Source organism: Arthrobacter sp. 05T45, from assembly GCF_056395875.1.
On the sequence record NZ_JBFTKI010000017.1, the window covers coordinates 1 to 96,563 of the forward strand.

Consider the following 96,563-nt stretch of genomic DNA (forward strand, 5'->3'; position numbering starts at 1 on the left):
CCCGGGACGGATGCCCTCGTCGCGGACCAGGTCCGTGCCCGGGACCGGGACGACGAGGTTGTCGTAGAAACCCTCGTCCCAGGCCGCGGCGGCGAGGTTGTGGGAGGCGGCGGAGAACTCGTCCTGCTGCTCGCGAGTCACGCCGTACTTCTCCCGGAGCCGTTCGGTGGCCTCGCCCAGGGAGATGGTCCAGTCCGCCGGCATGGCCCGGTTCACCAGCCGCCAGCCCAGCGTGGTGGAGGCCAGGGTCAGGTCCCCGGCCGGGTAGGGCCTCTCGGTCTTCGGCAGCACCCACGGGGCCCGGGACATCGATTCGGCGCCGCCGATCAACATCAGCTCGGCGTCGCCGGTGTTGATCTGGCGGGAGGCGATGATCGCCGCGTCCAGGGAGGACCCGCAGAGCCGGTTGACCGTGGTGCCCGGGACCGAGACCGGCAGCCCGGCCAGCAGGGTGCCCATCCGGGCGACATTGCGGTTCTCCTCGCCCGCGCCGTTCGCGTTGCCGAACACCACCTCATCGATCCGCTCCACGTCCAGGGCCGGGGCGCGCTTCACGGATTCGCGGATCACGTGCGCCGCAAGGTCATCCGGGCGGACCCCGGCGAGGCCGGAACCGAACTTCCCGAACGGCGTCCTCACAGCGTCATAGATAAATGCCTGATTCATGATCTTCCTCTAAGTTCTGTGGCGCCCAACTACGCAGCAGCAGGGGTGGTTTGAGGGCGCAAAACGACCCCCTGCTGCTGCCTTGGGCTGGCTGGCCGCCCTCGGCGACTTGGCTGTGATTCGAGCGGGCCTACGCTGCCGGGATCCGGATCAGCTTCTTGTTGGCGAACTCATTGATTCCGTATTGCGCCAGTTCTCGTCCGACGCCGGAACGCTTCACCCCGCCAAACGGAAGGTCGGCGGCGCTGCGGCTGATGCTGTTGATCCAGACCATTCCGGTCTCCAGCTGTTCGGCAAGCTGCCGGGCGGCCTCAACATCCGCGGTGTAGACGGAGCTTGAGAGGCCGAAAGGCGAGTCGTTGGCCAGGTCAACAGCGGCTTCGGGAGAGTCCACCCGGTAAACCACGGCGGCCGGGCCGAAGATCTCTTCCGAGTAAGCCCGCATGTCCGGCGTCACACCGGTCAGGACGGTTGCGGGGTAGTAGGCGCCCGAGTCGTTGGGGGCGCCTCCACCCGTGACTGCGGTCGCGCCCTTGGAGACGGCGTCCTGGACCAGCTCGGCGATGTCATCGACGGAGGCCCGGGATGACAGCGGCCCGAAGGTCGTCTGCCCATCGGTCGGGTCACCCGGGGCGATCTTGGACATGGCCTCGGTGTAGCGGCGCAGGAACTCGTCGTAGATTCCGCCGACGATGATGAAGCGCTTGGACGCAGTGCAGGCTTGGCCGCCGTTGTACATGCGGCCAGCCACGGCGCCGGCTACGGCTTTGTCCAGATCGGCGTCGGGCAGCACGATGAACGGATCGGAGCCGCCAAGCTCCAGCACATACTTCTTCAGATGGCGTCCGGCAATTTCTGCCACGGCGGATCCGGCCTTCTCGGAGCCTGTCAGGGAAACACCCTGCACCCGGGGGTCGGCGATCATGGTGGCGATCTGGCCGCTGGTGGCAAACGCGTTGATGTAGACATCGGCCGGCAGCCCGGCGTCGCGGAAGACCGCCTCGATGGCCAGCGCCGACTGCGGGCAGTTGCGTGAGTGCTTGAGGATCACGGTGTTGCCCAGCACTATGTTGGGTGCGGCGAAGCGGGCGACCTGGTAGTAGGGGAAGTTCCAGGGCATGATCCCGACCAGCGGTCCGATGGGTTCGGTGCGGACCACGGCCGAGCCGGGTCCCCGGATCTCCAAGGGTTCATCGCGGAGGAAGCGCTCGGCGTTGTCCGCATAGTAGGCGTAGATCGAGGCCACGAGGGCAACCTCGCCGCGTGCTTCGGCGATCGGCTTGCCCATCTCCAGGGTCAGCAAGGCGGCGAGTTCTTCGGAACGTTCGCGGTGCAGCTCGGCCACGCGGGTCAGCACGGCGGCCCGTTCCGCCAGCGGAGTGGAGCGCCAGGTGCGGTATTCCGTGAAGGAGCGCTTGAGCGCATCCTGCACTTCCTCGTCGGTGAGTGTCGGGAACTCGGCAACGCGCTCTCCGGTTGCCGGGTTGATGGTCGCGTAGTTGCTCATGATCCGGAACTCTTTCTGCAGGTACGTCTTTGTCTTAGCAATCACGATCCCAGCTTCCGGCTATGCAGTCCAATACTTATTAGCCTCAAGATCAATGAGGATTTTGGATCAATGACGGCGTCGTGAGTGACTGCCCTCGGGCCTGATCTATCCAATTCCGACAATAACGGCCGGTCCATTAGGTATTGGACGCTGTGTAATAAACGATGCCATGGTGGGCTGGTGAAGACGATCAAAATCCACGACGCCGACGCGACCGTCCATGTCGAACTCAACAGGCCAGAAGTCCGCAACGCCATAGACCAGCTCATGGTGGACGAATTGCACACTGTATGCGCGGATTTGGAGCGCAATCCCAAAATACTCATCCTCTCCGGGGCGCAGCTTCCCTCCGGCGGCGTCTTCGCCTCCGGAGCCGACATCGCCCAACTCCGCGAACGCCGCCGTGATGATGCCCTGGCCGGCATCAATTCCGGCCTCTTCCAGCGAATCTCCAGGCTGCCGATGCCAGTGATCGCAGCCATTGACGAGTTTGCGCTCGGCGGCGGCGCTGAGCTGGCCTATGCGGCGGATTTCCGGATTGCGACGCCACGGGCAAAGATCGGCAACCCCGAAACCGGTCTGGGCATCCTCGCCGCCGCCGGCGCAGGCTGGCGCCTCGTGGAGCTCGTCGGCGAGCCTTTGGCCAAGGAAATCCTGCTCACCGGAAAAGTGCTCGACGGCGCTGAGGCAATGGCTGTTCGGCTGGTCACGGAGTTGCATCAACCAGACCAGCTGATCCCCGCGGCCTTCGCACTCGCGGCCCGGATCGCATCCCAGGATCCACTCGCGGTCCGCCTCACCAAGAGCGTCCTCCACGCCCCAAGGTCAGCACACCCGGCCATTGACGAACTCGCCCAAGGGATCCTCTTTGAATCAGAGGCAAAATTTGAGCGGATGCAGGCGTTTCTGGACCGAAAACAACGCAAAGGAACCAACTAATGACCCCTTCCACTCCCCCACTTGAAACCCAGGGCGTCCCCACGAGGGTAGGCGTTCTCGGCGGAGGCCGGATGGGCGCGGGCATCGCCCACGCTTTCCTTGTCTCCGGAGCTGCGGTGACAATAGTCGAACGGGACGAGGCCGCAGCCGCAGCGGCCCGCGACCGCGTGAGAGTGACGCTGGCCAAGGCCCTCGAGAGGAACGCGATAACCGAGGACCTGGAGTCGCTCTTGGGCCGGTTTGCGGTCTCCACGGACGCCGTCGACTTCGGCGGGGCGGGCCTTGTTATCGAAGCCGTGCCGGAGGACTTCAAGCTTAAGCAGGATGCCCTGCTCAACGTGGAGCGCCACCTGGGCACGGATGCCTGGATTGCCACCAACACGTCCTCGCTCTCCGTCACCGACCTGGCTGACTCGCTCGGCCGGCCGGAACGGCTGTGCGGGTTGCACTTCTTCAATCCGGTCCCGGCCTCGACGCTGGTGGAAGTCGTTCTTGGCCCCCGGTCCGCCCCTGAACTCTCCGACGCCGCCACCGGCTGGGTCCGCGGGCTCGGTAAGACTCCCATCGTGGTCAATGACGCGCCCGGCTTCGCGAGTTCGCGCCTTGGCGTGGCAATTGCGCTGGAGGCCATGAGGATGCTGGAAGAGGGCGTGGCCAGCGCCCAGGACATCGACGCCGCCATGGAACTCGGCTACCGGCACGCATCCGGACCACTGCGCACCACGGACATCGTCGGGCTGGACGTGCGCCTCGGTATCGCCGAGTACCTGCATGAAACCCTCGGCGAACGCTTCGCCCCGCCCCGGATCCTCCGCGACATGGTGGAGCGCGGCGAGCTGGGACGGAAGTCCGGCAAAGGGTTCTACGACTACTCCTGAGCTGTCAGAACCGATAGCCCGATGGCGGCCAGCGTTCTCGCTGGCCGCCATCGTGTCCAGCTGAGCTTCGTTGAGCAAAGCTGGGTTCTTCAACGCAGTCGTGGCGGCGGCGTCGCGCCGATCCCTCCGACCCAAAGAACCGGAAGGCACACGATCAACGGCTCACGCACATTGGAGCGGGCGGTCCTCCGCGGAAGGGCCTTCCAGAAGTTCCGGCCAGCCCGGATCGTCCGTTTCCGTGTCGGCAAATGGGTGCCCGGCGATGAATTGGTGCCAGTCCGGGAAGGGGTCCGGAGGCAGTTCAATTTCGGGCTCCGGAACGGGATCGTGGCCGGGATGGTAGTCCGGAAACGTTTCCGGTTCGAGACTATGTCCTGGCTGGTCTTGATCGGGGTCGGGGCCGGGTTCCGGGCCGGGTTCGTCCGTGGCCTGGATGTGGGGCAGCCAGTCCTCGGGCCAGTGGGGTGGTTCCCAGTCCTGGTGTTCGCTGGGATAGTGCCGTCCGGACGGTGAGGTCCAGCCCGGCGGGTGGTCCCTGCTGGCCCGGTCCGGTGTCCAGGCGGAGGCGTGTTTGAGCCGGTGGTGTTTCGGGCAGGGCTGGCCCAGGTTCGAGATACCGGTGGTGCCGCCGTCGGCCCAGGCCAGGAGGTGGTCTGCCTCGTTGTCCAGGGAATGGTTGCCGCAGCCGGGGAACGGACACCGGCCGTCGCGGAGCCGGAGCCAGTGGCGCTGGGCCGCCGTAAGCCGGTAGCTGGTCCGGCCGATTTCCAGCGGGGCACCGTCCCGGGGGTCGGTCAGGACCCGGGAGAAGGAACCGGCGCCCTCGGCGATGAGGCGGCGGGCCATCGAGGGCGGGATCGGCCCGTGCCCGTCCAGGACGGCCGGTTCGTCGGTGGCGCCGAGCAGGGACAGGACCGGGACGGTGACCAGAACCTGCGCACGCGGGACCGGAACAAGCCCACCCGCAGCCGTTTCGCCGGTGGTGCCGTCGTCCGATCCAGCACCCGTGCCGGTGCCGGTGGTGAGGAGCCAGGTGGCGGTGATGTCGGCGCGGAGCTGGGTCAGGGTCCGGGGCTCGTCCGGGCCCTGAAGGGCGCGGGCCGCCGCGGTGGCCCGGTCCCAGATCCCCGCGGCGGTGTCGGCCGGGAAATAGGCCGAGAGCCAGGCCATGCCGTCCCGGTCCGGAGTGTACTCGACCCGCCGGTCCGCGGCGCTCGTGGCGTGGCGTTCCTCGATGCCGGCCGGGTGGTGGCGTTCGCGCCAGGCGCGGGCCTTGGCCCGGAACCGGGACGGAACGAGCTCCCCGGCCGGACAGCCGCGGGCCGGGTTCGGTGCTTCGGGGTCCAGGAAGTGCGCCTCGAGCCCGGCCGCCCCGGCCGCATCCAGGCTGCTGGTTTCGTCCACGATGATCCGGGCGTGGGCCCAGGAGATCGCCCCGGACTCAAGGGCGGCCAGGGTCAGCGGCAGCGCCGTCGTCAGGGCGTGGGCTTCGGCGAGGAGGGCCGCTGCGGTGCGTTCGCTCACGGTCAGGACACAGGCGACCTCGGCCACCAGTGCCATCTCCTGTACGGCGCGGTCCCGCGGTGACGGCGCCGGCAGCGCCAGGAACCTGGTTGCCTGCGCGTAGTCGGCGGTCAGCCGCACCCTCAACGCCGCGGTCCGGGCCTCCATCCGGGCGACCTCGGCCAGCCCGTCCAGACAGGCATCCGCCCGCCGCCGCAGCGGATCGCCGTCTCCCAACGGGTCGGCAGCAGGCGCACCGGCGTCGTCAGCCCCAACGCCGGCGCCGGCCAAGGCAGCCAGCGCGGCAACAGAGGCGGCGACGGCCTCCACGGCCGCCCCGCTCTCCGCACTCAACTCCGCACTCCACGCTGTCCCGCGATCCATACGCCAAGCAAATCACGAGCCACCGACAATATTGATGCGACCGAAACGGTGCCCGCACGAAGCCGGCACGTTTGTGAACCGCAGCGGTAGGTGGCGGTCTTTTCGCCGCGTTGTGTGGCGCCCCCGGTGCCCGTAGTCCAATCATGCACCGGGTGGTCTGGCGGGGGCAGCAGCAGAATTCGAGGAAAGGACGTCTTTGCGGACCGCCCAACGGCCGATCGCTGCCGCTGCGCCAACTGTGGCCCATGGGATCAGCAGCCAGGGCTGCCGGCCGAGACCCAGGACGCTTCCCAGCAGCCAGAACGCGAGGGTGGGCACCGCGAAAAAAGCTCTGATGTGGATCCATTGTTGCCGGACCGGGCGCAGTAGGTAGGCCAACACACAGGCCAGTGGCGCCGCGAATACCAGGGCAACTCGAAGCCATAAAGAACCACCATGCCCAAAAAGCCCCACACGTGGCCGGCATCGGTTCCGTCCAGCGCGGCGGCTACGCCATAGTGTGCTGCAACCAGGAGCAGCAGAAAGCCAACCCAGAGCGAGGTGGCGATCAGCCAGCCCTTGATGAACGCGTACGCATCCAGGACCACTCGGCATGGACGCCCGCAAACCCCTGACTGTCACCCGCTACCCAGCCACCAAAGACTACGTCGCGAAACGAACAAGCCAAGGACGCACCAAGAAGGAGATCATCCGCAGCCTCAAGCGATACATCACCCGGCAGATCTACCGAACCCTCAACCACCGGTTAGTGCTGGCTAGCAGCACCTGAACCAGTGGGGGTAGTAACCGAAAACTCTCGGTCATTGAGGATGCGCGCCAAGGTGCTCCGCCCGAGCGCGCTCATCCCTGGAACCGTTTCCCGGTAGTACCAGACCAGGCCCATTGCCTGCTGGAACGCCCAGGCGGCTCCACGCCTCCACTCGAGGTCACTAGACGCCAGCTCCCGGCGTAAGAGTGCCCGCCTTTCGTTATCGAGCATGTGCCAGGCTGCGACAAGGTCAAGGGAAGGATCGGCACGAGCAAAACCCCCACCATCCAAGACGCCAAGAAGTCGGTCGCCTCCGACGAGGAGATTGCCGGGAATCAAATCCCCGTGCGTCATCACCGCCGGGCCAGCAGAGGGCAGGCTCCGGAATTCTGACCAGAGCGCACGGAGCCGGTCTACCGGAAGCAGGCCATCGCTCTTAAGAAAACAGACTTCCATCCACTCGTCAGAGTTCTTTAAGTCGCCGCCACGACCGGATCCCGTAAAAGGGCGGCCTCTCGCATCGGCGGCTCGAAGCGAATGAACGAGGGTGGCGAGGTCACGGGTGAACACTTCCGAGTGCGCCAAGCCATCGGGTGTTGCAACGACGCCGGGTAACCACGTTTGCACAGACCACGGCAACGGATAGCCGTGACCAGGACGGCCCAAAGCCACTGGCTCCGGTGTGGGGACGGGACAGCATGTTGCCAATTCACGCATTGCGGCTGCCTCCCGGACGAGCTCAGCGCTTATGTCAGTTGGGTCAGCGGATCGGAGCGGGAAACGTGCCGTGAGATCGGCGCCGATTCTGAATATGGCGTTGACCGTGCCGTCCGTCATGACGCGGCTGATGCGCTCGTGACCCCAACCTGGGAATTGTTCGACTACCAGTCGGCAAGCGAGGTCCTCGTCAATGTGCAACTGGTCGTCGTGCATAGTCATGCAGCTGACGTTAGCCCACTTACTAGTGCGTGGTCAGGACGAGATGGGAGATGCTTTCTCCCACGTCAGGACCTGGAACACTGCTTGACGAATACAGAAGCGTCCAAGCCTACCAATGGGCAAATGCTTCGCCATGGGATCGCAGAACGGCGACTACCACTCCCCCAAGGTGTGGCAGCCGCCGTCGCTGTCATTTGATTGTGGTTACTCCGCCGGGGCGAGTACCTTCAGGTCGAAGCCCTCGTAGCCCGATTCGCGAACTTCGGCGAGCTTGTTCCGGTAGTTGCCGAGGCCGCCGAGGTAGAACATGACCGTCCTCTTCTTGCCGGGGATATTGGCACCGAAGATCCAGGAATCGGCCTTCGGGAAGAGCGTCATGTCGGCGATCTCCTGGCAGGTCTCGGTCCAGGCTTCTTCGGCCTCGGCCGTCGGTTCCACGGAGGCCACCTGGCCGGCTTCTGCGTCCTTGACCAGTTGGGAGATCCACTCGACCTGGGTCTCAATGCTCGGCGGCAGGTTCGTGAAGGGACCGTTCGGTCCGAGGATCATGAACATGTTCGGGAATCCGGCGGTGGTGATGCCGAGGTAGCTTGTGGGGCCTTCCTTCCAGTGGTCCTGGATGGTTTCGCCGCCGCGGCCACGAATGTCCATCCGCGTGTAGTTACCGTCCACGGCGTCGAAGCCGGTGGCGAAGATCAACACATCGAGCTCGTGCTCAACGCCGTCGGACGTCCTGATGCCCTTTGGTGTCAGCTCGAGAATCGGCGTCTCCTTCACGGATACCAGCTCAACGTTGTCCCGGTTGAAGGTGGCGTAGTAGCCGCTGTCGCAGAGGGGGCGCTTGGCGTAAAGGTCGGTCGGGGTGAGCTTGCGGGCCGTCTCCGGGTCCTTGACGATCTCGGCGATCTTGCCCCGGACAAAGGATGCGGCAGCTTCGTTGGCGTCCCGGTCCGTGGCGATGTCGCCGAAAGTGTTGAACATGAAGCGGAATCCGCCGCCTTCTTCCCAGGCCTTCTGGAAGACCGCCTGACGGTCCGTTTCAGACACACTCATGGCCGGAACGGTGCTCTCCTCGAATCCGAAGGCGACGCCGGAGGCCCGGACCTGTTCCCAGATTTTGGGGTAGTCCTTCTTGACGGATGCGACGTACTCCGGCGTGACAGTGGTGTTGCCGACCGGGACGCTGTATTGCGGCGAGCGCTGGAAGACGGTGAGGTGCCCCACCTTGGGCGCGATGGCGGTGATGATCTGCAGGCCGGTGGAACCGGTGCCCATGACGCCGACGCGCTTGCCGGTAAGGTCCACGCCTTCGGGCCAGGCGCCGGAATGGTAGATCTTGCCCTCGAACGAGTCGATGCCCGGGATGTCGGGGATATTGGTGGCCGAGAGCAGACCGAGGCCGTTGACGATGTACTTCGCCGTGATGGTTTCCCCGGCGTCCGTTCCGATGACCCAGCGGTCGGCGGACTCGTCGTAGCGGGCCGAGGTGATCCCGGTGTTGAGCTGGATATCCTTGCGCAGCTCGTACCGGTCAACCACGTGTTCGAGGTAGCTGAGGATTTCGGGCTGCGTCACGTACTTGTGCGTCCAGTTCCATTCCTTCAGCAGTTCGTCGTCGAAGGAGTAGCGGTACACGAAGCTCTCGGTGTCCGACAACGCACCCGGGTAACGGTTCCAGTACCAGGTGCCGCCCACACCCCCGGCGCGGTCGAAGGCGCGGACGTTGAGGCCCAGTTCGTTGCCCAACTTGTGCAGCATGTAGATGCCGCCAAATCCAGCGCCCACGACGACGGCGTCGAATTCGGCGGTGGGGGTGGTGGAGGCAGTCTGCCCCTGTTCTTCAGCCATGATGAAATACTCCTTTGTGCTTCAGGTCTTTGTAGTGAAGTGGCCGGGGCTCAGTACTTGTACCAGCCGGCAATACGGGCGAGTTCGGCGTCGGCAACCTCGGAGTCGCCGGCCAGGAACGGGTACACGTGCTGCTGTCCTTCGCCGATGGAGAGCGTCACGTCGACGCCGGCGGCTTCCGCCAGTGCGTTCAGGCGGGTGGCGTTGTCCAGGAGGGATTCGGACGAGCCCGCGGTGATGTACAGGCGCGGGAACCCGGCGAAATCGGCGTAGAGCGGGTTGGCCAGCGGGTTCTGCGGGCTGACGGACTCGCCCAGCACGCCGGCGATCATGCCCTCGAGCAGGGGCACGGAGATGAGTGCGTCCGATGCGTCGTTGGTGATCAGCGTTTCGCCCTTGTTCTCCATGTCCAGCCAGGGTGAGAAGGCGATGACCTGGCCGGGCAGCGGCTCTCCCTGTTCTTTGAGGGCCAGGGGAATGGCAACCGCAAGGTTGCCACCGGCGGAGTCGCCGATGGTGGTGATGTCCTGCGGGTGGATGCCGCTCTCGACGAGGGCCTTGAAGGCGGCCACGCCGTCTTCGACCTGGGCCGGGTGCGGGTGCTCGGGCGCCCTGCGGTAGTCAAGGACAAAGGTGACGACGCCGATTGCCTTGGCAACGTGGCCGGCAAGCTTGCGGTGGCTTGACGCGGAGCCGACGGCGAAGCCGCCGCCGTGGGTGTAGAGCAGCACCTTTGTGCGGTCGGCACCTTCCGGGAAGGCCCAGATGCCGGGGACACCGCCGACGACGCCTTCCTTGTAGGTGACTGCCTCAGGCTCCCGCGTGGGCTGGTGCCACTCGTCGAAGATGCTGCGGAACAGGCGCATCGTCAGGTTGGGCGTGGTGGCGATGATTCCCGACCAGTCCGCGTACAGGTCGCGGAGGGGGTCGGTCGCCTGAGATGTTTCAGTCACTGCTGCTTCGGTCGAGATAGTCATCTCATACTCCTTCGTATGGAGAGCGCCCCCGCGTTGCCCGGGAACGGATGGATCGGTTGTTGGCTGCGTTTGCCGCTACATATAGCGTGGGTCACATTTCTGCCGGCTCAGTGTTCCACTTTGGAACACTCACGCGGCTCCTGATTGTTGCGCTCAGGACATCAAAGGGGCCGCGATTTAGTATTGGATACCTATCAGAACTGGTGTCATTCTTGAATCAATACAGTCTGCGCAACGATGCGAGGTCACCATGCACGCTTTTGCCGTTTTCCAAGACAGCCCAGAGATCCAGGACATCGAACTGCCGGATCCGCTGCCGACAGGAACCGAGGTCCTCTTGAGGGTCATCCGTTCCGGTGTGTGCCACACGGACACCCATCTTCGTGAAGGTTCGTACGATCTGGGCAGCCGCGGCGCGTTGAAGCTGGTGGACCGGGGCGTCACTTACCCGCTGGTCATGGGGCACGAAGTCGTCGGTGTCGTCGAGAAGGTCGGCGACCGTGTGCACGGGACCAAACCCGGGGACATCCGGCTGGTCTATCCCTGGATCGGCTGCGGCACGTGCCGGGATTGCCTTGCCGGCCGCGACAATGTCTGCGCCAACGGACGCAACCTCGGAGTAGCGGAGCACGGAGGCTACGCCGAGCAGATCCTGGTCGGTGACGAAAAGTACCTGGTGGATATCGAGGGCCTGGACCTCAGCTGGGCGGCGACGCTGGCTTGCTCCGGGCTGACGGCATTCAGCGCAGTGAACAAGGTCCTTCCGCTCGGACCCCACGAACCCGTCGTGGTGATCGGCGCCGGCGGAGTGGGACTCACCGCCATCGCCACCCTGAGCGCGCTCGGGCACCAGGCCATTTGCGCCGTCGACATTTCCGAACGCAACCTGGAGCTCGCGCGGCAGGTTGGCGCAGCCACCACCGTCCAGTCCACAGACGAAGGCCTCAGCGCAAAAATCGTTGCAGCCAGCGGCGGGCCCGTGGCGGCCGTCATTGACTTCGTGAACAACAGCCAAACAGCGCCGGTAGCCTTCGATTCCCTGCGCAAGGGCGGCCGGTTGATCCAGGTCGGGCTCTTCGGCGGCGAACTGACGGTACCCACCGCGCTCATGGCCCTCAAGATGCTCACTATCCAAGGCAGCTTCGTGGGGACCCCGGACGAGCTAAACCAGCTCATCGCCTTGGCCAAGCGGGACGCCATTCCCCACATCCCCATCATCGACGCCGAGCTCTCCGCCGCCTCTGTTGGCGAGAGCCTGGACAAGCTGACGCACGGCGGCGTGCCCGGACGCGTCGTCCTGCGCGCGGCAGACGGAGCCCAGGGCTGACCAGCCATGCAAAACCCCAGGAAGGTGCCCGATGATGCGCTCCGCGCTGCCCGGGAACAGCTCATCCGCCGCGGCCTGCTGAATGGGACCCAACTGACGGAAATCGTCTCCCCGGATATCGAGCACAGCTGGCGCCGCTCTATCGGCGTGGAGGCGTCGGCAGGGCCCGAGGCATTCCTCTTCGTCAACGACTTCGATCCGGACGGAATCCTCATCCGGGCCGCCAAGAGCGTGATGGATCACTGGCTGGAGAGCCTCAACGGCATGGGCATATCCCTGTTCCTCAGTGACCAGTCCGGTCAGATCATCGCCCGCAGGCTCGGGGACAGGACGCACGGCAATCGGTTCGATGAGGCATATGCCGCCGAAGGATTCAGTTTCTCGGAGCGCTCCGTGGGAACGAACGGGCTGGGCACCCCCATCGAAGGACGCCAGGCCGTTTTTGTCCGCGGAGCCGAGCATTTCAACGAGGCACTGGCACCCCTGTCGTGTTCAGGGGCCCCGATTCTGCACCCGGTCACCCGCCGGGTGCTCGGATCCATTTCCTTCGCCTGCGACACCGCTTTGGACAACCCGCTCATGCTGGCCATGGCCCGCGAAGCCGGCGGCCAGATCGAACGCCGACTGCTCGATCTCGGCAGCGCGACGGGACTCGCCCTGGGGATGTCGCAACTGCGTTTGAGCTCCTCCAAGGCCCCGGTCATCATGCTCGACGCCCAGGCTGTCATGACCAACGTCTCCGGACTGGCCGTCATGAGCAGCGAACTGCACACCACCCTGTGGGAACAATTGCGCGGCCTCGTGTGGACCGGCGCCAAGCAAACCATCGAGATTCCCTCCCTGAACGTCGATGCCACGGTCCAGCGAATTGACGATTCCGGCGGGAGCTCGGCCTTCGCCCTGGAGCTTTCCCGCGTTCCGGAGGCCGCAAGCAGTCCGGGCAGGGCCGAGCCTGGGGTGGCCGACGGCGGCTCTTGGGGCGGCGGGGCGGCGTTTGGGCACATCATGCGGAATGCTTTCGATCGCGCAGGTCAGGGGCCCGGGGCGATTGCTGTTTGCGGGCAGGGCGGCTCCGGCAAGCTTCACCACACACTCGCCTGGCTCAATGGGCAGGACTCCGGCCCGAATCCGCTGATCCTCGACGCCTGCCTGCTGCCAGGGGAACAGGATGCCACCTGGTTCTCTGACTGCCGCGAGGCGATCGCGGCAGGCCGGAGCGTCGTCCTGCGGCATCTGGAGGATCTTCCCCGGAGCGAGCTTAACAGGCTGAAGGCGCTGGATGTGGCGGTGCGGCAGCAGCCGGCCGGGCCGTCGGCAGGCGCCACACACGCAGGTACACCGCCGTACAGCGACACGGCCGGCCCCTCTCCAGCCCGGCTCGTCTTGACGATGAATCCGGACGCATGCCCGGACTTCGTATCCGAAGTGGTTTCCCAGATCGCTGCACGCGTGAATGTGCCGAGCCTCTCCGCCACCAAGGAACGCATCCCGGTACTGGCGGCACATTTTCTGGACGCAGCAGCTCCGGCCGACAGATCCACGCTCTCCGCAGCGGCGCTGCAAGGGCTCATGCGCTGGCATTGGCCAGGCAATGTCGCCGAGCTGCGCGCCACCCTCGAATCACTCGGGCGGGCACATCCCGGACGCGTGGTGCAGGCCAATGACCTCCCGGAACATCTCAGAAGCACGGGCAGGCGGAAACTCTCCAAACTGGAATCCCTCGAGCGCGATGCGATCGTGGCCGCACTCGAACAGAGCGGCGGGAACCGTTCGGTCGCCGCGAAATCCTTGGGCATGGGCCGGACCACGCTCTACCGGAAGCTGCGCGCACTGGGGATCGAAACACCCGAGTCCATGGCGACCTGACCCAGTCATCCGGCGCCTGTCATCCGGCGCCGGGCAGGATCCTCTCAGCCAACTCCAGGACCGCCCGCAAGGCGGGGCTGGAGTTGTCCCGCCGCCAGGCCATGCGCAGCTCGACCGGAAGGGTCTCGTCCACCAGCTGCACAAAACGCACATGGGGATCCGTGACCGACTCGGCCACCGAGGACAGCGTGAGGGTACAGCCCACCTCCGCCGCCACCAGCGAGAGAGCCGTCCAGGAATCCGGGACAATCTGGACGACGTCGAGCTCGAACCCGGCGGCGTGCGTGAGCCGGCGGAGCCGGTCGTTCAATACGGCCCCTGCATGCGGCGGCAGCGAAACAAAAACGTCGCCCTGGAAGTCTGCCATCCGGGCCTCGGCGGCATCGGCCAGACGGTGGCTTGCCGGTACGGCCACGACGAGGTCCTCCGCCGCAAGCAGCCGCGTTTCGATACCGGCGGCAATGTAGTCCCAGCGACCGAGGGCGATGTCCATGTCCCCGCTGAGGACACGGTCCATGGCAGGTTGCGCAAAATTCTGGCTGAAGAGTTCGATCTGGATACCCGGGTGGTCGCGCCGGACCTCCCGGGCGAGCCGGCCCACCAGGGTATGGGTGGAAGCGCCCGCGTAGGCCACCCGAACGCGCCCGACTTCGCCCTTGTCCGCGGCGCGGACCGCGATGCTCGCCCGGCGCGTGGCATCGATGATCTCCGTCGCCGGCCCGATGAACGCCTCTCCGGCGCCTGTCAGCTTGACGCTGCGGGTGCTTCGGTCGAACAGCCGGGTTCCCAGCTCACGTTCCAGCTGCTGGATACTGCGGCTGACCGGAGGCTGCGCCATGTGAAGTTTTTCTGCCGCGCGGCCGAAGTGCAGCTCTTCTGCCACCGCCAGGAAGGCTCGGATCTGTTGGATCTCCATGCATGTGATTATTACACCTGACGCAACAAAAGGGCCATCAATAAGTATTGGACGGATAGCAATGTCCTCCGTCATGGTGGAGGGAGAGAACACTATTCGAGGAGCCCATCGATGGACAGCCAACACTCCGCCACCCCTGAGACGTCGGCATTCGGCCGCAGTCCGGATGGCCCGCTCAGCGGCATCGTCATCGCAGATTTCGGCAGGGTGCTGGCCGGACCATACTGCACCATGCTGCTGGCCGATCTCGGGGCGACCGTCATCAAGATTGAGAGCCCGGCCGGCGACGAGACCCGGGCATGGCGCCCGCCCACCCGCGGGGATGACTCGACGTATTTCCTCTCGATCAACCGCAACAAGACCTCGATCAAGCTCGATCTGCGCGATCCGGACGACCGCCGGACGGCCCAGCGCATCGCGGAACGGGCCGACGTCGTCGTCGAAAACTTCAAACCGGGTGACCTGGTGCGCTACGGACTGGACTACGACACCGTCGCGGCCACGAACAAGGACGTTGTCTACGCCTCGATCACGGGTTTCGGGACCGCCGGCGGCGCCCAGCTGCCCGGCTATGACCTGCTGATCCAGGCCCTGTCCGGACTGATGGACATCACCGGAGCGCCGGACACCGGGCCGTTCCGTTCCGGGGTTGCTGTATTCGACGTCATCACCGGCCTTCATGCCTGCATCGGCATCCTCGCAGCCCTCCGGCACCGGGACCGGATCGGGGAAGGCCAGCTGGTGGAAATGAACCTGATGTCCTCCGCGCTCTCCGGCATGGTGAACCAGACGGCGGCCGTCGTGCTGGGCGGGACCGTTCCGGCCAGGCTGGGCAACGAGCACCCCAGCATCTACCCCTACGAGCCATTCGAGACCGGCGAGGGGCAGCTTGTCATTGCGATCGGCAACGACTCCCAGTACCGCACCCTCTGCGCCACCATCGGCCGGCCGGAGCTGGCCACGGATCCGCGCTTCGAGAAGGCGCCGCTGCGCAGCGCCAACCGCACGGAACTGCGGCCGCTCCTGCTGGAGCGCCTCTCGACCCGGACCGCCTCCGAATGGTTCGACATCCTCACCGAAGCCAAACTCCCGTGCGCGCCGATCCAGGACCTGAGGGCCGGGATCGACTTCGCGGAACGGATCGGCTTGGAACCCGTCGTGACCGTGGGGCACGGCGGGAACACGCAGCCCGGCGTGCGCAACCCCATCCGGCTCTCCAGGACCCCGGTGAGCTACGACCTCACCCCGCCCGGTCTGGACAGCGGCGCTGAGCTCGTGCGCGCGTGGCTCGGCGAGGATACAGCAGTTTCGGCCGGCAGCCTTGCCGGTACTCCCACACGATCCCCCGAGGAGCACTGATGACCACCACAACGGACATGTCCGTCAATTCCGACTTCTATGGACTGGACGACTACCTCAACGACGCCGACCGTGCCTTGATCGCCCGGGTGCGTTCCTTCGTCGAGCAGGACGTCACTCCCATCATCAACGAATACTGGGAGAAGGCGGACTTCCCCTATCAGCTGGTACCAAAGTTCGCTGAACTGGGCATCATCGGCACCGCGATCAAAGGCTACGGCTGCCCTGGCCTGACCCGGCTGCAGACCGGACTCGTCGCCATGGAACTCTCCCGCGGTGACGGCAGCATCAACACCTTCAACGCGGTCCACTCCGGACTGGCGATGGGCAGCATCAACCTCCTCGGCAGCGACGAGCAGAAGCAGCGCTGGCTGCCGCCGATGGCCAGACTGGAAAAGCTGGGCGCCTTCGCGTTGACCGAACCGGCGCACGGCTCAGACTCTGTGGCACTGGAGACTTCCGCGCGGCTGGACGGTGACCACTACGTCATCAACGGATCCAAGCGCTGGATCGGGCTGGGCCATGTGGCGGACCTCGTCATCATCTGGGCCCGGGACACCGCGGACCAAAAGGTGAAGGCGTTCGTACTGGAGAAGAACGACGACGGCACCTACCCCGCCGGGTACCACGCCGAGGCCATCACGGGAAAGATGGCAAAGCGGGCCATCCAGCAGGCACAGATCGAGATCGAGGGCCTGCGGATCCCCGCTGAAAACCTGCTGGCAAAATCGACGTCCTTCCGCGACGTCGGAGCGGTGCTCAACACAACCCGCAGCACCGTGGCCTGGGAGTCCCTTGGCCACGCCACCGCCGCCTACGAGATGGCGGTCAAGTACGCCCGGGAACGCGTCCAGTTCGGCCACCCAATTGCCAGCTACCAGCTGGTGCAGAACAAGCTCGCCAACATGCTCGCGGACCTGACGGCCATGCAGCTGATCTGCTTCCGCACGGCGGCGCTTCAGGACGAGGGCCGGCTCAGCAACGAGCAGGCCTCCCTGGCCAAGATGTTCACCGGGGACAAGGCACGAACGCTCTGCCGGGATGCCCGGGACATGTTCGGCGGCAACGGCATCCTGCTGGAACACCATGTAGCCCGCCACCTCACCGACATGGAAGTCGTCCACACCTACGAAGGCACCGACTCCATCCAGTCCCTGATCCTGGGACGGGAAATCACAGGTCTCTCAGCCTTCTCCTGAGCGGTTCCGATTCCCAAAAGACACTGCATTCCTCAAGACAAAGCACGGCCATCCGCACTGGATGGCCGTGCTTTCGCATTGCGGACTCTCAGCGCCACTCACCCTGCTCCCTGCCTCGGTCATGGCCGCTCCCCCACCGGCGCAGCTTCCGTCGACTGTTCCACATCGAAACACCTGTGACGCAGCGCACACCCCTACGGTGGAAGCAGGCACACGGACGCAACGCCGCCAGGCGCTGCGCACTAATTCACAGTCCTGTTTCAAAGGAGAAACAAATGACACACCCAATGACTTCGCGGCCCGCGATGACACCGCGGCGGGCGGCCACAGCTGCGCTGCTCGGCAGCGCCCTGGAGTACTACGACTTTTTCGTGTACGGCGCCGCGGCCGCCCTCGTTTTCAACGTGCTGTTCTTTCCCTCCGGCGATCCCACCGTTGCGCTGATCGCATCGTTCGCCACCTTCGCAGTGGGCTACGTGGCACGGCCCGTCGGTGCGGTGGTGATGGGACACTTCGGCGATCGAATCGGCCGCAAACGCGTCATGCTGGCCACGGTCGTCATGATGGGCATCGCTTCCTTCGCCATCGGCTGTCTTCCGACGTACGACCAGGTGGGCCTGTTGGCCCCGGCACTGCTGGTGGTCCTGCGCGTCGTGCAAGGCTTCTCCGCGGGGGCCGAGTCGGCGGGAGCCTCGACATTGACCGTCGAGCACTCCCCCGTCGGGCGCCGTGGATTCTTCACCAGTTTCGTTATGGTCGGCTACGCAGTCGGCTGCTCGCTGGCCACCATCGTGTTCCTGCCGGTGGCGCTCCTGCCCGCCGGGGAACTCTACAGCTGGGGCTGGAGGATTCCCTTCTGGCTCAGCGCCGTCGTCGTCGTCATTACTTACTACGTGCGGAGCCACCTCGACGAAACGCCGGTGTTCGCCGAGGCGAAGGAAGAAAGCGCAGTTCGCAGGCTGCCGCTGAACGACGTGTTCAAGTACCACTGGCGGAAGGTCATCCGCGTCGCCGGGGCATCACTGATGGCAGCGATGCAGACCCTGTTCGCCGTGTTCAGCCTTTCGTACGCAACCTCAGTCGGGGTGGACCGGAGCGCGATGCTCGCGGTCATCTCCGGCGCAATTGCGCTGTCGATTGTCGGCATCCCGGCGGCCGGCTACCTCTCCGACGTCATCGGCCGCAAGAAGACGATGCTGATCGCCTCTGCCGGCTGTTCGCTTACGATCTTCGGATACCTTTGGGCGATCGCGACGACGGATATCGTGCTGATCGCGATTTTCGCGTTCCTCAACATGACGCTGTTCTTCAGCTGCTACAACGGCGTGTGGACATCGTTCTTCGCCGAGCAATTCCCGGCACCCGTCCGGTTCACCGGCATGGCCGTCAGCAACCAGCTCGGCAATCTCCTTGCCGGATTCGCCCCAATGGTCGCGGCGATTCTCCTCAAGCCGGGCCCGTCGGGCTGGCTTCCGGTGGCAATCTTTGGCGCGGTTGCCGCAGGCATTGCCGCGGTCGCGGTGATCGGGCTGCGCGAGACGTCCAAGACTCCGACGGAACTGCTCGGTGGCCCCCGGGCGGCGGACCAAGTGCGTCAACTGGACACCGTCACGACCGCCTGATCCGGCTCCCAGGTGAGCCAGCCCCGGCTGGCCCACCTGGGCTCACTCGTTTCCGGGATCGGCGCCCAGCAGGGCACGTGCCTGGAGGATCGCTTGTTCGACGTCGTCGTTGAGGTCTCCGGTGGGGAGTGAGCCGAGTTCACCGCGGAGCAGGCCGACGTCCTTGAGGAGCAGGTCGTACTGGACGTCGACGAGGTTGTCGCTCATCCAGCTCTGCCCAGTGGAGACGCCGATGACCTCGACGAGGTCCCCGGCGGGTACTCCGTGTTCGGCTGCGAGGTTGAGCATCCGAGCTGTGGCGGCCAGGTTGTAGGTAGCCAGGGCGTTGTTGAGGAGTTTCACCAAGGCCGGCTGGCCATAGGACTGCATCCGGAAGACGCGGCCGGAGATGTCAGCGAGCAGCCTGCCCTCGGCATCGGTGGGGGCGGGGCCGGCGAGGAAGATGGTCATCGAACCGTGGCGTGCACCCTGGGGGCCGCCTGAGACCGGGGCCTCGAACGCGCGCCAGGACTCCGGAGCCGACGCAAAAATCCTCCTGGCATCCGCGGGTGCGAGCGTGGTGTGGACGAAGACGGTCAGCGGCCGTTCGGTGTGGTCTTTGAGGGCCTCGAACACGGAGGAGACCTGGTCGGCCAACCGCACCGCAATGTGGACGCTGTCGACCGACGACCAGTCAACCGCGGCGAGGTCGTTGCCGGCAGGTGATTTGTTCTCGTCCGACCACTCGCGGATGCGGTCCTGGTTGAAGTCGTAGCCATAAACCGCTTGTCCCAGCTCGGCGAGGTGTGCGCCGATGTTTCCGCCGATGGGTCCGAGTCCTATTACCAAATGCATGAGCGTTCCTTGAGTGTGAGGGAGGAGATTGTGGAGGGCGAGGGGCGGAGGAGCATCTCAGTCCGTGGGTGAATCCGGGGTCAGACCGCGCTCTGCCATGACCTCCTTGACGAGGGTCAGTGCGTTGAGTACGCGCGGGAACCCGATGTAGGGGATGCAGTGGATCAGGGCGCCGACGATCTTCTCTTTGGTCAGGCCCACGTTGAAACCTGTGTTGATGTGCAACTTCAATTGGGGCTCGGTGCCCAGGGCAACCAGCGTGGAGATGGTCACCATTGTCTGCTCCTGCTGGGTCAGGGCAGTCCGGGAGTAGATGTCCCCGAAGGCGAAGGAGACGATGTAGTCGGACAGGTCCTCGTCCAGGCTCTTGTAGGACTCGACGAGCTTGACGTGATCGAAGGTGTTGGCGTGTTCCGTGGAGACGAGTTCCATCATGCGGTCGAGTCCGCGCTGGTAACGATCTGTGGCCATGTCGGCGCTCCTAAAAGTGCGTAGGGTGGTTGTGGGTTTGTCGGGTGGGGGTTGCTTCAGCCACCCTCGAAACGCTACGTTGCGTAGCGTTATTAATATTAGCGCTTCTGGCGCGGAACGGGAAGGGGCGTGGATGTGGCTAACCCCACAGTGACGGGCGAGGACGGGACGGCCGCGGCCGCTCAACCCGCGGACACGGGTCGGCGCGCGCGGACGGAGAAGTTGATTCTTGCCGCCACGAGGGAAATGCTCGCGGAGTCTGGAGTCAACGGCCTGACTGTCGAGGGCGTGGCGAACCGTTCCGGCGTGGCCAAGACGACCATCTACCGCCGGTATCGGTCGAAGACCGACCTCGCACTGGCCGTCCTGCTGGACTCGGTCGAATACCTGGGGACGACGCCGGATGTCGGGGATACGTACGCCGAACTGGCGGCAGTGGTTGACCGCACCATCGAGCTCCTTAGCTCCACCCTGATAGGCCGCATCATGCAGGGCCTCGTATCGGAGGTCGCTGCGGACCCGGAACTTGCGCGTGCCTACCGGGAGCGGGTGGTGAACCGCCGGGTGGCAGATGTACGCCTCCTGGTGGAGCGGGGCATCTCCCGAGGAGACCTGAGCCCGGACGTCGACGCCGAGATGCTCACCGACCTCCTGCTGGGGCCGATCTACTACCGGTTCTTCCTGAGTGGCTCGCCGCTGGACGAGGGCTTCGGGGTCCGGCTGGTCAGCACGCTGTTTTCGCGCCGACCCGCCCACGGGGGCACGCCGTAGAAGCGATGACGGCGCGGGGCCCCCGTGCCGACGTCGGTCCCCGGACTGTTATTCGAAGACGACGGTCCAGCGTGCCTTACATGGGCGCGGGCATGTATAGCCCGGGCAGCAGCTCCGGGTGTGCCGGGACGAAGAGCGCGAAAACGATCAGCGAGACACCAGTTATCCGGCTGAAGGCGGGCCCGAATTTCCATGTCTTCTCCAGGAAGATAACTACCGTGAGCACGGCCATCCACGCCAGGTTCATCACGCCCATGGCAATCAGCACCACCATGAGCCCCCAACAGCAGCCGACGCAGTACACGCCGTGGTACATGCCGACGCGGACGTCCCGCAAGCGGCCCTTGTACCCGGACACGTGCAACAGGAAGGCTATGGGCGACCGGCAGTGCCTGAGGCAAAAGTCCTTCAGCGGGGTGAGCTGGTAGGCGCCGGCCGCCACCAGCACGGCACCTCCCACCCAGGGCGCGATATCCGGCGCGTCCTCAGCCAGCAGTCCGGCGAGCGCCGCGGCCGCGTAGGCCACGACGCCGAATCCGATCCATGTCAGAAGGTAGCCGCCTACCAGGGCCGTTGTCCGGATGGCCCTGACCCGGCGGCTGCGCACGGCGCGGATGGATCTGAGATACGTCGAAGTCAGGGGCGCCAGCGCCGGCAACATCATGGCTGCCATCATCAGCGTCCACACCGCCAGGAAACCCCAGAGCCTCAATCCCATCGTTCCCGGGCCCGTGGACATGTCGGAAAGGCCTAGGAACGTCAGGTACCAGGCCAGCGCGGCGCACCCGATCAGCGCCAATTCTCCGGCATGGTGGCCAGCTGTCAGGCGGCTCCTGCCCGGCACCTAAGCGGACCAGGCGAAGGGGGCCGAGAAGGAGTTCTTCCCGGCGTTATCCCAGGTCATCCCGAACACGTCGACGCGGGCGGTGCTGGATGTGCCGGCTGCCAGAGTGTCGGCCGGGAATCCGACCCCGCTAATTTTCACTCCTCGCCCTGTGGAATCAAATGGATTCATGAAGTCCTCGACCACCATCTCGACTGCACTGCCAATAAGCACCTGGTGGACACGCCCGTCGTCGGCGTAGGCCATCTCCAGGGACTCCATGCCCGCCATTTCACCGATCAAGGGTGCGAGGCCCTCCATCGGTCCGCCGAGCTGGCCGCCGAAGACTGCACCGAGCGCTTCGGCCTGCTCGGCGGAGGCGGCGGCGTCCATCAGGAGACCGACCTTCCAGCCCCCCTCACTCATCAGGGCCGGGGTATCGGCGAGGACGCAGACTGTCAGACCGCCGACGTCGACACCGTTGACTTCGCCGGTTTCCACGTGGAAGGCCAAGGCCACGTTGCAGCGGTCATTGTCCGCCGGTGCCGTCTGTCCTGTCGCCGTACACGGGCAGACCATGTCGCAATTGCAATTCTCAAAGTATGTACCCTCGACATGCCACGGCATTTAGGGCTCCTTTCGAAGAGGCCCCCCAAAACAAATCCTCCTCGCGGCCCTGAGCAGTGTCAACGTCCTGCGGACACCCCTGCAAAAGGCCATTCTGGGCGGCCCTGCGCTTCGAATGGAGGGGTGGGGATCATGCGGCCGGGATGGGCGCCAGGGCGACTTTTCCGTTTGCAGGAGCGGTGTAACACCGCTGCTAGCTGGCCGGCGTCACGACGTCCTCCAGCATTGACCTGTCGAAGAATCGGACCTCACCCGTTGCCTGGAAAAACACCGGCACGACCGAGGTGCTCGGGTCCTTCGAGGTTTCGTAGATCTCAGGCGCGCCCCCGTGTTTGCGCGCGATAGTTCCAACCAGGTCAGTGCCGCGAACCCGGACAGTTCGATATTTGTAGCTCATGTGGACCCCTTCGTCTGCCGACCCCTTCGTCTGCCAAGGCAAACCCTACTCCTGAAAAAGTGTCAGCCACGCCGTTGCTTGCGTGCCAGAATCCTCATATGACCAAGGAACGAAGTGAACTGAAGAGCACCGGATACGAGATCTTCATCGGTATCCTTTCGATCCTGTCGATTATCAATCTCGTGCTCTTGTATGTCGTGCAGGACCAGTACCTCGACACGGTGCTCACCGTGATGAACGCCATTTTCAGTGTGATCTTCCTTGCGGACTTCCTCTACCGGATCCTCACCGCGCCATCGGCCGGCGCCTATTTCTTCAAGCACTTTGGCTGGGCCGACCTGTTGGCCAGCGTGCCTGTCGCGCAATTCAAGATCCTGCGCATCTTCCGGCTGATCCGGGTGTACCGCCTGCTCCGCGACGTCGGCGTCCGCACGATCAGCCGCGCGCTGATCAAGGACCGGGCCGGCAGCTCCCTGTACATCCTGCTGCTCATGGGCATTCTCGTGCTCGAATTCGGCAGCCTCGCCATGCTCCGCGTCGAGCAGTACGCCCCGGGGGCCAACATCACGACCGCCTCCGACGCCATCTGGTACACCATCGTCACGATCTCGACAGTCGGATATGGTGACCAGTATCCGGTCACCGAACCGGGCCGTCTGATCGGGGCAGGCATCATTGTCCTCGGTGTCGGCATCTTCGGCACATTCACCGGCTACCTGGCCAACTTCTTTCTGTCTCCCAAGAATCCCGCACCGCCGGTCGATGCCGCCGGGACGGGACCCGCGACGGTCGAAGGACTCCGTCAGCGCCTCGAAGAGTCCGAAGCCAAGCTCACCGAGATCAAAAAGCTGCTTGCCGGGCCAACCGGGTGAACGTTCGTCCCATAGCTGCCGCCATCTGACCCGGCGCCTCTATTGAAGGAGCGCTCATGGCGACGGGGGCGTGAACTGGCTGGCGGTAAACTCCGCTCCCTGGGGGTCCCGGATCAGTGCCGTGCGCGTCCACTCGGTCTCGCTTTGGCTAACGACTTGGGCGCCGAGTCGCTTCGCATCAACCACTGTCCGGTCCCGGTCAGCAACGGTGAACGAGACGTGCCAGTGCGGCAGTTCGTCGGGGGCCGTGGTCGCGATCCAGGCGATCGCATCCTCGAAGCCAGGTGGAGGGCCCAGCGCTGACTGCCTTTCCCTGATGCCCGGATCGATTGTCGCCTCAAGGTGATCACCGTAACCGGGCCTGCGGATCATCATCGCGAAGCCGAGGTCGTCGACTTTCCAGCCAAACACGTCCTCATAAAACTTGATGGCCGCGCCGGGGTTAGGCGTGTGGAGATCGCTGAAATTCCAGGACCCCGGCTGATTGGCCACCTGTGCCCCCAAGCGTCGCTTGGCTTGCCAGATGCGGATCGCGGCGCCCCCTGGATCGGTCAGCGCCGCACTGCGGCCGCCTTCTCCAGCGTCTGCGGCTGCCGACCGTACCGTAGCGCCGGCAGCGACCAAGCGCTGCACTGCGGTATCCGCGTCCTCGACGGATACGTAGGTATTCCATGTCGCGGCACCCCGGGTGTCCGCCATCCCGGCGACGTCCTGGCCATCGAGCGTGGCAATCAAGTATCGGCCTGGCGCGCCCGCCGGCACGGCGTCCTCGAACGTCCAGCCAAAGAGGCCGGCATAGAACTCGGCGGCCGCCTCGACGTCGGGCTGCTCGGTGTCGATCCAACACGGTACGCCCTCAGGGTAGGTTCGCTGGGTCATGTCTCGCTCCCGCAGTCCCTTTCGTAGTACCGCCTGGCGTGATCAGTCCTCGGCCGGGGCATCGGCTTCAGCCTCAAGCTCGGCTTCGAGCTCGGCTTCGGCCACTGCGATGACAAAGCCGAGCGCAATGGCGAGGTTTGCTGCCTGCCGCCACGATCCGGGGAGTGCCGAGAATGGGCGCAACTGCGATGACGGTGCCCTGGACATCATCTGCCGTGACGCCGACGTCGACCACCGTACCGGCGTTGAGCAGGTAGGAGGCGGGTGGAGCGTCGACGGAGACGAGGGCCGCGATACGGGCCAGCATCAACTCGCGGGGAACAAGGGTGGAGCGTTCGAGCGACACGGCGGTGATGTCGGCGAGGGCGTCGACGACGGGGGTTTCTTCTTCGGCCATGATCATGTCTCCATCTGGATTCGGTGTTGGGTGCCGAGCCGACGGCACGGGCGAGGGGCCCGGCCCGTCTGCAAAGTAGCCCTGTACGTCCCAGGGAGACATCACCCCCGCGGGATGAACCGATCGCCGGCCATCGGACTCCGTAACAGACGGGCCTCGAGCGTGCGAAAGGATCACTTCTCGGTAGCCGCCAAGTAGTGAGGTCGCCTTTGACGCACAATTGCTGACCCGCCCAAAAGGGTTTGAGCCCGATGTATCCGTAGGCCTCAATGCCGAGCGATATACCCCGTTACGGTGTCGGCTGGAAGAAGGTCTGGATGAAACGTAGGAGTCGGTGAGTCCGTCATATGTGGGGCCGAAATCGGCCATGGGGCGTGGCTGACCCACGGGCAGCGCATCAAGTAGATCGTTCGTTGCGGATGAGCCGGATGTCAAGAAGCGGCTGCCATGCTTGTCCCATGGATGACCAGGTTGGTGCCGCGCAGCCGCAACCCCGGCCGTCTGCCTATCGGACCGGGCGGATGGAAGCATTCAGCGACGGCGTGTTCGCCATCGCGATAACGCTCCTCATTTTGGAGATTTCGGTCCCTGCCGGCTCCCACGAGAACCTCGTCGGCGCGCTGGTTGATCTGTGGCCGTCGTACTTAGCCTACTTGGTCAGCTTCTCGACGATTGGGGCGGTCTGGTTTGCCCACACGGTTATCACCGAATACCTCGACCATGCCGACTCGGTGTTCGTGCGGCTGAACCTGTTACTGCTGCTGGTGGTGTCGTTCCTGCCGTTTCCGACGAAGTTGCTGGCCGAATTCATCCACGAAGCCGGGCCCGAGCGGATCGCGGCGACCGTCTACGGCATCAACCTGCTCCTGTCGATGATCATGATTTCGGTGACCTGGCGATACGCGGTGCGCGCGCGTCTCGTGCGCCCGGATCTGGCTGATGAGGATGTGAAGACCCTCACCAAACGGCTAACGCCCACGCTCGGCGTGTACGTCGCCATGATCCTGATTGGGCTGGTCCAGCCAGTCATCGCCGTCTTCGGCTATCTGGCACTCGCCCTGTTTATCCTCCTGCCGTTCAGCGCCATCCGGCGCCGTTCCCGTTCCGCTTGACCGGCGGGTAGGCAGAATCGGGGGCTTTGCATTCAAGATTCCTGTCGATGCGCTGCGGCCGCCACGGCGGGCTGAGCATCGGTTCATCCCATGGGGGTGATGTCGTCCTCCGCTTTCGAGGGTTACGTTGATGTCGAGTCGCAGCGACCGGCCCCGGTCGCGCCACTCGCCATACAATCACCGCAACCAGATGGAGACATGGCCATGGCCGAAGAAGAAACCCCGATCCTGGACGCCCTCGCCGACCTCACCGCCGTATCGGTTGAACGCTCGACGCTTGATCCTCGCGAGTTGATGCTGGCCCGGATCGCTGCCCTCGCCGCCGTCGACGCCCCGGCCGCGTCCTACTTTTTCAATGCCAGTACCGCGATGGATGTCGGCATCACCAGTGAGGACATCCAGGGCATCCTGATCGCTGTTGCCCCAATCGTCGGCACCCCCCGGATCGTGGCGGCAACCGGCAACCTAGCCAGCGCCCTGGGCTTCGCCCTCGAATTGACCGAGGCTATGGCCGAGGCAGAAGCGGAAGCCGAGGGCTAATCCCGTCCAGACCACGGCGCCGTGGCGCGCGGGCTCGTGGGAGGGGAACCTACACGGGCGGCATATCGCCTTCGGGCTACGCCGGAATGATCCTCGTCCCGGTCTGTGCAGACGACGTCGTGGGGTCCGGTGCTGACGTTCTCCCCTCCGGTCCACGCATTCCGGCTCAATGTGGCAGGGGACGCGTAGATCTGCCCCGGGTGGTTATGACCGGTTTGGATCTCACTGATAGGCGGTTATTTTTGGCCCCACCTCGTGACTCGCCGGCACCCTGGTGGATGGAGCCGAGAGTGGAGTTGTTCGCGCGGATCCGAAGCGATGCCCGGGCATGTCGGTTCGTGGCCTTGCGGCCCTCCGCAGGGTTCACTGGAGTCGTGTCGGCCGATCAGGACGAAGCGGCTTCGATGAACTTCTCGTCACCCACCTTCACGGCCTTGACACCGGACGCTGTCTCCGGACGGTGTGGGGCAGGACCGACCCGTCAAAGGCAAGCGGCCTTTCGCACCCGGACCGGGGCGCTGGCCAAACCGGTAGCGAAGGTCCAACTCTTGCCCCGGCAGGCACACACGGGCAGTGCCAAAAGTCATTGGTTCGGCGAAGAACCCTGGCAGGCAGCCGGGCCGGGGAGGCCCAGCTAGGTTGGCTCGGTGAGCAGCTTTCTGATCTCGGTGAGCTTGGCTTCGGACTCTTCGAGGCGCAGGCGGAGTGCTTCGACCGTCGCGCTGGTGTTGGCCGCATCGACGGGCGGTGCGGGTTCCTTTTTCCGGGGAGCCAGGAAGAAGTTGGCCAGGTAGCCGGTGAAGGTGCCGAAGATGCCGACACCGACGACGATGATGCCCGTACCGAGAATACGGCCGGCACCGGTGACCGGATACTGGTCACCGTATCCCACTGTCGAGATCGTGACGATCGTGTACCAGATGGCGTCCGAGGCCGTCGTGATATTGGCCCCCGGCGCATACTGCTCGATGCGGAGCATCGTGAGGCTTCCGAATTCCAGTACGAAAATGCCCATGAGCAGCAGGATGTACAGGGAGCTGCCGGCCCGGTCTTTGCTTAGTGCGCGGCCGATTGTCCGGATGCCGACGTCGCGGAGCAGGCGGTACACCCGGATCAGCCGGAAGATGCGCAGGAACTTGAGTTGCGCGAAGGGCATGCTGGCCAGCAGGTCGGCCCAGCCGAAGTGCCTGAAGAAATAGGCGCCCGCCGATGGCGCGGTGAGGATCCGGTAGAGGAAGTCGGCGAGGAAGATCACGCTGAAAAGGGCGTTCATCACCTCGAGCACGGTGTCGAGCGACTGCTCCCGCGCGGCATACACGAGCACGAGATTGACGATCGACAGGAGCGAAAGGATTCCGATGAAGATCTCATATCCGATGCTCTTCAGTTCACTGCGTTCCCTGGTCATGTGAGGATTCTGGCACGAAAGCACTCAAGTACCCGACACTTTTTGCCCTTCTCTGACCGGACCGCAGTGCCGCTGTTCAACAGCCTGGCGCGCAAGTACCCGGCCTGGGGCCTCGCCGGGATCGAGGCAGGCGCATGGTCTAAATGTCGTTAGCCGCTCCCCGACGGCGACGACCGCTGCATGCACGCCGCCACGAAAATTCCCCTGCATTAAGTAGTCTTACTATGCAAGCTTCCAGCAGAGTCGAGGAGGTTAAAGTGGCCGGACATTTGGAGTTGGAGCACTCGCTGCAGAGTGGTGGCGGCGTTCTGATCGTGGACGCTGAGAAGTCTTTGACAGGTACTTCGGACGCCGGTCTGGAAAGATCCGTTATGGGCCGAGCCGTTGCCTGGTCAGGCACATGCGGCCGCCCTCAACCAAAGGTGGGGTAGCAATGGTGCCAGGTTCAAAATCCGAAAAGAAACGCGGGGTCCTTTTCGACGTCGACGGGACCTTGATTGACTCCAGCTATTTCCATGCCCTTGCCTGGTGGCAGGCGTTCCGGCGGGAGGGGCTGGACATCCAGATCTCGGCTATCCACCGCTGCGTCGGCATGGGCGGCGACAAGCTCATCGAACACTTGGTCCCCGGGTGCACCACGGACATGCAGGAAGACCTCAAATCCGCGCACGGCGCCGTGTTCTCCACGTTTTGGCCTTCCCTGCGCCCCTTCGACTCTGCCCGGGACCTCCTGGCCGCATGCTCCGGCGCCGGGCTGGCCGTGGGTTTGGCATCATCAGCGCAGGAGCGCGACCTGGACGTCGCCCGGCGCCTCCTGGACGCCGGCACGTCCATCGATGCGTGGACCAGTTCCAACGACGCCGACGAGAGCAAGCCCGCTCCCGACATTCTGCTGGCGTGCCTGGACAAGCTTGAGCTCAGCCCGGCGGACGTCGTGTTTGTCGGCGACGCCGTCTGGGACGTGTTGGCCGCAGCGGCAATCGGAGTTCCCGCCATTGCCCTGACCTGTGGCGGAATCAGCGAAGCCGAGCTGCGGGAGGCCGGTGCCGCCGAGGTTTACGACAATCCGCGGCACCTGTTGGAGAACCTTGGAAGCAGCGCGATTGGAAAGCTGAGCGCCTGAAGCCTTCCGCCCAGGCGGCTTCCAAAGCCTGAACGGCCGCCCAAGCAGCACGGTCTGGAATTCTCAGTCCGTGCTGCCCGGCGGGTGTCCGGCCTGTCTTACTTGGACGCCGCGGCTGTCAGTTCGCCCCGGCCCCGACGCCTGCCTCGACGGCCGGGCCGCCTGTGGCGCCCGCAAGGCGCAGCCAGGTGTCCACCACGGTGTCGGGGTTCAAGGAGACCGAATCGATGCCTTCCTCGACCAGCCACTCGGCGAAGTCCGCGTGGTCGCTCGGACCCTGGCCGCAGATGCCGACATATTTGCCGCGCGCCTTGCAGGCCGCGATGGCCATGCTCAGGAGCTTTTTGACGGCCGGATCGCGTTCATCGAAGCCGCCGGAGACAATCGCGGAGTCCCGGTCCAGGCCCAGGGCCAGCTGGGTCATGTCGTTGGAGCCGATGGAGAACCCGTCAAAGTAGTCCAGGAACTCATCGGCAAGCAGCGCGTTGGATGGGATCTCGCACATCATGATCACCTCGAGGCCGTTCTCGCCGCGGGTGAGGCCGTTCTCCCCCAGCAGTTCGATAACGCCGCGGGCCTCGTCCAGGGTCCGTACGAACGGGATCATCAGCTTGACGTTGGTCAGGCCCATCTCGTTGCGGACAAAGGACAGGGCCTCACACTCGAGGTCGAAGCAGTCCCGGAAGGACGGCTCGAGGTAGCGTGAGGCGCCGCGGAAGCCGATCATCGGGTTCTCTTCGTGCGGCTCGTAGGCGGGCCCGCCGATCAGGTTGGCGTACTCGTTGGACTTGAAGTCGGACATGCGCACAATCACGGGTTCCGGCGCGAACGCCGCCGCGATGGTGGACACGCCCTCGGCCAGGCGCTTGATGTAGTAGTCGCGCGGGCTCTCGTACGCGGCGATGCGCTCACGGATTTCCGTGGCGACGTCCGCCGGCTGCTCGTCGAGGTTCAGCAGTGCCTTGGGGTGGATGCCGATCTGGCGGTTGATGATGAATTCGAGCCGGGCCAGGCCCACTCCGTGGTTGGGCAGTTGCGCGAACGTGAAAGCCTGCTCCGGGGTGCCGACGTTCATCATGACCTTGACGGGGGCCTGGGGCAGTTGGGTGATCTCGGTTTCCTCGACGCTGAAGTCCAGGAGCCCTTCGTAGATCACGCCGGTTTCACCGTCGGCGCAGGACACGGTCACGTCGAGGCCGTCGGAGAGGGCATCGGTGGCGTCCCCGGTGCCGACGACGGCGGGAATCCCCAGTTCCCGGGCAATGATGGCCGCGTGGCACGTGCGCCCGCCGCGGTTGGTCACGATGGCGGAGGCACGCTTCATGATCGGTTCCCAGTCCGGGTCGGTCATGTCGGCGACGAGGACGTCACCGGTTTTGAAGGCGGCCATCTGGTCGATCGCGGTGAGGATGCGGACGCTGCCCGCGCCGATGCGCTGGCCAATGGCGCGGCCCTCGACCAGCACCCGGCCGGTCCCGTTGAGCCGGAACCGGCTCAGGCTGCCGGAGGCGCGGCGGGACTGCACGGTCTCCGGGCGCGCCTGCAGGATGTACAGGCCGCCGTCGATCCCGTCCTTGCCCCATTCGATGTCCATGGGGCGGCCATAGTGGTTCTCGATGGCGACGGCGTGCCGGGCGAGCTGCTCGACGTCGTCGTCAGTGAGGCTGAAGCGGTTCCGCAGGGACGCCTCGACCGGTACGAAGTCGATGGTGCGGCCGATTTCGCGGCTGCTCGTGTAGGTCATCTGCAGGGCCTTCTCGCCCAGTCCGCGCTTGAGGATTGCGGGCCGGCCGGCCTGCAGCGCGGGCTTGTAGACGTAGAACTCGTCGGGGTTGACGGCGCCCTGGACGACAGCCTCGCCGAGGCCGTAGGAGGACGTGACGAACACGGCGTCCTGGAACCCGGACTCTGTGTCCATGGTGAACATGACGCCGGAGGCGCCGACGTCGGAGCGCACCATGCGCTGGATGCCGGCCGAGAGCGCCACCTCGGCGTGCTCGAACTTGTGGTGCACCCGGTAGGCGATCGCCCGGTCGTTGTAGAGGGACGCGAACACGTCCTTGATGGCGAGCAGGATGTTCTCGATGCCGCGGACGTTCAGGAAGGTTTCCTGCTGCCCGGCGAAGGAGGCATCGGGGAGGTCTTCCGCCGTGGCGCTGGAACGGACGGCCCAGGACAGGTCCTCAGAGCCGCCGTGCTTGTCCACCAGCTGCTGGTAGGAGTTCCGGATCTGCGCTTCGAAGTCAGGCAGGAAGGGCGTCTCGCGCATGAGGGCCCGGATCTCCTGCCCGGCGGCTGCCAGGGCGGTGACGTCATCGGTGTCCAGGCCGACCAGCCGGTCGGCGATCTTCTGGTCGAGGCCCGAATCCGCCAGGAAGTTGCGGTAGGCATCCGCGGTGGTGGCGAAGCCGTCGGGAACCTGGACGCCGGCGGAGGTCAGGTTCTGCACCATCTCACCGAGGGAGGCGTTCTTCCCGCCCACGCGGTCCAGGTCCTTGAGTCCGAGTTCTGAGAACCACAGGATGTCTGTCGTCATAGTTACTGCTCCTTTGCAGATGATGGCATGCAAGTGCGCCGCCCCGCTTGCGGCGATGGCCGGTTGATGGGCGCAAGTCCTGTCCACAGTGACAGGTCTCCAGCGCACTTTCCACATGACGTGCGCCACACCAAGTTTGTGAAACTTTTCCCTAATGCTTGAGGTTCATCCGCTGCAGGATGGTTGCCGCCATTTCCTCGACGGACACCGTGGCCGAATTCAGGTACGGAATCCTATGGGAGACGTACAGCTGCTCGGCGCTGCGCAGCTCGAAGCCGCACTGCCGCAGCGACGCGTAGGGTGAGCCCCGGCGCCGTTCGGTGCGGATCTGGCTCAGGCGCAGGGGGTTGGAGGAGAGCCCGAAACACTTCTCAACGAAAGGCCTCAGCGGCTTGGGGAGCCCTTCCCGTTCAAAGTCTTCGTCCACCAGCGGGAAGTTGGCGGCGAAAATGCCGTGCTGCAGGGCCAAGTACATGGTGGTGGGCGTTTTTCCGCAGCGGGACGGCGCCACCAGGATGACTTGGGCCTTTTCGAGCGCCCGCAGGCTTTGGCCGTCGTCGTGTTCCATGGCGTATTCGACGGCGGCCATCCGGGATTGATACCGCTCCGCATTGCCCAGGCCATGGGCCCTGCCGGGTTCGCCGCTGGCCGGCGAACCGAGGGCCTGCTCCAGCTGTCCGACATGAGTCCCGATGAGATCCACGATGATCCCCTGGCACGTACCCAGGACCTGGCGGATATCGCTGCTTACCGCGGTGGAAAAGACGATCGGCTGCAGGCCCGAGGCGGCCAGTTTGTCGATAGTGCCGACCACCGTCCTGGCCTGTTCGACCGTGGTGATGAAGGGGACCGTGATGCGGTCAAAGTGGTTCGCGGGGAACTGCGTCAGCAAAGTGTTGCCGAGCGTTTCCGCGGTGATGCCGGTGCTGTCCGAAAGGAAGTAGACAGGCCGGAGATCGTCATTGGTCATGAACGCATTCTCCCCCACGCCGGGACCGGTCCGGTATCGGGCAGCCGGCGGGTCCCTACCCCGTCTCCGGTCCCGGACGTAGACTGCTCGCTTACAACGCCACCAGCTATCCGGGAGATCGACATGAACTATGCAGGGACCGGGAACGAGAAGGCCGTCACGGCAAGTGACCTTAACCGGACACATGTCGGACTGACCGTGAGCTTCCAGCCGGACGAATTTACCGTGGTCTTCGGCCGGATTGGCGCCATTGCGCGCAAAGAGGGTGGTGTGACCATCGCGCTGGCAGGGGTGGACGGTGCGGGTGGCCTGGCGTCCCATTACAGCCTGCCTCCCGCCCAACAGGTCTACGTCCAGCCGGACATGCTCACCAATACGGAGACGACCATCAAGGATTTGTTCGGCAAGGTGCAGGAGAATCTGCGGAGCCACAAGGGAGATCAGCGGCCGGACACCGTGTAGGGCTCACTGATCCCTGACACGGTCACAGTGCTACGTGTTGAGGTCCCAGTGGACACGGATCGCTTCGGCAACCGGTCCGGCGGTGACATCAACCCGGAAAGCAACGGGCGCGGTCCCAGTCTCTTCGATGACAGCGTCATGGTAAACGCGGCCGCAGGAGGAGCACAGGGTGTAGAGATCCTCGTCCTCAGGCCAGGTAGCCAGCCCCGCGGGCACGGGAACGTTTCCGCCAATGTGAACGGGCATGCCCTGTGAGTTGGCCTGAATCAATCCCTCGCTGCTGACGGTATTGCCGCAAACGCAGGTGATGGTGGTGACGTCATGATCGATGACCTCGGCGAATTCGATATCCATGATCAGCTCCCCTCAGGTTCCGCAGAAGGTCCGGTACGGGCCAAAGCTTTCCGGGGCGGCAGCTGCGTAGCGCTCGAGGCCGGACCGCTCGTCGAAAGGCGAGGCGACTGCGTCCAGCAGCCGTGCCAGCGGATCCAGGTTTCCGACGGTAGCGGCCGCCAGGGCCTCCTCCACCAGGTGGTTCCGCGGGATGTAGATGGGGTTGACCCGGTCCATGGCGTCAGCATCCGGCGCCAAGGCACGCCATCGCCCCACCCAGGCATCGAAAGCTGCCGTGTCCTGGACCTGGCCCCGCGCGGCTTCGGCACGGCCGCGGGCGGCTTTGCCGAGGTGCCGGAAAAACGAGGTGTAGTCGGCCCGTGACTCCTGCATTAAAGCCACAAGTTCGTCCACGAGAGGCGAGGCCAAGTCGTCGTCGAGCCCGTCACGGAACCCCAGCTTGGCCTTCATGCCTGCCGACCAGGCGTCACTGTACTGCCGGCGGAACTCGCCGAGTGCTCCCACCGCGAGCTCGACCGCCTGCTCCTCGTCGTCGTTGAGCAGGGGCAGAAGCGACTCCGCGAGCCGGGCAAGATTCCACTCCGCCACCACCGGCTGGTTGCGGTAGGCGTAGCGCCCGCTCTCGTCGATCGAACTGTAGACAGCGGCCGGGTCGAAGCCTTCCATGAAGGCACACGGCCCGTAGTCGATCGTTTCGCCCGAAATCGTCATGTTGTCGGTGTTCATGACCCCGTGAACGAATCCGACGAGCATCCACTGGGCCACCAGCGAAGCCTGGGCGGATATGACCCCTTGGAAGAGTGCGAGATATCGGTTTCCGGCGTCCGCGGCGGCGGGGTGGTGACGGGTCAGGGCGTAGTCGGCGAGGCGGCGAAGGAGGCCGATGTCGCCCGTGGACCGGGCGTACTGGAAGCTGCCCACGCGCAGGTGGCTGCTGGCTATCCGGGTCAGAATGGCGCCGGGCAGGAGCGTCTCGCGCTGCACCGAACGTCCCGTCGCGACGACGGCGAGGGAACGGGTCGTGGGGATGTGCAGGGCGTGCATCGACTCGCTCACGATGTATTCGCGCAGCATGGGCCCGACCACCGCCTGGCCGTCCCCGTTGCGGGCAAACGGCGTGCGTCCCGATCCCTTGAGGTGGACGTCGCGGAGCTGCCCGTCCGCGTGCCCGATCTCGCCCAGCAGGAGTGCGCGCCCGTCGCCGAGGCGGGGCGCGTACCAGCCAAACTGGTGGCCGGCGTAGGCCTGCGCCACCGGACTGGCATGGGCGGGGACGGCGTTGCCGGTCAACAGACGCAGACCCTCCGGACTCCGGAGGAAGGCCGGATCGAGGCCCAGCTCAGCGCCGAGGTGCTCGTTGAGCACCAAGAGGTGCGGCTCGGGCGCCTCCTCCGCGCGCCAGGGAATGGCCATCTCCTGGAACTCCCGGGCGAAGCGGCCATCAAATGTGACGGTTGAATGCGCTGTGCCACTCATCTTTCAAGGATACCGGCCACAGCGTCAGCAATGCCGCTGGTCGCGGCGGAGCAGATTCGGGCCGGCGCCATGACGTGGCGCGGAGCTGGTGGCAGGATGGGCGCATGGAACTGCACATCACGGGCGACGCCGCCGCCGACCAACTGCTCAGCAATGACGCGTTCGCACTCCTCGTTGGCATGCTGCTTGACCAGCAGGTGACCATGGAGTCTGCGTTTGCCGGACCCGAAAAGATCCGGACGCGCATCGGGTCCATGACCCCTGCCGCAATCGCCGAATACGACCCTGCCGGCTTCGTTGAGATCTTCAAGGAGCGTCCATCCATCCACCGCTTCCCCAGCTCCATGGCCGGCCGCGTCCAGGACCTCGCTGCGACCGTCCAAGGCGATTGGAATGGGGACGCAACTGCCATCTGGAACCAGGACGACCCGGACGGTGAGGAAGTGCTGCGCAGGTTGAAGGGCTTGCCCGGCTTCGGAGAGCAAAAGGCCAGGATCTTCCTTGCACTGCTAGGCAAGCAGTGCGGCCTGCAGGCGCCAGGCTGGCGTGAGGCCGCCGGCCCCTATGGCCAGGAGAGCGCATTTCTTTCTGTCGCCGACATCGTGGACCCCGAGTCGCTGAAAAGAGTGCGCGCCAGCAAGCAGGCCGCCAAGGCCGCCATCAAAGCCGCGAAGGCATCCGAGCGCTGATACGGAGGTCCGGGATCAGAGGCTTCCAACGGCTTCGCCGGGGAACACGATTCCGAGCTGGTTCCTGATGGCGTCGGCGACGGCCATGGTCCGGATGGATTCGGCGAGCGGCCGCTGGGGAACCTCCAGCCGCCCTGCCGCAATGGCGCGGGCGACGGCGGCAGCCTCGAAGTGCAGGCCCTCGAAGTGTGCTCCGGCCGGCTCCTCATAGGCCAGCCGGGTACCGTCCGGGAAGCGGACGCTGAACTTGCCTGGCATGTTGAAGGGCCCGTCAATTGACAGCGAAGCCTCGGTGCCCACAATGGTGGCGGACGTCGGCGTGAAATTGTGCAATTGGGTGTTCATCATGGCCTGGCGTCCGCCGGCAAAGGACATGACGGCCGAAAGCTGGGCATTGACTCCGGATTCGTGCGGTTCACCGAGCGCCAGGAGGCGGTCCGGTTCGCCCAGGACGGACGTGATGAGCGAAAGCGGATAGGTCCCCAGGTCCAGCAGTGGCCCGCCCGCCAGAGCCGCGTCGAAGATCCGGTGGCTGCGGTCAAAGTGCTCACCGTATTCGGCGAAGACCGTAGTAAGGTCCCCGAGCATTCCGGAGTCGAGCACTTGCCGGATGACGTCGAACTTGGGCAGGAAAAATGTCCACATGGCTTCGGCGGCGAACAGGCCGGCGGCGGCGGCCCGGCTGGCGATGCCGGCCGCCTGCGCACGGTTGATGCCTATCGGCTTTTCGACCAGAACGTGCTTGCCGGCGTCGAGCGCCATGAGGGCGGCCTCGTAGTGGAAGTTGTGCGGCGTGGCCACGTAGACGATGTCGACGTCGGCGGCCGCCAGCTCCTCATAGCTGCCGAAGGCAGCGGGGATGCCGTGCCGTCCAGCAAAGGCTTCGGAACGGTCCAGCGAGCGGGACCCGATTGCGGCGATAATCTGCGAGGTGTGCGCCTGGACGGATTCCGTAAAGCGCTCCGCAATCCAGCCGGGACCCATGATCCCCCAGCGGAGTGGTGGTGCGGCTCGGGAATCCGGGACCCGGGACACCGGGAGTGAAGAGTTCCCGGTCATATGCCGGCCTCCCTTGTGTTGACATCGATTCGCATGAGACGCATAACCCCTTCCCTGAATTTGTCCTGACATAGTAACAAACCGCTTCATCCGGGAAAAGCCCCTGAAGAGGTAGCCGCTCCACCGCGGCGCCAGACACTCGGCCTCCGGCTCCCTTCCCGCCGCCCCGCCCGCGGACTTGTCCCTGACCGTGCGCCTCCAGGATGCCCGTCGATACTTTGAGCGCATGTCAAGACAAACTCTTGACTGTCTCGTTAGAGCGCTCTAACGTTGAAGGTGCGTGATCCAGCACCCTCCCGGGAACGCTCCCAATTCAAAGTCCGCCCTCCAGGTCGGCCGAATCGAGGAAGTCAACAATGTCGTTGCACACAGCAAGCTCGCCCGCATCGGGCTCAAAACACCGCGGGTATCTCGCCCGTCTCACTGTCATCTCCACACTCGGCGGACTCCTGTTCGGCTACGACACCGGCGTGATCTCCGGTGCGTTGCTCTACATGCAGGACTCCCTGAGCATGAGCCCGGTCGAAGAGGCCACCGTCGTCAGCGCACTGCTCTTTCCTGGTGCCGCGGTGGGCGCACTGAGCGGCGGCAGGCTCGCCGATAAGCTTGGGCGGCGCGGCACGCTGCTCGTCTGTGCGCTGCTCTTCCTCCTCGGCGCGATAGGCTGCGCCATCGCACCGACCGTCGGGTTCATGGTCGTTGCCCGCGTCATCCTCGGTCTTGGCGTCGGCGCCGCCGCCGTAACGTGCCCCCTCTACCTTGCGGAAATGGCGCCTGCACACCTGCGCGGACGCATGGTCACCATCAACGAACTGATGATCGTGACCGGCCAGATGCTCGCTTTTGCCATCAACGCACTCCTCGACGCCGTCATCCACGACGCCGAAGTCTGGCGCATCATGCTTGGCATTGCCTCCATCCCCGCCATCGCACTCCTGATCGGCATGCTCGCCCTGCCCGAATCGCCGCGCTGGTTCGCTATCCGCGACAGGCTCGACGACAGCCGCCGCATCCTCAACCTCAGCCGCAGCCCTGAGGAAGCCGATTTCGAGTACAAAGAAATCGTTGAGTCCGCGAATACCGCCCGGAACGAGCGCTCCAGCGCCTGGCGCGATCTGAAGAACAATCCATGGATGCGCCGGCTCCTCTGGGTCGGCATTGGGCTCGCCGCAGCCCAGCAGGCAACGGGCATCAATACCGTGAACTACTACGCCCCCACCATCCTTGAACGCAGCGGCCTTGGCGTGAGCGCATCGCTCGTGGCAACCATCGCCGTCGGTGTGACGTCGGTGTTGATGACCGTCCTGGGCATCTGGCTACTGGGCTTCGTCGGGCGCCGCCGCATGCTGGTCATCGGCTTCTCCGGGGTCGTGGCTTCGCAGGCACTCCTCGCCGTCGTCTTCACGCTCCCCCAATCGGACCTCGTCAGTTACACCATCTTGGCGGCGATGATGCTGTTCGTGGCCTTCGTGCAGTGCTTCATCGGCACGTGCGTGTGGCTATTGCTCTCCGAGATTTTCCCGTTGGCCATCCGTGGCTTCGCGATGGGCATTGCGGTGTTCGCCCTCTGGACCGTGAACGCGGCGATCTCCTTCCTGTTCCCGATCCTCGTCGTGGCCCTGGGCTCAACCGGCACGTTCACCCTGTTCGTGCTGGTGAACATTGTTTCCCTGATCTTCGTGGCGAACTTCGTGCCGGAGACAAAGGGACAGTCGCTGGAAGAGCTGGAGGTGCATTTCCGCACCGGAGGCATACCAATCATCGTGCCTCCCACGGTACCGGGCGAGAAGGCGGTGTCTCTCTGAGAATCGAACGTCCGCAGCCTTTGCCGCCGAGGCCTCCCCCACGGGACAGACATGCGGCCGGCATCAGGCAGCAGTGGAACCGGTGCGGTTGCCCATGGGGCGGAGGCCGGAACCGCTGTGTTTCCCGCGATACGCTTGCCGGCAGGAGGCCATTTGTCCAGGAGCGAACTGAACCGGCATGGAGCGGCCAAACGCGCCACCATTGAGGATGTGGCGCGCGAAGCCGGCGTATCTCGCGCACTCGTATCCCTGGTCCTGAGGGGTTCACCAAAGGTGAGTGAACAAAAGAGGGAAGCTGTTGCCATCGCCATAGCCGCACTCGACTACCGGCCCAGCAATGCGGCCCGCTCGCTCGCCAGCGGGCGGACGCAAACAGTAGGAGTGCTGCTGGACGACCTCTCCAATCCCTGGTTCGTGGAGCTGCTCGACGGCATGCAGAACATCTTCCGGGAGCAGAACCTCCGGATGGTCCTCGGCGATCCACGCTATTTGGCCCGCCCAGGGGAAAGCCCGGTGTCCGCCTTCATGGAATTGCGCGTCGACGGCCTAGTCATCGCCGGAGACTTCAACGCCGATGAAGACCTCACCCGCGCCACACTGCTCACGCCAGCCGTCGTCGCCGGCACCCGCGCCTTCGACCTCCCGGCAGCGGACCGCGTCACCAACGACGACGCCGCCGGCGCCCGGATGGCCGTCGAGCACCTGATTGGTCTCGGCCACAGCGACATTGCCTTCCTCACCGCTCCCACCGGCTCTGCTACCGTGCGGGCCGACGCCTACCGGGACACCATGACCCGCCACGGCTTGCAGAACTACATCCGAGTGATACCAACGGACTTGAGCGAGCATTCCGGCTTTGAGGCAATGAGCCGCCTTATCGACGGCGGCCAGCCCCCCTCAGCGGTCTTTGCCGCCAACGACATCCTCGCCGTCGGTGCGCTCTCGGCCGCCGACGAGCGCGGCATCAGCGTGCCGGGACAACTCTCACTGGTCGGATACGACAACACCTATCTCGCCGGGATCCGCCACGTCTCCCTGACCACCGTCGACCCCGTCAGCCGGGACGTAGGCATCCGCGTCGCGGAGCTTCTCCTCGCCCGCATCGCCGACCCCTCCCCGCAGCCACGTACCGAAGTGCTGGCCCCGCGCCTCGTCGTTCGAAGCACCACCGCTCCCGCCGCCCACACCTGACACTCTTGGCCACCCAAGGCGGGCGGCCGGCGGCCGCTGCCCTCTGTCGTGGTGCAGTGGCCCTGACTAGACTTGAATTGCGCCGGATTAGACGCATGGATTCGTCTCTGGAGGGCAGGATCATGACAGACCGCAGCGACTCCGAATTGCCCGCGGACCAGGCGCCCGCGGACGTGAAACCAGAAGATAAGGAGCTCCGGGGCCGGTACGTCGAAGGAGCGTACGGTAAGGCTGGCGTGCAGAGAGGCCGGCACGCCGAGGACGAGGAAGGCCAATACGTCCAAGGTGACTACGGTGCGGCCGGCAGGGAGGGCGGCCTGCCCGAACCCTTGGGAGACCGAGCCAAGGAATCCGGGCGCTACGTAGCAGCCGACTACGGCGGCGCTGGCACGGCTCCGGGACGCACGGCCGGGTCGGAAATCGGCCAGTATACCGAAGGTGACTACGGCGCGGAAGGTACTGTAGATCCGCTGCGCAAGGCCGGAACAGGTACGCCTGGCGAAAAGCCGCCGGCCACGGACAAGCCCTTCGACACCGGCACCCAGGAGGGCACTTAAAGCGCCTGCCCGGGTGGGCAAGCAAGGACGTATCACGAGGCGATTCCGGGCTGGTAGGTGCCGGCGCTCCATTCCTGTCCTTGGGGATCGAGCACCCGGCAGCGCCGGGCGCCCCATTGGGTGGCTTCGGGCTCGATCACTGAGGTTCCGCCCGCGGCGAGGGCCTTCTGATGAAAGGCGTCGACGTCGTCGACCAGGAGATACAGTCCCTGGCCGGTTGACTGACCAATAAATGGCGGCCGCTGGTAGGCGGCATCGCTACTTGCCACCATTAGCACCGCCTCCCCCATGGAAATCTCGGCGTGCAGCACTGTCCCTGCGGGGCCGTCCTGCCGCTGAATAACGCCAAATCCCACGGCCTGGAGCCAGTCCAGGGCTGCGGATGCGTCACTGTAGCTGAGATAGGCGAATAACTTGGCGTCCATGCCGGAATGCTATTCCCAAGCGCAGCCGTCCGGAACTAGCGTGGCGGAATGAACTCGTCGAAGACCCCCGCCGAGATCCTCAACATTGCCGGCAACGAGGTTCGCATCTCGAGTCCGGACAAGGTGGTGTTCCCCGAACCCGGGCTGACCAAGCTCGACCTGGTCCGCTACTACCTCGCCGTCGCCGACGGTGCACTGCGGGGCGCAGGCGGCCGGCCCATGGTACTCAAGCGCTTCCCGAAGGGGATCGGCGCTGAGCCGTTCTTTCAGAAGCGCGTGCCTGAAAACCACCCCGACTTTATCGACACGGCAACGCTGCACTACGCGTCCGGAACATCAGCCGAAGAGGCCGTCATCCGGGATGCTGCGGGCTTGGCGTGGGTCGTGAATCTTGGATGCCTGGACCTCAACCCGCACCCCGTGCGTGCCGAGGACCTCGAGCACCCGGACGAGCTCCGGGTCGACCTCGACCCGATGCCGGGGGTCGACTGGGCGCAGATCGTCGACGTCGCCTATGTCGCGCGGGAGGTGCTCGACGACGTCGGACTGGTGGGGTGGCCGAAGACGAGCGGTTCGCGGGGACTTCACATCCTCGTGCGCATCGCGCCTCAGTGGTCGTACCGCGACGTGCGGCTCGCCGCCGAGACCCTCGCCCGCGAGGTCGAGAACCGCGCTCCGGGCCTCGCCACCGCACGGTGGTGGAAGGAGGAGCGCGGCGAGAGTGTGTTCGTCGACTTCAACCAGAACGCCAAGGACCGCACCGTGGCATCGGCGTACTCGATCCGGCCCCTGCCCGACGCCCGGGTCTCGACTCCGCTCACGTGGGACGAGGTTACCTCCACCCGGCCGGAACAATTCACGGTGCCCACGGTGCTTGAGCGCTTCGCGGCGATGGGCGACCCCCACGCCGGGATCGACGACGCGGCAGGGACACTCGACAGGCTCATCAGTCTGGCTGCCGGGCTCGGCCCCGCCGAAAAGCCGCCGCGCGGCGGCGACGGTCTGGGCCGCCGGCAATCGGTAATGCCGCTCATCGAGGTGGCACGGACCAAGACCAAGCCCGAGGCGCTCGCGGCGCTCGAGGAATGGAAGACCCGGCATACGGACCTCTTATCAGCCCTGCACCCCGCAGACGTACTCGTCGACGGAATGCGGGGATCGAGTTCGCTCTGGTACCGGGTCCGGGTGAACCTGCAGCACGTCCCGGAAAAGGAGCGTCCGCCGCAGGAGGAACTCATCGCCGACTACGACCCCTGGGCCGGCAAAGAGTGGCCGGGGCGCCCTGGATCCTGACCGCCGGATCCTGACCACCGGATCCTGACGCCACGGGACGGGCTCAGGCGTCCTGAGGCTTGTCCGGCTGCGCCAGGGTGTCTGCGTGGCGATGGGCGACCTTCCATTCGCCACCCTCGCGCCGGTAGACCTGGGTCACGCGCAGTGTGTAGTCCCTCGGCTCTCCGTTTACCGAGGTGCTCGTATGCTCGTAGCCAACGGTGTAGGCCATGTCCCCGATCACGTCGGCAGCAATCACCTCGTGCGTGTATGACGTGCAATCCGAGAAGGATGCTTCCAGCTGATGGAAGATGCGCCCCACGTCCTCGGGACCGCTGCCGGACGTCCACGCGCCGAGCACGGTAACGGGCTCTCTTCGGGACCAGATGGCGAACCGCGGCGCGGCGTCGCCGTTATGCAGGGCGGTCTCGGCGTCCTTGAGACGCGACCCAACCCAGGCCATGAAGTCATCCCGCTCACTCACGTCGGACCTCCAAAGGGCTCACTGTCCGTCAACGGCAGGATAGGTCCATCGCCGTCCAGGCCGTCCCGGCCCCGCCATCCTAAGCGTGCCTCGTGGTGGCTGCAAGGGTGGGGGGTTACCTCTGCCCCAGGCAGCTGCGGGCTAGAGGCCTCGCCTCGATTCCAAGCTTTCCGCAAGGGGGTTCAGGCAAGATTCGGTCCGAGGTATGCCAATTGATTGCGGGGTGGTTGTTATGGATGAGAAGCCGAGGCCGAAACTCTCGGCCCTATTTTGGGTGGTTTCCGTTGCCGTTCTGGGAGCACTTGGGGCATTGGGCTGGTATGCGGTGAACGTCATGGCCGCCCTGTTGTCCCCGTCGGTGCGTTGAAGTCGGTGCGTTGAATACGCCTCGACGCTGCTGACACCCAATTCGACGCACACTCGGATTGCGGGATCCATTTGCGGCCGGTTGATAGCGGCATCCGCTTCCCGACGACGTCGGGCACGCCTACGGTGGACAAGAGGAGCAGGACACAAGGCCTTGAAGGGACCCACCATGCTGATCTGCGCAACTTGCGCCGTGGAACACGACGAACCTGCCCCGGGGGTTTGCCCGATCTGCGCCGATGAGCGGCAGTATGTGCCCGAGGACGGACAAAAGTGGCTCACACTGGACGGGCTGGCGCAGGAGGGCCAGCAAACGGTGTTGACGGAGAACGAGCCGGGCCTTGTCGGGATCCGGACAGAGCCAAAAGTCGGGATCGGCCAGACCGCCCAGCTTGTGGCGACACACGAGGGTTCGCTGTTGTGGGATCCGGTCGGGTATGTCGACGACAGCGCTGCGAAGGCAGTGCTCGAGCGGGGCCCGGTCCTGGCGATCGCCGCCAGCCATCCACACATGTTCGGTGTGCAGGTCGAATGGTCGCATCGGCTCGGCGGTGTCCCCGTACTTGTGGCCGATGCAGACCGGCGATGGCTGGGGCGCAATGATCCGCTCATTAAATACTGGTCCGGCAGTCAACCTATCGCCGAAGGGTTGACCCTGCACCAGACCGGGGGCCATTTCCCGGGCAGCGCGGTGGTGCACTGGGCTGCAGGAGCCGGCGGCAAAGGAGTTTTGCTGACCGGTGACAGCGTGTATCCGAATCCAGACCGTCGCTCCATCGCCTTCATGCGCAGCTACCCTAACCACGTGCCGCTATCCGGCGCGGTGGCGGAGCGAATCGCCGCGCAGCTGGGAGAGCTCAACTTCGACCGGATCTACGGCAACTTCAACAATGTCATCGCGTCCGGCGCCAAGGCCATTCTGCACAATTCCGCCCAACGGCACGCTGCTTGGGCGCGCGGCGACTTCGACCATTTGACCTGATCCGTCCAGTTCCCCTTTTGCGTTAGCGTGGGATCAAGCGCCGCAGTAGACGTCAGAGGTATCCGAGCCATCATGGCGACCAGGAGAACCCCAGGTTCTCACGGCGCTCTCATCCCTTCCCCCTATGGAATCCGAAGAAGCGGAGTAACAGTGAAGGCCATCGTGTACGAAAAGACAGGGCCATCGTCCGTGATGGCCCTCCAGGACAGGCCACTGCCGGCACCCGGACCGGGCCAGGTCAGAGTCCGGGTGGTGGTCTCCGGGGTCAATCCCACCGACTGGAAGTCCCGGGCCGCCGCCGGGACCGGCAGCAGGCTGGAGGCACCAAAAGTGCCCAACCAGGATGGTGCCGGCGTTATCGACGAGCTTGGATCCGGCGTGCCGGGGCTGTCCGTCGGCGATCGTGTTTGGCTCTGGGACGTCGCCTGGGGCGGCACCGAGGGCACAGCCCAGGAGTACGTGGTGGTGCCGGCCGCGCAGGCCGTTGCCCTTCCAGACATGGAGTCTTTCGACACGGGCGCATCCCTGGGGATCCCGGCACTGACGGCACATCGTGCACTGACCTCCAGCCAGGACGGCCCGGCCAGGCTTTCGCCGGGCGCCCTGGAAGGGCGGGTGGTGCTGGTCACCGGTGGCGCGGGTGCGGTCGGGCACGCGGCCATTCAGCTCGCCCGCTGGGCCGGGGCAACCGTCATCGCGACCGTGAGCGGGGAGCGGAAAGGTGAACTTGCCCGCCGGGCCGGCGCGCACAGTGTGATCAACTATCGCACTGCCGCCGTCCCACAGGCCGTGCACGAGGCAGCCCCTGGAGGCGTTGACAAGATCGTCGACGTCAATGCTCCGGCGAACATCGGCAATGACCTCAAGGTGGTGAAGCCGGGCGGAACCATTTCCATTTATGCTGCCAACCCCGGCGAATCCTTGGCCATTCCCATTCGCGAGAGCATGGGCAAGAACGTCCAATTCCAGTTCATCCTCACGTACACCGTGACGGAGCAGCAGAAGGCGGCGGCCGTTGCCGCCGTCGCCGATGCGCTGAAAGCGGGGGCATTGCGGGTCGGCAATGAACACGGACTGCCCCTCACCCGCTTTCGGCTCGAGGAAACCGCGGCAGCGCACGACGCCGTAGAACAAGGCTTCGTCGGGAAGGTCCTGGTCGACGTGTCCGCGGCCTGACCACCTTCTGCGTGTCCGGCGAGGAGCCTGCGACCAGACAATGCGTTCGGCATACTGGTTCCATGCAGGCGACGACGGTGTTGGTCGAAGGTGAGAGTGACCGGCTTGCGGTTGAGGCGCTGGCCTTCCGCCGTGGCCATGACCTGGCAGCCTTGCGGGTGTCGGTCGTGCCGATGGGAGGCGCGACCAGCATCGTTCACTTCCTCGACCGCTACGGACCGAATGGCGCAGGCCACCGGTTGTTGGGCCTGTGTGATGCAGGGGAATCCCGTGGCATCGCCCGCGCGCTCGGCCGGGCAGGTATCGGGTCCGGTTCGCTGGCCGAGCTTGGGTTCCACGTCTGTCACGCCGATCTGGAGGACGAACTCATCCGCTGCCTGGGGATCGATGCCGTGCTCAAAGTCATCGCCGCTCAAGGCGAGCTCGCGTCGTTCCGGCTCCTCCAACGCCAGCCGTCACTGCGGGAGCGGCCAATAACGGCGCAGTTGCGCCGGTTCTTCGGCGGACGCAGCGGCAACAAGGTCCGATACGCGCCGCTGCTGGTCGACGCTTTGCCGGCCGGACAGGCGCCTCCGCCGCTCGCCCACCTCGTTGCATCATTTTGATCCTGCCGCCCAAAGGATCGAATGCCTTCACCGTGTCACGGGCATCCCGCTATCTACGTGCGGCGGTGGATGGACTTGTAGCTCAGGTACGCGTTCAGGCCTTCAATCCCGTACTCGGTGCCAAGGCCGGAATCGTGCCGGCCGCCAAAGGGGGCTGCATGGTTGGATGCGAAGAAGTTGATGCCCACGGAGCCCGTGTCCATCCGGTCGGCCGCGTTCAGAGCGGCCGCCGCGTCCTGCCCGAACACCAGACCGCCGAGCCCGAACTCGGTGTTGTTAGCCAGCGCCACGGCCTCGTCAACACGGCCATCGGCGTCGTCGTATTTTAGGATGCACAGGACCGGGCCGAAGATCTCCTCACGGGAGATCCGCATCTCCGGAGTGACGTCGGCGAAGACTGTGGGCTGCACGAAATAGCCGCCCTCAAGGCCACCGCCTAACGACGCCGCTCGCCCCCCGGTGGTGACCCGCGCGCCGTCGGCCACGCCCGACTCCACGTACTCCAGCACGGTCCGGTACTGGGACTTCGTTGCGCAAGGGCCGAACACAGTGTCCGCCTCGAGCGGATCACCCTGCTTTCCGGCCGCAATCGTGGCCGTGACCATCTCCACCACTTCGTCATAACGGCTCGCAGGCGCCAGGATCCGGGTCGAGATGTAGCAGGTCTGGCCGGTGTTGCGCATCGACGACCGGATCAGCACCTTGGACATCGCGTCCAGATCCGCATCAGGGAGCACAATGGCGCTGGACTTCCCGCCCAGTTCCAGCGTGACCGGACGCAGCAGTTCCCCGCAGGCCGCGGCAATTTTCCGGCCCACCGGCGTCGATCCCGTGAACGCCACCTTATCGACGCCCGGGTGCTTCACCAGCTGATCCCCCATCCGGCCGGAGCCGGTTACCAGGTTGACCACGCCCGCCGGAACCCCGGCCGCGGCGACGGTCTCGACAATCACCCGGATGGACAGCGGCGTGGGCGACGCCGGCTTGATCACCACGGTGCAGCCTGCCAGCAGAGCCGGCGCCAGTTTGATGACCACCAGGTTGATGGGGAAGTTCCACGGCGCGATCAGCGCGCAGACTCCCAGCGGGTCGCGCCGCACTACTGACTCGCCGCCGCCGCGCGGGAAGGGGCGGACATCCTCATGCTCAAGGTACTCGGCGAGGGTGGCGAAGTACCGGAAGATACCGGCCGCGTTGGCTGCCGCCCCGGCGGATTCGGACACCGGTGAGCCGTTTTCCCGCGAGTTCGTCAGGGCAAGCTCCTGAGCCCGATTCTCCACCTCCTCAGCGATCCGGAGAAGGTAGCTGGCGCGCTCAGACGGGGTAAGCCGGGGCCACTCGCCCTGAAAGGCACGCTGGGCAGAGCCGACGGCGGCGTCCAGGTCTTCCGGCGTTCCGTCCGGCACCGAGCCCCACACTTCGCCCGTAGCGGGGTCGGTCACCGGGTTGCGGCCGGTGCCCCGCGAAGGCTGCCACGCGCCGTCGACAAAGATCGTATCCACATGCGTATGCGGCAGGGACAGCTCCGTCCGGGCTACCAGGGCAGGAGCATCATGCGTGGCGGAGGTCATCGGATCACCGCCGTCTTAAGAAGGGCGTTGGATCGGTTTAGGTCCGCGGCGGCCATATCGTGGGCGGCCTGGGTGATGAGTTCGGGCACGATCTCGGTGGCCAGCCTGTCGGTGTACGTGGCCGGGTCCATGGCGAACCACGAGGAGGCGAGGGCGATCCCGGCGCGGTCGAAGCGCCATAGCCTGTCGGCATCGCGCATCAGGGCGTCTTCCAGGGACCGGGCCACCGGCCGGGTGTCGTGGCCGTCGATGATCTCGCAGACGCGCTCAATGAATTCGGTGGAGTATCCCAGGGCGGGGAGAACCCGGCGGGCCACGTCGCAGCCCTGCTGCTCGTGTTCGTAGCGGATGGCAGCCTTCCGCCAGTCACCGGTGAAGCCCTCGGATATGATGCGGGATTCATCAACGTGGGCCCAGCCAGTGTCGTGCAGCACGGTGGCCACGCGCACCAGTTCAGCGTCGGCGCCGGGATAGGCCCGGCACAGCCGTTCGGCGTAGGCCAAGGAAATCGGCAAGTGGATGTCGTTTCCGCGCGTCCGCGTCTCATGGACCACGGCCCTCCACAGCGCGTCGAGTTCCTGAACGGCAGCCGGGGTATTGCAGATCGCGGTGGTGTCTACCGGACCAGCCGCGGGAACAGGCCGGACGCTGTACTCCGCGGCAAAGGCCTGGGCCGGCACGTCCACCGGTTCAGCGGCGGGGCTGGCTGCGACCGGAGTCTTGGGGGTGCTCATAATGCTCCTTCGGGTGGGCCGGCGTACTGTCTGAGTGCAGTTAGCTGTCCGTGGTGATGGTCTTGAGTTGCGTGGCGGGGTCCGCCGCGGCGTCGGCAGGGATGTTCTGGCCCTTTGCCAGTGCGTTCTTGACGGCCATGAAGTCCAGCGGGGCGTTGACGCAGTCCGCGGCGATGACCTGGCCCTGGCGGTAGTACAGGACGCTGAACTGTCCGCGGTCCTCGTCCCGCCGGAGTACCGTCTGGTCGTAGCCGTTGCACAGTCCGGCGATCTGCAACTTGAGGTCCGCCTGATTGGACCAGAACCACGGGATCCCGGCGTATTCCTCGCGCCGCCCGGTCAGCGAGTAGGCGGCCACCTTCGCGTGTTCGATGGCGTTATTGACGCTTTCCAGCCGGATCCGCTCCCCCGGCTCCGACCCTGGCACCGGGTTGGGCATGTTGGCGCAGTCGCCGATCGCCACCGTTGTGCCGTCCGAGGCCAGCGCGAAGCGGTCCACCACAATCCCGTTGTCCACCGTCAGCCCGAGCTGTTCGGCCAGCTGTGTGTTGGGAATGACGCCGATCCCCACGAGCACAATCTGCGCGGAGAGCTCTGTGCCGTCCTGGAGTTCGACGCCGGCGACCGCGCTACCGCCCTCGCTGGCTGTGAAGCGCTTGGCGCTGGTGTTGAGCCGGATGTCCAGGCCGCGGGAACGGTGCGCCTGCAGGAAGTACCCGGCCGTCTCATCTCCCACGGCCCGGCCGACGAGCCTCGGACCGAATTCCAGAACCGTGACGTTCTTGCCCATCTTCCGCAGGCTGGACGCGGCCTCCAGTCCGATGAATCCGCCGCCGATCACCACCACATCCGTGGCACCCCCCACCCGCGCCTTGAGTGCCAGCGCGTCGTCGGCGTTGCGGAGGTACAGCACGCCGTCGAGGTTCCCGCCCTCAATCTCCAGCTTGCGGGCCCGGGCGCCGACCGTGAGCGCCAGCCGCTTGAAAGGGAACTGTTTTCCGGCGGAAGAATGCGCGACCCCGGAGCCGTCGGATTCCTTGTCGATCCGGACGATGTATTCGCCCTTGACCAGGGCCACGTTGTGTCCGGCCCAGTAATCGTTGGAGCGGAAGATCAGTGATTCGCTCTCTACCGTGCCCTGCAGGAACTCCTTGGACAGGGCCGGGCGCTGGTAGGGTCGGTGGTCCTCGTCGCCGAGCAGGGTGATGTGTTCGTCGAAGCCGAGTGCCCGCAGCGATACAGCAAGCTGGACCCCGGACTGGCTGGCGCCGATGATCAGGAGCCCCGTGCGCGTTGGAGTGTTTTGCTCCGCGACGAGGGCGTCAGTTGCCTGCTCCACTGCTTCCGCGCCCACGGCTACACCTGGGTTTCCGGGGTGGTGACGAACAGCTCCACCGTGTCCGTGAGCCGGAGCTGGCAGGACAGCCGCGAGTTGTCCTCACGGTCGACGGCGGTGCCGTAGAGCATTTCGTCTTCCATGTCCTCCATCGGCGGAAGCTGCGAAAGGCAGTCCTCGCGGACGAAGACATGGCAGGTAGCGCAGGACAATGAGCCGCCGCATTCGGCGACGATCCCGGGGACGCCGTTGCGGACGGCCGTTTCCATGACTGAATCGCCGGGGTTTCCCTGGACGTCGCGAACAGCGCCCCCGGCGTCGGTGAAATGAACCGTTGGCATGTGGTTCTCCTTAGGTTGAATCGGATGATGGCAGGCAAGGGAGCGCCTCAGATGAACTGGCGGCCGCCGTCCACCACCATGGTCTGGCCCGTGTAGTAGGAACTGTCCGGCCCAGCCAGGAAGAGGGCCGCGCCCACGATGTCCTCGGGCTGGCTGGCCCGCTTGATGGCCCCGCGCTCCACACCGTAGTTCTCGGCGTTCTCCATCAGGCCGTAGCTGGCTTCGGTGAGCGTGAAGCCGGGGGCGATCGCGTTGACCGTGATCCCCCGGCGCCCCAGTTCCTTGGCCATCACCCGGGTCATGGCCACCACGCCGCCCTTGGACGCGACGTAGTGGAGCCACTGTTCCGAGCCGCTGAAGATGGTGGCGCTGGAGAGGTTGATGACGCGCCCGCCCTCGGGCAGGTACGGGCTCGCCGCGCGGGTCACGAGCCAGGGGCCCTTGAGGTTGACGTTCATCACCAGGTCCCATTCGGCCGGGTCGATGTCCTCGAACGGGCTGCGGGTCACCCCCGCGTACACCGCCGCGTTGTTGAGGACGACGTCGATGCTTCCGTTCCCGAAGTCCGCGCAGTCCCGTGCGAGGATCTCAGTGGAGTCTACGCTGGTGACGTCCGCCGGGAAGGCTGCGGCCTCGGCGCCGAGTTCGCGGACCAGTTTGGCCGTCTGCTCAGCGCCCTCGAGGTTGATGTCGGCGACCGCCACGCGGTAGCCGCGGCCGGCAAAGCCGAGCGCAAACGCCCGGCCCAGCCCGCCGGCGGCACCGGTGATCAGGACGGTCCTTGCAGCCGGCGCGTTCAGCTCAGACATGACTGTGGGTGTGGGCGTGGGCGCCGGGTCCGGTCGCCAGGAGCTCCGGTTGGTCGGCATCGAGGATCTGCACGGTGCCCTTGGTGCCGTCCACCCGCAGCCGCTGGCCGGTCTTGATGGTGGTGGAGGCGGAACCCGTTCCGGTCACCGCCGGAAGACCGTACTCCCGGCAGACGATCGCCGCGTGGCTCATCATGCCGCCGATGTCCGTGACCGTGGCCTTGATCTTGCCGAAGATCGGGCCCCAGGACGGTGCGGTGACGGTGGCCACCAGGATCTCGCCCTGCTGCACCTCGGAGAGCTGGTCCGCGTCGGTGATGACGCGGGCCAGGCCCTCCACCACGCCCGGCGAGGCAGCCATGCCGCGCAGGCCCCCGCCCTCCACTTTCTCGCCGGCGCCCAGCCACTGCTGGACTTGCTCGGTGGTGATGCCCCACAGCATCCGGGTGAAGGGTTCGGTGATGGATTCCGGCGGGGTGTTCAGCGCCGGGGCAGGCCGGGCGGTCTTGAGCGCGTCCACGATTCCGCGGCGGCGCTCGATCTCTGCCGGCCAGTAGTCGGGACCGATCGGCTTGGCACCGACGCCCCAGCCCGTGACCAGGTCGAACAGCGCGTCGCGGACCTCGTTGCGGCCCAGGTAGAGGAGGTCGTCCGGTTCAGTCCAGAAGCCCTCGGCCTGCATCATGCGGGACAGCTCGCGGATCTTGCGCCAGAAGACGCCCATGGTCCAGTGCTCGATGTAGAAGTTGTGGTTCTCCACGTAGGGGTAGGCAGTGGCGGCGAGCCCGCGCTTGGCGTCGAAGAGGGCCTGGTTTTCCCCTTCCAGCAGCTCGCGGTATTCCTCGATGATGCGGTCGCGTTCGGCGATGAGCGCTTCCACAGGCCGCATGATCTCCTGGCCCTCGTCCACGCGGCGGATGTAGTCCGCGATGTAGCCGAGCGGGATTTCCTGGTGTTCGTTCCAGTACTTGTCGTGGCCGTAGAAGCCGTTGCCCACGGTGAAGTTGAACCACGGGTCCTTGGCGGCATCGTACTGGGACGTCCAGCGGTCACCGCCGGGGGCCGCGGCGATGGCAGCCAGGGTGGCCTCGACGTCGTCGGTGTTGCTGAAGTGGGCCTGGATCCCAAGTTCCACGGCAAGCTTGGCGAGCTGCTTGAGCTCGTCATCCGGGCGGAAGAGCTCCATGTCCACGCCCTGCACCATGGTGGCGATGGACTGGTCCGGGATGTTGGGGAAGACCTGCTTGCAGAAGTTGAAGAAGTCCAGGTAGGCGATGTAGCCGAGGTTGAGGAACTCGAAGTGGTACTGCCAGTTCTGGTAGGCCAGCTGGATGAGCCGGTCGTAGCTTTCCAGGAGCTTCTCGGAGCCGTCCTTGCCCTTGCCGGAGAGGATGTCCTCCATGGGGACCAGGTCCGGGAGCTTGGGGAAGGAAATGGTTTCCATCTCGTCGATGGTGCACTTGACCTTGACGTGCCACTGCTTGAGCAGCTGGTCCCAGTTCTGGAAGTAGTGGCCAACGCGCTGTTCGAACAGGGGCACGCGGGCGGCGATCTGGTCCGCCGGGACCGGGATGGGCGACATGTAGAGGTAGCCCAGGTGGACGCGGAACTCGATGCCGTTGGCGTTGGGGATCATCAGGTGCCGGGCGTTGTACTGGCCCAGGCACTTGACCGCGAACTCGCCGCCGATGGTCTCGAAGGGCTTGAACACGGTGGGCCAATGCTGGCTGTCGCAGAACCAGAACTTGGCGTCCTCCTGCTCCTTGAGCTTGTCCTGGAAGACCAGATAGTACGGGTAGATCTTTTCCCAGCCCTCGGCCCCGGCGGGGACCGCGAGCTCGGAGGGTTTGGGGAAGGACTTCAGGGACATGGCGGTCCTTTCAATACGGGCTCGGCGTTGAGCCTGGGTGACGTAGCGGACTAGCGGGTCGGAACGTTCTAGAAGGACGGCTTCAGCAGTGAGGACGTGATGCTGCCGAGGCTAAAGCCGGTGGCGGACGACGGCGCCGGGCCGGCCGGCGTCGTGATGGCCGGCGTCGTGGTGGCTGGCGTTGTCGGGGAAGCGGGTGCTGCCGCAGAAGTGGCGGGGCTGAGTCCGCTGAAGTAGCCGCCGGCGGCTGCCGAGGATGGGACAACAGGCTTCGAGGAGTGCACGGTTTCCGGGCGGGACTGCAGCAGGAGCAGGTTCTCCCCGTCCGGCAAGTCCGCATCGAGGGCCCACTCGATGTCCTGCGGGCACTTGTAGTGCTTCTCCGCGCGCTTGGCCATCTGCGCGACGGCGGTGAGCTCGGCGCCGGTGAGGCTGCGGCGGCCGCGGCGTTCGGCGTCGACCTCCCGCTCCACCAGGCGGCCGGCAACAGCGTCCGGGACGAGTTCGGCGTGCTTGTCGCCGAGGTGTTCGGAGACGACCGCCAGCGTGACCTTGTCCAGCATGATGTTGTCCGGCGTGACCTGGCCGGAGACCACCATCTCCCCCACCCCGTAGGAGGAGTCGATAGTGATCTTGGAACGGTCGCCGTTGGTGGGGTCCATGGTGATGGCGACGCCGGAGACCCGTGCGTTGACCATCTTCTGCACCACGACCGCCATCGAGAGGCCCTCGTTGGGGATGTTGTTCTTGAGCCGGTAGATGATGGCGCGGGATGTGAAGAGCGAGGCCCAGCACTGGCGGATGTGCTCGGTGACGGCCTTGACGCCGTCGAGCCAGAGGTAAGTGTCCTGCTGGCCGGCGAAGGAGGCGTCCGGCAGGTCCTCGGCGGTGGCGCTGGAGCGAACGGCCACCGGGACCGGCGACTCAAAGCGGGACATCAGGGACTCGTAGGCGGCGACGGTGAGCTCGCGCAGGGCCTGAGGCACCGCGCGGGAGCGGATGTCCGCCCGGATCGCGGCGGACACCCTATCCACCTGGCCCATGTCTTCGGGGTCCAGTCCTGCAAGGAGCTGGTGGATGTCCCGGGTGATCCCGGCTTCCTCCATGAAGGCATCGAACTGCGCGGTGGTGACCACGAAGCCGGGCGGGACGGGCATGCCGGCGGAGGTCATGGTGACCAGGGAGGCGCCCTTGCCGCCAAGGTTTTCGAGCTTCGGTTCGATGCCGCCGTCGAAGAACTGGACGTATTCGTTGCTCTGCATATTTCTCAGGCCTTCCAGGTGACGGGGACGGTCTCGGGGACGCGGAAGGAGAGGTTCTCCCGGAAGGAGATAGTTTCCGGATGCTCCAGCTGCAGCTCCGGGACGAGCCGGACCACTTCCTCGAGGGCGATCTTGGCTTGGAGCTTGGCGAGCATGTTGCCCAGGCAGTAGTGGATGCCAAACCCGAAGGACAGGTGCTCGCGGGCGTTGGGGCGGGTGATGTCGAAGTCCTCGCCGGCGTCGAACTTGATGTCATCCCGGTTGGCTGAGCCCATGAGGAGCAGCAACTGTGCGCCTTCTTCGATGGCGACGCCGCCAACTTCAGCGTCCTTGAGGGCCTTGCGGCGCCAGCCGACGATCGAGCCGGCGTAGCGCAGGACTTCGTCGATGGCGGCGGGAATTTTTTTCGGGTCCTCCACCAGCTGCTTCCACTGCTCGGGGCGGGCCAGGAGTTCGCGGAGGGCGTTGGAGATCAGCGTGGTGGTGGTCTCGTGGCCGGCGAAGAGCAGGCTATAGAGGACGGAAGCGACCTCGTGGTCGGAGATTTCGGCGCCGTCCTGCTGCGCTTTGACCAGGTCCGCGGTGAGGTTGTCGCCGCCTTCCTCGTGAGCCACCCTGACTAGCCGGAGGCATTCCTGCCAGTACTCCACCAGGTTGTGGGCGTGCGGGATCTGTTCGTCGTCAGTGAGGTCGCCCCACGTCATGGCAGCGCGGGAATCGCTCCAGCGCTTGAAGGTGTCGACCTGGGCTACGTCTGCGCCGATCAGGGTGAGGATGGTGATGGTGGGGACGTCGTAAGCAAGGTCCTTGACCATGTCGCCGCGGCCTTCCGGCCGGGCCAGCATTTCTTCAAGCAGTCCGACGACGTTTTGCCGGATGAACGGTTCCAGAGCCTTGTAGCGGCGGGGGGTGAAGGCCTTCTGCACCACGGCGCGGATGCGGGTGTGCTCCGGCGGGCGGCGGGCGGAGAGGCCCGAGTAGGCGGTGAAGCCGCCGTCGTCCATGATCTTCTTGGCCGCGGCACCGCGTTCGCGGACGGGCGCCTGGGCGTTTTCGCTGGAGAAAGTCTCCCAGTCTTCAAAGACGGCCTTGATGTCGTCATAGCGGGAGACGACATAGAGGCCGATCCGCTCGTCGAACATCACGGGCTGCTCGGCCCGGAGTTCGGCGTAGGCGGGGAAGGGATCCTTCATCTGGAACGGCTCGTAGCCGTGGTGCCCCGTAGGGGCTTCGGCGCCGTGTCCGAAGGGACAGCGGCCGGCCGTTTCAGTCGACGATGACATCTGGGCTCCTTGGTTTTCCGGTCCCGCTGACAGCAGCAGTGCATGCCGGGGGTTCTTCCTCCAGTGTGGCCCCCGTCACCTCGGGATGGCAGGAAAGGCTTCCACTGAGCGGAAGTCACTTTGCCGCGGGCCTGCAGCTGCAGGGTTCGGCCTAGTGCGATGCCGCAGTGTGGCTGCCCAGCAGCGTTTCCAGCGGGATCCGCGCGGTGGCGCGTTCGATCTGCGCCGAGATGCCCCTCAGGACGGGAAGGTGGCGGCTCATCGTGGCGGCCTGGCTCGTGGGAAGCACCAGGCCGATCGCGGCGCCGATTCTGCCGGTGTGGAAGACCGGGACGGCGATGGAGCACGAGCCCAGCCGGACTTCCTCGAGCGTAGTGGCGTAGCCCTGCTCCCGGATCTGGGTCAGTTCGGCGGCCAGTTTTCTCGGGTCAACGTGGGTGTGCGCGGTGTGCCGCTCGAGCTGCCGGTTCAGGTAGGCGTCGCGGACCCAATCCTCCTCGAAGGCCAGGAGGACCTTCCCGACGGCGGTCGCGTGCATGGGCAGGCGTCCGCCGACGCGGGAAGCTCGGGGCAGGCGCTTGGAGCCGTAGACGCGGTCGATGTACAGCACCTCGTGGCCGGACCGGACGGCCAGGTGCGCGGTTTCGCCCGTGAGGGAGAAAAGATCCTGGATGTATGGGCGCGCCGCGTCGCGGAGCTGCCGCCCGGTGTTCTGGGCAAGCTCCCAGAGGCGGATGCCCAGCTGATAGCGGCCGTTGGGCTCGCGGGAAAGTAATCCCCAGTCCGTGAGCTCGTTGACAAGCCGGTGGGCGGTGCTCAGGGGCAGCCCGGATTTTTCCGCGATTTCCGTCAGGCTGAGGGCACCCCGGGACTTTTCGAAGGCTTCCAGGATGGAGAGCACCTTCGAGGTCACAGTTCTACCGGGCTCACTGCTGCCGCCAGCCATCAAGGCTCCTCTGCGATATTCGCCCATCGTCGATGGTCGCCGGGACGTCCGATCAGAGTCTAGCCCTCGAGCAGGAGCACACGAGTTCGCCAAAGAGCTGCAGCCGGCCGGTAAGTAGAATCCGGGGAAGTATCTTCCATGGAATCCAAATGCTAATCTTGATCCATGGACACCAGAACTGGCCAGACTGACTTCTACCCCCTCTTCAGCGCACTGACCCGGCTGGAAACCGAGCTGTGGGATGCGGTCGACGCCCGCCTGCGCCAGGAATGCGGACTTCCCCTCGGCAGGTTCGAGGCGATGGTCGTCGTCTCCTCCCTTGGCACGTGCAGGGTGTTCGACATCGCGTCGGCGCTGGCCATAACAGTGGGCGGCGCCAGCAAGCTGGTTGACCGTGTTGAGGCGGCCGGGTACTGCTCGCGGAAGATGAACCCGGGCGACCGGCGCTCCTCCCTCCTTGACCTCACGGAAGAAGGGAAGGCGGTGGTCGCTCGGGGACGCGCAGTGATCGAGGCCGAACTCGCGCGCTGGTTCACCCCGGCCCTGAGTCCGCAGGAGACCACCACCCTGCTGGACCTCCTGACACGGGTCCGCAGCGGCCAGCGGCCCTCCGTGGACTCGACGGCGGCCGGTCAGTGAGCGGCGGCACCATGCGGGCCGTGGTGCTGGATGGCCCAGGGCCGGCCGAGGCGCTGGTCATTCGCGACCTGCCCATCCCCGTGCCGCTGCCGGGCCAGGTGCTCATCCGGGTCCGGGCGTTCGGGCTCAACCGCTCGGAACTGCACACCCGCCTGGGCCTGGCCGAGGGCGTCACGTTCCCGCGCGTGCCCGGAATCGAAGCTGTCGGCGAGGTGGCCGACTCCCCCGGCGGCGAGTTCCGCACCGGGCAGAAGGTCGCCACCCTGATGGGGGGCATGGGCCGCGTGTTCGACGGCGGCTACGCCGAGTACACGTGCGTGCCGGCCCGGCAGGTGATTGCCTTCGAATCAGAGCTGCCCTGGTCCGTCATCGGCGCCGTTCCTGAGATGCTGCAGACCGCCCACGGCTCCCTCACCATTGGCCTGGACATCCAGGCCGGCCAGAGCCTGCTCATCCGCGGCGGAACCTCCTCCGTCGGCATGGCCGCCGCAATACTTGCCAAGCGCCGCGGGCTCACCGTCCTGGCCTCAACGCGCGACGAAGCCAAACGGGAAGCGCTCGCCTCGATCGGCGTCGATCATGTCCTGATCGACGACGGCGACCTCGCCACTGCCGTGCGCCGCATTGTTCCGGGCGGAGTCGACGCCGCCCTCGAACTCGTCGGCACCCCCACGCTGCCCGACACGTTGCGCGCCACCCGGGTCCACGGCGTCGTCTGCTTCACCGGGATGCTCTCAAACCAGTGGACAGTCCCGGACTTCTATCCGATTGACTACATTCCGCGGGGCGTCCGGCTTACCTCCTACACAGGCGGCGCCCCCGACCTCCCCGGCGGCGTGCTCCAGGAATTCCTGCAGGCCGTCAGTGACGGCACCGTGATGGTACCCATCGGCAAGGTCTACACCCTCGATGACATCGTCCAGGCCCACACGGACATGGAGAAAAACCGCGTCAGCGGCAAACTCGTCGTCACCACGTAAGACCCACAGCCGGCAGCGAATGCTACGTCCCCCCAACCCTGTTGCGACGCCCCGCTGATTCGCAACAGTCGCTGGGGGAATACGCGACGCGCAATAATACTTGAAGCTTCAAGAGAAACTTATTGTGCCCAACACCCCCGAGCAGGAGCATTCATGCGCATCTCCGAGAAGTCCACCGATCTTGACGGCCGCCACCCGGGCACTTCGGCAGTGGCGACGACGGCCGGGTCGTCCGACCCTGCGGCTCCCCTGGTGGTGCTGTTGCACGGCCGGGGCTCAAGCGAGCGCGAGATCATTGCCCTCGCCGACCACCTGCCGCCCGGCCCGGCCTACGCCGCCGTCCGGGCGCCGATCGCAGAGGGCGGCGGCTATGCATGGTTTGCCAACCGTGGCATCGGCCGTCCGGTCGCCGAGTCGCTGACGGCATCCATGGCGTGGTTCCGAACCTGGCTCGATGCTGTCGCCCCCGCAGGCCGGCCGGTCGTGCTCGTCGGCTTCAGCGGGGGTGCAGCATTCGCTGGCGGGCTGGTCCTTGCAGATCCGCAACGATTCTCCGGTGCGGCTATTCTGTACGGCACCTTGCCGTTCGACGCCGGTGTCCCGGTCACGCCGGCCCGGCTGGCAGGCCTTCCGGTTTTCGTCGCTCAGGGCGATCAGGACAAAGTCATCCCGACGGAACTGCTGGACCGCACCTGGAATTATTTGCTGACGGATTCCGCCGCCCCCGCCTACGCCCGCCGCGACCCCGGAGGGCACCAGATCAGCGGCCAGACGCTCCGTGAACTCGCGGGCTGGATCCACGAGCGACTGTCGTTCCTGGCTCGTTCCGGAGCGAATGAAGGCACCACCGGCGGACGCTGGTCGGCCCTGCCGGACGGCACTCTTCCCCGCAGGGCCGGTCAGCGTCCCACCGTGTCATGGACAATCCCGCAGGAACAGCGCAGTGACAATGCGCCAGTGGACCTTCAGGAAAAGTTGTTCGCCAGGATCAGTTCGCTCGCCGGAGTCTCGACTTCGCAGTCCGTTATCTCCGTTCCAGGCGCGCGGGGCCTGATGATAAAGCCGGAACCTGACGCTCCCGAGGATGCGTTCCTGGTCCCCTCAGCCGGGGAGCTTGCCCACCAGCACCCGCCCCACGACGGCTCCCTCCACCTGGCCCTGCCACCCCAACTGGCCGCGGACGCAATCGCCAAGGGCTGGGCAGTGGCCCACCCGCTGGCCGGCATCCGGCCGGCTCGAGGCATGGTCATGGTCTACGGGCCCCGCGACGAGAATGAGCTGCACGTGGTCGCTGCAATGGTAGAGACCAGTCACGCCTGCGCCACAGGCCCCGACGCCCACAGGTTGTAACGTTCCGGCAGGCCGGCCCCGATCATGCACCCCGGCGTGGCTTGCGAACCCGCGCATGGCGTTTCGCATTGTGCCGCGCCCGAGTGCGCGTGGCAACGTGGCCCAGCTTCGCCTGGAGCAGGAGAAGGCGGGGAACGGCGAAGTAGACGGCAATGGGAACGACCACAAGAGTGAGCGTAAAAGCGCGCAGGATCGGTGGCCACTCCGGCGCCAAAGCGGCCAAAATACTCATCCCGATTGCGGCCAGCGGAAAGATCGCCACCCAGGTGATAGCAGCCCTCACATGGACCGATGCCACACCGACGGTTCGGTGATGATGCGCATCCGTTTCATCGGCCGCTAGCGCCTTACCCTCGTGTTCCACTCAATCTCCAAACGTCTGGTTGGAATTGATGCTACTGCGCGCTGTTTCGCGAAAGCAAACAAACGGTTGGAGTTATGATGGGGGCCATGGCCTGGGACACTGATGCGACGCAGAAGAAGATCCTCGATGCCGCAATTACCGAGTTCTCCGATCGGGGCTTCTCCGGTGCGCGTATCCATCAGATTTCGCGGATCTCCGGGTGCAACCGCGAACGGATTTACTTCTACTTTGGCGGCAAGGCCGGACTCTTTGAAGCTGCGCTCACCCGCGAACTCGTCACCGCCCTGGACGACCTTCCGGTCGCCGGCATGGGTCCTGGTGCGATCGGAGAGTTCGCGGGACGGTACTTTGATTTTTCCAGGAGCCGCCCCAGCCTCGCACGCCTTACCTTTTGGGAGGGGCTTGAGCAGGGACATCCAGTAGGAGCCGAGGCCCGCACCCTCCGCTCGGCGAACAAAGTCACCGAGATCCGGAATGCCCTACCGGCCTTGAGCGAGGCCGCGGCCGAAGACCTGCTCCTGACCATCGTCACCCTGTGCCACGCCTGGGTCGCGAGCCCGAATGTCCCCCTCGTGATCACCGGACCGCCGGACGCAGAGCGCAGGCGCGCATCCATCGTGCGCACCGGCGAACTGCTCGCTCAAGATGCCGTGGATACGGCCCAGCGGCCGTCATAGGCGCGAATACTCCGTTCCGTTCGAAAAAATAGTTGACGCTTCAACTTTACCGACGTACATTTAGTTGTAGCTTCAAGCATCACTCCCCAAGAGAACAGAATCTGATGAAAACCCTCCTGGCCCGCATATTCGGAAAGAAGACACCCATGACGAACCTCACCATCATCGGCAACGGCAACATGGCCCGCGGCATCGCCACCCGAGCACTCGCCGGCGGCCTGACCGTGGAAATCCTCGGACAGGACATCACCAAAGCGCAGGAACTGGCCGCCGAGCTCGGCGCCGGCGTCACCTTCGGGACCACCGCCGAGGCCCCGCAGGGCGCCATCGTGGTCCTCGCTGTCCCGTTCGACGCCGCCAAGAACGTCGTCAGCGCCTACGGCGAGGCCCTGACCGGCAAGACCATCGTCGACATCACCAACCCGGTGAACTTCGAGACCTTTGACTCCCTGGTCGTTGAACCCGGCACCTCCGCCGCCGAAGAAATCGCGCAGCTTGCCCCCGCCGGCGCCAACGTGGTGAAGGCGTTCAACACCACCTTCGCCGGCACCCTCGTCGCCGGAGAGTCAGGCGGACAGCCCCTGGACGTCTTCATCGCCGGCGACAACGCGGACGCCACCGCCGCCGTGAGCAGCTTCGTCAGCGTCGGCGGCATGCGCCCCCTGGTGGTCGGTCCGCTCAAGCGCTCCCGGGAACTCGAAGGCTTCCAGTTCGTCCTCATGACCATGCAGGCCAACCCCGAGTTCGCCGACTTCAACTGGGACACCGGACTTCAGGTCACCAAGTAACCCGGACAGCGATAGGCGACAAAAATATACGCAAGAGGACGACGGCGGGCCGGCCCGCCGTCGTGCTCTTGTTTGCCTCGGCGGCAGGCCTCCGGTTCAACGCTTCTTGCCCCCGACACCCGGCACGGACGCGACCTGCTTCATCCACGCCGCGATCTGGCGTTCGTCGACGTCGTCCATGGATTCGAGCTCCACACCCCGAGTCGACTTGCCCATCCCCACCGGTGTCACCGGAGGTACGGGCTCGAGCGCGGCGCCATTCACAAACATGAGCTTGACATGGCCAGCAAATCCGCCGCAGCTGAAGCACCACCCGTCGCCGACTCCGTAGTAGGACATGCCCCACTTCACTGAGCGCCGGAGGCCGGGCAGTGTCTTTGCCGCCAAAGCATCGACCGTTTCGGCGATGCCCCGCTGCGGCTGTGGCAGGCTGGCGATATATGCGAAGACCGGCTTGTCGCCGACCGCCGCTTTCGCCGGGCTTGCCCTGCCGGTCATGGCTTCCGGCAGAGTTGGGGCGACGTCAACACGCGCACCGGTGCGCGTTGCCGGCTTTTGGGCTTCCCTCTTACCGATCTCCCCGCTGGTCATGGAGGGTATTATTCCTCACCCATCGCCAGACGGAACCACAACCGTTTTCTCGCGAGCCGTATCGGGCTCTTCGGGGAAGTTGCTACCTGTCCGCAGTTATCGATTCCAGGACGGCCTGGAATGCTGGACTTACTCGTATCCCCAGGCCACCATCGTCGGACACCTCGGTAAGTTGCTCGTAGCTCGTCCCGTTCCACCAAAAGACGTGTGGACTCACCGGTGCAGGTGAATCGCTGTATCCCATGGCGGCGAATCGGGCCATTCCGTTAACCGCCGAAATGACGGTGGCGTCTTCGATGATGTGCCAAACGACTTGGTGTCGGTTCGGGACGCTCATGAGCCAGCCGAATTCTTCTCGGACGCGCTTGCCCATGACTTCTGAGGCCAAGTCGGGAAGAAGCAGAGCCCGGCTCCCGGTATAGACAGATTCACCTAACAGAGCCGTGAACGAGCCCCCTCCCGGTGCAGGGAGGGTTTCGAGTTTTTCGACTGCCAGCCCGCGAAGGTTCGCAATACCCTGGGTTCTGAGGGCTTCGAACCCGCCGAACTTGTTTGCGTTGTTGTGACTGAAAACGGTAACCGTGTCCGGGAGGTCGAGCGCGATCATCTCGACGATGCCCGGCGCGAACTCCCTGTGCGGGTAGCCGTCGATCCCTGGCATGCTCGCCTCATCATAAAGGCGTGCGAAAGTCTGCTTCGCTACATCAGCAGGGGCAAGGATGTCGAACGGATCGGGTGCGTCGAAGCTCGCCAGAACGCGTTGAAGATGTTCGCGTATCAGGTCCCGCCACAAGGATTGCGGCTGGTCACCACAAGCGGCGGCCACGTTCCAAAATCCGAATTCACGCCCGGAGTCATCGACAGCGTGGCCGGGCTGAACATGGACTTCGAGTCCCATCTCTGCGAAAACTTCGCGCGTGATCGTTCGGAAATGGTTAGCGCCTGAAATCGTGAAGAACGTGAGGTGCGAATCAAGCGGTTCCGGTTCGGGAGACTTCTTCCTGAAGATGCCCACAATGACCCGCTTTCGTTGTGGCGGTCGATCGATTCAAGTCGACACTGCCCGGCCTGGGAGTTTCTGCTGCCGTCAGTGGGCCCACAGGCTGAACCCGATTCCGATTCTGTCGCAGTCCGATGGGAACCCAGGTTGCGACCCGCCCGGTAGAGACCTCCAGCCGGAACAGGCGGCATTGCTTTAGGGGCGGGTCCGGCACACCCAAGTCATGTCCAGGGTTCCGGCCGGGAATCCAGACGTGCCCACGTATCGAGACCGAGATTCGCGTCCATCGCACTGCCCGTAAGCCGACCGGTCTGCACAGCATGTGTATGGTGCTGATATGGCTTCTCCGCAGACGCTGAGTGAGCCCGAGCGCCGCGTCGTCGCGACTTGGGCCGCAGACTGCGCTGAGCGGGTTGTGGCTTTATTTGAGGCCGAGGCGCCGGCAGATGATCGCCCCCGCGACGCCATCGCCCGGGCGCGGGCCTTCGCCCGCGGTGAACTCAGTGCCGCCGACGAGATCCGCCGGCGGTTTGTGGCCGGCCGTGCCGCACGCGAGGTGACCAGCCCTGCTGCGGTGGCTGCCGCCCGGTCCGCCACGCAAGCCGCCGCCGTCGCCCACATGGGCGCGCACGCCCTGGGGGCAGCCGCGTATGCCGCGAAAGCGGCCGGACTGGCCGCGCCCGGTCGGCCCCAGACGATCGACGACGAGATCCACTGGCAACTCGAGCACATGAGCGCCGAAGCCCGGTCCGCGCTCCGGCGCCTGCCACCGCTGGGCGCGAATCCCGCCGGTCCGCTGGGGCCAGGACTTCTCGCATCCGGAATCCTCGCCTCGATCATCCGCACGATCCAGGCCGACTTGGCCCGCCCCGACCAGCCTGCCTCCTCCAGTTGAATCTGCCGCCCGCAAGCCGGTCCCCCACCGCGACACCATCCGCCCGCACTGGTGCTGCCAGAAAATCCGATACAGCTACTGGATTCCTGGAAGCCAGCAGCTTGGCCCACGTGCCCGGGTGAGGAGACCGTCGGGACCAGCCGCCGGAGACGGTGGTCGAGGATGCCATCACCTGCTACGATCCCCAGAATCCCCACGACCGCATGCAAGTCGCTATCACTCTGGAGGTTCGCGATGCCGGACACCACCTGCCACATGTCGATCTCGCTGGATGGCTTCGTCGCCGGGCCGGACCAGAGCCGCGAGAACCCCCTGGGCAAGCGGGGGCTGGAGCTGCACCGCTGGCACATCGGCGACCCGCGGGCCAACGATGCCGACAAGGTCGCGAACGAGTGGCTCATGCGCCCACGGGGTGCGTATGTGATGGGGCGGAACATGTTCGGCCCGGTCCGCGGGGACTGGGATGAGGACTGGGCCGGGTGGTGGGGAGCCGAACCGCCGTACCACGCGCCGGTGTTCGTGCTGACCCATCACGGACACGACCCGATCCAGATGGACGGCGGAACGACCTTCCACTTCGTCACCGAGGGCTTCGACGCGGCCTACTCCGCAGCCCGCCAGGCCGCCGGGGACAAGGGCGTGGACATCGCCGGCGGGGCCTCGACCGTCCGGCAGGCACTGATCGCCGGCGTGATCGACGAGCTCACCCTCGACATCGCACCGGTCCTGCTCGGTTCGGGCGAACGTATTTTCGACGGGGTTGAATCCTTCGGCTTCGAGCCCGCCGAGGTGCTCCACTCACCGCTGGCCACCCACATCCGCTATCGCCGCGTCGGCTGACTCCGAACTGGGATCCGGCCCGCTCCGGCCCAGGTACAACCCGGTCTGAAGCCCAGGGTGTGCACATTGCGCACACCCTCCTTTTGCCCACTTCGGAGCCCCCCACCCAGGGGCCACATATGCCTGAGACCACTCCCAACGGCCAATAAGCTCGTCCAGCGACGGTAATCCGACCTCCCCGATCGGTGTGACGGGTCTCCCCCCGGTGCGAGAATGTCTGCATGCTCACCTTCCTGGAGACTGAACGACTTCTGCTCCGGCAGTTCACCCCCGACGATGCGGAGCTACTCGTGGAACTGGACAGCGATCCGCGCGTGATGCGGTACATCACCGGCGGTATCCCCACCCCCCGGGGCGAGATAGAAGGCGATTTCCTCCCGGCATTCCTCGACTACTACCAGCGCTTTCCCGGCTACGGGTTCTGGGCCGCGATCGAGAAGACGACCGGGGAATTCCTCGGCTGGTTCCACTTCCGGCCAGGCCCCGACGATCCACAAGATCAGCCGGAACTGGGCTACCGGTTGCGCCACGCGGCCTGGGGAAAGGGGCACGCGACGGAGGGATCGCGGGCGCTGATCGCCAAGGGGTTCACCGAGTTCGGGGTGCAACGGGTTGTAGCCTCGACCATTGCAGTCAACACGGCCTCCCGAAGGGTGATGGAGAAATCCGGGATGCGCCTCGTACGGGCCTTCGTCGCGGACTGGCCGGTGTCCGTTCCGGGCGAAGAGCGCGGCGACGTCGAGTACGCGATCACCCGAGATGAATGGGAGACTGACGATTCCCGCCTTCGTCCCCAGTGACCCGCCCGTATCCGCGCGCGGCCAAGGTTGCCCTTCAGCAGCTTCAGTGCCCCCCGCGCGGAAACCAGTTCGAAGGCTTCGATGCTTCCGTCGCGGTCCTCGCCAGCCAGGCATGCGCACAACTGCGTGAGTTCATCCAATCCCGGCTGCTGCACGGCGTAAGCGGCCGCAGCGGTGACGATGCCGCTCTCCGGGCTGGACTCGCCTCATCGATGCTGGTCGGGATCGTCACCAGCAGGCGGATCATCGGCGTGCCTGTGCTGGTCGACGCGGACACGGAGAAACTGGTGGCGACCGTAGCTCCGGCGATCCAGCAGATCCTGGTCGGCGCACCCTCCCAGACTGACCGGATCGTGGAAGGCACCGGCGCGTGACTGCCATTGAAAGTCATGTCACATAGGACTCGTGGGCTGCATGAACTCGTGTCAGCTGAAATAGGCAGGTAGGGGCCCAGCCACCAGCAACGGCATCAGGTGTACAGGGGCTTGGACAATGTCCACGCTATCTTTGGCCGGACAAAGGTCCGCCAGCCCCTCCCGGCCACACGCCAATTCGAAGTCATGGTGGCCTGACTGCGCTGACCCTACACGGCCGGGGAGTACGCGGACCTCCGCGTCCTCCCGGAAAACCTGACAGCGACCGATCAACGTTGAAGCCCGGATTAGACTCACGCACACGGGCAAGCCCCCCGTTCCTCTGCGGCTTCCCACCGGATGTCACCATCACCGATCAGGACCCCTATGCGGAGATTGCATGTTTCCTGAAGATCCATCGCGGGAATGTGGCCCGAACATTCAAATGAACGCGCGCACCCAACGGTTCACTTGACAATATTTCTGAGTCAACTCAAAATTGAGTAGGCTCATGTTTAACCAAACCGTACGTCATAGAGGAGCAGCACGCCATGAGGGCATTCGTCGTCACCAAGTACAAGGAGCCGCTTCGCGCAGCAGACGTCCCTGAGCCGACCGTCGGCGACCGCGATGTGCTGGTCCAGGTCCAGGCAGCTGGCCTCAACCAATTGGACGAAAAGATCCGCCTGGGTGAGTTCAAGCAGATCCTCCCGTACAAGCTGCAGCAGATCCTTGGCAACGATGCCGCCGGCACAGTCATCCGTGTCGGGGCAGAGGTGTGCGGCTTCAAACCCGGTGACGAGGTCTACGCCCGCCCCGACAAAGACCGCATCGGCACGTTCGCCGAACGCATCGCCATCACCGAGGCCGATCTGGCACTGAAACCCGCATCGATCAGCATGGAGGAGGCCGGCTCACTACCGCTGGTTGCACTTACGGCGTGGCAGGCCCTCGTTGAGCAAGGCAACGTACGTCCGGGGCAGAAAGTCCTCATTCACGCCGGGGCCGGCGGGGTCGGGTCGATCGCGATCCAACTCGCCAAGCACCTCGGCGCCACCGTCGCGACCACCGCCAGTGCCTCCAACGCCGACTTCGTGCGCGATCTCGGCGCGGACACTGTGATCGACTACCGTACGCAGGACTTCGAACAGCTCCTCACCGGGTACGATCTGGTGCTCGACAGCCTCGGCGGGGAGAACCTCGTCAAGTCACTGCGCATCCTCAAGCCCGGCGGGAAGGCGATCGGAATCGCCGGCCCGCCGGACCCGGCATTCGCGCGCAAAGCCGGCCTTAACCCTGTGCTGCGCCTGGCGATCGCGGGGCTCAGCAGCAGGATCCGGCGGCAGGCGAAGAAGCTCGGCGTCAGCTACGAGTTCCTCTTCATGCGTGCCAGCGGCGACCAGCTGCGCCAGATCACCGCCCTGGTTGACGACGGCGTGCTGCGCCCGGTCGTTGGACGGGTCTACGACTTCGCCCAGACCCCACAGGCGCTCGAGTCGCTGGCCAAGGGCGGCCTCCGCGGCAAAGCCGTCGTCACCCTTCCCTCCTGAGCCGCTGGCAGCCATTCACCTCACAGACCACCCAGGAGGACTACCAGCATGAGCAGCTTTGACACCCCGAACGGCTCTGTCGTCACCTCGTACGCGAAGGCCGCCACACGCTCCATCACTTCAGGTGGCGTCACCTACGCCTACCGCGAGCTGGGGCCCAAGACCGGCATCCCCGTCGTATTCTTCGTGCACCTTGCCGCGACCCTGGACAACTGGGACCCGCGCATCATCGAGCCCATCGCGAAGAACCGCCACGTCATCACCTTCGACCAGCGCGGTGTCGGCGCCTCCACCGGGCAGGTGCCCGACAACGTCGAGGCGATGGCCGACGACGCCTACACCTTCATCAAGGCCCTCGGGTTCGACCAGGTCGACGTCTTCTCCTTCTCAATGGGCGGCATGATCGCCCAGGACCTGGTCCTCAAGCATCCCGACCTCGTCCGCAAGCTCGTGCTGGCTGGTACCGGGCCGCAAGGCGGCAAGGACATCGACGAGGTCGTCGGCACCACCTACTGGGACGTCCTCCGCGCGACCCTGACGCGCTCGGACCCGAAGGAGTTCCTGTTCTTTAACCGCAACGCGACCGGCAAGCCGGCCGCGAAGGCGTTCATCAAGCGCTTGCAGGAGCGCACTGTCGACCGCGACAAGCCGATCAGCACCAAAGCCTTCCAGACTCAGCTGAAGGCAATCCGGAAGTTCGGCCGCTCCGCGCCGTCGGACCTGTCAAGGCTCACCCACCCCACCCTCATCGCCAACGGCGACAACGACCGCATGGTGCCGTCGGTCCTGTCCGGGGACCTGCACCGGCGCATCAAGGGATCCGAGCTGATCATCTACCCCGATTCGGGCCACGGCGGAATCTTCCAGTTCCACGACAGGTTCTCCCCCGTCGCCGTAGAATTCCTCGCCCACTGACCAGCACGTACCTGACAAGATCCCGCTAGCAGAGCAGAGAGTCACTGTGGCTGTGCCCGTCCGTGAATACGGGCGGGCACAGCCATTGGCGTGACTATCCCGGCATGTGACGTGAAGGCCAAGGCACCAGGCGATCGATTCGGGCGGGAGTGGTGCCACCGCGCTCACTTTTGGTGAACGCGGTGGCACCGGTTGTTCCCTTATGCGTTCGTCGCCGCCAACTGCGGGTAGACCGCTTCGAGCGGTGCGCTGAGTCCGGCCTTGAGCTGGACAGACGTGTCGTCGGCGAGGACCTCGTACTGCCCTGCCTCGGTGGCGTCGAACACGGTGCGCACCAGCACGGCCGGGTCGAGCTTCGGGTCGGTGGCATGCGCGGCCATCGCGGTGTCGACGTATGCGACATGGACGCCGACGACGTGCACGCCGGCGGGGGCGAGTTCGAGGCGGAGGGAGTTAGTCGCGGACCAGAGGGCGGCTTTGGTCGCGCTGTAGATGCCGGCGACGGCGTACCAGCTCAGGGCCGAGTGGATGTCGATGATCATCGCTCCGTCCTTCACCGACAAGACCGGGGCGAACGCGCGGGCGACGAAGAGGGGCCCGAGAAAGTTCGTCTCGACGTTCCTGCGGATCTCCTCGTCCGTGTGGGTGAGGATCCCGGCACTGGAGACCGACGCGCCGGCGTTGTTGATCAGCACGGTCACATCCGGTGCCGCCTCGACCGCCGCCTGGATGGAGGCGGAGTCGGTGACGTCCAAGGCGAGCGGAACGATGCGCTCGTCGTTCCAAGTGCGGGGGGTGCGGGCGGAGGCATAAACCTTTGCAGCTCCCCGGGCGAGTGCTTCGTGCACGAACTGCGTGCCGATTCCGCCGTTGGCTCCGGTGACGAGGACGACTGCTCCGTTGAGTGAGGGCATGGCTGTTTCTTCTTTCTGATCGGTACGGGGTAGGTAAAGTCGGTGGCGTGCGACCTGCGGCAGACGATTAGGCGTGCGCCAAGGCCGGATAGTCGGTGTACCCGGCCGCGCCGCCGCCATACAGGGTTGCCGGGTCCACCTCGTTCAGTGGCGCACCGGTGCGCAGGCGCTTAACAATGTCGGGGTTCGCCAGGGCGAAGCGGCCCAGCGGCGCGATGTCCGCGAGCCCGGCGTTGATGTCGTCGGCAATCTGCTCGCGGTCGCGCCCATAGCGGACGACGAGGATGGCCGCAGGCCACGCGTCGCGGAAGGACCGCAGCAGTTCGTCGTCACCGAGGTGGTGTACGTGCAGGTACGCAAGGTCCAGTGTGGCGAGTTCGCCGACCAGGTGGCGGTACTGTGTCCGGACGTCGGCGGGGTCCCCTTCATTGATTCCGCCCAGCGGGAACGCCGGTGAGATGCGGATGCCGGTCCGGTCTGCCCCGATCTCCTCGGCCACCGCGCGGGCGACCGCGACGACGAACCGGGACCGGTTCTCCACGGATCCGCCGTATTCGTCCGTGCGGTGGTTCGAGTTTGGCGAGAGGAACTGGTGGAGCAGGTACCCGTTTGCGCTGTGGATCTCCACGCCGTCCGCTCCCGCTGCGATAGCGGAGGCTGCGGCGTGGCGGAACCCGGCGATGGTGGCCTGGATGTCTTCGGCAGTCAGCTCACGCGGCACCGGCGTCTTCTGCGGGCCCGTTGGAGTGAACATGTCCTGCTCGGACGAGATCGCCGACGGGCCCACGGGCTGACGGTGGTGCGGGGTGTTATCCGGGTGCGACATCCGGCCGACGTGCATCAGTTGGATGAACAGGGCCCCGCCGCGTGCATGCACCGTGTCGGCGATCTTTCGCCATCCCTCGATGTGTTCAGGAGTGTAGATGCCGGGGGTGTTCAGATAGCCCTGGCCATCCTCGGACGGCTGCGTGCCCTCGGTGATGATCAGCCCGAGCGAGGCGCGTTGGCCGTAGTACTCCGCGGCCAGTTCCCCGGGGGTGCCATCAGGGTTTGCGCGGCTCCGGGTCAGCGGGGCCAGCGCGAGCCGGTGCGGCAGCTCCACATTGCCGAGGGTGAAGGGTTGCCAGAGGGAGGAAGTCATGTGTGCGGTCCTTTGCGTCGCGGGGTAATAGCGCCACCACTCTGCCGGGGCGGAACACTGGGGTTCGGCCCGTGCGTGGGAGAATGAACGAAGGAACATTCGAACCCACACAGTAGTGACTACACTCATAACTGAGTGCAGTCAGAATCTATTCCGGAGGATCCATTACCATGTCTCTCGCCTCCCAGCCGGTCGGACGGCGCGAGCGGAACAAGCAGCAGAAGCTGGACCGCATCACGGCCGCGGCAAGCGAGCTGCTGGCCGAGCACGGCATCGAGGATGTCACGACCCAGCAGATCGCCGACAAGGCGGACATAGGCACCGGGACCCTGTTCCTTTACGCGAAGACCAAAGGCGAACTCCTCCTCCTGGTGCAGAACGCACACTACGCCGAAGCGCTTCAGCAAGGTCGGGCTGATGCCGAAACCACCCCGGATATCCTCGATGCGGTGCTGGCAATCGTACGGCGGATCGTGGAATGCAACCGCGTCCAGGTCGACAACGGACGCACGTACCTGCGGGAAATGGTCTTCGGTGATCCCACGGAGCCCCGTCACGCTGAGGCCCTCTCCATCGTCGCGGAGACCGAGGAGGCCATCGCTGCCGTCCTGGTCAGGCAGGAGCCGGCTCGTGCGCACGATGCCGCTACGACGGCCCGCATCGTCAGCGCCATCATGTTCCTCAGCATGGCAGCGACCGTGAATGCCGCATTGAGCATCGACGAGATTGTTCAGGACATCCGGACACAGGTCGGCGTACTGCTGTCTCACTGACGCAATCAAGTGCTCGCGCCAACGCCCGGTGTCCACCAATTGCCTGGGGTCGTGGACCGGCAGAAGAACGGCCACCGCTGCTGCACTGAATGCGCAGCCGGACTCTCTCAGCGGACGAGGGGGCACCGTGCGGTTCCAGGCAAATGATTTTAGACGCCGGACTTCCAGTTAGGCGTTGCCCTCAGCACCCCGCAAACCCGCCGAATCTTCTGTGTGCTGGAGCCGGGCGCGCGGTTCGCGGCATTCCGGGTTCTTAAGTCCGGCCGGGCAGCAGGTGGGGTCCCATCCGATCGGTCCGGGTCGCCAGGAGTGCGTCGGTAAGCCGCCGGACGTCCCTTGCCCGCACTTCGTCTGTGGGTGGCACGGTGCAGGACTCGCTGGTGCAGGTCAGCAGCGCTGCCGTGACCTCCGCGATCAGAGCCGGGGATGGGCTAAACCGGTATCCGCCGTCGGCAGGGTCGTTAGAAGAATTCAGCGCCCTGGTGATGAACACGGCGGCCTGCGTCCTGCTCGCCATGCCGAGTTTCCTCAGAATGGTTGAGGTCAGATTCTTCACGGTCTTTTCCGCCAGCGACATTTCCTGGCTGATCTGGCGGTTGGTCAGCCCTCTCCCCAGTCGGATGGCGGTATTCATTTCCTGTCTCGTAAGGGTCAGGAGTCTCCTATCCAGGGACTGGGTTGCGTGCCCGACGAGCGGGGTAACGAGCGCGGTCCGGAACCGGCCGCTGTACGCGGTGTGCCCGGCCAGGGCACGGCGGATGAGCCTGAGCTGTTCGCAGCTGCCGTCCTGTTTGGACAGGCACCCCCATGCGCCGGCCAGAATCGAGTCGATCAGCACGACTTCGTTGGCATCTCCGGTCATCAGGAGGCACCGGATGGTCGGGTCCGCCGCAGCGATGGCCCGGCATACGTCGGCACCTGAACCGTCCGGGAGATCATCGTCAAGGATGACCAGCTCCGGGCGGAGGGCAGGGATTCGCCGGAACGCCCGGTGCGCGGATCCTGATTCTCCGGCGATGCTGAGACCTTCGGACTCCAGCAGATGGCGCAGGCCCCGTCTCACGACCTCGTGGTCGTCCAGCAGATAGAGGCCCCGGCCGGCCAAAGGGGGCGGCGGGTGGATTTCCGGTTCAGCCATCATCGCCATTACGTTCCTTCGCTTTTAAGGCACCGAAGGCGTGCTGGATGATCCCGTCCGGTCCCCATCCAGCGTGCATCCATGCGCACACTGCCCGACGGGCCCCACACTAAACCGATAGGGCCGACCCAACAAGGGCCCGCGGGGGTGGATCCGTGGCTTTTCTGAACGTGTTCTGCAGACAACCGGTGTCGTAACCTCAGAGCGCCACTAGTGCTCCGTCGGGGAGTATGGCCCAGAGCACGCTCGGGCGGCGTCGGGCGCTCTTGGACGCTGCGCGCTTCTCCGATGGCGCTCATGATCCCGTGGTTCGAACGTGTCGGCCGAGGATTTCGGCGCGTTTCCTGACCGCGCTAACGTAATCGGTGAAAGCCTGCTGCGTGTCGGACGCAAACTCCCGGAGCAGCAGCCCGCAAAGCGGGCCAGTGAACTCTTCTCTTACGAGCAGGTGCGTCATGCCGCCCAGCGGTTCAAGCGTGAAGGTGCGCACCCCGGTGAGCAGGCCCAGAGGCAGGCCCTGGGTCCAGGTCATCACCTCGCCGGGCATCTGCTGGACGCGCAGCCGGAAGGTGCGCTCCCCTCCGGTGTGGGTTCGGATTCTGATGGTGCCACCGTTGCGCAACTCGCCCCTGATGTGCGTGATGCCGGATTCCCAGACGGTGAAGTTCCGTGCATCGGTGATGACGTCCCAGACGGTGGAGCTTCGGGCTTTGATCAGTGTCTCGGCACCGACCGAGTGCCTGGCCATGCTGTGACCCTGGCCGAGAGGGCGCCGGGTTGTGGGCACCTGGTCTGTAGACATCAGCCCGCAACCCAAGGCATTGGCCGCGGGACCGGACTGCCGACGCGACCAGCCAGGCATCGGCAGGCTCCACGGCCGATAGCGCCGGCAAGGGACAGCGCCGCGTTCTGGACGGCCATGACACCGCAGCCCTCCGCGGCCGGCAGATCGTGCATCACCAGCACGACGCTCCCTACTGATTCTTCAGACAAGGGGTTCTCCTTTTCTAAACGGAGTGACAGCCGGATAGTAGCCCGGCTTCCTGTGGGCAGCCAGAGAGTCCACTGATCGGGTTATGCCTCGCAGCCTCGGCCGGTCCGAACCGCCTGCGGGAACGCCCTCGACGGCTGGCAACCGGCCACCGTGCCGCCCAATGGCATGGAGCGACAGTCTGGAGGTTGCGCAGAAGGACACCGCACCCTGGTCGAGGACTAAGACACCACCTCGTCCATGGTCATTGCATCTGCTGCCACGCGGTGCTGGGTCGATGGCGCTCTCAGACCAGAGCCTTGGTCTTGATTCTTTCGAATTCATCAGCGCTGATTGTTCCGGAGTCCCGAAGAGCCGTGGCTTTGGAGATCTCGTCGCTCGGACTCGGTGCAGCGACGCTGCGGATGTAAGCATCCGAGGCCTCCCGGTTCTCCTGGGCCCGTGCCATGGACCGCTCCGTCATGCCCTTACCGCGGGCAATCACGTAGACCAGCACACCCAACAAGGGCACGAAGACCAGGAAGAGGATCCAGACGGCTTTCCACCAACCGCTCAGCATGTCGTCGCGGAACAAGTCGCCGATGACGGCGAACAACGCCCAGAGGAAGGCGATGAACGCGTAAACGAGGAAGAACCACCAGAAAATATCCCAAAAGTTTTCCCAGAAACTCGTGTCAACTTCCCTGCTTTCTGTAGGAGCGGAGTGGGTAGGGAATGCAGCCGGGCAGGACTGAGGCTAGCTGCAGACCTGCCCGGAGGGGCCTTGAGGTCAGCATTTAGTCGCCGTTTGGAGGTCACTGACCGCGGCCTGGACGTTGGCGGCGTCGTCCCGCAGGGAGGCGGCCGCCTGAGTAAGGGTGGCATCATCCGGGACGGCTCTGACGGCTGCGTCGAACTTGTTTTCGGCCGTCTTAACTGCGTCCATTTCGTCTTTGGCTACATCCTGGCTGGCCTTGACCAGGTCGTCGTAGGTCTTCGCGACCTGTTCCCGTGCCGATTTGATCTGTTCTATCGTGGCACCAGGTTTAAGTGTCTGTTTGAAATTTGTCAGGGATCCGGCGAAGGCACTGGCAGCAGCGCAGGCCTGCGAAACGTTCTTCTCCGCTCTGGCGCTGCTGACACTGGTGCCGGGGCTGGACGTGCCGCAACCCGTGAGCAGTACGATGGCTGCCCCGGCTGCGATCGATCCGGCGAGGATCGGGTGTGGTCTGGACACTGGAGGCCCCTTTCCGAAATGAAATGCGGCAGGGAACCCTGCCGCACGCAAGTCCGACCATTGTCTACCCGTAACGCGGGCGTGGGCCTCATCCGGGGAAGGTGATACGTAGCGGCAGAACCACGAGTTCACCGGACTCGAGATGGCCTCCACTACCAACCGGATTGAAGGCGGCACGAACGCCCAACTCAGACTTATGCTCCACAGCCACCGGGGCATGAGCGAAGAGCACCAAAAGCGAGCCATCCCGAGGTAGGACTCGAACTGCATTCCCTCCATTTCGTCCCGGCAGCTGAGCACCAGTCCCGGAGTCACCGCCACGGGGCAGGTGCCGGGAGATCCGACGGCACCGGAGGGCTAGGACTCATGGCGCAGACTAACGGAGAAGCAGGTCCCAGCCGTCGGGTCTGGTTAGGGTGGAGGATGACCGGAGAACCGAACACCTGGCACGACAAGCACAAGGCTTCCCTCACCCGCGGGCAGCAGGCCGCGGACCTCATGCGAAACGGGATGGGGAGCTGGCCTTTCGTGGGAGGTTTCATCGCCTTCATGCTGGTCTGGGCCGCCGTAAACACCTGGGCGCTGGCGACCCATGCCTGGGATCCGTACCCCTACATCCTTCTTAACCTCTTTCTGTCCATGCTGGCCGGTCTGCAAGGAGCAATTCTGCTCATCGCCGCCAAACGCCAGGATGCCATCGCAGGGGCCATGGCCCAGCATGACTACACTACGAACCTGAAGTCCAAGGAAGAGATCGATCTCCTGATGGACATTAACCGCCAGCAGTTGGAGATTCTCCGCGAACTTCAGCAACTCACAGAACACGGACCAAACGAAAGCAGCCTTTCAACTAGCGCCCGCCCGGCCTAAAAGATGAACCGATACCGGCAGCCGGCAACCCTGGCTAACGGCTCAGGCGTTCCGCAAAGAGGTGCCCCGTAAAACGGCAGCGAAGCCTCCCGTAAGCGGGCCCCCGACGTGCCACACCCCGGGCAGTGACCTGCGGTGCCGTTGTCATGAGTTGTCTGATGGGGCGCTCACAGAGTGCGCCAAGGCAGCGCGCGTGTGGAAATTTCGTTGTTCGACAACCCCGGTTGGCGGGCGGATACTGAAGAACCATGAAGCCTACCCAAAGCGGGTTGCGCATCCAGCTTCTCGGCTCGTTCATCGTGTACGTCAACGGGAACGCCGTCGAGAACAGCCACTGGCGGCTGCAGAAGGCAAAGGCCGTGGTGGCAATGCTGGCGCTGGCGCGTGGTCAGCGTAACCGTCGCGAGCAGGTACTGGACCGCCTGTGGCCTGACATGGAGCCGGTGGCCGCCGCACGGAATCTGCATCAGACCCTGTACGTCGCTCGCCGTGCGCTCGCTAGCGCTGGAGCCGGCAACGACGGGCTGCTCGCCATCCGCGGTGAAGTGGTCGTGCTGGATGACACTGGCCCGGTCGATGTCGATGTCCTGCAGTTCGAGCGTTCGGCCGTGGCAGCGTTGGCTGCAGGTGTCGAGGCCGGCCTGCGCGATGCGGCCGACTTGTACACTGGTGATCTTCTGCCGGAACTGCCGGATGCGGACTGGCTGACGACACGCCGCGATGAGCTCCGGGAAATCCATCGCGAGGTACTGGTGAAACTGGCGTCCACGGTGGCGCAACGCGCACCGGAGGAAGCGTTGGTCATCCTCACCCATGCGCTCGAATCCGATCCCGTCCACGAGGGAGCCGTGCGCGCGCAGATGGTGGTGCTGGCTGGGATGGGCCGGCGGTCGGAAGCATTGGCACGATATGAGCGGCTGGTCGACGAACTCCTCGACGCGTTCGGGACCGACCCGGACACCCGGACGGTGGAACTGTTTCGCGAATTGTTGACCGGCTCGCCGCCCGAGGAACGCCTCCACGAGCCCGCCGGAGTGACCGGCAAAGACGATGCCATCGGCTATCTGCCATCCCCGTTGACGAGCTTCATCGGGCGCGAGCGTGAGCTCGTTGACGTCGAGCGGCTGATGGGCCATGCTCGCCTGCTCACCCTCACCGGGGCTGGCGGCAGCGGCAAGACCAGACTGGCCTTGGAGGCCGCGAAGACAGTTCGTCCTGAGTACGTGGACGGAGTCTGGTTCGTTGACCTCGCGGCCGTTGGGGAGTCGCTGCTGGTGGCCGATGCCGTAGCCGAGGTCCTCGGGTTGGATTCCGGCGCTGCACCAAGCCGCGTGCAAGCGCTGGTCGACCAACTGCGGCGACGCTCGCTGCTCCTCGTGCTGGACAACTGCGAACACTTGCTCGCGGCCTGTGCGCAACTCGTCGTCGCGCTACTTGACGGATCCCCTGGGGTTAAAGTGCTGGCCACCAGCCGGGAGCCACTCCATGCCGACGGGGAGTACACCTACCGGGTGCCGTCATTGCCCCTGCCCCTGCCCCTGCCCCTGCCCTCGCCCCTGCCGACTGACGCTCTGGACCTGGCCGTGCTGGGCCGTCTGCCCTCTGTCCGGCTTTTCGTTGAGCGGGCAGCGCAGGTCCGGCCGGGTTTCGCGCTCGACGCCGACAACGCGCAGGGGGTGACAGAGTTGTGCCGACGGCTCGACGGGATGCCGCTGGCTCTCGAATTGGCCGCGGCCAGGACGGCCGTACTCGAACCCGCCGAGATCGTCCAGGGATTGGGCGATGCTTTGTCCATGCTCGGCGGGGGAACCAGCGGCGTCACACGGCACCAGACGCTGCGTGGCACCTTGGAATGGAGCCACGAACTGCTCACCAAACCGGAGCAGGTTCTGCTGCGCCGGCTGTCTGTGTTCGCGGGTGGTTTCACCCTCGACGCTGTGGCAGCAGTCTGCGCTGACGCGCCCCTCCAGCAGGTCGAACTGCTCGACCTGTTGGCCAAGCTGGTGGACAAGTCTTTGGTGGTCACCGAAAGGAGGGGCGCCGGGACCCGATACCGGCAATTGGAGACGGTCCGCCAGTTTGGCCAAGAGAATCTCGATCATGCAGGTGAGGCGGCTCAACTGGCGGCTGCGCATTGCGCCTACTTCCTTGCCGTCGCCGAATCCCACAATCCCGAACGGGCCACCGGGGTGGTCATCGAACAGCCGAAGTTGCTCGACCGCGAGCACGACAACCTGCGCGCTGCGCTGCGCTGGTCGTGCGCCCACGAGCCCGGGACCGCGCTCCGGCTCGCGGCCAGCCTGTGGCGGTTCTGGTTCCTCCGCGGTCACGCGGTCGAGGGAGCACGTTGGGTGGAGCGTGCCTTGGCGGTGGCTCCCGACCCGACCCGGCCGCGCGCGGCTGCCCTGATCGGCCTGACCGGGCTGGACAGCCGGCAGGGCCGTGGCGATCGGCATCGGGCGCTCGGCGCGGAGGCCCTGGCAATTATGCGGGAGATCGGCAACCCCGACGAGGTGACGATGGCCCGGCTCATTGAGACCTCGCTCGCCTGGAGCACTTTCGACCTGGACGAGGCCGAACAGCTGGCGGCCGACGTGCACACCGAGGCAGTCGAGGGTGGCAGACCCGAACATTGCGCAGCCAGCAGTTGGCTGCTCGGCCAGTGCGCGTTGTCCCGGGAGGACGGACCACTCGCCGCCCGTCACCTAAACACCTGCCTGAGCGAACTCGCGCAGTCTGAGACCAGCACTCCACCCTTCCTGCCGGTGATCACGCCCAGCCTGCAACTGGTCCCGATCGCCGGACGGTTGGTGCCCTGCGTCGAGGAAACCCTGCTGTTGGGCCGGCGGGTCGGCGTCATCCAAGCCAAAGGCTACGTGCTGTCCGCGATCGGCTACGCGGCCAGGCTTTCGAGAGACACGCAGTCTGCGATATCCGTCATCACGGATGCAGCCGAACATTTCGCCGAGTTAGGAGATGACCTGGCCAGGGCGCAAACACTCCACCAACTTGGCTGCATTCTGCGCGACTGTGGCGACCACAGTGCGGCCGATGAGGCCCTGTCCTTGGCGCGGGAGCTTCGGCTCGGTCTGGGCGACCGACGCGGCGAGCTGCTGACCGAGATTAATATCGCCCTGCTCCGCGCCATGGGTGGTGATATCGACCGCGGCCTGACAGACGCTCGGCGTTGCCTTTCAGGGTTCGAGTCCGCGGGAGATCAGGTGGGAATGGGCGCCACGCTGACCATTCTCGGTGCCGCCGAACTGATCTCCGGGGAGGTCCGGGCAGCGCGGGAAATGTACAGGCAGGCAGCGGAAAAAGTCGCCCCATGGCGGCGACACACTGGCTGGCAACGGTTGATGGTGGCAGAGCTATCCAACGAGCTCGGCGACCCACATCGGGCGGCCCGAGAAATTGACAAGGCTGGGGAAATTTTCGACCGAACGAAATGCCTCATCGCCGGTCAGCGGCTGGCCGCACTGCGTAGGCGGGACCCGGATGATGATGTTGAGACGGCGTTGAGTGCTCGTTGAGTACGGTTCACTAGCGTGATTCCTGGATCTGACAAATAGATCTGACCAACCAACAGCAATCAGGAGGAACGCATCGTGACAACGACGCAGACTGGGCCGACCCGTATCGGCGAGGCCACCATCGCCGAGTTCGCCGCCGGGCTGCGCGGCACGGTCGTCAGGCCAGGGGACGCGGACTACGACCACGAACGCAGCATCTGGAACGGGGCCCACGACCGGCGCCCGACGCTCATCGCACGCTGTGCGGGTGTGGCAGACGTGATCCGCACGGTCGATCTCGCGCGCAGCGAGGGGTTGCCGTTGTCGGTTCGCGGCGGTGGACATTCGATCCCCGGGTTTTCCACCGTCGACGACGGTATCGTGCTGGACCTTTCGCTGATGAAGGGGGTCCAGGTGGACCCTGCCCGCCGCCGCGTGGCGGCACAGGCAGGGTGTACCTGGAAGGACCTGGATGCAGAGACCCAGCAATTCGGGCTTGCGGTGACCGGTGGCCTGGTGTCCTCAACCGGCATCGCCGGCTTCACCACCGGCGGCGGCATCGGCTGGCTCGTGCGCAAGCACGGGCTGGCCAGCGACAACCTGGTCGGCGCCGACGTCGTCACTGCTGACGGGCAGTTTATTCACGCCAGTGCCGATGAGCACCCCGATCTGTTCTGGGGGCTGCGCGGCGGCGGCGGCAATTTCGGTGTGGTGACGTCCTTCGAGTATCAATTGCACGAAGTGGGGCCCATGGTCCTTTCCGGCCTGGTTTTCTACCCCGCAGAAGAAGCGGAGCAGGTGTTGCGCGGCTATCGGGCGGCCTGCGCGGCGGCCCCCGATGAGCTGACCACGCTGGTCAACATGACCATGGCGCCGCCGGTCCCGTTCCTGCCAGAATCAGTGCACGGCAAGCCGGTCATCGCTGTGGGAGGGTGCTGGTCCGGCGATCTAGATGCCGGCGAGGCTGCCACCGCACCCTTCCGGTCATTGGGCACGGTCATCGCCGATGTGTTCACGGCCAACCCGTACGCGGGATGGCAGCAGGCGCTCGATCCGCTGTACCCGCGGGGCGTGCACAACTATTTCCGCTCGGCATTTCTGCGCGCCGCCGACGACGCGTCCGTGCGCGTGCTGCTGGACTCGTTTGCGGCATTGCCCAGCGCCATGACGCAGATTCACCTGCACCACCTTGGCGGCGCGGTCGGCCGGGTTCCTGCCGAAGCAACGGCCTTCGCACTCCGCGACCAGGAATTCATCGTCAATGTTGTTGCGCGCACGCCGACAGCGGAAGGCTTCGCGGATGTCGTCGAATGGGCCCGGGGCGTGACGTCTGCGCTCGGTCCGGATGTGACGGCCTACGTGAATTTCACAGGTGAAGCGAATACGGCGCTCGTCCGGGCGTCGTACCCGGCGGATACATACCGGCGGCTCGTGGAACTGAAAAACGAATACGACTCCACCAATCTATTCCGGTTGAACCAGAACATCGCCCCCACGGTGTGACAGCACTGCCTGCGCCAGAGGCACCTCGGATGGGTCCGCTGCACCCAGCAAACCCCTTACCTGAAGTTGCGTGAGTTGAGGCAGGAAGATCCCTGGGTTTCCGGGGGTCTTCCTGCCCGTCTCGTGGGAAGCAGGCAAGGAGCGAGCCACAAAGCAGCAACGGCAGGAAACTCACTCCGGTGTGGACAACGTACACACCCCTCTTGGCCGGACAAACGGGAACCAGCCTTCCCCCACGCCACCGGTAAGCCCGCATTCCGGAGAAAAACATCTTCAAGAAATCCCCGCAGGTCATGTCGTCAGTAGGACCCCACGGCATGAATAGGTATTAGGCCAACCACAGCCACCAAAACAACTCGGAAAGGAGACCCGGATGACCCACCCCCCTCGAACGAGGGGAAACACAGCGCCCGAGGTGGGACTCGAACTGCATTCCCTCCCCCGCACACACTGGACTCCCCGGACATGCGGAATCCGGCCCGGTTCGAAGGCCGAAGTGTGGACAAAGTACACATTCCCAAATTGCCCAGTTCAAAGCATCGCAGCCACGTGCCGCCCCCAAGAAGTGAAGAGCGCACTCCAGGCGATCTGGGCATCACACACCTGAATTCAGACGACCCACGCGCGCACGTCTTGATGGCCTCGATTAAGCTGATGCGCTCTCGTCGGCCCGTCTGAACACCCGTCGCACGCCGCCTCGCGCGAGCATGAGAACGATGATCACTGCAGTCACTTGAAAGAAGCCACCGAGACGGACAGCGTCGCCGAATACCAGGTCAACCAGTCCGAGCACCATGAACTTGCTCCCCGGCAGCACCAGCAACAGGGTGAACGCGCTGACAATTCGAACCCGCCGAGTATCGGCCGACCGGATCCGCGCAACGATTTTCTTCTTCGCCCACAGCACGACTTCAAGGACGACCTTCAGCAGGATCGCCGTCAAGAGCGCCAACAGGAATGTTTCGGATATGACGTCGGGAAACAGCTGGATGAACACACCCAGCACCACGAGATAGACCAGCACGTCGACCAGATCTATTGGACGGATCCGCATCCAGCGAGTATATCGACGGCGCCCGGACCGCCCTCTTGCCCGATTAGGATTCCTTCCGCTTCGCTCAGGCCCTGCAAGTGCCCCACCCGCCCCACGCAGACCCAGAGCAGTCCGTTTGCCCGTTCCACGGTCTGCCCCATAAGAGTCGTTCACGCGTGGTCTCGGTCTCTCCGCGACCAGGATGTAACCAAGGTCCGCCGCCCTCGACTCGCGGATCTGGCTCCCAGCTAGGGGTGCCGACCTGTCAATGAGCAGCTGGTCGGCAAGTACTCCCGTTCGTGCTCTACGTGGACGGGGTCTTACGCCGGCCTTCCAGCAGGGCAAGAGTAGCCCAGGATAAAAGCGCTGGGACCAGGATCAGCAGGACGAAAACCCACCACTGGTAGTGGAAGCTCCACAGCAGGACGAGCCCACCCACGACGAGTCCGAGTACAAAGTAGAGCACGAAAAAAACGACCCCTAGACCCATGATGCGTCGATTCATGAGTACATGCTCCCATGAGGAGCAGTACCTTTATGGAAGTAGTGAGCCAGGGAGTTCGGTGGAGGCTCGTTGCGCCACGAAGCGTGCCCGTAAGCCGATCCCTCAGCGGGCGCTGCGATAAGACCCGGCGCTATGGCAGGAACGGCTGCGGGTGCCAGAAGCCACCCCAGCTGCCGCATGGATCCCGCGTGCCAGGCACGAACCCGGGGAAGCCAATGATCGTGATACATCGCCGTCGGTAGGTGTGCCACGGCTAGTCTAGGGGTTCACAATTCTTGGGGGATTGAATGGCTCGGACACACAACGCACCGGTTTTCTCGCCGGGGTGATCCTCGTGTCCGTCGGCTGGATACTCTTCGGCCCGACGAGTATGCTCGCGGCAGCTTCCGATCGACCCCTCTCCCCCAGTCACCCAAATGCGGGGTTGTAGGCTCAGAACATGTCAGCTCATTGGGGGATGCAGACTCAGCGCGGAAGAGTACTGCTTGTTTTGGCCGGACTCGTCCTTGCGCTGGCGGGTTGTACGTACAGTGACCCGCCTGAGCAGACAGTTAGCTCATCGTCCAAAGGGGCAACGGTGCCGCCCCGGTCATTTGAGGAAAACGTTGGTGACGTGGCCCGTTTGCTTGGTGCATCCGTAACGGCCGCTGGTATGCCAACGGAAGCAGAGCCTGCCGGGAAATTGGCCACTGTACTTGCTCCCGGGGACTATGTCGTCACGGCCGCGTGTGCCGGCGGCTACTTCGCCAAGCTGACGATCGTTGAGGGCGATGGGCTTCCGCTGTCAACAGACGTTGACTGCGACGCCACATTCCAGCGATTCCTCAGGCACGCGGGCGGTCCCATCACGATCAGCGCGATCCCGTCGACCGGCAGGCCCGCAGCCGCCGGAGTTGCGATAGGGCCCAACACTGACCCCATGGCTTCAGCGCAACAGGACATGGGCGAATGGTCATCAAAGCAACTGAAACCCGCAGTGCCGGGAGAGCTGGCCGGCTCCGCTGCTTCGAATTCCCCGACCAGCTTCGGAATGTCCGCCAAATCCGGCACTTACGAATTGCAGTTCTTGTGTGAAGGACCCTCCGGGACCGAACTGTCGGTGGCCAGTTGGTCCGGTGTCGAAGTCGTCGCCCCGGTGCAGGTCCATTGCAATGGGAACATCTTCAAAACGACAGTGCAGCTGGGAGCAGGCGCCGACAGAGTCGATTTCAAGATGAACCCAGGAAGCGGTGGCTCGGAGACCCGATACGCCTTCAGGCTCGTTCCGCCCACGTAGCCTCTCCTGTCCGGACGCGTCGACCTCGGCTCGGAGTCTTAGACGCGCTCATGTTGAACCGCCGTGTTCGGACTGCGGTTCCCGGATGGTTCCGCCGAACCCCACCGCGCTGCCGTGCGTTGGGCGAGCGTTCAGACGACCAGGGCGTCGCCTTGGCGCAGTCGTGTGCGGGCTCGACGAAGAGTCTCACCTTACCGGGATCTTCCTGAGCCCTGGGATGGTCAGGTGCCCTGGTAGTCGCCGGAGGCCTGCTCGGGAACTTCCCACTCCCCCTTGGGGGTCCGGAATCCACGCATGAATCCGAACATCAAGTCGGTCATTCCGGCCGGGTCACCGCCGCAACGGACGAAATCTTCCCGTCGGCGCCGGCCTAGCCACGTCGTGTGTCGGACGCCCAAAACCGTGACAAGGGTTGCACCGAACACTGCAGCGGTTAGAAAGATAGGCAATTCAGTGCTGAACCAGGAGGCCAGCAATCCCGCGGAAATTGCTCCAACCCCGATCCACAGAACGAACCCGGTGACTACTGCTCCGCGCAGCGATGCGTTACTGGGACGGTGGATTGGGATGAACTTGGCGGGGTCAACGGGCGTATAGCCGCGCCTGGAGCGGCGTCCGGTTTGTTCGGACATGAAGTTCGTATCCCCTAGATTGTCTGCGCTGACCGGGGACATCCCGACCATTACTCACGAATCATATTCTGGACTATGGCGCCAGTACCGATAATGGACCCCAGTGTCCCGCCTCACGCTAATAACTGATGAGCCCATTTAACCGCTCTTCACCACCGGACCTTGTTGCGGGAAGGCCCGGGCGTGGACCCGGGCCAGGACCTCGACTCCGAGGCCCCCGGCGGCCCCGCACGCCACGGCCGCGAGCAACAACCCGCCGGGTGGCCGGGAAAGCAGGAAGAATTCCTGCACGAGCGGGAGGTTGAGCGAGACCAGCAGGGAGGCGCTCATGGCCAACACCACGGCCAGGCGCGCCGCGTTGAGGGGGCGCGACACGGCCGATAAGATCCACAGTCCGACCATGGACAGCGTCAGCACAGAGGCGCTGCTGACTTGTTCGGACGTGGCCGCGCCGGCCAGCGGCGCGAATGCGTTCAGTGTGAGCAGGGAAGCCGTGACGATCAGTCCGGCAGGGACGGAGAACCATAGGGACCGGCGCAGAAATCCGGGCTGATAGCGGCGCGGGTTCGGCATGAGCGCCAAGAAGAAGGCCGGGATTCCGATCGTCAGGCCGTCCGTGAAGGATAGCTGGCGGGGAAGAAACGGAAACGTCCACTGCAGGAGCCCGAAGGTCACCGCGATGGCGGTCGCATAGACCGTTTTGCTGAGGAAGAGGCTGGAGACCCGCTCAATATTGGCGATGACCTGCCGGCCCTCAGCGAGGACTCCGGGAAGCCGGTCGAAGCGGCCGTCGAGCAACACCAGGCGCGCGACTGCCTTGGTGGCGGGCGCCGCGGAGTCCATGGCGATGCCAAGGTCGGCCGTCTTGAGCGCGAGGGCGTCGTTGACGCCGTCGCCGGTCATGGCCACAGTATGTCCCCGGCGCTGGAGCGCCTCGACCATCGCCCTCTTCTGGGCCGGCGTCACTCGGCCAAACACCGTGTTTGATTCCATCACCTCCTCCAGATGCAGCGGGTCCTCCGGCAGTGAGCGTGCGTCGAAGCCCTCCGTGACTTCCAAACCAACCCTGCGGGCAATGGCGGCAACGGTGCGGGGATCGTCGCCGGAAATGATCTTCAACCCGACCCCTTCGGTCCGGAAGAACTTGAGGGTCTCCCGGGCATCGGAGCGCGGCTTTTCCCGGAAGGTCAGCAGCGCCACAGGGTGGAGCGACGCCGGCAGCTGCTCCACCTTCCCATTGGCTGGCAACTGATCCGCGCCGGCCAGGAGCAGGGTCCGCAGCCCCGATGCGGCCAGTTCGCCGGCCTGGCGCAAGACGTCGCTCTGGCGCGGTACTGCGCCGTCGGGCGCCGGGGTCGACGGCTTCAGACGTGCGGCTGCGTCGTCGCCCTGCACAAGCATCATTTCCGGTGCTCCGAGAATCCAGGTGCCCGCACCGCGGGCGCTCCCGTTGAAGCTGACTCCGCTCCACTTCCGGGCGGAGGAGAACGGCACGGACCGGACGGGTTGAAGGCCGCCGTCATCCTCAAAGGCCGTGCTCAGGCAGCGTGCCGTGGCGTTTGCCTCGGGTTCGGCGCCAAACCATGCGAGGGCCTGCTCCCATCCCGGTTGCGGCGCCAGCGGGTGAACCGCGTCGAAGACCAGTCCTCCTTCTGTGAGAGTTCCGGTCTTGTCCATGCACAGTACGTCTACGCGTGCCAGTCCCTCGACAGCGGCGAGTTCCTGGATCAGTACGTTGTGTTTAGCCAGCCGGAGTCCGCCCACGGCGAAGGCCACGCTCGTCAGCAGCACTAGTCCCAGCGGGACGATCGCGATCATGCTGGCAATGAGTCCCACGAGTGCGGGGGTCCAGGCACCGGTGGAAATGGCGGACTGCCAGCCGCCGCGCGCCTGGATCTCGCCGTTGAGCACGATGAGGGCAACGGGCAGCAGGATCCAGGCGATCCAGCGCATTACACGGTTGAGGCTGTTGCGGATCTCGGAGTTCACCAGTGAGAAGCGTCGCGCATCTGCCGTCAGCCGGCTCGCGAACGACGCCGCTCCGACCCGGACAACCTGGGCGTTGCCGTGGCCGGCCACGACGATCGATCCGGAGAGTACTTCCGTCCCCGCATCCTTACCCACCGGGTCTGCTTCGCCCGTGAGAAGCGATTCGTCCACCTCGAGGCCGGACGACTCCAGTACGGCAGCGTCGGCAGTGACCTGATCCCCGGCCCGCAACACCAGGAGGTCATCTTTTACGACGTCGGCCGTGGCGATGTCGTGGATCTGCCCCTCGCGCAAGACCCGCGCGAGGGGGGCGTTGAGGACAGCCAGCCGGTCCAAGGACTTTTTCGCCCTGTATTCCTCGACGACGCCGATCACGGCATTGCTGACAGCGGCGAGGCCGAACAGGGCATCCCGCCATTGCCCCAGGAACAACAGCAGCAGGAAGCTCGTGCCGACGATTGCGTTGAAGAGCGTGAAGACGTTGGCCCGGAAGATCTGCCACAGGCTCCGGCTAGTGGTGTCCGGCACGCGGTTGGTAAGCCCGCGCTCGACCCGCGTAGCCACCTCCCCCTGCGACAGCCCCTTGGCGGCCGGCCGGCGCCTGGCGGCCTTCCGGTCTTTGGCTGCCGGGGACGCACGCCGATGCAGAAAGGCTCGTCTCTTGCGCCGGCGGTATGCCTTCACCCTCCGATGGTATCCGCCGTAGCGCCACAATGTGACGCACTGCGACGCATACGCCGGTCCCCCACCGCAACACCATCCGCCCGCACTGGCGCTGCGAGAAAATCCGATGCAGATACTGGAGCCTGGAATCGCGCATACCCCGGCCGCAAACTGTCCCGCTCAGGGTGGACAATCCCGACAGTTGCACCCGCGCAGATCATTGGCTGCGTCCGGGTCTGCACCAACGAACAGGACCTGGCAACGCCGCGCAAGGCGCTTACGGGGCTGGGCGACCCCCAAGGGCCTGACCAATGGTGACCACGGCGCGCGGCCGGCAGAAACAAGGATCGGCTGGGATTGAACGAAGCCCTGGGCGCTGTCCGGGCCGGCGGCGCCCTGGTCGTCGCCAAGAGAGGAACCACCCGGCAGCAGCAACGGCCACCAACAAAAATGGGCCCCCGCAAGGGCCCATAAAGGAGATTTGTACACAGTCATACGCTCACAAGCCCCTGAACAGGGAAAACACGTGCCCGAGGTGGGACTCGAACTGCATTCGCTCCCCCAGAAACATTGAGCTCCCCCCGAGACATAAGGAATCCGCGCAGTGAGGTCCGCGATCGACTCTGAGGCGACTCAACGATGGCATGCCAGCGCGAACATCACAGCCGTGAGGGCCGGCGTCCTGGCCCGACGTACTCACACGCGTATACCCGAGATGTCCCGCCGGCTATTGTGCCTCAGAAACCCCCGGCCAGCACCCGCCTGAGACGAATTACGGTGAGACATATTTCCACGACACGAGGCGGGCCAGCACGCTGTCGGTTCCTTCAATCCTCCAGACACGACGGGGTGTCTTGAATGGTGTTGTTTGCCAAGACGGCAGCGGATACGGTCGCTGCCGTGTTTCTCACTGGCGGTCGTCGACAAGAATCCTGCACGGTTCGGTCCTGGTTGGCGGTACGAGGAGCGACGTAGAAGCTCAAGAGGGCCTTTCGGTCAGTCTTTGATGGGGGCCGAACGACGGACAGTAGTCGAGTGCACTATAAGTGCAGTATGATGCACTTATGGATGAGAGTACAACGAGCTTGGCGCTGGCAATCGGCGCCCGAGTTAAGCAGGAGAGGCAGTCGCGGGGCTGGACGCTTGATCAGCTTGCGGAGTCTGCAGGGGTAAGCCGCAGGATGGTCGTCAACGTGGAGCAGGGTGCCGCGAATCCCAGCGTGGGAACTCTGCTGAGGATCAGCGACGCGCTGGGTGTGGGGCTGCCGGCGTTGGTCGAGCCACCTCGACCGAAGCCGGTGAAGGTCACGCGCCGTGGTGAGGGCGCTGCTTTGTGGAGCGGTGAGTACGGCGGCCGCGGGGTGTTGGTGGCCGGCACCGAACCGCCGGACGTGGTTGAACTGTGGGACTGGACGCTGGGTCCCGGCGACCGTCATGTGAGCGAGGCCCACACGTCGGGGACCAAGGAGCTTTTGCAGGTCCAGCAGGGCACGGTCACGGTGGAGGTCGCAGGTCAATTGCTCACCCTCGATGAGGGCGATGCGGTGACGTTCCCGGGCGACGTGGCACACTCTTACGCCAATCCGGGCACGGAGCCGGCGAGGTTCTCCCTGGCCGTCTTCGAGCCGGGCGTGGGGACAGGTCACCGGCCGGAGGCGTCCGATGCTTGAGTCGGGCATGCTTCAGGAATTTCTCGACGGCGGCCATGTTGACGCCGCCGTGTTCGCGCTGCGGCCCGACTACCGGGCTTTGCTGCTGGCCGTTGACGGACTCGTCCCTGGCCCGAGTGACCAGGCCGGAGAGGAGATGCTCCAGGCGGCGGAGTCCGCAGCCCGGGAGCTGCTCAACGGCCGGCCGGTTGAGCAGCTCCCACACGTGGCTGCGTGGCGTGAGGCTTATCAGGGCTTCGGCGCCAAACCGAACCGCACTCGCAACAGCCTGGAGGCGCTCCTGCGCCGGGCGGTGTCCGGGTTGCCCCGGGTGAACCGTCTCACCGACCTCTATAACGCCGTTTCAGTGCTCCACCAGGTCCCGCTGGGTGGGGAGGATCTGACCCGCTACAGCGGTGCGCCGCGGCTGGTTCGAGCCACCGGCAAGGAAGCCTTTGATACCGCCGCCGACGGCGCCACGGTGATCGAGCACCCGGAATCCGGCGAGGTGGTGTGGCGCGATGACGCCGGCGTGACCTGCCGGCGCTGGAACTGGCGCCAGGCACGCCGCACCCAGCTCGGCGAGGAGACCACCTCCGCGCTGTTCATCCTCGACGCGCTCGAACCCATGACCGATGAGGCGCTCCACGCCGCAGCCGAGGACCTGATCGCCCGGCTGACCCTACTGGGTCCCGACGTCGGCGTTGCCCGCCGCCTGATCCCCGCCGGCACGATGACCAATGAAGATGCTCAATGAAGGAGACTGACATGCCCTTCCCCTCCCGGACACGAGCGATCGGTGACCGGCAGGCCCGAAGGGGTCAGCCGTGAGCCAGCGCGTCCCCAAGAATGTCCCCGTTCCGCCGTGGGGGCTGGCCGTGGCGGCCATGCTCTCAGTCCAGCTGAGTTCGGCACTGTCAGTGGATCTGATCGCGGCGGTGGGGCCGGCCGGAACTGCCTGGCTCAGACTCAGTGTGGGGGCGCTCGTCTTCCTGGCCGTTGCCCGACCCCCATTGCGCGCGCTGCGCCGCCCCGACGTCCCCGTGCTACTGGGGCTGGGTGTCGCCACCGGACTGATGACCATCGCGTTTCTCGCCTCCATCGAACGCATCCCGCTCGGCACCGCCGTCGCGATCGAGTTCCTCGGTCCGCTGACTGTCGCCGGGGTGCGCAGCCACAGCGCACGCTCGCTTATCTGGCCAGCCCTGGCGCTGCTGGGCGTCGTCCTTCTGACCGAACCTTGGGCTGGTGAGATCAACCTCGCCGGTATCGGGTTGGCAGGGCTCGCGGCCGTCGGGTGGGCCGTCTACATTGTGCTCACCCAACGGATCGGCGACCGCTTCACGGGCATCGGTGCGCTTTCACTCACCGTTCCCGTCGCAGCTGCCACGGCAGCGGTCGTCGGCATCCCGCAGTCCGCCGGACATCTCAACCTCGGTGTCCTCTCCGTCGCTTTCGGACTGGCCGTCCTGATGCCGGTGCTGCCAATGGCGCTCGAGATGCTCGCCCTGCGCCGGATGACGCCCACGGCGTTCGGTACCCTGATGGCCCTCGAACCCGCCATCGGGGTGCTCCTCGGGCTGCTCGTGCTGCACCAGCAGCCCTCACTCACCCAATTCGGTGGCATCACGCTCGTCGTCCTTGCAGGGGCCGCCGCGCAACGCGGTGGCCGACGGCGACCGCGCTCCCGCGAACACGCCGGCGCCCGCATCGCCCCCGACCTCATCGGCCAAGGGCCAAAGTAAGCGACAGTCCTCCAAATAGGGGGTCCGCCAGACTGTCGCTACGCGGGAATTCCCTGCTGACAGGGCCCGCAGCTAAGTCCCCCAGGGAGTGCCTCAGACTTTGCTTCCCTGTTATTCAGACCTAAGGAGTTATAACCATGTTCACCGGCTTGAGTGCCTTCCCCCTGACCCCTCTGGCAGATGATGCTGTTGACGAGCCTGCCTTCGTTCGCCTGATCGAACGGCTCTCGGAGGCGAAGGTTGGCTCCATTACCGCGCTCGGATCCACGGGCTCCTACGCGTATCTGAGCGGCGAGGAACGGAGCCGTGTGGCTCGTCTTGCCGTCGAGCACGCCGGCGCGACACCGGTGTTCATTGGTGTTGGGGCCTTGCGGACCTCACACGTCCTCGCGAACGCTGAAATGGCAGAGCAGGCGGGGGCTTCCGCACTCCTGCTTGCTCCCATGACCTATCAGCCCCTCACCGAAAACGACGTGTTCGAACTCTTCCGGACCGTCACCGCGAACTCGTCGCTGCCCGTGATCGTCTATGACAACCCGGGCACCACCCATTTCACCTTCACGACCGAGCTTTACGGACGCATCGCGGAACTGCCCGGAATCGCCTCCATCAAAATCCCCGGCGTGCCGGCCGATCCGGAGCAGGCACAGGCGCGGGTTCAGGAAATCCGCGCCGCCGTCCCGGCGCACGTGACCATCGGAGTTTCCGGCGACGCAAAGGCCGCCGCCGGACTGGCCGCCGGGTGCGATGCCTGGTACTCCGTCATCGGCGGCACCTTGCCCGCCCTGGCGCTGCGGATCACCCGGGCCGCTCTGGAAGGGCGGGTCTCAGACGCGACCGCTGAGTCCGAACGGCTTGCACCGTTGTGGGAGTCGTTCGCCGAGTTTGGCGGGAGTATCCGGGTCGTTGCGGCCATAGCGGAACAGCTGGGACTGGCATCACCATCGTGCCTGCCGCTTCCCCTCCAGGGATTGACCGCGGAGCAGCGTGCCCATGTTGGCAGGATTGTCGATGAGCTCGGGCTTAACCCGTAGCGCCGGCCTCGGCGTTTCACGCGGGAAGTACCGCCGGGGCGGGGCGCTGGCGCGCTACGTCTTCGCCGCGACGCTGGTGCGAAGCGCAGACGGCGGCGCAGTGGTCGCCATCGTGCTGCTCGCGCACGCCTGCGGGATGCCGGGCTGGCTGGCCGGCATCCTGGGAGCATCAATCACCGCACCCCACATGCTCGGCCCCTTCATCGCCCGACGCCTCGATACAGCCCGTGACGGACGCAAGGTCATCGCGTGCTCCGCAGTCCTCCACGGGGTGCTGCTCGGTGCTGCTGCACTGCTCCTGCCCGTCGCCTGGCCGATCTGGCCAGCCATGCTGCTCTTCGTCTCCGGCATCTTCGGGCCGATGCTCACCGGCGGGATCAGCAGCCGCCTGCCCTCCATCGCCGGCCCCGGGCGGCGCAGCCAACGCAGAGCACAAAGCTGGGACGTCGCAAGCTACGGACTCAGCGGCACCCTCGGCCCGGCAGCAGTGGCATGGATCGCGGCAGCATCCGACGCACTCACCGCGACACTGGTTCTGGCCGGAGCCGCCGTCGCTGGTGCTGGAGCCGTCCTCGCACTCCCCAAGCAAGAGCCGCCCAACAAGGCCGTTGGGGTGCCATCACCCGGACGAACACTGAGCCTCATATGGGAACGTGGTCCGCTGCGCCGCACACTCGGACTCACCGTGACCGTCGCATTCTCTGTCGCCGCGCTACCGATCTACGCCGTTGCCACAGCTCCCGCGTTCGGCGGCGCCGCGGCCGCCGGAACACTGGTCGCAGCCTACGGGATAGGGAATCTCCTCGGATCAGCAGGGCTCATGCTCCGACCGCTTCGCCGCGACGCAGACCCTCTCATGAGCTCCCTCTCCGCACTCGTCGCGGCAACGCTGATACTCGTGATGCTTTCTCCGACACTCCCCACATCCCTCATTGCCTTCGGCCTGGCAGGGATCGCCAACGCAATGTTCTTCGCGGCAACCCTCGCCGCGCGAAGCGAATACGCACCCATCGAGGCCCGCGGCCAAATCTTCATCTGGGTAGGCGCACTCAAGATCGCAGCAGGATCCGCCGGAACAGCCGTCGCGGGTGCAACTATCGCACAGACGGTTTGGGCACCACTTCTGCTGGCGACAGCCCTCACAGCAATTGCTGCGACCACCAGCATCATCGAGCGCTCCCGTCCACGCTTGTCCAAACACTAGCCCGCCTGAATCCGCGGCGTGTATGCGGCGAGCAATGTCTCCAACCTGATGGCCCCGTCACGGAGCACCGGGCCGGCCGAGGGTGTCATGCCCGGCGCAGGGATCAACGCCGACGTCATCAAAGAGGAATCCCCCGGGGCCGTCGAGGGCCACTTCGGCCCCTTCTCGGCCGCCGCGGAAGCAACTGTCGCTCAGATCTGCCTGGGTCACCGACGCCATGGCCTTAATGATGGGCAGAAATCCACCGGCATACGCCCTGTGGCCACAGTTGAAAGGGAAGAAGGCTTTGGCGGGGTGGGTAGCGTTGGTCCATGGGACTGGTCGACGACAGCCCGGACCGGGCAGCCCTGACGTTGACGCGGCTCGCCCGCGGAAGAATCCGTAGGACCCGGCGACCTGGCAGGCGCATGCTCGACTATCTAGACGACCTCGGACAGCGGAACGCCACACCTTCCTCGGGTTGGTGGCCACCGCATTGCCCGGAGCCACTTCAAATCCCTGGACTATCTGGGAGCAGGGTTGCGCGAGCCGTGTTAGGGCGGGATGTTCGACACTAAATCACCGTCACCTGCTGGAATTTGACCTTGTCTTTGTCGTCGCGCGCCGTGCCCATTTGACCGGGAGCGCCGCTGGGCCCCGCGAGGCCCGGTGTGGATGGCTGGCCAGGGTCAGTGCTGGCGTGGCTGAAGTCGCCTCGGGCGCCGCTGTCGCCGGTGACCCCCGCGGCACCTCCCGGGCCCGGGTCTCCTCCTTTGCCGGGGTCTCCTGACTTCGCCTTGAACACGCTCTGGCCACCGCTTTGGTCGGAAATGTAAAAGACGAGGATGTCTCCGGCTGCGCCCGCGTCGCCGCCCCGACCTCCAATCCCGCCCTGGGCTCCATTCCCTCCTGCGCCGCCGTAAGCGCCGGGCTCGCAGTCGTTTCCGTCGCCGCCCTTTCCGCCCTTGCCGCCGGCGCCACCTTTTCCTCCGTTGCCACCTTTTCCTCCGTTGCCGCCTGAAGCGTCGACAGATACGTCGCTGCCGAGGACGCTCACGTGTAGTTCAACGGTGCCGCCCTTGCCGCCTGGCAAGCCATCCGCGCCGGGGCCGCCGATGCCGCCATCACCGCCACGTCCGCCGCGCGTGGCACCAGTGTCGGTGACGAAGAACCAGCCACTGCACACCGCTCCGAATCCCCCTTGTCCCTGCGGTCCGTCTCCTCCGGCAGCGCCAGCCGCGCCATCGCCGCCATCCGTTCCCCGCTTGTCGATGCCGCCCATTTTAGGATCTCCTGTTCTGGTGAGGTTAAGTCTCTGATGGGTTTGCTGCTGTTAAGTTCAGCGCCAGCCGGCCGTGACAGCCTCCACTCGAGCGAGGATCTCGGAGATGGCAAGACGATCCGTATAGCCCTCTATCGGCGGATGCGGGCCGGGCTTGGTCATTTCCTCCACCACCAGGGGAATCTCCAATGGTGTAGGCGGGGCACCGACCATCTCGTTGCAGGTGAGCAGGAAGTGGCTGCTCTCCGGTACGATCCAGCCGTACTGGTGGAACTTCACGTTCCCGGCCGTCAGCGCGTTGATCGATCGTTTGAGGAACAGCAGGCCTCGCACTTCGAGGTCGCGGTCCAGAAGCCGGACCTCCTTCCACACCGGAAATGCGTCGCGGACCGGTGAAATGAAACGCGCACCTTTCTCAGCGGTCAGCTTCGCCAGGGCAGGAGAATGGCCACGAGCGATAAGCATCGCCGTTGCGCGGCTGACCGCGTCACGCACCATCACAACTTCCTGCGGAATGGTTGCAGTGCCCTCGATCTCTCGGGACGACACAACACCGTGGTTACCCTCAGAGAAAACCACATCAGGCACAGAGGCATGCTCGAGACTGCGTTGGATGTCGTTCAGATCTTCCTCCGGGATGGCGGGGTGGATGATTCCGAGGCGGTAGAGGTCCCTGATTGAGCGCGGTCTTTCTTCGACCAGAAATTCAGCGGCCGGAGAGTCAGGGCTGTCAGAGAAGACGACCGGGTACTCCGACTCCTCGATTACATATGTGTCAGGCATGATCTGTCCTTGCTTGAACGGAATCTGTTTGGGGGAATGGGGTCCGGTCACGAGGTGGGGACCTGCGTGAAGCGGTCAGCTCTGGGTGATCGAACCAGTCGGCGCCTGCGAGTGTCTCTCAGGTGGGACCGCCAGCCGCCGATCCTCATCCTGGGCGCGGAGACGTGGCGGGCAAGGGACACGGTCGGGTTCTGGACGATTTTGGCTCTGTAGCCGTCCGCGATCAGCAGGTCGTAGACACCTTGCCAGCCTGATCCGTCGACGAAGCCGCCGTGCACGAGCACGAGGTTCTTTACTGGTTCCTCGGACATGCGACCCTTCTGTTTAAGGGAGTAACAACCGGATGCTAGCCGGACCCGGTCCGGGTCGCTAGGGTCCATTGACCGGGGCAATGCCTCGACGCCGCCTTTACCTGCGATTCCGTCGAATGGTTCTCGAAATGGAACGGGCGCTCCCGAGCCCGAATCGAGTTTGAGAGGGAGCGGGGAACCCAGAAAGTTGGTCGGGAAGTGTGCCTCATTCTGTCCCCCGGGGGATGGAGCCTACGGTCAGCGGAGCGCGCGCAGATACCGTGCAGGCACGATTCGCTGCCCGATTCGAAGGAGTGGGTAGATTGCCCGCCAGTCGGCCATCTGCTCCCGGCTCAGCGCGCGCCCAGACCGGGATGCACCGCAGCTTTGCACTACCGCGGACCTTTCCCGTGAGTCAACGCGCACCCTAGCCCGGGATGCGTTCTGGAACTACGCTGGGGCAGGCGTCGCCCTGTTTCCGGGCAGGCGGCGGGCACGTGGTCGGGGAAGGAGGCGGTCCATGAACGCACAGAACATCACCCACTGGATCCGGGCGGGGTTGTGGACACTGCCCCTTTACGGTCTGATCACCGCCTGGGCCACGCTTGAGTCTCAGCCGGACCAGCAAAAGGATCCAGACGCCTGGGCACGGTTCGTCAGCTCGGGCTCGTATCAATCCAGCCACTTGCTCGGCAGCTACGCAGGCACCATCCTCGCCATCTTCGGGGTGTTCGCGCTGGGCTGCTGCCTGGCCAACAGCCGCGTCGGCCGCCTGGCACTGGCAGCAACAGTCATCACCGTCGCAGGAACTGCCTTGCTAATGGTCCCCGCTGTCCTCTCCACTTTCGCCACTCCCGCGATCGGGAAGGCGTATCTGGAAGGGAACCGGGACGTCATGCTTCTGGAGTTTCCATCCGCCATGACGGTCTCGTTCCTGCTCGGGCTGCTGCTCGCGTTCGTTGGCAACGTCTTGCTTGGAGTCGCGGTCTGGCAGTCCCGGACGCTCCCCCGTTGGGCCGGGGCGCTATGGATTGCCGGCGCCGTACTGTTCTACCTCCTCGGCGTCGTGCTGGGGCAGGCGACCACGGGCAGCAGCCTTCCGACACAACCGGCCGGTGCCTTGCTCATGGCTGCATCGGGTAGCTGTATGGCGTGGAGCCAGTCACGGCAGGGCCAGCCAGCCGCGGCCGTCCATGCGGCCGGCACGCGCTGACGGCTTAAGGTTCGTGGAGGCCGGACTTGCCCCAGCGGTCCAGGTGATTGTGTTGAGAATTCGCGTCGGATCCATCCGTTCGGATGGATCGAGACGATGAATACCGGAGAACGCCTCATGCCACATCTACCAGACCGCGCCAGACACCAACAAAAATGGGCCCTAGGGGCCCATAAAAGGACATTTGGACACATTCAGCGGCTACAAGCCCCTGAACAGGGAAAACACGTGCCCGAGGTGGGACTCGAACTGCATTCCTGCCCTCGCAATCACTGGGCTCCCGCGGAAACATGCGGAATTCTGTCCGATCCGACACCGGTACGGCCCGGTCCGAAGCCCAATGTGTGTACTTTGTACACACCGCAAAATGGCCAGCTCAAAGCATCGCAATCACCAGCCGCACCCGACACATTTCGCCGGCGACCACCAGCAACCGCAGCAACTCGGCTAAAAAACGCCGCTCCCCCTTCGGCCACACGTGGCGAGTGAGGCCGCCCCCGTCACGACATATTCGGAACTTCCTTGACGGTCTGTGTGACAGGTGCCATAGTCTTCGTATGGACCTGTTGGACAGCTGGACAGCTGCACAAGATCGAGTGGTACGCGTCGGCGCGGCCGAAGCGGTCTTCGCATCCCTCCGCAGCGCAATCGAAGGCGGCAAGATCCCTGTCGGCACCCGCCTGGACTCAGAGGCATCGCTGGCCAAACAGTACGGCGTGAGCCGCACGATGGTCAGGGAGGCGCTGCGTTCCTGCACCGCGTTGGGACTCACGGCCACCCACACGGGTAAAGGCACCTTCGTCATCGCTGACAAGGTGGCCCAGGACCTCAAGCTCGGCAAATATTCGGCCAGCGCCCTCGTGGAAGCCCGCCCCCACGTGGAAGTGCCGGCCGCGGGCCTCGCCGCCCAACGCCGCAGCAACGAAGACCTGGAGGCCCTTCGGGAAATCCTCCGGGAAATGTCCGAGGAGGACGATCTCCAGCAGTGGGTGCTTTTGAACACCGAGTTCCACGTGACCATCGCCCGGTGCAGCGGCAATGGCGTGTTCGAATCATTCCTGTCCGACATCTGTGACGCCATGGCCAACCAATCGAACACGCTTAACCTCGTGGCGGACCGGCGCAAAGAATCGGGTCAGGAGCACGCCCGCATTTTCGCTGCCATCGAGAGTGGATCAGCCGACGAAGCATCCCAGGCCATGAGGATGCATCTGCACGGGGTTGAATGCGCCCTGGGCACCATCGTCCCCGGAAGCGGAAACTCCAGGTCCGGCCATACGCGCTAGATCCTAAACCTCGGATCTCACCCACCTCCCCTGCTGCAGTCGCCGCAGGCCCCGCGCGGTCTCTTTGCCCTGGAACAACCATGCCCACCGTGCTGGCAGCGGCGTCACTCAGGCCTGCCCCAGATTTTTCCGTCCAAACCCGTCAACGAAGCCCTGTGAGGACCCAATGACCAATGTCCATACCGCCCCGGACACCCGCTCCGAACACGACCTCCTGGGTGACCGGGATGTTCCCGCCGGCGCCTACTGGGGCGTCCACACCCTCCGGGCCGTGGAGAACTTCCCCATCACCGGCCAACCACTGTCCTCCAACATGCACCTGGTCCGCGGCCTGGCCGCCGTGAAACTCGCCGCCACCCGCACCAACCACGAGCTCGGACTGCTCGACGCCGGGCGTGCCGCCGCCATCGGGCAAGCCTGCACCGAGATCATGAACGGCAAACTCAGCGAACAATTCGTCGTCGACGTCATCCAGGGCGGCGCCGGGACCTCCTCGAACATGAACGCCAACGAGGTCATCGCCAACCGCGCCCTGGAAATCCTCGGGCACCCGAAGGGCGACTACGCCCGGCTGCACCCCAACGACCACGTCAACCTCAGCCAGTCCACCAACGACGTCTACCCCACCGCGGTCAAGCTCGGCACGATCTTCGCGGCCCGGGAAC

The 96,563-nt window shown here is 65.1% G+C and carries 93 protein-coding genes; 46 read left to right on the forward strand and 47 right to left on the reverse strand.

What is annotated here, in order from left to right:
- A partial coding sequence (locus AC1DGD_RS15160; protein WP_476857343.1) for a thiolase family protein occupies positions 1–666 on the reverse strand: 666 nt, incomplete at its 3' end.
- A 130-nt stretch (positions 667–796) separates the two neighbouring features.
- Complete coding sequence (locus tag AC1DGD_RS15165) at positions 797–2,218, reverse strand: NAD-dependent succinate-semialdehyde dehydrogenase (RefSeq protein WP_476857344.1); 1,422 nt, start codon at positions 2,216–2,218, stop codon at positions 797–799.
- Positions 2,219–2,395: 177 nt separating this feature from the next.
- Here AC1DGD_RS15165 and AC1DGD_RS15170 point away from each other — a divergent pair, with 177 nt between their 5' ends.
- Complete coding sequence (locus AC1DGD_RS15170) at positions 2,396–3,154, forward strand: enoyl-CoA hydratase/isomerase family protein (protein ID WP_476857345.1); 759 nt, start codon at positions 2,396–2,398, stop codon at positions 3,152–3,154.
- A complete protein-coding gene (locus tag AC1DGD_RS15175; protein WP_476857346.1) occupies positions 3,154–4,032 on the forward strand; it encodes a 3-hydroxyacyl-CoA dehydrogenase family protein in 879 nt (292 codons plus the stop codon). The genes AC1DGD_RS15170 and AC1DGD_RS15175 overlap by 1 nt, the downstream gene beginning before the upstream one ends.
- 162 nt (positions 4,033–4,194) lie before the next feature.
- Here AC1DGD_RS15175 and AC1DGD_RS15180 read toward each other — a convergent pair whose 3' ends face one another.
- Complete coding sequence (locus tag AC1DGD_RS15180) at positions 4,195–5,889, reverse strand: HNH endonuclease signature motif containing protein (RefSeq protein WP_476857347.1); 1,695 nt, start codon at positions 5,887–5,889, stop codon at positions 4,195–4,197.
- 622 nt (positions 5,890–6,511) lie between these two features.
- Between AC1DGD_RS15180 and AC1DGD_RS15185 the strand changes: the two genes are divergently transcribed.
- A complete protein-coding gene (locus AC1DGD_RS15185; RefSeq protein WP_476851117.1) occupies positions 6,512–6,688 on the forward strand; it encodes a hypothetical protein in 177 nt (58 codons plus the stop codon).
- Here AC1DGD_RS15185 and AC1DGD_RS15190 read toward each other — a convergent pair.
- From AC1DGD_RS15190 to AC1DGD_RS15200, 3 genes are all read right to left on the reverse strand, one after another.
- Positions 6,665–7,606: an aminoglycoside phosphotransferase family protein gene (locus tag AC1DGD_RS15190; RefSeq protein WP_476857348.1), complete on the reverse strand. Its 942-nt coding sequence runs from the start codon at positions 7,604–7,606 to the stop codon at positions 6,665–6,667. The two genes, AC1DGD_RS15185 and AC1DGD_RS15190, sit on opposite strands and share 24 nt — an antisense overlap.
- 204 nt (positions 7,607–7,810) lie before the next feature.
- On the reverse strand, positions 7,811–9,454 hold the full coding sequence (locus tag AC1DGD_RS15195) for a flavin-containing monooxygenase (protein WP_476857349.1): 1,644 nt from the start codon (positions 9,452–9,454) through the stop codon (positions 7,811–7,813).
- Positions 9,455–9,504: 50 nt separating this feature from the next.
- The gene (locus AC1DGD_RS15200) at positions 9,505–10,431 is read right to left on the reverse strand and encodes an alpha/beta hydrolase (protein ID WP_476857350.1); all 927 of its coding nucleotides are present in this window, start codon (positions 10,429–10,431) and stop codon (positions 9,505–9,507) included.
- A 250-nt stretch (positions 10,432–10,681) separates the two neighbouring features.
- On the opposite strand from AC1DGD_RS15200, the gene AC1DGD_RS15205 reads away from it, so the two are divergent.
- On the forward strand, positions 10,682–11,758 hold the full coding sequence (locus AC1DGD_RS15205) for an alcohol dehydrogenase (RefSeq protein ID WP_476857351.1): 1,077 nt from the start codon (positions 10,682–10,684) through the stop codon (positions 11,756–11,758).
- A gap of 6 nt (positions 11,759–11,764) precedes the next feature.
- Positions 11,765–13,624, forward strand: a complete 1,860-nt coding sequence (locus AC1DGD_RS15210) for a sigma-54-dependent Fis family transcriptional regulator (RefSeq protein WP_476857352.1) — start codon at positions 11,765–11,767, stop codon at positions 13,622–13,624.
- Positions 13,625–13,643: 19 nt separating this feature from the next.
- Here the strand turns inward: AC1DGD_RS15210 and AC1DGD_RS15215 are convergent, their stop codons facing one another.
- A complete protein-coding gene (locus AC1DGD_RS15215) occupies positions 13,644–14,540 on the reverse strand; it encodes a LysR family transcriptional regulator (RefSeq protein ID WP_476851123.1) in 897 nt (298 codons plus the stop codon).
- A 111-nt stretch (positions 14,541–14,651) separates the two neighbouring features.
- Here AC1DGD_RS15215 and AC1DGD_RS15220 point away from each other — a divergent pair, with 111 nt between their 5' ends.
- From AC1DGD_RS15220 to AC1DGD_RS15230, 3 genes are all read left to right on the forward strand, one after another.
- Entirely contained in the window at positions 14,652–15,899 is a 1,248-nt protein-coding gene (locus tag AC1DGD_RS15220) for a CaiB/BaiF CoA transferase family protein (RefSeq protein WP_476857353.1), read from the forward strand.
- Positions 15,899–17,098 (forward strand): acyl-CoA dehydrogenase family protein, encoded by a 1,200-nt coding sequence (locus tag AC1DGD_RS15225; RefSeq protein ID WP_476857354.1) that lies wholly within the window; start codon positions 15,899–15,901, stop codon positions 17,096–17,098. Before AC1DGD_RS15220 ends, AC1DGD_RS15225 begins: the two co-directional genes overlap by 1 nt.
- Before the next feature lie 275 nt (positions 17,099–17,373).
- Complete coding sequence (locus AC1DGD_RS15230) at positions 17,374–18,720, forward strand: MFS transporter (protein WP_476857355.1); 1,347 nt, start codon at positions 17,374–17,376, stop codon at positions 18,718–18,720.
- Positions 18,721–18,762: 42 nt separating this feature from the next.
- Here the strand turns inward: AC1DGD_RS15230 and AC1DGD_RS15235 are convergent, their stop codons facing one another.
- A complete protein-coding gene (locus tag AC1DGD_RS15235; protein WP_476857356.1) occupies positions 18,763–19,554 on the reverse strand; it encodes an NAD(P)-binding domain-containing protein in 792 nt (263 codons plus the stop codon).
- A gap of 57 nt (positions 19,555–19,611) precedes the next feature.
- Positions 19,612–20,025: a carboxymuconolactone decarboxylase family protein gene (locus tag AC1DGD_RS15240; protein ID WP_230009358.1), complete on the reverse strand. Its 414-nt coding sequence runs from the start codon at positions 20,023–20,025 to the stop codon at positions 19,612–19,614.
- A gap of 135 nt (positions 20,026–20,160) precedes the next feature.
- Here AC1DGD_RS15240 and AC1DGD_RS15245 point away from each other — a divergent pair, with 135 nt between their 5' ends.
- On the forward strand, positions 20,161–20,796 hold the full coding sequence (locus AC1DGD_RS15245; protein ID WP_230009355.1) for a TetR/AcrR family transcriptional regulator: 636 nt from the start codon (positions 20,161–20,163) through the stop codon (positions 20,794–20,796).
- Between the two features lie 76 nt (positions 20,797–20,872).
- Here the strand turns inward: AC1DGD_RS15245 and AC1DGD_RS15250 are convergent, their stop codons facing one another.
- The 3 genes from AC1DGD_RS15250 to AC1DGD_RS15260 form a co-directional block, all read right to left on the reverse strand.
- Positions 20,873–21,595, reverse strand: a complete 723-nt coding sequence (locus AC1DGD_RS15250; protein WP_476857357.1) for a DUF2182 domain-containing protein — start codon at positions 21,593–21,595, stop codon at positions 20,873–20,875.
- Between the two features lie 45 nt (positions 21,596–21,640).
- Positions 21,641–22,246 carry a DUF1326 domain-containing protein gene (locus AC1DGD_RS15255; RefSeq protein ID WP_476857358.1) on the reverse strand — a complete coding sequence of 202 codons (606 nt, stop codon included), beginning with the start codon at positions 22,244–22,246 and terminating at the stop codon, positions 21,641–21,643.
- 193 nt (positions 22,247–22,439) lie between these two features.
- Positions 22,440–22,643 carry a hypothetical protein gene (locus AC1DGD_RS15260; protein WP_043435465.1) on the reverse strand — a complete coding sequence of 68 codons (204 nt, stop codon included), beginning with the start codon at positions 22,641–22,643 and terminating at the stop codon, positions 22,440–22,442.
- A 98-nt stretch (positions 22,644–22,741) separates the two neighbouring features.
- On the opposite strand from AC1DGD_RS15260, the gene AC1DGD_RS15265 reads away from it, so the two are divergent.
- Positions 22,742–23,515, forward strand: a complete 774-nt coding sequence (locus AC1DGD_RS15265; protein WP_476857359.1) for an ion transporter — start codon at positions 22,742–22,744, stop codon at positions 23,513–23,515.
- Between the two features lie 54 nt (positions 23,516–23,569).
- On the opposite strand, the gene AC1DGD_RS15270 is transcribed toward AC1DGD_RS15265, so the two are convergent.
- Positions 23,570–24,394: a VOC family protein gene (locus AC1DGD_RS15270; RefSeq protein WP_476857360.1), complete on the reverse strand. Its 825-nt coding sequence runs from the start codon at positions 24,392–24,394 to the stop codon at positions 23,570–23,572.
- A gap of 73 nt (positions 24,395–24,467) precedes the next feature.
- Complete coding sequence (locus AC1DGD_RS15275) at positions 24,468–24,791, reverse strand: carboxymuconolactone decarboxylase (RefSeq protein WP_476857361.1); 324 nt, start codon at positions 24,789–24,791, stop codon at positions 24,468–24,470.
- Between the two features lie 458 nt (positions 24,792–25,249).
- Between AC1DGD_RS15275 and AC1DGD_RS15280 the strand changes: the two genes are divergently transcribed.
- On the forward strand, positions 25,250–25,903 hold the full coding sequence (locus tag AC1DGD_RS15280; protein ID WP_476857362.1) for a TMEM175 family protein: 654 nt from the start codon (positions 25,250–25,252) through the stop codon (positions 25,901–25,903).
- Between the two features lie 204 nt (positions 25,904–26,107).
- Positions 26,108–26,443, forward strand: coding sequence for a carboxymuconolactone decarboxylase family protein (locus tag AC1DGD_RS15285; RefSeq protein ID WP_476851136.1), 336 nt, complete (start codon positions 26,108–26,110; stop codon positions 26,441–26,443).
- 634 nt (positions 26,444–27,077) lie between these two features.
- On the opposite strand, the gene AC1DGD_RS15290 is transcribed toward AC1DGD_RS15285, so the two are convergent.
- Entirely contained in the window at positions 27,078–27,851 is a 774-nt protein-coding gene (locus AC1DGD_RS15290) for an ion transporter (protein WP_476851137.1), read from the reverse strand.
- A 433-nt stretch (positions 27,852–28,284) separates the two neighbouring features.
- Between AC1DGD_RS15290 and AC1DGD_RS15295 the strand changes: the two genes are divergently transcribed.
- Entirely contained in the window at positions 28,285–28,974 is a 690-nt protein-coding gene (locus AC1DGD_RS15295; RefSeq protein ID WP_476857363.1) for an HAD family hydrolase, read from the forward strand.
- A gap of 118 nt (positions 28,975–29,092) precedes the next feature.
- Here AC1DGD_RS15295 and ppsA read toward each other — a convergent pair whose 3' ends face one another.
- Complete coding sequence (ppsA, locus tag AC1DGD_RS15300) at positions 29,093–31,510, reverse strand: phosphoenolpyruvate synthase (RefSeq protein WP_476857364.1); 2,418 nt, start codon at positions 31,508–31,510, stop codon at positions 29,093–29,095.
- 151 nt (positions 31,511–31,661) lie between these two features.
- Positions 31,662–32,480 (reverse strand): pyruvate, water dikinase regulatory protein, encoded by an 819-nt coding sequence (locus AC1DGD_RS15305; RefSeq protein ID WP_476857365.1) that lies wholly within the window; start codon positions 32,478–32,480, stop codon positions 31,662–31,664.
- 123 nt (positions 32,481–32,603) lie between these two features.
- On the opposite strand from AC1DGD_RS15305, the gene AC1DGD_RS15310 reads away from it, so the two are divergent.
- Positions 32,604–32,942 (forward strand): hypothetical protein, encoded by a 339-nt coding sequence (locus tag AC1DGD_RS15310; protein WP_476857366.1) that lies wholly within the window; start codon positions 32,604–32,606, stop codon positions 32,940–32,942.
- Positions 32,943–32,972: 30 nt separating this feature from the next.
- On the opposite strand, the gene AC1DGD_RS15315 is transcribed toward AC1DGD_RS15310, so the two are convergent.
- Both AC1DGD_RS15315 and AC1DGD_RS15320 read right to left on the reverse strand, forming a co-directional pair.
- Entirely contained in the window at positions 32,973–33,296 is a 324-nt protein-coding gene (locus AC1DGD_RS15315) for a hypothetical protein (protein WP_476857367.1), read from the reverse strand.
- A gap of 12 nt (positions 33,297–33,308) precedes the next feature.
- Positions 33,309–34,772: a protein adenylyltransferase SelO gene (locus AC1DGD_RS15320; RefSeq protein WP_476857368.1), complete on the reverse strand. Its 1,464-nt coding sequence runs from the start codon at positions 34,770–34,772 to the stop codon at positions 33,309–33,311.
- Between the two features lie 104 nt (positions 34,773–34,876).
- On the opposite strand from AC1DGD_RS15320, the gene AC1DGD_RS15325 reads away from it, so the two are divergent.
- Complete coding sequence (locus AC1DGD_RS15325; RefSeq protein WP_476857369.1) at positions 34,877–35,461, forward strand: HhH-GPD-type base excision DNA repair protein; 585 nt, start codon at positions 34,877–34,879, stop codon at positions 35,459–35,461.
- Positions 35,462–35,476: 15 nt separating this feature from the next.
- Here the strand turns inward: AC1DGD_RS15325 and AC1DGD_RS15330 are convergent, their stop codons facing one another.
- Positions 35,477–36,520: a Gfo/Idh/MocA family protein gene (locus AC1DGD_RS15330; RefSeq protein ID WP_476857370.1), complete on the reverse strand. Its 1,044-nt coding sequence runs from the start codon at positions 36,518–36,520 to the stop codon at positions 35,477–35,479.
- 356 nt (positions 36,521–36,876) lie between these two features.
- Between AC1DGD_RS15330 and AC1DGD_RS15335 the strand changes: the two genes are divergently transcribed.
- The 3 genes from AC1DGD_RS15335 (at position 36,877) to AC1DGD_RS15345 (ending at position 40,073) form a co-directional block, all read left to right on the forward strand.
- A complete protein-coding gene (locus tag AC1DGD_RS15335; RefSeq protein ID WP_476857371.1) occupies positions 36,877–38,325 on the forward strand; it encodes a sugar porter family MFS transporter in 1,449 nt (482 codons plus the stop codon).
- 51 nt (positions 38,326–38,376) lie between these two features.
- Positions 38,377–39,516, forward strand: a complete 1,140-nt coding sequence (locus AC1DGD_RS15340; protein ID WP_476857372.1) for a LacI family DNA-binding transcriptional regulator — start codon at positions 38,377–38,379, stop codon at positions 39,514–39,516.
- A 95-nt stretch (positions 39,517–39,611) separates the two neighbouring features.
- A complete protein-coding gene (locus AC1DGD_RS15345; RefSeq protein ID WP_476857373.1) occupies positions 39,612–40,073 on the forward strand; it encodes a hypothetical protein in 462 nt (153 codons plus the stop codon).
- Positions 40,074–40,105: 32 nt separating this feature from the next.
- Here AC1DGD_RS15345 and AC1DGD_RS15350 read toward each other — a convergent pair whose 3' ends face one another.
- A complete protein-coding gene (locus tag AC1DGD_RS15350) occupies positions 40,106–40,498 on the reverse strand; it encodes a VOC family protein (RefSeq protein ID WP_476857374.1) in 393 nt (130 codons plus the stop codon).
- A gap of 48 nt (positions 40,499–40,546) precedes the next feature.
- Here AC1DGD_RS15350 and ligD point away from each other — a divergent pair, with 48 nt between their 5' ends.
- Positions 40,547–41,791, forward strand: a complete 1,245-nt coding sequence (gene ligD, locus AC1DGD_RS15355) for a non-homologous end-joining DNA ligase (protein WP_476851147.1) — start codon at positions 40,547–40,549, stop codon at positions 41,789–41,791.
- Between the two features lie 43 nt (positions 41,792–41,834).
- Here ligD and AC1DGD_RS15360 read toward each other — a convergent pair whose 3' ends face one another.
- Positions 41,835–42,254 carry a nuclear transport factor 2 family protein gene (locus tag AC1DGD_RS15360; RefSeq protein WP_476857375.1) on the reverse strand — a complete coding sequence of 140 codons (420 nt, stop codon included), beginning with the start codon at positions 42,252–42,254 and terminating at the stop codon, positions 41,835–41,837.
- A 535-nt stretch (positions 42,255–42,789) separates the two neighbouring features.
- On the opposite strand from AC1DGD_RS15360, the gene AC1DGD_RS15365 reads away from it, so the two are divergent.
- From AC1DGD_RS15365 to AC1DGD_RS15375, 3 genes are all read left to right on the forward strand, one after another.
- Complete coding sequence (locus AC1DGD_RS15365; protein WP_476857376.1) at positions 42,790–43,602, forward strand: MBL fold metallo-hydrolase; 813 nt, start codon at positions 42,790–42,792, stop codon at positions 43,600–43,602.
- Between the two features lie 150 nt (positions 43,603–43,752).
- Positions 43,753–44,778: an NADPH:quinone reductase gene (locus AC1DGD_RS15370; RefSeq protein WP_476857377.1), complete on the forward strand. Its 1,026-nt coding sequence runs from the start codon at positions 43,753–43,755 to the stop codon at positions 44,776–44,778.
- A gap of 62 nt (positions 44,779–44,840) precedes the next feature.
- Positions 44,841–45,383, forward strand: coding sequence for a TOPRIM nucleotidyl transferase/hydrolase domain-containing protein (locus AC1DGD_RS15375; protein WP_476857378.1), 543 nt, complete (start codon positions 44,841–44,843; stop codon positions 45,381–45,383).
- Positions 45,384–45,436: 53 nt separating this feature from the next.
- Here the strand turns inward: AC1DGD_RS15375 and AC1DGD_RS15380 are convergent, their stop codons facing one another.
- The 9 genes from AC1DGD_RS15380 to AC1DGD_RS15420 form a co-directional block, all read right to left on the reverse strand.
- Positions 45,437–46,954 carry an aldehyde dehydrogenase family protein gene (locus tag AC1DGD_RS15380; RefSeq protein ID WP_476857379.1) on the reverse strand — a complete coding sequence of 506 codons (1,518 nt, stop codon included), beginning with the start codon at positions 46,952–46,954 and terminating at the stop codon, positions 45,437–45,439.
- Positions 46,951–47,688, reverse strand: coding sequence for an HD domain-containing protein (locus tag AC1DGD_RS15385; protein WP_476851153.1), 738 nt, complete (start codon positions 47,686–47,688; stop codon positions 46,951–46,953). The genes AC1DGD_RS15380 and AC1DGD_RS15385 overlap by 4 nt, the downstream gene beginning before the upstream one ends.
- A 40-nt stretch (positions 47,689–47,728) precedes the next feature.
- Positions 47,729–49,042, reverse strand: a complete 1,314-nt coding sequence (locus tag AC1DGD_RS15390) for an NAD(P)/FAD-dependent oxidoreductase (protein WP_476857380.1) — start codon at positions 49,040–49,042, stop codon at positions 47,729–47,731.
- A 2-nt stretch (positions 49,043–49,044) separates the two neighbouring features.
- Positions 49,045–49,365, reverse strand: a complete 321-nt coding sequence (locus AC1DGD_RS15395; RefSeq protein WP_476851155.1) for a 2Fe-2S iron-sulfur cluster-binding protein — start codon at positions 49,363–49,365, stop codon at positions 49,045–49,047.
- Between the two features lie 47 nt (positions 49,366–49,412).
- Positions 49,413–50,174, reverse strand: a complete 762-nt coding sequence (locus AC1DGD_RS15400) for an SDR family NAD(P)-dependent oxidoreductase (protein WP_476851156.1) — start codon at positions 50,172–50,174, stop codon at positions 49,413–49,415.
- Positions 50,167–52,044 carry a PEP-utilizing enzyme gene (locus AC1DGD_RS15405; RefSeq protein ID WP_476857381.1) on the reverse strand — a complete coding sequence of 626 codons (1,878 nt, stop codon included), beginning with the start codon at positions 52,042–52,044 and terminating at the stop codon, positions 50,167–50,169. Before AC1DGD_RS15405 ends, AC1DGD_RS15400 begins: the two co-directional genes overlap by 8 nt.
- A gap of 68 nt (positions 52,045–52,112) precedes the next feature.
- Positions 52,113–53,306 carry a PEP/pyruvate-binding domain-containing protein gene (locus AC1DGD_RS15410; RefSeq protein WP_476857382.1) on the reverse strand — a complete coding sequence of 398 codons (1,194 nt, stop codon included), beginning with the start codon at positions 53,304–53,306 and terminating at the stop codon, positions 52,113–52,115.
- Positions 53,307–53,311: 5 nt separating this feature from the next.
- Positions 53,312–54,589, reverse strand: coding sequence for a cytochrome P450 (locus tag AC1DGD_RS15415; RefSeq protein ID WP_476857383.1), 1,278 nt, complete (start codon positions 54,587–54,589; stop codon positions 53,312–53,314).
- A gap of 151 nt (positions 54,590–54,740) precedes the next feature.
- Positions 54,741–55,535, reverse strand: coding sequence for an IclR family transcriptional regulator (locus tag AC1DGD_RS15420; protein ID WP_476851160.1), 795 nt, complete (start codon positions 55,533–55,535; stop codon positions 54,741–54,743).
- A 165-nt stretch (positions 55,536–55,700) separates the two neighbouring features.
- Between AC1DGD_RS15420 and AC1DGD_RS15425 the strand changes: the two genes are divergently transcribed.
- The 3 genes from AC1DGD_RS15425 to AC1DGD_RS15435 all read left to right on the forward strand — a co-directional run bounded on the left by AC1DGD_RS15425 (position 55,701) and on the right by AC1DGD_RS15435 (position 58,504).
- On the forward strand, positions 55,701–56,174 hold the full coding sequence (locus AC1DGD_RS15425; RefSeq protein ID WP_476857384.1) for a MarR family winged helix-turn-helix transcriptional regulator: 474 nt from the start codon (positions 55,701–55,703) through the stop codon (positions 56,172–56,174).
- Entirely contained in the window at positions 56,171–57,154 is a 984-nt protein-coding gene (locus tag AC1DGD_RS15430) for a zinc-binding alcohol dehydrogenase family protein (RefSeq protein ID WP_476857385.1), read from the forward strand. Before AC1DGD_RS15425 ends, AC1DGD_RS15430 begins: the two co-directional genes overlap by 4 nt.
- Positions 57,155–57,307: 153 nt before the next feature.
- A complete protein-coding gene (locus tag AC1DGD_RS15435; protein WP_476857386.1) occupies positions 57,308–58,504 on the forward strand; it encodes a luciferase domain-containing protein in 1,197 nt (398 codons plus the stop codon).
- Between the two features lie 22 nt (positions 58,505–58,526).
- Here the strand turns inward: AC1DGD_RS15435 and AC1DGD_RS15440 are convergent, their stop codons facing one another.
- Positions 58,527–58,868: a hypothetical protein gene (locus AC1DGD_RS15440; RefSeq protein WP_476857387.1), complete on the reverse strand. Its 342-nt coding sequence runs from the start codon at positions 58,866–58,868 to the stop codon at positions 58,527–58,529.
- A gap of 86 nt (positions 58,869–58,954) precedes the next feature.
- Here AC1DGD_RS15440 and AC1DGD_RS15445 point away from each other — a divergent pair, with 86 nt between their 5' ends.
- The gene (locus tag AC1DGD_RS15445; protein WP_476857388.1) at positions 58,955–59,545 is read left to right on the forward strand and encodes a TetR/AcrR family transcriptional regulator; all 591 of its coding nucleotides are present in this window, start codon (positions 58,955–58,957) and stop codon (positions 59,543–59,545) included.
- Between the two features lie 146 nt (positions 59,546–59,691).
- Positions 59,692–60,333, forward strand: a complete 642-nt coding sequence (locus AC1DGD_RS15450; RefSeq protein WP_476857389.1) for an NADPH-dependent F420 reductase — start codon at positions 59,692–59,694, stop codon at positions 60,331–60,333.
- Positions 60,334–60,429: 96 nt separating this feature from the next.
- On the opposite strand, the gene AC1DGD_RS15455 is transcribed toward AC1DGD_RS15450, so the two are convergent.
- Together AC1DGD_RS15455 and AC1DGD_RS15460 are read right to left on the reverse strand one after the other, a co-directional pair.
- The gene (locus tag AC1DGD_RS15455; protein ID WP_476857390.1) at positions 60,430–60,924 is read right to left on the reverse strand and encodes a DUF1801 domain-containing protein; all 495 of its coding nucleotides are present in this window, start codon (positions 60,922–60,924) and stop codon (positions 60,430–60,432) included.
- 82 nt (positions 60,925–61,006) lie between these two features.
- Positions 61,007–61,939, reverse strand: coding sequence for a hypothetical protein (locus AC1DGD_RS15460; RefSeq protein ID WP_476857391.1), 933 nt, complete (start codon positions 61,937–61,939; stop codon positions 61,007–61,009).
- Between the two features lie 322 nt (positions 61,940–62,261).
- Between AC1DGD_RS15460 and AC1DGD_RS15465 the strand changes: the two genes are divergently transcribed.
- The 6 genes from AC1DGD_RS15465 (at position 62,262) to AC1DGD_RS15490 (ending at position 67,277) form a co-directional block, all read left to right on the forward strand.
- Positions 62,262–62,819: a putative immunity protein gene (locus tag AC1DGD_RS15465; RefSeq protein WP_476851168.1), complete on the forward strand. Its 558-nt coding sequence runs from the start codon at positions 62,262–62,264 to the stop codon at positions 62,817–62,819.
- A 234-nt stretch (positions 62,820–63,053) separates the two neighbouring features.
- A complete protein-coding gene (locus tag AC1DGD_RS15470; RefSeq protein ID WP_476857392.1) occupies positions 63,054–63,659 on the forward strand; it encodes a dihydrofolate reductase family protein in 606 nt (201 codons plus the stop codon).
- A 221-nt stretch (positions 63,660–63,880) separates the two neighbouring features.
- Positions 63,881–64,459 (forward strand): GNAT family N-acetyltransferase, encoded by a 579-nt coding sequence (locus AC1DGD_RS15475; RefSeq protein ID WP_476857393.1) that lies wholly within the window; start codon positions 63,881–63,883, stop codon positions 64,457–64,459.
- The gene (locus tag AC1DGD_RS15480; protein ID WP_476857394.1) at positions 64,456–64,833 is read left to right on the forward strand and encodes a TetR/AcrR family transcriptional regulator; all 378 of its coding nucleotides are present in this window, start codon (positions 64,456–64,458) and stop codon (positions 64,831–64,833) included. Before AC1DGD_RS15475 ends, AC1DGD_RS15480 begins: the two co-directional genes overlap by 4 nt.
- A 530-nt stretch (positions 64,834–65,363) precedes the next feature.
- Positions 65,364–66,362 carry an NADP-dependent oxidoreductase gene (locus AC1DGD_RS15485; protein WP_476857395.1) on the forward strand — a complete coding sequence of 333 codons (999 nt, stop codon included), beginning with the start codon at positions 65,364–65,366 and terminating at the stop codon, positions 66,360–66,362.
- Positions 66,363–66,410: 48 nt separating this feature from the next.
- Entirely contained in the window at positions 66,411–67,277 is an 867-nt protein-coding gene (locus AC1DGD_RS15490) for an alpha/beta fold hydrolase (protein WP_476857396.1), read from the forward strand.
- Positions 67,278–67,477: 200 nt separating this feature from the next.
- On the opposite strand, the gene AC1DGD_RS15495 is transcribed toward AC1DGD_RS15490, so the two are convergent.
- Together AC1DGD_RS15495 and AC1DGD_RS15500 are read right to left on the reverse strand one after the other, a co-directional pair.
- Complete coding sequence (locus AC1DGD_RS15495; RefSeq protein WP_476857397.1) at positions 67,478–68,191, reverse strand: SDR family oxidoreductase; 714 nt, start codon at positions 68,189–68,191, stop codon at positions 67,478–67,480.
- Between the two features lie 67 nt (positions 68,192–68,258).
- Complete coding sequence (locus tag AC1DGD_RS15500; protein WP_476857398.1) at positions 68,259–69,332, reverse strand: alkene reductase; 1,074 nt, start codon at positions 69,330–69,332, stop codon at positions 68,259–68,261.
- Positions 69,333–69,502: 170 nt separating this feature from the next.
- Here AC1DGD_RS15500 and AC1DGD_RS15505 point away from each other — a divergent pair, with 170 nt between their 5' ends.
- Positions 69,503–70,105: a TetR/AcrR family transcriptional regulator gene (locus tag AC1DGD_RS15505; protein WP_476857399.1), complete on the forward strand. Its 603-nt coding sequence runs from the start codon at positions 69,503–69,505 to the stop codon at positions 70,103–70,105.
- Positions 70,106–70,358: 253 nt separating this feature from the next.
- Here AC1DGD_RS15505 and AC1DGD_RS15510 read toward each other — a convergent pair whose 3' ends face one another.
- From AC1DGD_RS15510 to AC1DGD_RS15525, 4 genes are all read right to left on the reverse strand, one after another.
- The gene (locus AC1DGD_RS15510) at positions 70,359–71,252 is read right to left on the reverse strand and encodes a response regulator (protein ID WP_476857400.1); all 894 of its coding nucleotides are present in this window, start codon (positions 71,250–71,252) and stop codon (positions 70,359–70,361) included.
- 286 nt (positions 71,253–71,538) lie between these two features.
- The gene (locus AC1DGD_RS15515; RefSeq protein ID WP_476857401.1) at positions 71,539–71,991 is read right to left on the reverse strand and encodes an SRPBCC family protein; all 453 of its coding nucleotides are present in this window, start codon (positions 71,989–71,991) and stop codon (positions 71,539–71,541) included.
- 529 nt (positions 71,992–72,520) lie between these two features.
- Entirely contained in the window at positions 72,521–72,880 is a 360-nt protein-coding gene (locus AC1DGD_RS15520; RefSeq protein WP_476857419.1) for a PLDc N-terminal domain-containing protein, read from the reverse strand.
- A 123-nt stretch (positions 72,881–73,003) separates the two neighbouring features.
- The gene (locus AC1DGD_RS15525; protein ID WP_476857402.1) at positions 73,004–73,450 is read right to left on the reverse strand and encodes a hypothetical protein; all 447 of its coding nucleotides are present in this window, start codon (positions 73,448–73,450) and stop codon (positions 73,004–73,006) included.
- 423 nt (positions 73,451–73,873) lie between these two features.
- On the opposite strand from AC1DGD_RS15525, the gene AC1DGD_RS15530 reads away from it, so the two are divergent.
- The 3 genes from AC1DGD_RS15530 (at position 73,874) to AC1DGD_RS15540 (ending at position 79,335) form a co-directional block, all read left to right on the forward strand.
- Positions 73,874–74,320: a DUF1003 domain-containing protein gene (locus tag AC1DGD_RS15530; RefSeq protein ID WP_476857403.1), complete on the forward strand. Its 447-nt coding sequence runs from the start codon at positions 73,874–73,876 to the stop codon at positions 74,318–74,320.
- Positions 74,321–74,568: 248 nt separating this feature from the next.
- Positions 74,569–77,853 carry a BTAD domain-containing putative transcriptional regulator gene (locus tag AC1DGD_RS15535; RefSeq protein WP_476857404.1) on the forward strand — a complete coding sequence of 1,095 codons (3,285 nt, stop codon included), beginning with the start codon at positions 74,569–74,571 and terminating at the stop codon, positions 77,851–77,853.
- A gap of 75 nt (positions 77,854–77,928) precedes the next feature.
- Entirely contained in the window at positions 77,929–79,335 is a 1,407-nt protein-coding gene (locus AC1DGD_RS15540) for an FAD-binding oxidoreductase (protein WP_476857405.1), read from the forward strand.
- Between the two features lie 646 nt (positions 79,336–79,981).
- Here AC1DGD_RS15540 and AC1DGD_RS15545 read toward each other — a convergent pair.
- A complete protein-coding gene (locus AC1DGD_RS15545) occupies positions 79,982–80,389 on the reverse strand; it encodes a hypothetical protein (protein WP_476857406.1) in 408 nt (135 codons plus the stop codon).
- A gap of 283 nt (positions 80,390–80,672) precedes the next feature.
- Positions 80,673–80,873, reverse strand: a complete 201-nt coding sequence (locus AC1DGD_RS15550) for a hypothetical protein (RefSeq protein WP_476857407.1) — start codon at positions 80,871–80,873, stop codon at positions 80,673–80,675.
- 919 nt (positions 80,874–81,792) lie between these two features.
- Here AC1DGD_RS15550 and AC1DGD_RS15555 point away from each other — a divergent pair.
- On the forward strand, positions 81,793–82,149 hold the full coding sequence (locus AC1DGD_RS15555; RefSeq protein WP_476857408.1) for a hypothetical protein: 357 nt from the start codon (positions 81,793–81,795) through the stop codon (positions 82,147–82,149).
- 770 nt (positions 82,150–82,919) lie between these two features.
- On the opposite strand, the gene AC1DGD_RS15560 is transcribed toward AC1DGD_RS15555, so the two are convergent.
- On the reverse strand, positions 82,920–85,334 hold the full coding sequence (locus AC1DGD_RS15560) for an HAD-IC family P-type ATPase (protein WP_476857409.1): 2,415 nt from the start codon (positions 85,332–85,334) through the stop codon (positions 82,920–82,922).
- Positions 85,335–86,497: 1,163 nt separating this feature from the next.
- On the opposite strand from AC1DGD_RS15560, the gene AC1DGD_RS15565 reads away from it, so the two are divergent.
- From AC1DGD_RS15565 to AC1DGD_RS15585, 5 genes are all read left to right on the forward strand, one after another.
- Complete coding sequence (locus AC1DGD_RS15565; RefSeq protein ID WP_476857410.1) at positions 86,498–87,103, forward strand: helix-turn-helix domain-containing protein; 606 nt, start codon at positions 86,498–86,500, stop codon at positions 87,101–87,103.
- Between the two features lie 7 nt (positions 87,104–87,110).
- The gene (locus AC1DGD_RS15570; RefSeq protein ID WP_476857411.1) at positions 87,111–87,839 is read left to right on the forward strand and encodes a B3/B4 domain-containing protein; all 729 of its coding nucleotides are present in this window, start codon (positions 87,111–87,113) and stop codon (positions 87,837–87,839) included.
- 70 nt (positions 87,840–87,909) lie between these two features.
- Complete coding sequence (locus AC1DGD_RS15575) at positions 87,910–88,827, forward strand: EamA family transporter (protein ID WP_476851188.1); 918 nt, start codon at positions 87,910–87,912, stop codon at positions 88,825–88,827.
- A gap of 137 nt (positions 88,828–88,964) precedes the next feature.
- Positions 88,965–89,861: a dihydrodipicolinate synthase family protein gene (locus AC1DGD_RS15580; RefSeq protein ID WP_476857412.1), complete on the forward strand. Its 897-nt coding sequence runs from the start codon at positions 88,965–88,967 to the stop codon at positions 89,859–89,861.
- Positions 89,839–91,065, forward strand: coding sequence for an MFS transporter (locus AC1DGD_RS15585; protein WP_476857413.1), 1,227 nt, complete (start codon positions 89,839–89,841; stop codon positions 91,063–91,065). Before AC1DGD_RS15580 ends, AC1DGD_RS15585 begins: the two co-directional genes overlap by 23 nt.
- Before the next feature lie 57 nt (positions 91,066–91,122).
- On the opposite strand, the gene AC1DGD_RS15590 is transcribed toward AC1DGD_RS15585, so the two are convergent.
- From AC1DGD_RS15590 to AC1DGD_RS15605, 4 genes are all read right to left on the reverse strand, one after another.
- Entirely contained in the window at positions 91,123–91,284 is a 162-nt protein-coding gene (locus AC1DGD_RS15590; protein ID WP_476857414.1) for a hypothetical protein, read from the reverse strand.
- Positions 91,285–91,618: 334 nt separating this feature from the next.
- Entirely contained in the window at positions 91,619–92,326 is a 708-nt protein-coding gene (locus AC1DGD_RS15595) for a hypothetical protein (RefSeq protein ID WP_476857415.1), read from the reverse strand.
- A 57-nt stretch (positions 92,327–92,383) separates the two neighbouring features.
- Entirely contained in the window at positions 92,384–93,109 is a 726-nt protein-coding gene (locus AC1DGD_RS15600) for a hypothetical protein (protein WP_476857416.1), read from the reverse strand.
- A gap of 47 nt (positions 93,110–93,156) precedes the next feature.
- Positions 93,157–93,420, reverse strand: coding sequence for a hypothetical protein (locus AC1DGD_RS15605; RefSeq protein ID WP_476851192.1), 264 nt, complete (start codon positions 93,418–93,420; stop codon positions 93,157–93,159).
- Positions 93,421–93,919: 499 nt separating this feature from the next.
- Here AC1DGD_RS15605 and AC1DGD_RS15610 point away from each other — a divergent pair, with 499 nt between their 5' ends.
- The 3 genes from AC1DGD_RS15610 to AC1DGD_RS15620 all read left to right on the forward strand — a co-directional run.
- Positions 93,920–94,612, forward strand: coding sequence for a DUF4386 family protein (locus AC1DGD_RS15610; protein ID WP_476857417.1), 693 nt, complete (start codon positions 93,920–93,922; stop codon positions 94,610–94,612).
- A 557-nt stretch (positions 94,613–95,169) separates the two neighbouring features.
- Positions 95,170–95,898 carry a FadR/GntR family transcriptional regulator gene (locus AC1DGD_RS15615; protein WP_476851194.1) on the forward strand — a complete coding sequence of 243 codons (729 nt, stop codon included), beginning with the start codon at positions 95,170–95,172 and terminating at the stop codon, positions 95,896–95,898.
- A 166-nt stretch (positions 95,899–96,064) separates the two neighbouring features.
- On the forward strand, positions 96,065–96,563 hold a 499-nt coding region (locus AC1DGD_RS15620; RefSeq protein WP_476857418.1), incomplete at its 3' end, for a lyase family protein.

Excerpts from the sequence above, each read along its gene's own strand:
- AC1DGD_RS15175 (WP_476857346.1), top strand. The coding sequence starts at position 3,154 with ATGACCCCTTCCACTCCCCCACTTGAAACCCAGGGCGTCCCCACGAGG.
- AC1DGD_RS15185 (WP_476851117.1), top strand. The coding sequence starts at position 6,512 with ATGGACGCCCGCAAACCCCTGACTGTCACCCGCTACCCAGCCACCAAA.
- AC1DGD_RS15190 (WP_476857348.1), bottom strand. The coding sequence starts at position 7,606 with ATGACTATGCACGACGACCAGTTGCACATTGACGAGGACCTCGCTTGC.
- AC1DGD_RS15195 (WP_476857349.1), bottom strand. The coding sequence starts at position 9,454 with ATGGCTGAAGAACAGGGGCAGACTGCCTCCACCACCCCCACCGCCGAA.
- AC1DGD_RS15200 (WP_476857350.1), bottom strand. The coding sequence starts at position 10,431 with ATGACTATCTCGACCGAAGCAGCAGTGACTGAAACATCTCAGGCGACC.
- AC1DGD_RS15205 (WP_476857351.1), top strand. The coding sequence starts at position 10,682 with ATGCACGCTTTTGCCGTTTTCCAAGACAGCCCAGAGATCCAGGACATC.
- AC1DGD_RS15210 (WP_476857352.1), top strand. The coding sequence starts at position 11,765 with ATGCAAAACCCCAGGAAGGTGCCCGATGATGCGCTCCGCGCTGCCCGG.
- AC1DGD_RS15215 (WP_476851123.1), bottom strand. The coding sequence starts at position 14,540 with ATGGAGATCCAACAGATCCGAGCCTTCCTGGCGGTGGCAGAAGAGCTG.
- AC1DGD_RS15220 (WP_476857353.1), top strand. The coding sequence starts at position 14,652 with ATGGACAGCCAACACTCCGCCACCCCTGAGACGTCGGCATTCGGCCGC.
- AC1DGD_RS15225 (WP_476857354.1), top strand. The coding sequence starts at position 15,899 with ATGACCACCACAACGGACATGTCCGTCAATTCCGACTTCTATGGACTG.
- AC1DGD_RS15230 (WP_476857355.1), top strand. The coding sequence starts at position 17,374 with ATGACACACCCAATGACTTCGCGGCCCGCGATGACACCGCGGCGGGCG.
- AC1DGD_RS15235 (WP_476857356.1), bottom strand. The coding sequence starts at position 19,554 with ATGCATTTGGTAATAGGACTCGGACCCATCGGCGGAAACATCGGCGCA.
- AC1DGD_RS15240 (WP_230009358.1), bottom strand. The coding sequence starts at position 20,025 with ATGGCCACAGATCGTTACCAGCGCGGACTCGACCGCATGATGGAACTC.
- AC1DGD_RS15255 (WP_476857358.1), bottom strand. The coding sequence starts at position 22,246 with ATGCCGTGGCATGTCGAGGGTACATACTTTGAGAATTGCAATTGCGAC.
- AC1DGD_RS15260 (WP_043435465.1), bottom strand. The coding sequence starts at position 22,643 with ATGAGCTACAAATATCGAACTGTCCGGGTTCGCGGCACTGACCTGGTT.
- AC1DGD_RS15265 (WP_476857359.1), top strand. The coding sequence starts at position 22,742 with ATGACCAAGGAACGAAGTGAACTGAAGAGCACCGGATACGAGATCTTC.
- AC1DGD_RS15270 (WP_476857360.1), bottom strand. The coding sequence starts at position 24,394 with ATGACCCAGCGAACCTACCCTGAGGGCGTACCGTGTTGGATCGACACC.
- AC1DGD_RS15275 (WP_476857361.1), bottom strand. The coding sequence starts at position 24,791 with ATGGCCGAAGAAGAAACCCCCGTCGTCGACGCCCTCGCCGACATCACC.
- AC1DGD_RS15280 (WP_476857362.1), top strand. The coding sequence starts at position 25,250 with ATGGATGACCAGGTTGGTGCCGCGCAGCCGCAACCCCGGCCGTCTGCC.
- AC1DGD_RS15285 (WP_476851136.1), top strand. The coding sequence starts at position 26,108 with ATGGCCGAAGAAGAAACCCCGATCCTGGACGCCCTCGCCGACCTCACC.
- AC1DGD_RS15290 (WP_476851137.1), bottom strand. The coding sequence starts at position 27,851 with ATGACCAGGGAACGCAGTGAACTGAAGAGCATCGGATATGAGATCTTC.
- AC1DGD_RS15295 (WP_476857363.1), top strand. The coding sequence starts at position 28,285 with ATGGTGCCAGGTTCAAAATCCGAAAAGAAACGCGGGGTCCTTTTCGAC.
- ppsA (WP_476857364.1), bottom strand. The coding sequence starts at position 31,510 with ATGACGACAGACATCCTGTGGTTCTCAGAACTCGGACTCAAGGACCTG.
- AC1DGD_RS15305 (WP_476857365.1), bottom strand. The coding sequence starts at position 32,480 with ATGACCAATGACGATCTCCGGCCTGTCTACTTCCTTTCGGACAGCACC.
- AC1DGD_RS15310 (WP_476857366.1), top strand. The coding sequence starts at position 32,604 with ATGAACTATGCAGGGACCGGGAACGAGAAGGCCGTCACGGCAAGTGAC.
- AC1DGD_RS15315 (WP_476857367.1), bottom strand. The coding sequence starts at position 33,296 with ATGGATATCGAATTCGCCGAGGTCATCGATCATGACGTCACCACCATC.
- AC1DGD_RS15320 (WP_476857368.1), bottom strand. The coding sequence starts at position 34,772 with ATGAGTGGCACAGCGCATTCAACCGTCACATTTGATGGCCGCTTCGCC.
- AC1DGD_RS15325 (WP_476857369.1), top strand. The coding sequence starts at position 34,877 with ATGGAACTGCACATCACGGGCGACGCCGCCGCCGACCAACTGCTCAGC.
- AC1DGD_RS15330 (WP_476857370.1), bottom strand. The coding sequence starts at position 36,520 with ATGACCGGGAACTCTTCACTCCCGGTGTCCCGGGTCCCGGATTCCCGA.
- AC1DGD_RS15335 (WP_476857371.1), top strand. The coding sequence starts at position 36,877 with ATGTCGTTGCACACAGCAAGCTCGCCCGCATCGGGCTCAAAACACCGC.
- AC1DGD_RS15340 (WP_476857372.1), top strand. The coding sequence starts at position 38,377 with ATGCGGCCGGCATCAGGCAGCAGTGGAACCGGTGCGGTTGCCCATGGG.
- AC1DGD_RS15345 (WP_476857373.1), top strand. The coding sequence starts at position 39,612 with ATGGATTCGTCTCTGGAGGGCAGGATCATGACAGACCGCAGCGACTCC.
- AC1DGD_RS15350 (WP_476857374.1), bottom strand. The coding sequence starts at position 40,498 with ATGGACGCCAAGTTATTCGCCTATCTCAGCTACAGTGACGCATCCGCA.
- ligD (WP_476851147.1), top strand. The coding sequence starts at position 40,547 with ATGAACTCGTCGAAGACCCCCGCCGAGATCCTCAACATTGCCGGCAAC.
- AC1DGD_RS15365 (WP_476857376.1), top strand. The coding sequence starts at position 42,790 with ATGCTGATCTGCGCAACTTGCGCCGTGGAACACGACGAACCTGCCCCG.
- AC1DGD_RS15375 (WP_476857378.1), top strand. The coding sequence starts at position 44,841 with ATGCAGGCGACGACGGTGTTGGTCGAAGGTGAGAGTGACCGGCTTGCG.
- AC1DGD_RS15380 (WP_476857379.1), bottom strand. The coding sequence starts at position 46,954 with ATGACCTCCGCCACGCATGATGCTCCTGCCCTGGTAGCCCGGACGGAG.
- AC1DGD_RS15385 (WP_476851153.1), bottom strand. The coding sequence starts at position 47,688 with ATGAGCACCCCCAAGACTCCGGTCGCAGCCAGCCCCGCCGCTGAACCG.
- AC1DGD_RS15395 (WP_476851155.1), bottom strand. The coding sequence starts at position 49,365 with ATGCCAACGGTTCATTTCACCGACGCCGGGGGCGCTGTTCGCGACGTC.
- AC1DGD_RS15400 (WP_476851156.1), bottom strand. The coding sequence starts at position 50,174 with ATGTCTGAGCTGAACGCGCCGGCTGCAAGGACCGTCCTGATCACCGGT.
- AC1DGD_RS15405 (WP_476857381.1), bottom strand. The coding sequence starts at position 52,044 with ATGTCCCTGAAGTCCTTCCCCAAACCCTCCGAGCTCGCGGTCCCCGCC.
- AC1DGD_RS15410 (WP_476857382.1), bottom strand. The coding sequence starts at position 53,306 with ATGCAGAGCAACGAATACGTCCAGTTCTTCGACGGCGGCATCGAACCG.
- AC1DGD_RS15415 (WP_476857383.1), bottom strand. The coding sequence starts at position 54,589 with ATGTCATCGTCGACTGAAACGGCCGGCCGCTGTCCCTTCGGACACGGC.
- AC1DGD_RS15420 (WP_476851160.1), bottom strand. The coding sequence starts at position 55,535 with ATGGCTGGCGGCAGCAGTGAGCCCGGTAGAACTGTGACCTCGAAGGTG.
- AC1DGD_RS15425 (WP_476857384.1), top strand. The coding sequence starts at position 55,701 with ATGGACACCAGAACTGGCCAGACTGACTTCTACCCCCTCTTCAGCGCA.
- AC1DGD_RS15435 (WP_476857386.1), top strand. The coding sequence starts at position 57,308 with ATGCGCATCTCCGAGAAGTCCACCGATCTTGACGGCCGCCACCCGGGC.
- AC1DGD_RS15445 (WP_476857388.1), top strand. The coding sequence starts at position 58,955 with ATGGCCTGGGACACTGATGCGACGCAGAAGAAGATCCTCGATGCCGCA.
- AC1DGD_RS15450 (WP_476857389.1), top strand. The coding sequence starts at position 59,692 with ATGACGAACCTCACCATCATCGGCAACGGCAACATGGCCCGCGGCATC.
- AC1DGD_RS15455 (WP_476857390.1), bottom strand. The coding sequence starts at position 60,924 with ATGACCAGCGGGGAGATCGGTAAGAGGGAAGCCCAAAAGCCGGCAACG.
- AC1DGD_RS15465 (WP_476851168.1), top strand. The coding sequence starts at position 62,262 with ATGGCTTCTCCGCAGACGCTGAGTGAGCCCGAGCGCCGCGTCGTCGCG.
- AC1DGD_RS15470 (WP_476857392.1), top strand. The coding sequence starts at position 63,054 with ATGCCGGACACCACCTGCCACATGTCGATCTCGCTGGATGGCTTCGTC.
- AC1DGD_RS15475 (WP_476857393.1), top strand. The coding sequence starts at position 63,881 with ATGCTCACCTTCCTGGAGACTGAACGACTTCTGCTCCGGCAGTTCACC.
- AC1DGD_RS15485 (WP_476857395.1), top strand. The coding sequence starts at position 65,364 with ATGAGGGCATTCGTCGTCACCAAGTACAAGGAGCCGCTTCGCGCAGCA.
- AC1DGD_RS15490 (WP_476857396.1), top strand. The coding sequence starts at position 66,411 with ATGAGCAGCTTTGACACCCCGAACGGCTCTGTCGTCACCTCGTACGCG.
- AC1DGD_RS15495 (WP_476857397.1), bottom strand. The coding sequence starts at position 68,191 with ATGCCCTCACTCAACGGAGCAGTCGTCCTCGTCACCGGAGCCAACGGC.
- AC1DGD_RS15500 (WP_476857398.1), bottom strand. The coding sequence starts at position 69,332 with ATGACTTCCTCCCTCTGGCAACCCTTCACCCTCGGCAATGTGGAGCTG.
- AC1DGD_RS15505 (WP_476857399.1), top strand. The coding sequence starts at position 69,503 with ATGTCTCTCGCCTCCCAGCCGGTCGGACGGCGCGAGCGGAACAAGCAG.
- AC1DGD_RS15510 (WP_476857400.1), bottom strand. The coding sequence starts at position 71,252 with ATGGCGATGATGGCTGAACCGGAAATCCACCCGCCGCCCCCTTTGGCC.
- AC1DGD_RS15515 (WP_476857401.1), bottom strand. The coding sequence starts at position 71,991 with ATGGCCAGGCACTCGGTCGGTGCCGAGACACTGATCAAAGCCCGAAGC.
- AC1DGD_RS15530 (WP_476857403.1), top strand. The coding sequence starts at position 73,874 with ATGACCGGAGAACCGAACACCTGGCACGACAAGCACAAGGCTTCCCTC.
- AC1DGD_RS15535 (WP_476857404.1), top strand. The coding sequence starts at position 74,569 with ATGAAGCCTACCCAAAGCGGGTTGCGCATCCAGCTTCTCGGCTCGTTC.
- AC1DGD_RS15545 (WP_476857406.1), bottom strand. The coding sequence starts at position 80,389 with ATGCGGATCCGTCCAATAGATCTGGTCGACGTGCTGGTCTATCTCGTG.
- AC1DGD_RS15550 (WP_476857407.1), bottom strand. The coding sequence starts at position 80,873 with ATGAATCGACGCATCATGGGTCTAGGGGTCGTTTTTTTCGTGCTCTAC.
- AC1DGD_RS15555 (WP_476857408.1), top strand. The coding sequence starts at position 81,793 with ATGGCTTCAGCGCAACAGGACATGGGCGAATGGTCATCAAAGCAACTG.
- AC1DGD_RS15565 (WP_476857410.1), top strand. The coding sequence starts at position 86,498 with ATGGATGAGAGTACAACGAGCTTGGCGCTGGCAATCGGCGCCCGAGTT.
- AC1DGD_RS15570 (WP_476857411.1), top strand. The coding sequence starts at position 87,111 with ATGCTTCAGGAATTTCTCGACGGCGGCCATGTTGACGCCGCCGTGTTC.
- AC1DGD_RS15580 (WP_476857412.1), top strand. The coding sequence starts at position 88,965 with ATGTTCACCGGCTTGAGTGCCTTCCCCCTGACCCCTCTGGCAGATGAT.
- AC1DGD_RS15585 (WP_476857413.1), top strand. The coding sequence starts at position 89,839 with ATGAGCTCGGGCTTAACCCGTAGCGCCGGCCTCGGCGTTTCACGCGGG.
- AC1DGD_RS15590 (WP_476857414.1), bottom strand. The coding sequence starts at position 91,284 with ATGGCGTCGGTGACCCAGGCAGATCTGAGCGACAGTTGCTTCCGCGGC.
- AC1DGD_RS15595 (WP_476857415.1), bottom strand. The coding sequence starts at position 92,326 with ATGGGCGGCATCGACAAGCGGGGAACGGATGGCGGCGATGGCGCGGCT.
- AC1DGD_RS15600 (WP_476857416.1), bottom strand. The coding sequence starts at position 93,109 with ATGCCTGACACATATGTAATCGAGGAGTCGGAGTACCCGGTCGTCTTC.
- AC1DGD_RS15605 (WP_476851192.1), bottom strand. The coding sequence starts at position 93,420 with ATGTCCGAGGAACCAGTAAAGAACCTCGTGCTCGTGCACGGCGGCTTC.
- AC1DGD_RS15610 (WP_476857417.1), top strand. The coding sequence starts at position 93,920 with ATGAACGCACAGAACATCACCCACTGGATCCGGGCGGGGTTGTGGACA.
- AC1DGD_RS15615 (WP_476851194.1), top strand. The coding sequence starts at position 95,170 with ATGGACCTGTTGGACAGCTGGACAGCTGCACAAGATCGAGTGGTACGC.